The organism is Bradyrhizobium sp. WYCCWR 13022, assembly GCF_030435535.1.
Lineage (GTDB): Bacteria > Pseudomonadota > Alphaproteobacteria > Rhizobiales > Xanthobacteraceae > Bradyrhizobium.
Genome location: NZ_JAUIZJ010000023.1, coordinates 1 through 113366, shown reverse-complemented (window position 1 = coordinate 113366; position 113366 = coordinate 1). Strand labels below are relative to the sequence as shown.

Sequence of the window (113366 nt, the reverse complement as noted above, 5' to 3'; positions counted from 1 at the left end):
GAGGGCTGCGAGCGGCGCCCAGCCGGCGGTGCCGACACCCTTGATGTAGTAGGCGATCTGGTCGGGCTGGGTATGGTCGAGCGCCTCGTAGAGCCGCCAGACGCTGGATTCCTGGGTCGTGAAGGCGTTGCCGGTGCCGTCGGCGAACAGCACCAGCTTGCGCCCTTTCTGCGCGACGGTCGCGGGCGTGTCGGCATCCGGATCGTCGTGCGTATGCTCCACCCTTGCGGGCCCGTCATGCAGCGCCACGTCCTGGTGCGTCATGGATTCCTCCGAAAATTCAGCTGAGGATGTCTTCAGCCCTGCTCGGGCGGCATCCCGGAAATTCAATCAGTGGCTTCGCCATCAGGGAATGGATGTATTTCGCCCACAATCACGCTAAGGTAGCAAGAAGGATCGCGCCGTCCCGCGCCCTGCCAGTATGATCTGCGCCACAATCGGCGAAAAAAATGCCCGGGCAAGCCCGGGCATTTTTCCTGATTGCGAAGCGGCCGCGATTGAAAGGCGCGGGTCGGCCGGCCGTTACTTGCCGTTGCCGCGGCAGGCGCCGCCGGGGCCGATATGGTAGCCGCGCGGACAGACATGCGCGGCGGGATTGGCGTAGTTTCTCAGGCAGCCGCCATAGGGGCCGCGGTGCCAGCCGGCGCCGCAGCCGCCGGCGACGGCGATGACATCGTCACGGCCTTGCGCGCCGAACGGCGCCGGCGGCATGGCTTCGGCAGAGCTGGCGATCGCGCCGAGCGCGAGCGCCGCGAAAAGAGTGATCCGTATCATGCGTCCTGCTCCCTGATGTCTGGCGTCAATGGGTGGCTGCGAACGTGATGCCGGCGCGCACTTCGGCGACCGCCTGGTCGATCAGCCCCAGCGCCCGTTCGCGATGGCCACCCTTGTTGGGCTCGGCCTTGGCGAGCTCGACGCGGGCCGATTGCAGGATCGCGATGGCCTGGTCCATGTGCGGTTGCGCGCCGAGCGCGTAGCCGACGCAGAGGCTGGTCGCGATGGCGCCGCCGAGCACGAGGCTGCGGGGTAGAGAGGTTCGCATGTCGATGTCTCCTCCAGCGGGCGTCAGGCCGGGGCCGCCCGGTTGCCCGGACGCGATTCGCGTGTGGCGGGATGTCGCATCCACAGATTGAATAGGATGGGGATGTGCGGGCGGTCTTGGACTGTCCGGCGCCGGAGGTGGTCCGGCTTGGACTGACCGGCGCAGCTTGATTCATGTCGGCGTGCTGATAGCTTGCACGCGCCGGTTGTCAGCGGGCGTTCATGTCCGGCGTGCGAAGTTCGGCGGGCGTTCAAGCGTTTTTTTAGAAACTCAGAAAAGCCATTCTCGAAAAGTCGTCGATGTCCGTCATCAGGAAGTCGCTCTCGACCGAGATGTTGCCGACAGGTCTGTCCGACCGGCAGCGCTTCATCCGCTTCGCCGAGCTGTTCGAGCATTTTTCCAACACCGGAGAGCTCGATCCGGCGTCCGACGTACCGTTTCGCGCCGCGATGAACTCGATCCACATCGGCACCACCATGCTCGGCCGCTGCGACGGCAGCTTCGTCACGGTGCGGCGGGAAAAGCGCCAGGTGATCGAGACCGGGGACGATCGCTTCTGCCTCGTGCGCAACACCGGCGACCGTGCCTCGCAGGTGATCCATCGCGGTCGCGAGTTCACCATGCGGCCGGGATCGATGGTGCTGCTCAAGCTGGACGAGCCGTTCTTCGCCGCCGACGGCGCGAGCCGGAAGCGCTTCACCAATGTGCATCTGCCGGTCGATTCACTGCGCGCGATGGTCGCCGACGTCGACGACCTCGTCGGCTGTGAGCTCGAGCCCGGCGGCGCGCTGTCGCTGGTGATGGACTACAGCGATCTCTTGCTTCGCCATCCGACGGCCGCCGACGAGGCCGGCATGGCGATCGCGTCTCACCTGCTCGATCTCGCCGCGATTGGCCTCGGCGCGCGCAGCGACATCGCGGCCGCGGCACGGCGCCGGGGTCTGCGCGCGGTGCGGCTCAAGGCCGTGCTGTCGATCCTCGAAGCGCGCTTCCACGAGCCGGATTTTTCCGCGCAAAAGCTCGCCAATGCAGCGGGTCTTTCCGAGCGCTATGTCAACGAGCTCCTGTTCGAGGCCGGCGCCGGCTTCACCGCGCGCCTGACCGAATTGCGGCTGCGCAAGGCTGCCGACCTGCTCGCCCATCGCGAAGGCCGCATCAGCGACATCGCCTTTGCCTGCGGCTTCAACGATCTCTCTTATTTCAACCGCTGCTTTCGCCGCCGGTTCGGGCTGACCCCGACCGCGGCGCGGGGCAAGTGAATGCGCTTAAAGCGTCTCCACCTTCGGCGGCGGATATCGCCGCGCCAGCATCGACAGCGGCAGGCGCCGCTCGTCCGCCGGCAGCTCCAGCCAGGCCAGCACCAGCGGCCGCTTCCAGTCGCCCACGCCGAAATCCATGTCGACCCATTTCTGTGGCTCCGGCCCGTCGAGGCCGCGGACCCAGACGAAATAGCTCGGCAGGCCGTCGGCCTCCGTATCGGTCGTGGGTCTCCTGGCCATCACATGCTCGCTGCATCGACACGCGTTCGCCTCAGGATATAGGTATTCGCCCGGAGAAGTCGAAGGCGCCGCCTCGACCGGATACCGTTGGGTCCAGAGGACATGAACGAAACTGTGACCGATGCTTGGTGTGATGCGTCGCAGGTGACGGTGCGGCTGGCCGGCGCCTGGTCGTTCAGCCGGGTCATCGAAGGCCATGGGAGCATGCAAGGCATCGCGACCTTCACGCCGTTGGACGCGGAGAGCCTGGCCTATCGCGAGCAGGGACGCTTGAGGCTCCAAGACGGCACCGAGCTCGAGGCGGAGCGCGAGTATATTTTCCGCAAGGGCGACCGCGGATTCGAGGTCTTCTTCAAGGAGACCCCGCCGCGCCTCTTCCATGCGATCGAGCTCGCTGCATCCGGTGGCGGCGCCTTGAGTGGAAGCGCCGGCCATCTCTGCAATCTCGATCATTATCAGTCGGGTTACACCTTTCGCGGCGACGGTCGCTTCGTCATTCGTCACGTGGTGTCGGGTCCTCGCAAGGACTACACGATGGTGACGACCTATACGCGGGTGGCGTGAGGCGTGGCTGCGGCTTCGCGGAGGTCTATGAAAGTCCATCTTCAAGAGGCTTCGCGGGACAGGCTTCGCCCGTTCGGTCTTGCGCGCCGCGCCACGCAAAGCCCGAACGGGCGAAGCGTGGTGCCCCTGGCCGGAATCGAACCAGCACTCCTTGCGGAACTCGATTTTGAGTCGAGCGCGTCTACCAGTTCCGCCACAGGGGCCCTCGGTCGGCCCCTCCGATGGAGGGCGTCGCGAAGCCGGCGGACTATAGCCATGGCAAGGGCGGGGTCAACCCGCGCCAAAGTGATCCCTGACGTTCTCGACAGGGACCCGGGCCGGGGGTAGAGCCATAAACCACGCCCTATCCGCAAGAGGCTGCCGTGACGACCCAGAGTGCCGCAATACCTGCGTTTCGCCCCGCTGCCGGCGCACCTGCGCTGACCGCTTCGCTGGCCGTCACCCTGATCGCGGCGGCGACGATCGCGGGCGCCTGGTTCTTCCAGCTCGTCCTGGACATCCTGCCCTGTCCGCTCTGCCTCGAGCAGCGCTATGCCTATTATCTCGCGATCCCGCTCGGTGCGCTCACGGCGCTGGCGGCGCGAAGCGGCGCGCCGCGGCCGTTGCTGCTGGCGGGGCTGGCGATCCTCGCCCTTGCGGCGCTCGCCAATGCCGGGCTCGGCGCCTACCACTCCGGTGTCGAATGGGGCCTCTGGAAGGGGCCGACCGATTGCACCGGACCGGTGGTCAATCTCGGCAGCGCCGGGGATCTCTTGTCACGGCTCGACACCGTCAAGGTGGTGCGCTGCGACGAGGTGCAATGGCGCTTCCTCGGCCTCTCGCTCGCCGGCTACAATGTGCTGATCTCGCTGCTGATGGCCGCGATCGCCGGCTGGGGTCTTGTGCGGACCGCGAGCCGCTAGATCGTGCTCGCGCCTTCGTGCTGGAAGCCGAGATAGCTCGCCGCCACCCGCTCATTCGCCGCGATGTCGCTGGCCTTGCCGCTGAGCACGAACTCGCCGAGCTCCATCACATAGGCATGGTCGGCGATCTTCAGCGCAGCCTGCGCGTTCTGCTCGACCAGCAGCACGGAGACGCCGCTGGCGCGTAGCTCGGTGACGATGCGGAATATGTCGGCGACGATGATCGGCGCGAGACCGAGGCTCGGCTCGTCCAGCATCAGCAGCTTTGGCTCGCCCATCAGCGCGCGCCCCATCGCCAGCATCTGCTGCTCGCCGCCGGACAAGGTGCCGGCGAGCTGCTTGCGGCGCTCCTTGAGGCGCGGAAACAGCGTGTAGATCCGCTCGATCGAGGCCTTGGCCCGGCTCTTCTCGATGCGGAAGGCGCCCAGCTCGAGATTGTCCTCGACATTCATGGTGACGAACAATTCGCGATGCTCCGGCACGAGGCCGAGCCCCATCGCGACGCGGTCCTCGATGTCGAGCTGGGCGAGGTCCTGGCCGGCAAAGGCGACGCGGCCCTTCAGCGGCAGGATGCCCATGATGGCCGAGAGCAGCGTGGTCTTGCCGGCGCCGTTGGCGCCGACGATGGTGACGATCTCGTTCTCGCCGACATCGAGCGCCACCGAGCGCACCGCCTCGACCTTGCCATAGGCGACATGCGCGTCGGTGACGGACAACAACGCGCTCATGCCGCCACTCCGAGATAGGCCTTGATCACTTCGGGATTGGTCTTGATCGTGGCGGGCGTGCCTTCGGCGATCTTGGTGCCGAAATCGAGCACCACGATGCGGTCGGCGAGGTTCATCACGAAACCCATGTCGTGCTCGACCAAAAGGACGGACATTCCGCCGTCGCGCAGGTCGCGCAGCAGTTTCGCAAGCTGCTGCTTCTCCATGTGGCGCAGGCCGGCGGCGGGCTCGTCGAGCAGCAGCAGCATCGGATCGACGCACAGCGCGCGCGCGATCTCGACGATGCGCTGCTGGCCGAGCGACAGCGATCCTGCGAGCTGATGCATCTGGTCGGCAAGGCCGACACGCTCGATCTGGCGGGCGGCTTCCGCGAGCAGTTTTGCCTCGTCCGCGCGGTCGAGCCGCAGCATCGAGGCGAGCGGGCCGGACTGGCCGCGCAGATGGGCGCCGATCGCGACATTCTCCAGCACCGTCATGTCGGGGACGAGCTTGACGTGCTGGAAGGTCCTGCTGATGCCGAGCTTGACGATCTCCTGCGGCGGCGCGCGATCGACCTTCCTGCCGAGCACCGAGATCGAACCCGACGTCGCCGACAGCACGCCGGTGATCAGGTTGAAGGTCGTGCTCTTGCCGGCGCCGTTGGGGCCGATCAGCGCGACGATCTCGCGGGCCTGGACGTCGAAGGAGACGTTGTTGACCGCGACCACGCCGCCGAATTGCTTGCGCGCCTTCTCGACCTGGAGAAGGATGCTGGACTGGCCGGGCGAACGGGGGCGCTGCTCCAGCGGCAGCGAGGTGTCGGGCTTCTTGCCGCGGGTCGCCTCGGGCAGCAACGACATCAGCCAGGGCCAGACGCCGCCGGGAGCGAGCTGCAACAGCGCCACCAGCATGATGCCGAACACGATGGTCTCGACCTGGCCGGAGCCGGGCAGGATCAGCGGCAGATAGCTTTGCAGCACCTCTTTCAGGATCACGACGATCGCCGCGCCCAGCACGCCGCCCCAGACGTAACCGGCGCCGCCGACCACCGCGATGAAGAGATATTCGATGCCGGCATGGGCGCCGAACGGCGTCGGCGTCACGGCGCGCTGGAGGTGGGCATAGAGCCAGCCGGAGAGGCCGGCGAGCACGGCGGCATGGATGAACACCAGCAGCTTGGCGCGCGGCGTGTGCACGCCGAACGCTTCGGCTGCGACATGGCCGCGCCTGAGCGCGCGGATGGCGCGGCCGGTGCGGGAGTCCAGCAGGTTCATGGTGAGAAGGGCCGAGATCAGGACGGCGACCCAGATCGCGTAGTAGATCGAATCGGGCGAGAGCATCCTGAACGTGCCGATCGACAGCGGCGGAATTGCCGAGACGCCGTCGTTGCGCCCGAGGAATTCCAGCTTGCTGAAGAGGTAGAACAGGCCGAGTCCCCAGGCGAGCGTGCCCAGCGGCAAATAATGGCCGGAGAGGCGGACGGTGATCAGGCCGAGCAGCACCGCGAACAGGCCGCTGACCACGAGCGACAGCGGCAGTGTCAGCCAGGGCGACAGGCCGTAGGCCGTCGTCAGCACCGCCGTGGTGTAGGCGCCGAAGCCGACGAAGGCGGCCTGGCCGAACGAGGTCAGGCCGCCGACGCCGGTCAGCAGCACGAGACCCATCGCGACCAGTGCGGAGAGGCCGATATTGTCGAGCAGCACGATCCAGAACGGCGGCATGCCCGGGACGAACGGGATCGCCGCCATGAGAAGCGCGAAGACGAGGATGGGAAGCCGGCTCTGCATCTTGGCCTCAGTCCTTCTCTTCTTCGACCGCGGGCGCAGCGAGCGAGCGCAGCAGCAGCACGGGGATCAGGAGCATGAACACGATCACCTCCTTGTAGTTGGAGGCATAGAAGGACGAGAACGCCTCGACGATGCCGACGAACAGCGCCGCGACGGCGGTGAGGGGGTAGCTGACGAGGCCGCCGATGATCGCCGCGACGAAGCCCTTCAGGCCGATCAGGAAGCCACTGTCATAGTAGAGCGTCGTGATCGGCACGATCATGATGCCCGACAGCGCGCCGATGACGGACGCCAGCAGGAAGGCGATCTGGCCCGATAGCGTGGTGCGGATGCCGGCAAGCCGTGCGCCCAGCCGGTTGACGGCGGTGGCGCGCAGCGCCTTGCCGTAGAGCGTCAGGCCGAAGAACAGCCAGAGCCCGACGATGAAGGCGATGGTGATGCCATAGACGGTGAGGCTCTGGCCGGTGAAGCGCAGCGAGCCCGCCGTGAAGGCGCCGGAGAGCACCGCAGGTCCGCGCTGGCCCTCGGCGCCGAAGAACAGCAGGCCCAGCCCCTGAAGCGCCAGATGCACGCCGACCGAGGCGATCAGCAGCACCAGAACCGAAGTGTGTGCCAGTGGCTGGAACGCGATGCGGTAGAGATAGAGCCCGATCATGGCGACGATCACCAGCGACAGCGCGATGCAGATCGCGACCGGCGGCTTCTGTGCTGCGAAGTAAATCGTCAGCGCCAGCACGATGGCCGGCAGAACGACGTTGGCGAGCACGCTGCGCAGGATCAGCCGGCCATGCAGCGTCTTGCGGGCCACGAACAGGTCGAAGGCGCAGGCCGCGATGCCCATCGCCAGCGCCAGCTGGGCCGTGCCGGGCATCTGGCCGGAAGCCAGCGAGGCATAGGTCAGCGCGCCATAGGTGACGAACTCGCCCTGGGGGATGAGAATGACGCGGGTGACGGCGAACACCAGCACCAGCGCCAGGCCGAGCAGCGCATAGATGGCGCCATTGGTGATGCCGTCCTGCAGCAGGAACAGCATGATGGTGGTGTTCAAGACCGGACGCTCCCCCTTAAGATCCGGACCGGTCCTGCGCGATTGCGGTGGATGGTCCGTTCACAGCCATTGATCTACGCTGACGATATTTGATATGGTCCATAACAATTATCAAATATAACATCAAGGGTGGGCGGACGACCCGTCCCGAATTTAGCGGGATTACGAGCACGAGGCGATGACCGTTTCCAAAACCGCCGAAAAGTCCTCTGAAAAGGCTTCCGATGCGACCAAGGGGCGCAAGGATGCGCCCGAAGGCGTGCCCGAAGCCCTCCAGCTCGGCGAACTCTCCGAGCAGCTCGGCTACGTGCTGAAGCGGGCGCAGCTCAAGGTGTTCGAGAATTTTCTGCGCTGCATGGCCTCGCTCCAGCTGACGCCGGCGCAGTTCTCGGTGCTGTTGCTGGTGGAGAAGAACCCCGGGCGTAACCAGACCGAGATCGCCTCCACCCTCGGCATCCTCCGGCCGAATTTCGTCGCCATGCTCGACAATCTCGAGAGCCGCGATCTCTGCGCCCGGATCCGCTCCACCAACGACCGCCGCTCGCACATTCTTGTGCTGACCGACAAGGGCAAGGCCGTGCTGACGCGTGCCAAGAAGCTCGTCGCCACCAAGCACGAGTCGCGGCTCAACGAACTGCTCGGGCAGGCCAACCGCGAGGCGCTGCTGGAGATGCTCTCGAAGATCGCCAACGAGTTTTGACGCGCCCGGCCATGGCGCCGGGCAGGCAGGCGCCTCAATCCACCAAGATCACCCTGACGTCGTTCACATTGGTCAGCGTCGGGCCGGGCGTCAGCAGATCCCCCGTCGCCTCGAAGAACGTCGTCGCGTCGTTGTTGTCCAGATAGGCCTGCGGCTGAAGCCCCTGCGCCTTCATCTTCGCAAACGTCGCGGCGTCGATGAGCGCGCCGGCGGGATCGGTGGGATGGCCGGCGCCGCCGTCGGCGCCGTCGGTATCGCCGGCAAGCGCCGAGATGTCGGGCGTGTCCTTCAGCAGAGCGGCCAGCGCCAGCGCGTATTCCTGGTTGGGGCCGCCGCGGCCGTTGCCGCGCACGGTGACCGTGAGCTCGCCGCCGGAGAGGATGGCGACGCGCTTGCCCTGCGCGCGCGCGGCAAGCGCGAGTTTCGCGTGACCGGCGGCGACCTCGCGCGCCTCGCCCTCGAGATCGGCGCCGAGATCGATGGTCTCGTAGCCGGCGTCTTTCGCGAGCTTCACCGCGGCGTCGAGCGACTGCTTGGGCCGCGCGATCAGTTCGAAATGCGCGCGGGCGAAGGCGGCGTCGCCCGGCTTGCAGCTTTCATTGGCGGGATCGTCGAGCGCGCGGGCTACGGCATCGTCGATCGCGAGCTTGTACTTTGCGACGATCGCGCGTGCGTCCGCGAGCGTGGTCGGATCGGGCACGGTCGGGCCCGAGGCGATCGCGGAGGGATCGTCATGCGGCACGTCCGAGATCGCGAGCGTCACGATCTCGGCGGCGTTCTTGCCGGCGCGCGCGAGCCTCCCGCCCTTGATGCGCGAGAGATGCTTGCGCACGATATTCATTTCGCCGATCGGCGCGCCCGAGCGCAGCAGCGCCTTGTTGACCGCCTGCTTCTGCGCGAAGCTGATGCCGTCCACCGGCGCGATCCAGTTCGCCGAACCGCCGCCGGTGAGCAGCACCAGCAGCAGATCGTCAGGCCCAGCCTCCCCCGCCAGCGCGAGCGTGTCGGCCGCGCCCTTGAGGCCGGCCTCGTCAGGGACGGGATGACCGGCTTCGACGACGCGGATGCGGCGCGTCGGCACGCCATAGCCGTGGCGCGTGGTGGCGATGCCGACGAGCCGCTCCGGCGCGAGCTCGAGCGTGTCGAGGTAGTGCCGCTCCGCAGCCGCGGCCATCGCTGCGGCGCCTTTGCCGGCGGCAAGGCAGATCACGCGCCCCTTGGGCGCCGGACGCAGGTGAGGTGCGAGGATCGTGCTCGGATGAGCGGCGGCAACGGCGGCGTCGTAGAGCGCGCGGAGCAGGGGGCGTCGGTCGGTCATGACGATGGCCTTCGGCAGACTCGTGAGCAGACTAGAGCTGTGGCGAGAACGTCGCCATGCCCCTGCCTAGCGCATCGGGCGCAAAAGGGTAAGCAGGCTTTACCATCATTCGATTGTGCAATCGCGTGATGATAATCGGCGCCTGGCAAAACCCCCTGCGAGATGATCGCAGGGGGCCACTAGCGTCGCAATTCAGATAGGGCTTAGCCGCCGGCGTCGGCGCTGATCACGTCGCCGAACAGTTCCCATTTCTCGCCCTTGAACTTCTCGAGCCGGAGCTGGCTGATCGGTGCAAAGTCGTTCGGGCCGGTGTTGATCTGGATGCCCGGCAGCAGCAACTCGGTGCGGAAGTTCTTGAGGCTCGCGGCCTGCTTCATGATGTTCTCGTGCGTGAGATTGTCGCCGCACTGCTTCAGCACCTGGACCAGCGTCTGCGCCACCGCGTAGCCGACGATGGTGCCCTTGTCGAGCTTGTCGCCCTCAGGGAAGTATTTGCCCATGAAGGCGAGAAAATCCTTCATGCCGGGATCGTTGTTCCATTCCGGATCCGACGCGTCCTTGAGGTAGTCGGCCGAGATGATGTCCTGGCCGTTCTCGAAGCCGGCGGGTTTCATCACGCTGCCGACGTTAGCCGAGACGTTGTTGAGGAAGTGCAGCGGCTTCCAGCCGATCTCGGCGTTCTTCTTGATCGCCTGCGCGGCGAATTTCGGCGTCGTGATGTTCATGAACACGTCGGCGCCGGTCGACTTGAGCTTCACGATGTGGTTATCGATGGTCGGCTCGGAGGTCTCGTAGCTTTCCTCCGCAACGATCATCGAGGACGCCTTGGCGCCGAGGCCGTCCTTGAGGCCCTTCAGATAGTCCTTGCCGTAATCGTCGTTCTGGTAGAGCACCGCGATCTTGGCGTCCGGCTTGTGCTTGAGCAGCCACTTTGCGTAGATCTGCGTCTCGCTCTGGTAGTTGGGCTGCCAGCCCATCGTCCACGGGAAGTTCTGCGGGTCGTTCCACTTGGTGGCGCCGGTGGCCACGAACAGCTGCGGCACCTTCTTGGTGTTCATGTATTTGTGGATCGCCGAGTTCGGCGGCGTACCGAGCGAGTTGAAGATGAACAGCACCTCGTCGCTCTCGACCAGCTTGCGGGCCTGCTCCACCGTCTTCGGCGGCGAGTACGCGTCGTCATAGGAGATGAAGTTGATCTTGCGGCCGTTGATGCCGCCTTCGTCGTTGATCTTCTTGAAATAGGCGGCTTCGGTCCGCCCGATGATGCCGTAGGCGGAGGCCGGTCCGCTGTAGGGCATGATGTTGCCGATCTTGATCTCGGTATCGGTCGCGCCGGTATCGTATTTCTTCTGGGCCGACGCAGTGGACGTCGTGGCCGCGATGAGCGCGAGCGCGAGTGACGCGGCCGCAAGCTTGCCGGTGACAGCGGGCATTCCAATCTCCCTATTTTCTTTGTGTGTGTGCGCTCCTTTTCTTGCCGTGATTGTTTTTGAGCCGCGCAGCCGCAATTCAATACGATTTGCCTGAGGGCTTCAACAGAAAGCCCCCGCGACGTGGTCGCAGGGGCTGCGTCTTTAGTAGTCAGGGACGCCTGTGCAACTGCGAAAGGACGAGACGGTCTTGAGTTGCCAGAGGGATGTCGAACTATTCTGAGTTGCCGTCAGTGGCTGGTGTCGCTCGAAATGATGTCGCCGAACAATTCCCAGGCCTTGCCCTTGAACTGCATCATCTGGAGCTGCTTGATCGGTGCGAAATCGTCGGGTGTGGTGTTGATCGTGATGCCCGGCAGCAGCGTATCGGGCGCGAAATCCTTCAACGCCGCCGCCTGCTTCATGACATTGTCGCGGGTGAGGTTGTCGCCACACATCTGCAGCACCTTCACCATGGTCTGAGCGGCGGCATAGCCGAACACCACGCCGGCATCGAGCTTGTTGCCCTTCGGATCGTATTGCGCGATGAAATCGTAGAATTTCTTCATGCCGTCATCGGCATTCCATTGCGGGTCGGAGCCGTCCTTGACGTAGCTCGCCGACAAGATGCCTTGCGAGATCTCGTAGCCTGCGGGCTCGATCACGCCGCCGACCGAAGTCGAGACGTTGGAGACGATGTGGATCGGGTGCCAATTGATCTCGGCCGCCTTCTTGATGGCCTGGGCTGCGAATTTCGGCGTGGTGATGCTGATGAAGACGTCGGCGCCGGCGGTCTTCAGCCTGACGACGTGCTCGTCGACGGCAGGCTCCGAGGTGTCGTAGGGCTCCGCCATCACGATCATCGAGGCCTTGTCGCCGAGCCCGTCCTTCAGCCCCTTGAGGTAGTCCTTGCCGAAATCGTCGTTCTGGAAGAGCACGCCGATCTTTGCGTCCGGCTTCTCCTTCATGATGTACTTGGCATAGATCTTGGCTTCGCTCGCGTAGCTCGGCTGCCAGCCCATGGTCCACGGATACTGCTTCGGATCGTTCCACTTCGAGGCGCCGCTCGCCACGAACAATTGCGGTACCTTCTTCTCGTTCATGTACTTGCGGATGGCGCCGTTGGTGGAGGTGCCGAGCGAGCCGAAGATCAGGAGCACGTTGTCGCTCTCGACCAGCTTGCGCGCCTGCTCCACCGTCTTCGGCGGCGAATAGGCATCGTCATACGAGATGAACTTGATCTTGCGGCCGTTGATGCCGCCCTCGGCATTGATCTTGTTGAAATAGGCTTCCTCGGCCTTGCCGATCGCGGCATAGGCGGAGGCCGGGCCGCTATAGGGCATGATGTTGCCGATCTTGATCTCGGTATCGGAAGCGCCGCTGTCGTAGGTCTTTTGCGCCAGTGCGGGGTTGCTCATCGCAGTGCACAACGCGAATGCGACCGAAAGCGTCGCAACCTGAAATCGAACGGCAGCCATTGCTCTCCTACCCCAACTGGATCGGCGTCGCATTGAACAAGTTTGATGCTCGGCGTCAACAAAAAGCCCCCGCGATGGCTCGCGGGGGCTTCGTTGGCCTGGACTATGGCGACGACGATTATTCCGGGGCTACGTCACCGCTCATGATGTCGCCGAACTGTTCCCACTTCTCGCCCTTGAAGCGCTGCATCTGCAACTGGCTGATCGGGGCGAAGTCGGTCGGTCCGGTGTTGATCTTGATGCCGGGCAGCAGGGTGTCCGGCTCGAAATCCTTCAGGCTTGCCGCCTGCTTCATCAAATTGGCGCGGGTGAGATCGTCGCCGCACTGTTCCAGCGCCTTGACCAGCGTCTGGGCGGCTCCGTAGCCGTAGACGACGCTGGAGTCGGTCTTGTCGACACCGGGCATGTACTTGTCGAGGAACCCGACCCATTTCTTCATTCCGGCATCGTCGTTCCAGCGCGGATCGCTGCCGTCCTTGGCGTAGGTCGCAGACAGCACGCCCTGCGCGGCCTCGAAGCCCGCCGGCTTCATCACGCTGCCGACCGAGGACGACACGTTGGTGATGATCTGGAGCGGCTTCCAGCCGAGTTCGGCCGTCTTCTTGATGGTCTGGGCGCCGAATTTCGGCGTCGTATAGATCAAGAGCACGTCCGGATTGGCGGCCTTGATCTTGACGATGTGACCGTCGATCGACGGCTCGGAGACCTCGTAGCTCTCCTCCATGATGATCGCGGACGCAGCCTTGGCGCCGAAACCGTCCTTGGTGCCCTTGAGGTAGTCTTTGCCGAAATCGTCGTTCTGGTAGAGGATCGCGACCTTGGCGTCGGGCTTCTCCTTCATCAGCCACTTCGCGTAGATCTGCGCTTCGCTCTGGTAGGAGGGCTGCCAGCCCATGGTCCAGGGGAAGTTCTTCGGGTCGTTCCACTTGGTCGCGCCGGTGGCGACGAACAGCTGCGGGATCTTCTTGGCGTTGAGGTACTTCTGGATCGCGGTGTTCGAGGGCGTGCCGAGCGGGTTGAACACGGCGAGCACCTCGTCGCTCTCCACCAGCTTGCGGACCTGCTCCACGGCCTTTGGCGGTGAATAGCCGTCGTCATAGGTGACGTAGACGATCTTGCGGCCGTTGATGCCGCCCTTGTCGTTGATCATCTTGAAATAGGCTTCTTCGGTCTTGCCGATGATGCCGTAAGCCGACGCCGGACCGCTGTACGGCATGATGTTGCCGATCTTGATCTCGGTATCGGACGCGCCGGTGTCGTATTTCTTCTGGGCGAGGGCAGCGCTGGAGGCGAGTGTCGCGACCGCCGTTGCAAGTGCGGCGGTTCGCAGTGTTCTTCCGAAAGGCAATTGGGTCTCCTTGGTTAAAGCGACAGTCTTGACGATGAGGTCAGTTTTTCCTGAGCCTGCCTGCGAGTTGCTGGCCCAGGATCGCGAGTTGCCTCGCGCCATGCGGCACGAGGTAGATGACGAGGAACAGGAGCACGCCGAACACGGCGCCGGAGAGGCCCTTGGAGATGCCTTCCGCGATGTTCGGCACGAAGATGATGAAGGCCGCGCCCACGATCGAGCCTGGCAGCCAGCCGACGCCGCCGACGACCATGCCGAGGAACAGCTGGATCGCGAGCGTGATGGTGAAGCTGTCGGGCGCGACGAACTGCACCGCGATGGCGCTCAAGCCGCCTGCGACGCCGGTAATGGCGGCGGAGACGCCGAAGGCGAGCGTCTTGTAGAGCGCGACGTTGACGCCCATGGCGGAGGCCGCGATCTCGTTGTCGCGGATCGCCATGAAGGCGCGGCCCGAGCGGGAGCGCAGCAGGTTCACCGAGGCGACGTAGATCGCGAGCACGACGACGAGCGTGAAGTAGTACAGCCACATGTCCTGCGACATCTTCAGGCCGAACGGCGCGTCGGGCTTGGTGACGACGAGGCCCTGCACGCCGCCGGTCCAGGGCTCGAGGAAGTTCAGCTTGAGAAGCTGCGGCATCGCGGTGGCCAGTGCGAAGGTCGCCAGCGCAAGGTACACGCCGGAGAGCCGCAGCGCCGGCTGGCCGAACAGGAAGCCCACACCGAAGCAAAGCACGCCCGCGACCGGCAGGCAGAGGAAGTAGGGGATGTTGAACTGCTCCATCATCACCGCGGTGATGTAGGCGCCGATGCCGTAGAACGCGCTCTGGCCGAGCGAGAACTGGCCGGAGCCGCCGGTCAGGATGTTCAGGGCCAGCACGGCGAGACCCAGATAGAGGAGCTGGGTCAGCTGGAAGATCACGAAGTTCTTCGCGAACAAGGGAACGGCGATGAGAAGCAACAGCACCACCACCGAGGTGCCTGTGCCCAGCGTCATGGCCCGCTTCGGAACGGCTTCGACCGCCTCGTGGCCTTCGGCGACGACTTCTTCTGCTGCGCTCATGATCAAACTCGCTTGACGATGTGCCGGCCGAACAGACCAGCGGGTTTGACGACCAGGACGGAGATGATCAGCGCGAGCGCGATCGGAAGTTTCAGCTCGTTGCCGACGCCGGGGATGTAGGTGCCGGCGAGGTTCTCGAAGATGCCGACCAGGAAACCGCCGACCACGGCGCCGAACGGGCTGGTCAATCCGCCGAGCACGGCCGCGGCGAAGCCGTAGAGCAATACGCCGCCCATCATGTTGGGCTCGAGGAACACGACCGGAGCGATCAGCATGCCGGCAATGGCGCCGATCGCGGAGGCCATGCCCCAGCCGAGCGCGATCATCCAGCTCGTATTGATGCCGACGAGACGGGCCGATTCAGGCAGCGAGGCGGCGGCCCGCATCGCAAGTCCGATCCGCGTGTACTGGAAGAAGAAGAACAGGCCGATCAAGAGCAGCACGGTCACGCCGATCATGCCCGCCTGGTGGGTCGAGATGAGCTGGCTGCCTAGGAACGGCGAGGATCCGAACGGGGTCGGATATTGCTTGATGGTGAAGTCCCAGATCAGCCCGGCCGAAGAGTTGATGATCGAAAACAGGGCGATGAAGCCTGCGACATTGGTCAGGATCGGCGCCTTGGCGAGCGGCTTGAACAGGACGCGCTCGATCACGATGCCGCCGACGAAGGCGAACGCCAGCGTGATCACGAATGCGCCCCAATAGGGCACGCCCCACTGCATCAATTGCCAGGACACGAAGGTCGAGAACATCGCCATCTCGCCCTGCGCGAAGTTGAGATGGTCGATTGCCTGGTAGATCATGACGACGGCGAGCGCCATGCAGGCGTAGATGGCACCGGTGGCAATGCCGGCCAGCACCTGGTTGGTAAAAAGGTCCATCGTGCCGGCTCCTCAGTAACCCAGATAGGATTTGCGGATGTCTTCGTTGTTCGCGATGTCCTTGGCGTTGCCGGACATCACGATACGGCCGGTCTCGATCACATAGGCCTGGTCGGCGAGCTCGAGCGCGAGCTGGGCGTTCTGCTCGACCACCAGGATCGACACCTTGTCCTCGCGGTTGATCTTGCCGAGGATGCCGAACAGGTCGCGCACCACCAGCGGTGCGAGGCCGAAGGACGGCTCGTCGAGCAGCATCAGGCGCGGCCGCAGCATCAGCGCGCGCGCGACCGCGAGCATCTGCTGCTCGCCGCCGGAGAGCGTGCCGGCCTGCTGGGTGTGCCGCTGCTTCAGAACCGGGAAATGCGCATACATGCGCTCGATGTCGGAGACGATGCCGGCATTGTCCTTGCGGGTGATGGCCCCGAGCTGCAGGTTTTCCTCCACCGTCATGGTGGTGAAGGTGCCGCGGCCCTGCGGCACGTGGGCGATGCCGAAGCGCACGATGCTCTCGGTCGACCGGTTGTTCAGCGGCTTGCCGTCGAACTCGATGCCGCCGGTGGAGCGCACCATGTTGCAGATCGCCCGCAGCGTCGTGGTCTTGCCGGCGCCGTTGGCCCCGAGCAGCGTCGTCAACGAACCCTCGCTGAGCGAGAAGGAGAGGCCGTGGAGCGCCTGGACCTGGCCGTAATAGGCGCGCAGGTCCTTGACGTTGAGCAGCGTCGTCATTGGTCCTTGCTCCCGAGATAGGCCTTGATGACGTCGGGGTCGGCCTGCACCTGGGCGGGCGTACCTTCCGCGAGCTTCTTGCCGAAATTCAGCGCGACGACGTGGTCCGCGATCGACATCACGAGGCCCATGTGGTGCTCGACCAGCAGCACGGTCATGTGGCGCTCGTCACGGATTTTGCGGATGAGGTCGCCGAGGACGTAGACCTCTTCGTGGTTGAGGCCGCCGGCGGGCTCGTCGAGCAGCAGGATCTTCGGGTCCGCCGCCAGCGCGCGCGCCAGCTCGACGCGCTTCTGCGTACCGAAGGGCAGGCCGGAGACGGTGGTGTGGGCGACGTCCTCGAGACCGAGATAAGCGAGGATCTCGTGCACCTTCTTGTTCACGCTGCTCTCGCCGCGGCGAATCCAGGCGAGCCGCAGCGAGTCGCTGATGATGTCGCTGGAGGTGCGGGCGTGGGTGCCGACGCGGACATTGTCCATCACCGACAGGTTCGGAAACAGCGCCACGTTCTGGAAGGTGCGGCCGATGCCGATCTCGGCGATCCGGTGCGGCGGCCGCGACAGGATGCTCGCGCCTTCCATCAGGATGTCGCCCGACGACGGCTGGTAGAGGCGCGAGAGGCAGTTGAAGAGCGTGGTCTTGCCGGCGCCGTTGGGGCCGATCAATCCGAGGATCTGGCCCTTGTGCATGTCGAAGGACACGCCGTTGAGCGCGACGATGCCGCCGAACACGACGCTGACGTCGCGAACCGCGAGCAGGGGCGATGTCCCCTGCGCGAGCTGTGCCTGCGTCATCTCGTCTCGCCCACACGGTTCAGTGGGCGAAGGGGCGATGCAAACCGCTCCCCGTTATGACAATGGCTATCTGATCCCCTCGGCCAGGCGCGCAACTTTTCCTCCTGATTTCAGCTTTTTGCTGTCGTCTTTTTTGGATGGCGGCATCAGACCCCCAAGTGCCGCTTCGATGTTCCTTACCATCGACAGCAGACGCGGTCCAATGTCGTTGATCAAACGCTCTTCCGTGAAGCGGAATGCGGGTGCGCCACAATTGAACGCATAAGGTCCGGTTCCGTCGTTGAGCTTGAGTGCGACGCCGGCGGCGCCGATGTCGTCGTGCCAGTCGCCGACCGAGATCGCAAAGCCGTGCTTGGCGACGGTCTCGCCGGAGCGCTCCAGGCCGTCGCGCATCTTCGGCCAGCGGCTGCCGTAATGTTCGCGCAGGACGCGCGACAGTTCAGCGCGGTCCTCCTCGCCGAGCGCCCAGAAATAGGCGCGACCCATCGCGCTGGTTGCAATCGGCACGCGGGAGCCGACGTCAAGTTGAACGCCGACGGTCTCGCTGCCGCGGCTCTGTCCGAAATAGATCATGCTGTGACGATCGCGGCCGCCGATCGCGACGGCACCTCCCGTCGCGCGCATCATTTCCTCGCGGAACGGTTCGGACAAATGCCGAACACCGAGATTGGCGAGCGCCGCGTAACCCAGCGCCATCGCGGCGGGCGCGAGCTGATATTTCTCGAAACGGGGAACCGGTGTCAGGTAGCCGAGCTTCGTCAGCGTATAGGTCAGCCGCGAAACGGTCGGCTTCGGCAGATTGGTGCGGGAGGCAATCTCCTGATTGCCGAGAAGTCCGTCGCTCGGTTGGAAAGCTCGCAATACATCAAGCCCGCGGGAAAGCGCGACGACGAAATTCCGATCGGTCGCAGTCTTCTTTCCTGTACGCTTCATCCCTGATCTGCTTCTTGCGCGGAGTCGTTGACAAGCCACGTGCTTCAAAATAACCCTGCCGTCAAGATGCGGAATTAAATTCCGCACCGCGAAATCGAACAAAAGTAAGCCCCACCAAGGAGGGAAACCGTGAGCGAAGTGGTCAAGCTTGAGCGTCATGACGAAGTCGGGATCGTCACGGTCAATAGCCCTCCGGTCAATGCGCTGAGTGCCGCAGTCCGCGGTGGCATTCTGGAATGCATCAAGGCCGCCGTCGCCGATCCCGCGATCAAGGGCATCGTGCTGACCTGCGCCGGCCGCACCTTCATCGCCGGCGCCGACATCACCGAATTCGGCAAGCCGCCGAAGCCGCCGGGCCTCAACGAAGTGCTGGCCGAGATGGAGAATTCGCCGAAGCCGATCGTGGCCGCGATCCACGGCACCGCGCTCGGCGGCGGCCTCGAGGTCGCGCTCGCATGTCATTTCCGCGTGGCCGTGAAAGAGGCCAAGCTCGGCCTGCCCGAGGTGAAGCTCGGCCTGTTGCCGGGCGCCGGCGGCACCCAGCGCCTGCCGCGCGCGGTCGGTCCCGAACTCGCCGTCAAGATGATCGTCGGCGGCGATCCCATCGGTGCCGCCGAAGCGCTCAAGGCCGGCCTGATCGAGGAGATCGTCGAGGGTCCGGCGTCCGGCGGCGAAGCTTTCGTGCGCAAGCTGCTGGCCGAGAAGCGCCCGCTGCGCCGTCTGCGCGACGACGATTCCAAGATCGCTGCTGCGAAGGCCGATCGCTCGATCTTCACCAACGCGGTCGCGGCCATGACCAAGAAGGCGCGCGGCCTGGAAGCGCCGTTCGCGGCGGCCGACGCCGTCGGTGCGGCGATCGACCTGCCATTCGACGAAGGTCTAAAGAAGGAGCGCGAGGGTTTCCTCAAGCTCGTCGCCAGCGACCAGTCCAAGGCGCAGCGCTATGCGTTCTTCGCAGAGCGCGAGGCCAACAAGATCGCAGGCGTGCCCGAAGGCACCAAGTCGCGTCCCGTTAACCGAGTTGCCATTTTGGGCGCCGGCACCATGGGCGGCGGCATCGCGATGTCCTTCGCCAATGCCGGCATCCCCGTCACCTTGATCGAAACGGGCGAAGAGCAGCTCAAGCGCGGCATGGGCATCATGCAGAAGAACTGGGAAGCGACCGCGGCGCGCGGCGGCATCCCGGCTGACGCGCCCGCCAAGCGCATGGCGCTGATCAACGGTGTCGTCGGCATCGAGAACGTCGGCGATGCCGACCTGGTCATCGAAGCCGTGTTCGAGACCATGGCGGTGAAGAAGGAGGTGTTCGGCAAGCTCGACCAGTACGTCAAGCCGGGCGCCGTGCTTGCCTCCAACACCTCCTACCTCAACATCGACGAGATCGCGAAGGCGACCAAGCGCCCGCAGGACGTGCTCGGCATGCACTTCTTCTCGCCGGCCAACGTCATGAAGCTGTGCGAGATCGTCCGCGCGGACAAGACCGCGCCGGATGCGCTGGTCACTGCCGTCAGCATCGCCCGCAAGATCGCCAAGGTGCCGGCCGTGGTCGGCGTCTGCGACGGCTTCGTCGGCAACCGCATGCTGGCCCAGCGCGGCAAGCAGTCGGAGAAGCTGTTGTTCGAGGGCGCTCTGCCGCAGCAGGTCGATGCCGTCGTCACCAAGTTCGGCATGCCGATGGGCCCGTTCGCGATGGGTGACCTCGCCGGCCTCGACATCGGCTGGCGCTCGCGCAAGGACCGCGGCATCAAGTCCGAGATCGCGGACGCGCTGTGCGAAGCCGGCCGCTTCGGCCAGAAGACCGGCAAGGGCTACTACAAATATGAGGCCGGCTCCCGTGCGCCGATGCCCGATCCCGAGGTCGAGAAGCTGATCGACGAGACGCTGCTGCGCCTCGGCCGCAAGAAGCGCATCGTCAGCGACGACGAGATCCTCGAGCGCATGATGTACCCGATGATCAACGAGGGCGCGAAGATCCTCGAAGAGGGCATCGCGGCGCGCCCCTCCGACATCGACGTGGTCTGGCTCTACGGCTATGGCTGGCCGATCTACCGCGGCGGTCCGATGTTCTGGGCCGACACCGTCGGCCTCAAGCACATCGCCGATCGCCTGGCCTTCTACGCCAAGGAGACCAACGACCCGAGCCTCGAGCCCGCCCCGCTGCTGAAGAAGCTTGCGGCGGAAGGCAAGACCTTCGCCTCGCTGGCCGCGGCGTCGAAGGCGGCTTGATCGGATCGGTGGCTGCTGCGATGTCGCGCTCCGGGCAACGCTCTCTCCGTTCCCTCCCCCCTTGTGGGGGAGGGGCAGGGCGGGGGGTAGCCCCGCGCGAGAGCAGAGCTTGTGGCTACCCCTCTCCCCAACCCTCCCCCACAAGGGGGGAGGGAGCCCATCCGTCCGTGCCTGCCTTACGTGCAAAGTAACGAAGCAATGACCCATCCCGGCGAACAGTTTTACCCCGAGGGCGTGCATTGGGACGACACCATCGTCCAGGGCACGCTGCCTGACCTGCTCGCGACCGCTGCCGCAAATTACGGCCCGCGCACCGCGCTCGAGTTTCGCGATCGTCCGATCACCTATACCGAGCTTGCCGCCATGGCCGAACGCGCGGCCGCTGCGTTCCTGCGCGCCGGCTGCGGCAAGAACACCTCCGTCGCGCTGTTCCTCGGCAACACGCCGGACCATCCCGTCAATTTCTTCGGCGCGCTGAAGGCAGGCGCGCGCGTCGCGCATCTGTCGCCACTCGACGGCGAGATCGCGCTGACGCACAAGGTCTCCGACTCCGGCTCGCGCGTGCTGGTCACCTCGAACCTGCAGGCGTTGCTGCCGACCGCGCTGAAATTCCTGGAGAAGGGGCTGATCGACCGCCTCGTCGTCTGCGAGGACGACGACTGGGGTAAGGTCGGCACGCCGCAGGCGGCGATTCCAAGTGATCCCCGCATCGTCACCTTCAAGGCCTTCGTCGAGGGCGCGCCGTTGCCGGCGCAATGGCCCGCGGTTGCAGTCGATGACGTCGCGCTGCTGCAATATACCGGCGGCACCACCGGCCTGCCCAAGGGCGCCATGCTCACGCACGGCAATCTCTCCTCTGCCGTGTCGATCTACGACGTCTGGGGCAAGCCGGCACGTGCGGCGCGCGGCGACGTCGTCGAGCGCGTGATCTGCGTGCTGCCGCTGTTCCACATCTATGCGCTGACCGTCGTGCTGCTGTCATCGCTCCGCCGCGGCAATCTGATCTCGATCCATCAGCGTTTCGACGTCGAGGCCGTGATGCGGGACATCGAGGTCAAGCGCGCGACCTATTTCCCCGGCGTGCCGACGATGTGGATCGCGATCGCAGCCCTCCCCAATCTCGACAAGCGCGACTTCTCCTCGCTCAACGCGATCGGCTCCGGCGGCGCGCCGCTGCCGGTCGAGGTCGCGAGCTTCTTCGAGCGCAAGGTCGGCAAGAAGCTGAAGAGCGGCTGGGGCATGACCGAGACCTGCTCGCCCGGCACCGGCCATCCGCCTACCGGTCCCGAAAAGCCGGGCTCGATCGGCTTGATGCTGCCCGGCATCGAGCTCGACGTCGTCTCGCTGGACGATCCCACGAAGGTGCTGCCGCCGGGCGAAGTCGGTGAAATCCGCATCAAGGGCCCGAACGTCACCAAGGGCTACTGGAACAAGCCGGCGGGATCCGCAGAGGCCTTCATCGACGGCCGCTTCCTCACCGGCGACATCGGCTATGTCGACAGCGACGGCTATTTCTTCCTGGTCGACCGCAAGAAGGACATGATCATTTCCGGCGGCTTCAACGTCTATCCGCAGATGATCGAGCAGGCGATCTACACCGTTCCGGGCGTGCACGAGGTGATCGTGCTCGGCATTCCCGACCAGTATCGGGGCGAGGCCGCAAAGGCCTTCATCAAGCTGAAGCCGGACGCAAAGCCGTTCTCGCTCGACGAGCTGCGCGCGCAGCTCACGGGCAAGGTCGGCAAGCACGAATTGCCGGCGTCGGTCGAGTTCGTCGACGATCTGCCGCGCACGCCGGTCGGAAAGCTGTCGCGCCACGAATTGCGCCAGCAGCAGAAGCCATCACATCTAACGCAACCAGGAGGTCGCTCTTGACCGACGCCGTCATCGTTTCCACCGCCCGCACGCCGATCGGCAAGGCCTACCGCGGCATGCTCAACGCCACCGAGGGTGCCACGCTGCTCGGCCACGCCATCGGCGAAGCCGTCGCGCGCGCCAAGGTCGATCCGAAGGAGATCGAGGACGTCGTGATGGGCGCGGCCCTCCAGCAGGGCGCAACCGGCGGCAACATCGCGCGCAAGGCGCTGCTCCGCGCGGGTCTGCCTGTCACCGTCGCCGGCACCACGATCGACCGTCAGTGCGCCTCGGGCCTCCAGGCCATCGCGCTGGCGGCACGCTCGGTGATCTTCGACGGTGTCGAGGTCGCGGTGGGTGGCGGCGGCGAGTCGATCAGCCTCGTGCAGAACGACAAGATGAACGGCTTCCACGCCCAGGATCCGGCGCTGCTCAAGATCAAGGGCGAGGTCTACATGCCCATGATCGACACCGCGGAAATCGTCGCCAAGCGCTACGGAATCTCGCGCGAGAAGCAGGACGAGTATTCTCTCGAGAGCCAGCGCCGCACCGCAGCCGCGCAACAGGGCGGCAAGTTCAAGGACGAGCTCGCGCCGATCACGACGCAGATGGCCGTGACCGACAAGGCGACCGGCACGGTCTCGATGAAGGAAGTCACGCTGTCGCAGGACGAGGGCCCGCGCCCCGAAACCACGGCTGAAGGCCTTGCCGGCCTCAAGCCCGTGCGCGGCGAAGGGTTCTCCATCACCGCCGGCAATGCGAGCCAGCTTTCGGACGGCGCCAGCGCCTCGGTGATCATGAGCGACAAGGAAGCCGCCAGGCGCGGCCTGAGCCCGCTCGGCATCTTCCGCGGCTTCGTCTCCGCCGGCTGCGAGCCGGACGAGATGGGCATCGGCCCGGTGTTCGCCGTGCCGCGCCTGCTCAAGCGTCATGGCCTCAAGGTCGACGACATCGGCCTCTGGGAATTGAACGAAGCCTTCGCCGTGCAGGTGCTGTATTGCCGCGACAAGCTCGGCATCGACCCCGAGAAGATCAACGTCGACGGCGGGGCGATCTCGGTCGGCCATCCCTACGGCATGTCGGGCGCGCGCCTGACCGGCCATGCCCTGATCGAAGGCCGCCGCCGCAAGGCCAAGTACGCGGTCGTCACCATGTGCGTCGGCGGCGGCATGGGCGCCGCCGGTCTGTTCGAAGTTTTGCAGTAATTCACAGGAGGATCCGATGGATCTCGCATTCACGAAAGAAGAGCAGGCGTTTCGCGAGGAAGTGCGGTCATTCTTCCGCGACAACGTGCCGCCGGATACACGGCGCAAGCTGGTGGAAGGCCGCCATCTCTCGAAGGACGAGATGGTGACGTGGTGGCGCATCCTCAACAAGAAGGGCTGGGGCACCAGCCACTGGCCGACGCAGTATGGTGGCACGGGCTGGACCTCGGTGCAGCACTACATCTTCAACGAGGAGCTGCAGTCCTACCCGGCGCCGCAGCCGCTCGCCTTCGGCGTCAGCATGGTCGGCCCCGTGATCTACACCTTCGGCAGCGAAGAGCAGAAGAAGAAGTACCTGCCGCGCATCGCCAACGTCGACGATTGGTGGTGCCAGGGCTTCTCCGAGCCGGGTTCGGGTTCTGACCTCGCTTCGCTCAAGACCAAGGCCGAGCGCAAGGGCGACAAGTGGATCATCAACGGCCAGAAGACCTGGACGACGCTCGCCCAGCACGCCGACATGATCTTCTGCCTCTGCCGCACCGACGCCAGCGCCAAGAAGCAGATGGGCATCTCCTTCATCGTGTTCTCGATGAAATCCAAGGGCGTCACCGTACGCCCGATCCAGACCATCGACGGCGGTCACGAGGTCAACGAGGTGTTCTTCGACGACGTCGAGGTGCCCTACGAGAACCTGATCGGCGAGGAGAACAAGGGTTGGGACTACGCCAAGTTCCTGCTCGGCAACGAGCGCACCGGCATCGCGCGCGTCGGCGTCTCCAAGGAGCGGTTGCGGCGCATCCGCGATCTCGCCGGCAAGGTCGAGTCCGGCGGCAAGCCGATCATCCAGGACGCGGCGTTCCGCGAGAAGCTCGCCGCGTGCGAGATCGAGCTGAAGGCGCTCGAACTGACTCAGCTCCGCGTCGTCGCCGACGAGGGCAAGCACGGCAAGGGCAAGCCCAATCCGGCCTCCTCGGTGCTGAAGATCAAGGGCTCCGAGATCCAGCAGACCACCACCGAGCTCTTGATGGAAGTGATCGGCCCGTTCGCCGCGCCCTACGACGTGCACGGCGACGACGGCTCCAACGAGGCGATGGACTGGACCGCCCAGATCGCGCCGAGCTACTTCAACAACCGCAAGGTCTCGATCTACGGCGGCTCCAACGAGATCCAGCGCAACATCATCGCCAAGGCGGTGCTGGGGCTGTGATTCAACAATGACGGTGTCGTCCCCCGCGAAAAAGGGGACCCGGTACGCCGCGGCAGTCGTGAGTACGTCAGGCGGCTGCGTTTACTGGATCCCCGCCTTCGCGGGGATGACGTCTGAGGGTGAGGCGACGGCAGGGCAATTCCCGCCGATTTGGAGAGAAACATGGATTTTGATTTGACCGAGGAGCAGCGGCTCCTGAAGGACAGCATCGACGGCCTGCTGACCGATTCCTACGATTTCGAGAGCCGCAAGAAGTACATGAAGGAGAAGGGCGGCTGGAGCCAAGCCGTCTGGGGCAAGCTCGCCGAGCAGGGCCTGTTGGGTCTGCCCTTCAGCGAGGCCGATGGCGGCTTCGGCGGCGGCGGTGTCGAGACCATGATCGTGATGGAAGCGCTCGGCAAGGCGCTCGTGCTCGAGCCGTATCTGGCAACCGTGGTGATCGGCGGCGGCTTCCTGCGCCATGCCGGCACCGATGCGCAGAAGGCCGCGCATGTGCCGGGGATCGTCGACGGCAGCAAGACGCTGGCGTTCGCCCAGCTCGAGAAGAACTCGCGCTACGACCTGTTCGACGTCGCCACGACGGCGAAGAAGAAGGGCGACGGCTGGGTGATCGACGGCGAGAAGTTCGTCGTGCTCAACGGCGAGAACGCCGACACGCTTCTGGTCACCGCGCGCACCAGGGGTGGCCGCCGCGACACGACCGGCATCGGCGTGTTCCTGGTGCCGGCGAATGCCAAGGGCGTCACCAGGAAGTCCTATCCGACCCAGGACGGCCTGCACGCCGCCGACATCACCTTCACCGGTGTCGAGGTTGGCAGCGACGCCGCGATCGGCAATCCCGACGACTCGCTCGCTCTGATCGAGCGCGTGGTGGACGAAGCGCGCGTCGCGCTCTGCGCCGAAGCCGTCGGCCTGATGGATGAATCGCTGAAGACGACCGTCGAGTACATCAAGACGCGCAAGCAGTTTGGCGTCGCGATCGGTTCGTTCCAGTCGTTGCAGCACCGCGCCTCCGACATGTTCGTCGCGGCCGAGCAGGCGCGCTCGATGTCGATGTTCGCGACCATGGCGAACGATTTCGAGAACGCCAAGGAGCGCGCCAACGCCATCGCAGCGGCCAAGGTGCAGATCGGCAAGTCGCTGAAGTTCGTCGGCCAGCAGGCGATCCAGCTCCACGGCGGCATCGGCATGACCATGGAGGCGAAGATCGGCCACTACTTCAAGCGCCTGACCATGATCGAGAACACCTTTGGCGACACCGACTACCACCAGCGTCGCGTCGCGGATGCGGGTGGGTTGATCTAACTCGAACGAGACCACACGAAGACTGTCGTCCCCCGCGAAAGCGGGGGATCCAGTACGCCGCGGCCTCTCGATTCCAGCCGCGCCGTCTCTGGAATACTGGATCGCCCGGTCAAGCCGGGCGATGACACCGAACTAGCGGCATCAGCGGAGCAACAACAATGAAGAACACCCCGTTCGATCTCACCGGCAAGGTCGCCGTCGTCACCGGCTCCAGCCGCGGCATCGGCCGCTCATCGGCAGAGCTGCTGGCAAAACTCGGCGCCAAGGTCGTGGTGTCCTCGCGCAAGGCCGATGCCTGCAAGGAGGTCGCCGACGGCATCATTGCCGGCGGCGGCGATGCGATCGTCATTCCCTGCAACATCGCGCGCAGGAACGAGGTCGAGGCGCTGATCGCAGGCGCCACCAGGCACTACGGCAAGATCGACATCCTCGTCTGCAACGCCGCGGTGAACCCGTATTACGGCCCGCTGCTCGACATCACCGACGAGGCCTTCGACAAGATCATGGGCTCGAACGTCAAGAGCAACATCTGGCTCTCCGCGCTCGCGATCCCCCAGATGGCGGAGCGCGGCAACGGCTCCGTTGTCATCATCTCCTCGATCGGGGGCTTGCGCGGCTCCACCGTCATCGGCGCCTACGGCATCTCCAAGGCGGCCGACTTCGCGCTGTGCCGCTCGCTTGCCGGCGAATGGGGGCCGAAGGGGGTCCGCGTCAATTGCATCGCACCCGGCCTCGTCAAGACCGACTTCGCCCGCGCTCTGTGGGAAGACGAAGCCAACCTCAAGCGCCGCACCGCCACCACGCCGCTTCGCCGCATCGGCGAGCCCGACGAGATCGCCGGCGCCGTCGCCTATCTCGCCTCGGACGCTTCGAGCTTCATGACCGGCCAGACCATCGTCATCGACGGCGGCGTGACGACGGCTGCGGTGTAGCTTTTACTGCTTGAAATTGCGAAGAAGCTGAGAGCGGACGCCACGCCGCATGAACGAATGCTGTGGCGCGCCCTCAAAGAGCTTCCAATGGAAGGTTCGCATTTTCGGCGGCAGGCGCCGATTGGTTCTTACATTGTCGACTTCCTCTGTCCAGCCAAACACCTCATCATCGAGCTTGACGGCGGACACCACAACGAGGACGCGACAGCAGCTCGTGACCTCGAACGCCAACGCTGGCTCGAGAACGAAGGCTGCCGCGTCATTCGGTTCTGGAACTCGGAGATCACGAGCGATCTGACCGCCGTCCTCGAACGCATCTATGTCGAGCTCTACGGATCGCGCGAGGCGGAAACGATCAAGTTGAAACATCGACGCAAATAAAGCTTCGCTGTTTACCCTCCCCTGGAGGGGGAGGGTCGATCGCGCGCAGCGCGAGCGGGGTGGGGTGATCTCTCCACACGGGTACTGTCGGATGCGGAGCGACCGTCACCCCACCCGTCTCACATTTCGCTGCGCTCAATGCGAGCCGACCCTCCCCTCCAGGGGAGGGAAAGAAAGGGGCCCCCCATCGCACCTTGACCTTCCGCCGCCAATCCGCTCCCTATGGCGCGACACAATGATCCCCCAGGGGAAAACGCCAAAATAACGCCAAGGGTGCTTCCATGTCTTTCGTCCTCGCCATCGACCAGGGCACCACCTCCTCGCGCGCGATCGTGTTTCGCGGCGACATTTCCATTGCCGCGACGGCGCAGCAGGAGTTTCCGCAGCATTTTCCGGCCTCGGGCTGGGTGGAGCATGAGCCGGAGGACATCTGGACCTCGACCGTGATGGTCTGCCGCGATGCGATCGAGAAGGCGGGGATCAGCGCGAAGGACATCGCCGCGATCGGCATCACCAACCAGCGCGAGACCACCGTGGTGTGGGATCGCGCCACCGGCCAGGCCGTGCACCGCGCCATCGTCTGGCAGGATCGTCGCACCGCCGACGTCTGCGCGAAGCTGAAGCACGACGGCCGCGAGCCCGTCATCACGCAGAAGACCGGCCTGATCGTCGATCCCTATTTCTCCGGGACCAAGGTCGCCTGGATCCTCGACCACGTCCCTGGTGCGCGCGCCCGCGCCGCGCGCGGCGAGCTGATGTTCGGCACCGTCGATTGCTACCTGCTGTGGCGCCTCACCGGTGGCAAGGTGCACGCCACCGACGCCACCAATGCCTCGCGCACGCTGCTGTTCAACATCCACACCGGCCAGTGGGACGACGAGCTGCTGGAGATCATCGGCGTGCCGCGCTCGATGCTGCCGGAGGTGAAGGATTCCTCGGCCGCTTACGGCGAAAGCACGCCGGACCTGTTCGGCGGCGCCATCGCCATCTCGGGCATCGCCGGCGATCAGCAGGCCGCCACCATCGGCCAGGCCTGCTTCCGCCCGGGCATGATCAAATCGACCTACGGCACCGGCTGCTTCGCGCTGCTCAACACCGGCACCACGCCCGTGGTGTCCAGGAACAAGCTGCTCACCACCATCGCCTATCAGCTCGGCGGAAAACGCACCTACGCGCTCGAGGGTTCGATCTTCGTCGCCGGCAGCGCGGTGCAATGGCTGCGCGACGGCATCAAGCTGATCAAGCATGCCGCCGAGACCGGACCTCTTGCCGATCAGTCGGACCCCATGCAGAGCGTCTATCTCGTGCCGTCCTTCGTCGGCATGGGGGCGCCCTACTGGAATCCGCGGGTGCGCGGCGCGCTGTTCGGGCTGACCCGCAACACCGGCCCGGCCGAGATCGCGCACGCGACGCTGGAGAGCGTCTGCTACCAGACCTACGATCTTCGCGCGGCGATGCGCGCCGACTGGCCCGGCGAAAAGGCCGAGAACGTGCTGCGCGTCGACGGCGGCATGACCGCGTCGGACTGGACCATGCAGCGTCTCGCCGACCTGCTCGACGCGCCGGTCGATCGTCCCGTGATTCAGGAAACCACGGCACTGGGTGCTGCCTATCTCGCCGGCCTCGCCGCCGGCGTCTATCCCGAGCCGACGCAGTTCGCCGACAATTGGCGGCTGGAGCACCGCTTCAGACCGAACATGAGCCAGGCCACGCGCGAGCGGAAGCTCGCCGGCTGGGCCCGCGCGGTGAAGGGTGTGCTGGCGAGCGACGAGGGGGAGGAGTGATCCTCCCCGACGGCTATTCCGATGTGCCCCACGGGAAGATCGCGGCCGTCGTCACCCATCTGGAGATGACCGCACCTCCCGCGCGCCGCGACGATCCGCCGGGCACGTGGTCCTTGCGCAAGGTCGATACGCCGCCGCTTCCCTGGTATCGCGATCTCTTCCGTCGTGTCGGCGAGAACTGGCTGTGGTTCTCGCGCGCACGGATGAACGACGCCGAGCTCGCCGCGATCGTCCACGCTACTGGTATCGAGGTCTACGCGCTCGTCGTCGACGATCGCCAGGAAGGCCTGCTGGAGCTGGATTTCCGTCAGCCCGGCCAGTGCGAGCTCGTCTATTTCGGCGTCACCGCTGGGCTGATCGGCACCGGCGCCGCCCGCTTCCTGATGAACCGCGCGCTGGAGCGCGCCTGGTCCGGCGAGGTGCGCCGCGTCTGGGTGCATACCTGCACCCTCGACCATCCCTCGGCCGTCGCGTTCTATCAGCGCTCCGGCTTCCGTCCGTTCCGTCGCCAGATCGAGATTGCGGATGATCCGCGGCTCGACGGCACGGCGCCGCGCGATGCGGCGAAGCATGTGCCTGTTATCGCTTAGGGAGCGGCGACGGCGCGTTCAATAATTGTATCGCACGCCGAAGCTGAATCCCTGCGCGAGCAGGTTCGTCGTGTTCATCACCGGCAGCGGCCGGGTCGGGCCCGCGGGCGGGCCTGGCGGCACCAGGCTCGGATTGACGGTGGTGTCGATCAGCCCGCCGGCGCGCTGCACGCCGGTCCAGTACAGCACGTCGTAGCCGACGGTCAGGCGCCAGGCCGGCGCAATCTGGTAGCCCGCCTTCAGCGACAGTTCCGGCACCACGGCGAATTTGGTCTGCGAGAAATGGCCGCTGTTGCTGGCGAGCGCGAGGAAGCCGCCCGGCACCGTCGTGGTGACGGCGGCGACGGTCGAAATCGTCGAGCCCGAAACGTCGGCGGTGTTGAAGACGGCGCCGAGCGCGACCTTGCCGCGCCATTCCAGCGACCAGGGGCCATTGCGCCAGTCGCCGGCGAGGCCGAGATCGAGACCGTGGAAGTTGCTCGCCGCCTTGAAATTGTCTGTCGGCGTGAACGTCCCGAAGGCGAGGCTGGTCGAGGTGTCGGTGATCCACAGCGTGTCGGAGGCGCGCAAGTACCGATAGCCGATCAGCGCGCTGATGCGCTGTCCGCTCCACATTCCCAAACCTTGGATATTCAGATCCTGGCGATAGAGCGCGCCGGCGCCGAGCAGGCGCGATGTCTCGCTGGCGTCGACGCTGCCGGTGGAGACACCAGGAAACCCTGCGATCAGCGCGTCGGGAAGTCCCGTCAGCACGTTGGTGAAAGGCCGCGTCAGGATCGGATAGGCGCCGGAATCGGCCGCAAAGCCGGTCCCGATAGTCTCCAGTCCGAAGAATGACGCCTCGATGCCGCGGCTGCGCTGCGGATCGAACCAGTAGCCGGCCGTGATGCGGCCACCCGAGCGCCAATCATTGTTGACGCTGGAATTGCCGAACAGCACGGTCGTGGTCGGCTGCCCGAGCACGCCGGCCACGCCCAGTGGCGTGCCGACGGGCGCTGTCGTCACCAGCGCGGGCAGCTTGTCCCCGGTCACGCTCCAGGCGAGATACTCTGTCTCTGCCCAGAACGGATTGAATTCGACGGCTTTTGGCGGCGCCTTGAGCGGCAGGTCGGCGGCAACCGCGCCACCATTCAGCGAGACCGCCGCAAGCGCCACCCCAGCCGCTGCCGCCAACTGCCGGTTCATCGGACCTTCCCCAAGGTTCCCCGGACTGAACCATGCGATGTCTTGTTCGGCAAGGTGAAGTGGACCGTGACGACAAAGGAACCTGCGGCTGTTGCCGCAAAGCCTCGTTGTTGAGACCACTAACCGTCGAACTTCACCGCCGTCGTATTCGCACCGCAAACCAGCACCGCGATGCGCTCATCGGGCGAAGGTCGATAGCCGCCCGAGAGCAGCGCCGCGAACGCCGCCGCGCCGCCGGGCTCAGTGACCAGGCGCAGGCGCGACCACAGCGCAGCCTGGGCCTGCCGGATCGAATCGTCGCTGACCAGGACGACGCGCTCGACATGGGCGCGCGCGATCGGAAACATCAATTCGCCGACACGCCGCGGCGCGAGGCTGTCGGCAGCGAGGCCGCTGGCCGGCGCGTCGACCGGGGCGCCTGCTTCGAACGCGTCGTGCAAAGTCGGTGAGAGCTCGGGCTCCACGGCAATGATGCGGGTCCGGCCGGCGCTCCACGCGGCGATGCCGCCGATCAGCCCGCCGCCGCCGACGGCGACCAGCAGCGTGTCGATTTCAGGCGCGTCCTGCTCCAGTTCGAGGCCGACGCTGCCCTGGCCGAGCAGGGTCTCTGCCTGGTCGTAGGCGTGAACGGCCATGGCGCCGGTCCGCGCGACATGCGCTTCACTGGCCGCAAGCGCATCGGCATAGCGGTTGCCCGCGATCACGAGCTCGGCGCCGTAGCCCTTGATCCGCTCGGCCTTGGCGGGCGAGGTGATGTCAGGCACGAAAATCGTCGCGGGCACTTTGAGCCGCTGCGCCGCGTAGGCGACCGCCGCGCCGTGATTGCCGCCGGACGCGGCGACGACACCGGCTTGCGGCACTTGCCGCAGCAGCAGATTGGCAAACGCGCCCCGCGCCTTGAACGAACCGGAATGCTGCAACAGCTCGAGCTTGAAGATGACGGGCGCGGGTGCAAGCCCGAAATCGGCGAGGTCGGCTGCAAGCAGCGGCGTGCGGCGGATATGCGGACGGATGACGGCTTCGGTCGCCGCGATCCGCTCGCGCGTGATGTCTGATGTCGCTGTCATGGTGGTGAATGCTAGCGATGCGCGCCAAGTGCATCAAGCCGCGGACCATGTCCAAGCGCGGTGGCTCGCAATGACGGTTTCGCAGGCTACCGCTGTCAAAACACCTTCTGCTCGGCCCGCGCCAGCGAGAACCCATGCTGCATGGCGTTGAAGCACGTCAGCCCCGTCTGCTCTGACCGACAGGTGAATCCCGCGCGCTGCCATACCTCGCCATAGGCGAGCACCGGCAGTGACGGGTCCATGACGGTGTCGCCGGCGCAGATGCGCCCCGCAGCGCCCTTCGCGCTCATCTCGAAGGCGTGGCCATAGTCGAGCTCGCAATCGGCGGGGCGGCGCGGGCGCGCGTCCATATTGGTGATGTTGCAGCGGAGCATGCCCTGTCCGTTGTCGGTGTAGAACTGGCAGCCGATGTTCTTCGACGGCGTCTGGAAGCCGATCGGGCGGTCCTGCGCGTGGGCGAAGTTCACTGCTGCGAGCAGGGCGAGCACGGTGAATGAACGTAACAACATGACGGGACTCCCGGCGGTCGGCGGCCCATTGATTCCGCGTTGTTGCGTTGCGCGCAATGCTCTCCTTCCAAGATGTTTGTTGCGGACGCCGCCCAATGACGATGAACTGTTCGGCCCTGCCTTGTCTAACGACAGAGAGAAGCGAGAACCATGTTCCTGATCGGCCAATATGATTCCCCCTTCGTCCGCCGCGTCGCGATTGCGCTGCGGCTCTACGGGCTCAGCTTCGAGCACAGGCCATGGTCGACCTTCGGCGATGCCGACAAGATCGCACCGTACAATCCGCTGCGTCGGGTGCCGACACTAGTGCTGGACGACGGCGAGGCGCTGATCGAGAGCACGATCATTCTGGACTATCTCGACGAGTTCGTCGGGCCTGATAAGGCGATGCTGCCGCGAAGCGGTGCCGAGCGCCGCCGGCATTTGCGGATCTGCGCGCTCGCGACCGGCCTCGGCGATAAGGCGGTCAGCCTGCTCTACGAGCGCGTGCTGCGGAAGGAGCAGCTCGCGCTATGGGTCGAGCGCTGCCAGGCGCAGATCGGCGATGTGCTCGGCGTGCTCGAGGCCGAGCGGGCCAAGGTGACGACGCCGTATTGGCTGGGGATGCGCACCGGCCATGCCGACATTGCGGTTGCCTGCGTCGTCAGGTTCACCCGCGAGGCGCATCCGCAACTGTTCGATGCGGCACGCTATCCGGCGCTGTCGGCGCATGCCGATCGCTGCGAAGCGCTGGTCCCGTTCCAGGAGATCGTGCAGCCGCTGGCGCCGCCGAAGGGGTGAGAGGGCCGTGCCCGAGGGACAATGTCGCGATCACGCGCGCGGTTCCGATCCTGCACTCTTACAGGTGTTTTGCCCGACGGAGCAATCGATTTTTCGGTAAGACCGAAAAATCTGTCGACCCCGGCCCTACTGTGCATGGGGTTGTTTTCGCCTTTTGCCTTCCGAGTGGGCGCTAACCCGCCCCCGCGCGCTTCTTCTGCCAGACCAGATGCACCGCACAGGTGCAGCCGGGCGGATGCGAGGCGAGGTCCGTCGACGTCTCGTCGTTCGCGGGCGTTGCCTTGAACGCCTTGTCGGTGCCTTGCTGCGACGGGATGTAGTTCAGCACCGGCGCGAGCCAGCGCTCGGTCTCCGCCACCGTCATGCCCTTGCGCGCGGCATAGTCCTCGACCTGGTCGCGCTCGATCTTGCCGACGCCGAAATAATAGCTCTCGGGGTTCGCGAAATAGAGCCCGGACACGCTACTGCCCGGCCACATCGCAAAGCTCTCGGTCAGCTTCACGCCGGCGGTGGCTTCGGCATCGAGCAGCTCGAACAGCGTCGCCTTCTCGGTGTGATCGGGCTGCGCGGGATAGCCGGGCGCCGGGCGGATGCCCTGGTACTTCTCGAGGATCAGCTCGTCGTTGGAGAGCGCCTCGTCCGGCGCATAGGCCCAGAACTCGCGGCGCACGCGGGCATGCATGCGTTCGGCGAAAGCTTCGGCGAGGCGGTCGGCCAGCGCCTTGCACAGGATCGAGGAGTAGTCGTCGTTGGCCATCTTGAAACGGTCGGCGACGGCGTCCTCGCCGATGCCCGCCGTGACGACGAAGCCGCCGACATAGTCCGGCACGCCCGTAGGTGCGACGAAGTCTGATAGCGCCGCGTTGAAGCGCCCCTCGCGCTTTTCGAGCTGCTGGCGCAGCGTGTGCAGCGTCGCGATGCTCTTGGTCCTGTTATCGTCGGCATAGAGCACGATGTCGTCGCCTTGCGCATTCGCCGGCCAGAAGCCGACGGTGGCGCGGGCCTGGAACCATTTCTCCCTGACGATGGTGTCGAGCATCTTGCGCGCATCGTCATAGAGCGAGCGCGCGACCTCGCCGACCTTGTCGTCCTTGAGGATCGCGGGGAAGCGGCCGGCGAGCTCCCAGGTCTGGAAGAACGGCGTCCAGTCGATATAGGGCACCAGCTCGGCGAGATCGTAGTCGTCGAAGCTCCTGATACCGAGGAAGGTCGGCTTTACCGGCTTGCTCTTGGCAAAATCGACCGGGACGCGATTGGCGCGCGCGTCGGCCAGCTTCAGCCGCTTCTTGTCGGCCTGCGCGCGCAGATGCGCCTCCGAGATCTTGGCGTATTCGGCGCGCACCTCGGCGGCGTAGGCTTCGCGCTTCTCCGGCGAGAGCAGCGAGGACGCGACACCGACGGCGCGGCTGGCGTCGTTGACGTGCACGACGGGACCGGCGCGATAGCTCGGGTCGATCTTCACGGCGGTATGCACGCGGCTCGTGGTGGCGCCGCCGATCAGCAGCGGCAGCTTCAGGCCTTCGCGCTGCAATTCGCCGGCGAAGAACGCCATCTCGTCGAGCGAGGGCGTGATCAGGCCCGAGAGGCCGACGATGTCGGCCTTCTCGGCCTTCACGGTCTCGACGATCCTGGCCGCCGGCACCATCACGCCGAGATCGATCACCTCGTAATTGTTGCACTGGAGCACGATGCCGACGATGTTCTTGCCGATGTCGTGGACGTCGCCCTTCACGGTCGCGAGCACGATCTTGCCAGCCGACGAGGAGGCGCCGCCGTCAACGCCGTTGGCGAGGTTGCGCGCCTTTTCCTCTTCCATGAACGGCATCAGCCAAGCGACCGCCTGCTTCATCACGCGCGCCGACTTCACCACCTGCGGCAGGAACATCTTGCCGTCGCCGAAGAGATCGCCGACCACGTTCATGCCGGCCATCAGCGGTCCCTCGATCACGTCGAGCGGGCGCGAGGAATTCTTGCGGGCTTCCTCGGTGTCCTGCTCGATGAACTCGGTGATTCCATGCACCAGCGAATGCGACAGCCGCTTCTCCACCGGCCATTCGCGCCAGGCGAGATCGGCTTCCTTGCTTTCCGTCTTCTTGCCGCGGAATTTCTCGGCGAGCGCCAGCAGGCGCTCGGATGCGCCGGGATCGCGGTTGAGGACGACGTCCTCGCACACTTGCCGCAATTCAGGGTCGATGTCGTCATAGACGATCATCTGGCCGGCATTGACGATGCCCATGTCCATGCCGGCCTTGATGGCGTGATACAGGAACACCGAATGCATGGCTTCGCGCACCGGCTCGTTGCCGCGGAACGAGAACGACAGGTTCGACACGCCGCCCGAGATGTGCGCGCCCGGCAGGTTCTGCCGGATCCAGCGCGTCGCCTCGATGAAGTCGACGCCGTAATTGTTGTGCTCCTCGATGCCGGTCGCGATCGCGAAGATATTCGGATCGAAGATGATGTCCTCGGGCGGGAAGCCGACCTTGTTCACCAGGATGTCGTAGGCGCGCTTGCAGATCTCGGTCTTGCGGGCGAACGTGTCGGCCTGGCCGACCTCGTCGAACGCCATCACGACGACAGCGGCGCCATGGCGGCGGGCGATCTTGGCCTCGTGGATGAATTTCTCTTCGCCTTCCTTCATCGAGATCGAATTGACGACCGGCTTGCCCTGCACGCATTTCAGGCCGGCCTCGATCACCGAGAACTTCGACGAGTCCACCATCACGGGGACGCGCGCGATGTCGGGCTCGGCGGCGACGAGGTTGAGGAACGTCACCATCGCGGCTTCCGAATCCAGGAGGCCTTCGTCCATGTTGACGTCGATGATCTGCGCACCGTTCTCGACCTGGTCGCGCGCGACCTGCAGCGCGGCGGTGTAGTCGCCGGCGGTGATCAGCTTGCGGAAGCGCGCCGAGCCGGTGACGTTGGTGCGCTCGCCGACGTTCACGAACGGAATGGCATCCGTCAGCACGAAGGGCTCGAGGCCCGAGAGCCGCAGCTTCGGCGCGATTTCGGGGACGCTGCGCGGCTTGTGCGGAGCGACTGCGGCGGCAATCGCGGCGATATGGTCCGGCGTGGTGCCGCAGCAGCCGCCGACGATGTTGACGAGGCCGTCGCGCGCGAATTCGCCGACGAGGCGCGCCATGTACTCGGGCGTCTCGTCATACTGGCCGAACTCGTTGGGCAGGCCGGCGTTGGGATAGGCGCAGACCAGTGTGTCGGCGACGCGGCCGATATCGGCGATATGCGCGCGCAGGTCTTCGGCGCCGAGCGCGCAGTTGAAGCCGATGGTGACGGGCTTGGCGTGCCGCACGGAATTCCAGAAGGCTTCAGGCATCTGGCCCGACAGCAGGCGGCCGGATTTGTCGGTGATGGTGCCCGACACCATCACCGGCATGTCGATGCCGAGTTCCTCGGTGATCTCGGCAATCGCGTAGAGCGCCGCCTTGGCGTTCAGCGTATCGAAGATGGTCTCGACCAGCAGCAGGTCGACGCCGCCGTCGATCAGGCCGCGGATCTGCTCGCCATAGGACTTGCGCAAATCGTCGAAGGTGACCGCGCGGTAGCCGGGATTGGCGACATCCGGCGAAATCGACGCGGTACGGTTGGTCGGACCGATGGCGCCCGCAACGAAGCGCGGCTTGCCGTCCTCGGCGGCGACACGCCTGGCGGCATTGCCGGCGAGGCGGGCGCCTTCGCGCGCCATTTCGTAGACGATCTCGGTGAGGTCGTAATCGGCCTGCGCGATCGAGGTCGTCGAGAATGTATTGGTCGCGACGATGTCGGCGCCGGCGCGCAAATACGCGGCGTGGATGTCCTCGATCGCCTGCGGCTGGGTCAGGATCAACAAGTCGTTGTTGCCGCGCAGGTCGCGATGGAAATTCTCGAAGCGCTCGCCGCGGAAGGCGGCTTCGTCGAACTGAAGGTTCTGGATCATCGTGCCCATGGCGCCGTCGAGCACGAGAATGCGCTCGCGCGCGGCGTTGATGAGGGCGGTTCGCTTCGGCGAGGTGGGTACGGTCATGATGTCCTAGGCCGCCTTCTGCGCGCTCTTGGCGCGAATGCCGAGCAAATGGCTGATCGCGAACACGAGATCGGCGCGGTTCATGGTGTAGAAATGGAAGGTGTCGACGCCGTGTTTTGCCAGTTTCTGCACCTGGCCGGCTGCGACCGTGGCGGCCACTAGCTTGCGGGTCTCGGCGTCGTCATCGAGGCCTTCGAACTTCGCGGCGAACCAGTCCGGCACCGTGGTGCCGGCGCGGGTGACGAAATTGCGAGCCTGCTTGAAATTGTGCATGGGCATGATGCCCGGCACGATCGGGATGTCGATGCCGCGCGCACGGACGCGGTCGAGATAGCGGAAGTAGAGGTCGTTATCGAAGAAGACCTGGGTGATCGCGCGCGTTGCGCCGGCGTCGACTTTTGCCTTCAGCGTGTCGATATCGGCGTCGAAGTCGCGCGCCTCGGGGTGCTTCTCAGGATAGGCGGATACGGACACTTCGATATCGGCGTGCCGCTTCTTGATTCCGGCGACGAGGTCGGCCGAGCTCTGGTAGCCGTCGGGGTGGCTGGAGTAGGGCGTACCGATGCCGCCGGCGGGATCGCCGCGCAAGGCCACGATGTGGCGGACGCCGACCTCGTGATAGCGGTCGACGATCTCGTCGATCTCGCCGCGCGAGGCCCCGACGCAGGTCAGGTGCGCAGCCGGCAGCAGCGCGGTCTCCTTGAGAATGCGGGCGATGGTCGAGTGGGTACGCTCGCGGGTAGAGCCGCCGGCGCCGTAGGTTACCGAGACGAATTTGGGGTCGAGCGGGGCGAGCCGGTTGATGGTCTCCCAGAGATTCCGCTCCATGTCTTCCGTCTTGGGCGGAAAGAACTCGAACGAGATCGCAGGCCGCTTCAGGTGCCCGTCTTGCCCGTCGGTATGGCCAGGCGTCGTCGTCTCGGTCATGGCACCACTCACTCCAGGGGCGCGCCAAGGTCTGGCGGCCGGCGTCTATCTTTGGAGGGGCTAAGATAGGACAAAGGCAGGTTACTCGACAGCCCATCGGAGATGGGAAGTAGCCCACTTATGGTGAAATTGGCGCTAATAGTGCAGTATGAAGGCTTTGGGTGGGAGGTGTCCGTAAATCAAATTTAATATAATAAATTCAGATATATAGTTGTACTTTGACGGCCAACAAAGTTCCTTTTTCTGGTGTGGGCAGGGTGAATCTAATGTTGCAAAGGGCTCGATCGTCCCAATCCTAGCCCGGCCTTTTACCTGAAGTCTCGGTCCGAACACGCCAGATCTGCGCTGATGACCCATTGCCGCTGCGCGGCCCTCCATTACGTTACCGCGCCATGATCCCGCTCTCAGTCCTCGACCTCTCGGTCGTCACCACAGGCACAAAGCCCGCCGCGGCGCTGCGCAACAGCATCGATCTGGCGCGCCACGTCGACGGGCTCGGCTATGTCCGTTACTGGCTTGCCGAGCATCATAACCTCGCCTCCGTGGCGAGCCCGGCGCCCGACGTGATGATCGGGCAGATCGCAGCGGTGACGAAGCACATCCGCGTCGGCTCCGGCGGCGTCATGCTGCCCAACCACGCCCCGCTGGTGGTGGCCGAGCGCTTCAAGATGCTGGAGGCGCTGTTTCCGGGCCGCATCGACCTGGGTCTTGGCCGTGCGCCCGGCACCGACGGTGCCACGGCTTACGCGCTGCGCAGCCGGCTCGACCGCCGCGAGGGCGACGATTTTCTGGAGCGGCTGCACGAATTGATCCTGTGGGAGACGCGCGAATTTCCCTCGGGGCATCCTTACCACAACGTGGTCGCGATGCCTGATGACACGCCATTACCGCCGATCTGGCTGCTCGGCTCCAGCGACTATTCTTCGGAGCTCGCCGCGCAGGTCGGCATGGGCTTCGCCTTCGCCCATCACTTTGCGTCCCACGATGCGATCGACGCGATGGTACACTATCGCAACCGCTTCCAGCCGTCGGCCTGGCGCGCGACGGCGCACGCGATCCTCGCGGTTGCGGTCATCACGGCGGATACGGACGAGGAGGCTGAAAGGCTCGCGACCTCGTTCGACCTCAACCGCCTGCGCCGCGATCGCGGCCAATATCTGCCGTTGCCGAGCGTCGAGGAAGCGCTGGCTTATCCCTACTCGGATTCCGAGCGGGTCTCGATTGCGCGCAACCGCTCGCGCCTGTTCGTCGGCAATCCGTCCACGGTGCAAAAGAAGCTCCAGCCGCTGCTGGAGGCGAGCAAGCCGGACGAACTGATGGTGATCACGGCCGTGTACGACCACGAGGCGCGCAAGAGGTCGTATTCGCTATTGGCCGAGGCGTTTGAGCTTAAAGCAGCCGCGTAAAAATCCTCGTGCCCCTGCTCGCGCTTCGCGGCTCCGGGAGACGAGATCAATCCTGCTGCGTCTCGTTGAACGTCGCGCGGAACGGGTGGCCCGGATATACGCCGACGATGCGGAATTCACGCGAGAAGAATTTCAGCTCTTCGATCGCAAACGCCAGGCCCTTGTCGTCGGGGTGGCCGTCGACGTCGGCATAGAACTGCGTGGCGAAGAAATTGCCGTCGACCATGTAGCTTTCGAGCTTGGTCATGTTGACGCCGTTGGTGGCAAAGCCGCCGAGCGCCTTGTAGAGCGCGGCGGGCAGGTTGCGCACCCGAAATACAAAAGTGGTGACCAGCGGGCCGGAGCCCTGCGCCGCCCATTTCGGCTCGCGCGCCAGCACCACGAAGCGCGTGGTGTTGTGGGCCTCGTCCTCGATGTCCTCGGCGAGGATGTCGAGGCCGTAAATCTGCGCGGCGAGGCGCGAGGCGATCGCGGCGACGGTCTTGTCCTTGCGCTCCGAGATGTCGCGGGCGCTGCCGGCGGTGTCGGCGTGCACGATCGGCTTGATGCCGAGCTTGCGGATGACGCGGCGGCACTGGCCGAGCGCGTGCACATGGCTCTCGACGGACCTGATGTCGGACAGTTTGGTGCCCTTGATCGCCATCAGCTGATGGCGGACCGGCAGGAACCATTCGCCGATGATGAAGAGGCCGGAGGCCGGCAGCAGATGATGGATGTCGGCGACGCGGCCGGCGACCGAATTCTCGATCGGGATCATGCCGAGATCGGCTTCGCCCGAGGAGATCGCCGACAGCGCGTCCTCGAAGGTGGCGCAGGGCATCGGCTCGGCGTCGGGATAGGCCTCGACGATGGCGATATGGGAATTGGCGCCAGGTTCGCCCTGGAATGCGATCTTCATCTTGCTCATGACGGTGCCTTGTAGCAGCGGCTCAGGATTTGGAAAGGATGCCGCGGGCGGTCTCGAGATCAGCCGGCGTGTCGACCCCGCGGGGGACGGTATCGACGATGGTGAAGTCGATGCGCATCCCGGCCTCCAGGGCCCGGAGCTGCTCGAGCTTCTCCTGCAATTCCAGCGGCGAGGGCGGCAAGGAGACATAGCGCTCCAGTGCGGCGCGACGATAGGCGTAGAGGCCGATATGGTGGTAGCGCGGTCCGTCACCGGTCGGCGCGGTCGCGCGGGTGAAATAAAGTGCGCGCATGCGCCTGCCGCCGAGTGAGGTTCCAATCGCCTTCACGACGCTCGGGGCGAGGTCCTCCTCCTCGGTATGGATCTGCGAGGCCAGCGTGGCGATGTCCACCGCGGGGTCTTCCAGCGGCGGCAGCACTTCGCGGATGTTGTCGACCGTGATGGTCGGGAAATCGCCCTGGAGATTGACCACGATCTCGGTCTTGGCGTCAGGATCAAGCTTCCGCATGGCCTCGTGGATGCGGTCGGAGCCGGACGGATGCTCGGGCCGGGTCATCACGGCCTCGCCGCCATGGGCGGTCACGACGGACGCGATTTCGTCCGTGTCGGTTGCCACCGCAACCCGGCCGATACCGGCAGCGACCGCTCGCCGCATCACGTGCACGATCATCGGCAGGCCCGCGATATCGGCGAGCGGCTTGCCGGGCAGGCGGGTGGCGGCCATGCGGGCCGGGATCAGCACCAGGATGCGGGGATCGATCATTGGTTCAAGCGACTGGGTTCAAGCGACTGGGTTCAAGAGCCTGGAAACGGGGCGTTTTCCGCACCGGGAAATGGGGTGGGGATGGGCTGAAAGCCGCACCGCTTATACGGGTTGCCAGACCCCGGGCAAACCGATATCTGAATGGCAAAACTCGGGGAAACAATAAGGAACGTCTGATTCTCCCGAGGCTCGTCCTGGCGGCCGCCCGGCCGCCTAATCCTTCTTGCGGTGTGGGGCCTGGCCGGAAATGGACTCTTTCGAACTCAATAAGATTCTCGGTGCTGTTCTCGGCACCTGTCTCATTCTGCTGGTGACGAGCTTCACCGCCCAGGCGCTGTTCTCGCCGAAGATGCCGGAAAAACCGGGCTTCGAGATCGCCGTGAAGGAAGAAGCCGGTGACAAGGGCGGCGCCGCCGCGGCCGCAGCCCCGTCCGAGCCGATCGAAAAGCTGCTCCAGACCGCCTCCGTCGAGAAGGGCGCTGCTGCCGCCAAGAAGTGCGGCGCCTGCCACACCTTCGAAAAGGGCGGCCCGAACCGGGTCGGTCCGAACCTCTATGGCATCGTCGACGATCACCGCGGCGAGGGACGTAACGGCTTCAACTTCTCGGCTGCGATGAAGGCCAAGGGCGGCACCTGGACGATCGATGAGCTGAACAAGTTCATCGCCAATCCGAAGGGCGACATCCCCGGCACCGCGATGGGCTTCGCCGGTATCCCGAAGGACAGCGAGCGCGCGGACGTCATCGCCTATCTGAACAGTCTCTCCGACAGCCCGAAGCCGCTGCCGACCGCGGCGAAGTAAGGCTCTCGAAATAAGGCTCTCTAAGGGTCTTGGGTCTCGATCTCTGACATGCGGCCAGGCCTCAAAGCCTGGCCGTTTCCGTATCCGGGCCTCGCGGCGTCGTTATCGGGGCGTTTGGCCGCATCCGAGAGGCCGCTCCGCCTTCCAAGATGAGGAAAAAGCAACATATTCCGTCGAAACCTCGCCTATATTGGGAACTTAAAGGAGTAGCCTCCTTCAAGACAGGGATGTTGATTTGGCCATTACCCGACGCGATCTCCTGCTCACCGGCGCAGCCGTTGCTGCGCTTCCCGCTCTCGGTTCTGCGGCGGGCCTTCCCGTCGTCGGCACGGCCGAGGCGCAATCGGCCGGTGAGCTCCCCTGGCGCCATGCCCTGTCGCTGTTCGGCGACATCAAATACCCCGCCGACTTCAAGCGCTTCGACTACGTCAATCCGGATGCCCCCAAGGGCGGCACAGCGCGCCTGATCTCGCTCGGCACGTTCGACAATTTCAACATCGCGGTCGCCGGCATCAAGGGCTCGCTCGCGCCGGCCGCGGCGTTGATCTACGAAACGTTGATGACGCGCGCCCAGGACGAGGTCGCCACCGAATATGGCGAGCTCGCCGAATCCGCGCAGCATCCCGACGACTTTTCCTTTGTGATCTATCGCCTGCGCAAGGAAGCCCGTTGGCACGACGGCAAGCCGGTGACGCCCGAGGACGTCGTCTTCTCGCTGGAGAGCCTGAAGAAGCTGAGCCCGATGTACGCCTCCTACTATCGCCATGTCGCGAAGGTGGAGAAGAGCGGTGAGCGCGACGTGAAATTCACCTTCGATGCGCCCGGCAATCGCGAATTGCCCACCATCGTTGGCGAACTCACCGTGCTGCCGAAGCATTGGTGGGAGGGCACCGACGCCCAGGGCCGCAAGCGCGACATCGGCGCGACCACGCTCGAGCCGCCGCTCGGCTCCGGCCCGTACAAGATCAAGGAATTCGTGGCCGGACGTTCGATCAAGCTCGAGCGGGTGAAGGACTATTGGGGCGCCAATGTCCCGAGCCAGATCGGCACCAACAATTTCGACGAACTGCGGTTCGAGTTCTTCCGCGACAACCTCGTTGCGCTGGAAGCCTTCAAGGCCGACCAGGCCGACTGGATCGCGGAAAATTCCGCCAAGCAGTGGGCCACGGCCTATGATTTCCCGGCGGTGGCCGAGAAGCGCGTGCTCAAGGAAGAATTCCCGATCAACGATTCCGGCCGGATGCAGGCCTTCGCCTTCAACATCCGCCGCGATCAGTTCAAGGATGCGCGGCTGCGCCGTGCCTTCAACTACGCCTTCGACTTCGAGGAGATGAACAAGCAGCTCTTCTACGGTCAGTACAAGCGCATCGGCAGCTATTTCGAGGGAACGGAGCTCGCGTCGTCAGGCCTGCCGCAGGGGCAGGAGCTGGAGATCCTTCAGGCGGTGAAGGACAAGGTGCCGCCGGAAGTCTTCACCACGGCCTACCAGAATCCGGTCGGCGGCAGTCCGGAAACCGTGCGCGCCAATCTGCGCGAGGCGGCGAAGCTGCTGAAAGAGGCCGGCTTCGAAGTCAAAGACCACAAGCTGGTGGATGGCACCGGCAAGCCGCTCACGGTCGAGATCCTGGTGCAGGATCCGTCGTCGGAGCGCATCGCCCTGTTCTACAAGCCGTCGCTCGAGCGCATCGGCATCAGCGCCTCGATCCGCGTCGTCGACGATGCGCAATACCAGAACCGGCTGCGCAGCTTCGACTTCGACATGATCATCGATCAGTGGGGCGAATCGCTTTCGCCCGGCAACGAGCAGCGCGAGTTCTGGGGCTCGCAGGCCGCCGACATGCCGGGTGCGCGCAACACCATCGGCATCAAGAATCCCGCGGTCGATGCCCTGATCGAGAGGGTGATCTACGCCAAGAACCGCGGCGAACTGGTCGCGGCGACCCATGCGCTCGATCGCGTGCTGCTGTGGAATTTCTACCTCGTCCCGCAATTCACCTACGGCTTCTCGCGCTACGCCCGCTGGGACCGCTTCAGCCATGCCGATCCGCTGCCGAAATACGGCCGGTCCGGCCTGCCGACGCTGTGGTGGTACGACGCTGAGAAGGCGGCGCGGATCGGAAAACGCTCTTGAGGAAGCAATTGCGCATGGCGCAGCTTTCACGCCGGCATGTGCTGGCTTTGGGTGTCGGCGGTGCATTCGGCGCGGCCGTGCTCCGCGGCGCGTCGGCGTCCGAGGGGTCGCCCGAGGTCCACGGCATCTCGGCGTTCGGCGATCTCAAATATCCCGCCGACTTCCGTCGTTTCGACTACGTCAATCCCGATGCGCCGAAGGGCGGCACCTTCTCGCTGATCCCCTCGGTGCGCGGCTACAATCAGTCCTATTTCACCTTCAATTCGCTCAATGCCTTCGTCCTGAAGGGCGAGGGCGCGCAAGGCATGGATCTGACCTTCGTCACGCTGATGGCGCATGCCGGCGACGAGCCCGACGCGATGTACGGCTTCGCCGCGAAGTCGGTGCAGATCTCGCCCGACAAGCTCGCTTATCGCTTCACGATGCGACCCGAGGCGAAGTTTCATGACGGCACGAAGCTGACCGCGCACGACGCCGCGTTCTCGATCAACGTGCTGAAGGACAAGGGGCATCCGCTCATCCAGATCCAGATGCGCGACGTCAAGGGCGCCGAGGCGCTCGACGATGCCACGGTGGTCGTGAATTTCGCCGAGAAGCGCGCGCGCGACGTGCCGCTCTACGTGGCGGGCCTGCCGATCTTCTCCAAGGCCTATTACGCGAGCCGTGTCTTCGACGAGACCACCACGGACGCGCCGCTGGGTTCGGGCCCGTACAAGGTCGGAAAGTTCGAGATCAACCGCTTCATCGAGTTCGAGCGCGTCAGGGATTGGTGGGGCGCGGACCTGCCGGTCTGCCGCGGCAGCAACAATTTCGACGTGATCCGCTACGAATTCTACCGCGACCGCGACGTCGCCTTCGAAGGCTTCACCGGCAAGAACTATCTCTATCGCGAGGAGTTCACCTCACGCATCTGGGCGACGCGTTACGACTTCCCGGCCATCAAGGACGGCCGCGTCAAGCGCGAGGAGGTGCCGGATCAGACACCGTCGGGCGGCCAGGGCTGGTTCCTCAACACGCGGCGGGACAAGTTCAAGAATTTGAAGGTGCGCGAAGCGCTGAACTACGCGTTCGATTTCGAATGGACCAACAAGACCATCATGTACGGCGCCTATGCGCGCACGCGCTCGCCGTTCCAGAATTCCGATCTCGTCGCCGAGGGGATGCCATCGCCTGAGGAGCTGAAGCTGCTGGAGCCGTTCCGCGGCCAGGTGCCTGACGAAGTCTTCGGCGAGCCGTTCGTGCCGCCGGTGTCCGACGGCTCGGGTCAGGATCGCGCGCTGCTTCGCAAGGCGCAGCAATTGCTCCAGGAGGCGCAGCTTCCGGTGAAGGACGGCAAGCGCCTGTTGCCGAACGGCGAGGTCTTCGGCATCGAGTTCCTGACCGACGAGGCCTCGTTCCAGCCGCACCATGCCTCGTTCCTCAAGAACCTGAACATGCTGGGCGTCGACGCGAATTTGCGCCTCGTCGATGCGGTTCAGTATCGCGCCCGGGTCGAATCCTTCGATTTCGACGTGGCCATCAACCGCCTGTCGATGTCGGCAACGCCCGGCGACAGCCTGCGCACCTACTTCACCTCGCAGGCCGCGGCGACGAAGGGGTCCTACAATCTTGCCGGCGCCTCCAGCCCCGCGCTCGATGCGCTGGTCGAGAAGGCGATGGCGGCCGCGACGCGCAATGACCTCACCGTCGCCTGCCGTGCGATCGACCGTGTCTTCCGTGCCGGCCGCTACTGGGTGCCGCAATGGTACAATACCAGCCACCGGCTGGCGTATTGGGACGAGTTCAGCCATCCCGCGAACCTGCCGCGATATGCGCTCTCCGACTATGCGAGCGGCGTCGGCGAGCGGACCTTGTGGTGGTACGACCGCGCCAAGGCCGTCAAGATCGAGCAGGCGAAATAATCATGAGCGCCTATATCGCCCGCCGCATCCTCCTGATGATCCCGACGCTGCTCGGGATTCTCTTCGTCTCCTTCGTCGTCGTGCAGTTCGCGCCGGGCGGTCCGGTCGAGCGCGTGATCGCGCAGCTGTCCGGCGCCGATACCGGCGGCAATTCCCGCATCTCGGGCGGGGGCGATTTTGCGCAACGTGCGCCCGGGCAGCTGGGCGCCGGCGGCGATGCCATCAACTCGAAATATCGCGGCGCCCAGGGGCTCGACCCCGATTTCATCAAGAAGCTCGAGGTGCAGTTCGGCTTCGACAAGCCGGCGCCGGAGCGCTTCGCGCTGATGGTGTGGAATTTCGCGCGCTTCGATTTCGGCAAGAGCTATTTTCGCGACGTCAGCGTGATCCAGCTGATCAAGGAAAAGCTGCCGGTCTCGATCTCGCTCGGCATCTGGCTGACGCTGATCACCTATCTGATCTCGATCCCGCTCGGCATCCGCAAGGCGGTCAAGGACGGCACGCGCTTCGACACCTGGACCTCTGCGGTGATCATCGTCGGCTTCGCGATCCCGGGCTTCCTGTTCGCGATCCTGCTGATCATCCTGTTCGCCGGGGGCTCCTTCTTCAACCTGTTCCCGTTGCGCGGCCTGACCTCGGACGGCTGGTCGCAGTTTCCCTGGTACTGGAAGATCATCGACTATTTCTGGCATCTGACCTTGCCGCTGGTCTCGATGGGGCTGAGCGCTTTCGCCACCATGACGCTGCTGACCAAGAACTCGTTCCTGGACGAGATCCGCAAGCAGTATGTCATGACCGCGCGCGCCAAGGGCTGCAGCGAGGGGCAGGTGCTCTACGGCCACATCTTCCGCAACGCGATGCTGATCGTGATCGCGGGATTCCCGGGCGCCTTCATCCACGCCTTCTTCTCCGGCTCGCTCCTGATCGAAACCATCTTCTCGCTGGACGGGCTCGGGCTGCTCAGTTTCGAGAGCGTCCTCAATCGCGACTATCCCGTGGTGTTCGGCACGCTCTACATCTTTTCGCTCGTCGGTCTCGTGGTCAATCTGATCTCCGATCTGACCTATATGTGGATCGATCCGCGGATCGACTTCGAAGCGCGGGAGGTCTGATGACGCTGACCGCCCCAACTCCGATCGAGACCACGACAACGTCGCCGCTCGGCGAAGCCGTGCCGGCCACGCGCAAGCCGTTCGCGCCGTCGCCGCTCAACAGGCGCCGCTGGGAAAACTTCAGGGCGAACCGGCGCGGCTACTGGTCGTTCTGGATCTTCATGGTCCTGTTCGTGGTGTCGCTGTTCGCCGAGCTGATCGCGAACGATCGGCCGTTCCTGATCAAATATGACGGCCACCTCTACTGGCCGGCCTTCGTCACCTATTCCGAGACGACCTTCGGCGGCGACTTCGAGACCGCGGCCGACTATCGCGATCCCTATCTGCAGAAGCTGATCAAGGACAAGGGCGGCAGCATCGTCTGGCCGCTGATCCGCTACTCCTACGACACCCACAATCTCGACCTGCCGACGCCGGCGCCGTCGCCGCCGACCTGGATGCTGACGGAAGCGCAGTGCAAGCCGGTCGTCGAGAAGAAGGGCCTGAAGAGCTGCCGGGATCTCGAATACAACTGGCTCGGCACCGACGACCAGGGCCGCGACGTCGTGGCGCGGCTGATCTACGGCTTCCGCATCTCGGTGCTGTTCGGCCTTTGCCTGACCATCGTCTCCTCGATCGTCGGCGTCGCCGCCGGCGGCATCCAGGGCTACTTCGGCGGCTGGATCGACCTGACCTTCCAGCGCTTCATCGAGATATGGACCGCGATCCCCTCGCTCTATCTGCTGCTGATCCTGTCGTCGGTGCTGGTGCCCGGCTTCTTCGTGCTGCTCGGGATCTTGCTGCTGTTCTCATGGGTGTCGCTGGTCGGTCTGGTGCGCGCGGAGTTCCTGCGCGGGCGCAATTTCGAATACATCCAGGCGGCGCGAGCGCTCGGCGTGTCGAACGCGGTCATCATGTTCCGGCACCTGCTGCCGAACGCGATGGTCGCGACCATGACGTTCCTGCCGTTCATCGTGTCGTCCTCCGTGATGACGCTGACGGCGCTGGACTTCCTCGGCTTCGGCCTGCCACCGGGATCGCCGTCGCTCGGCGAGCTCCTGTCTCAGGGCAAATCCAACGTGCAGGCGCCGTGGCTAGGCTTTACCGGCTTCTTCTCGGTCGCGATCATGCTGTCGCTGCTGATCTTCATCGGCGAGGCCGTGCGCGACGCCTTCGACCCGCGCAAGACGTTCAAGTGAGGGCGTGATGGACGCGATCAACCAGCCATTGCTGGCCGTGCGCAACCTCTCGGTGGCCTTCCATCAGGGCGGCAACACCACGCTGGCGGTCGACAAGGTCTCGTTCCAGATCAGGCGCGGCGAATGCGTGGCGCTGGTCGGCGAATCCGGCTCGGGCAAGTCGGTCAGCGCGCTCTCGATCCTGAAGCTGCTGCCTTATCCGAGCGCGTCGCATCCCTCGGGCAGCATCCGCTTCAAGGGTCAGGAACTGATCGACCGGTCCGAGCGCGAGATGCGGGAGATCCGCGGCAGCGACATCTCGATCATCTTCCAGGAGCCGATGACCTCGCTCAATCCGCTGCACACGATCGAGGCGCAGATCGGCGAGATCATCCAGCTGCACAATCCGACCAGCAATGCGAAGGCACGCGAGCGGACGCTGGAATTGCTGACGCAGGTCGGCATTCCCGAGCCGGAGACGCGGCTGAAGAGCTATCCGCACCAGCTCTCCGGCGGCCAGCGTCAGCGGGTGATGATCGCGATGGCGCTCGCCAACGAGCCGGATCTGCTGATCGCGGACGAGCCGACCACGGCACTCGACGTCACCGTGCAGGCGCAGATTCTGGCGCTGCTCGCCGAGATCCGCGCCCGGCTCGGCATGAGCCTGCTCTTCATCACCCACGATCTCGGCATCGTGCGCCGCATCGCCGACACCGTTTGTGTGATGAAGGGTGGCGAGATCGTCGAGCAGGGGCCGGTCGAGCAGGTCTTCAACACCCCGAAACATCCCTATACGCGCGATCTGCTCGCGGCCGAGCCGAAGCCGGATCCGGCGCCGCCGCAGCCGAACGCGCCGGTGGTGATGGCGGCCGATGACCTGAAGGTGTGGTTTCCGATCAAGCGCGGCCTGATGCGCAAGACGGTCGGTCACATCAAGGCGGTCGACGGCGTCAGCGTTGCCGTGCGCAAGGGCGAGACGCTCGGTGTGGTCGGCGAATCCGGCTCGGGCAAGACCACGCTCGGGCTGGCGCTGCTGCGACTGATCTCGTCGAACGGCCGCATCGTGTTTCTCGGCAAGGACATCCAGGGCCTGCGCTTCAAGGAAATGCGACCCTTCCGGCGCGACATGCAGATCGTGTTCCAGGATCCGTTCGGCTCGCTCAGCCCGCGCATGTCGGTAGCCGACATCATCGCCGAGGGCCTCTCGGTGCATCAGCCGAAGCTGTCGCGCGAGGAGCGCGAGGCGCGTGTCGTCAAGGCGCTCGAGGATGTCGGGCTGAAGCCGGATACCCGCTACCGCTATCCGCACGAATTCTCGGGCGGCCAGCGCCAGCGCATCTCGATCGCGCGCGCCGTCGTGCTGGAGCCCGATTTCGTCGTGCTGGACGAGCCGACCAGCGCGCTCGACATGCTGTTCCAGGCGCAGATGGTGGAGCTGTTGCGCGAGCTCCAGCGCAAGCGTGATCTCACCTACATGTTCATCTCGCACGATCTGCGCGTCGTCGCCTCGCTCGCCAGCCATCTCATCGTGATGCGCGGCGGCAAGGTCGTCGAGGAAGGCCAGGCCGCCGAGCTCTTCAAGAACCCGAAGACGGATTACACCCGCGCGCTGTTCGCTGCGGCGTTCCGGCTGGAGACGGCGGGCAACGGCGCGGTGGCGACGTAGCTTTTCCGGTCATTCGGGGTCGGCGACTTGTCCGACGAAGCGCGAGGACTTTCGGCCGTCCCGAAACGATCTCTACCCGATCACCCTGTCCGCCAACAAGAGCACTCGTTCCGGAACGGCCAAATGCAGCGCTTTGGCCGTTTGGAGATTGATCACGAGCTCGAATTTCGTCGGCTGTTCAACCGGCAAGTCCGCTGGATTTGCGCCTTTCAAGATCCGATCCACGTAGTCAGCCGCCAGCACGAATAAAGCCTTGATCTCCGGCCCATAGGCCATCAACCCTCCGCGGTCCGGGTAGCTGGTGATCTGATAGACCGTGGGCATCCCGTATTTGAGCGCGATCGACGGCAATGCCGGGCGGATCGGGTCTGCAAGCACGTAGACGACTTCGCAATCCGCCGCTTGCATGCTGGCGAATGTCTTGTCGAGATCCTCCGGGTTGGGCGCAACGAATCGTTGGGCCGAAACGCCGATGGAATCCGCCGCCCTGGCCGCCGTTTCAAACGCCGCCACGTGTGTCGGATTGTTTGAAGCGAGCACACCGATTTTCCGCACTTTGGGGAAGAGAAGGCGAATGACGTCCAGCATCTTCGCCGTGAGATCAGCGAACATGTTCGCTATTCCCGTGATATTGCCGCCCGGCTTGGCGAAGCTCTTGACGAAGCCGGAGCCGACGGGATCGGTGGACGGCGACATGATGATCGGAATCGTCGAGGTCGCTCGCTGCGCCGCCGCAATTGCAGGCGTCGCTTCAGCAATGATGACGTCTGGCTCGAGCGCAACGACTTCCGCCACGAGATTCGGCAGCAGTGAGTAGCTGCCATTCGCCTCGCGGAATTCTATGATCAGGTCCTTTCCCTCCTGATATCCCTTGGCTTTGAAAGCTTCTCTGAACCATCCGAGAACCCGATCGCCTTTCCCCGAGGTGACCAGTCCGACGCGCCATGGCCGCGATGGATCGGCATTTGTCGCGGCGGCAATAGCAGCCGAAAAGGACATCGTAAGAAAGGTGCGACGTGTTGAAGATCGGGGCACGGCTCCCTCCTGCCAGCGACACTTCCATATCAGCATGGCTCACTTCCGCTCTGGACGATGAGGCCTTCTGCTGCGGTGCATGAGCCGGGTTGTGGTTCTCTTGCGACGTGGCGGACCGGTCTGAAGATGACCGTCCGGAGGACCGGAAGCGAGGGGCACGCTTTCATACTTTAGTTGTCGCTTGCGGCTCCACGAGACGCCGCTGCTCTTCCACGAACCGATGTTATCGGAGGAAAGCCTGGAGCTGCTCAAGGGGCTGCGACCGTAACAGTCTCTTCCAGTATTCTGGGCTGACCATCCTGCTGCACGATGATTGCGCTGTAGTATCCGTGGAAAGGCTGGTCGCCGAGCTTCGCCTGCCAGGTCCCGGCGTTGAAGAGGAAGGCTCCTTCCGAACGCGAAACGAGAATCTTGGCTGAATGGTCATGCAGACCAAGCTTCAACGCTTCCTGGAAGCTACCTCGAATGGCGTCGCGTCCCTCGAAAATTCCAGAGGGTGTTACCCGCACGGCATTATCGGTGAAAGCGGCTGCCATGGCATCGACATCGCCGTGGTTATAGGCTTCAGAGAAGCGCTTCTGCATCTCGGCGGTGGGGGGAGCCTCGGGCTTGTCTTGAGCAGAGGCGGTCGCGGGAGCCGCTATCAGTAGGCAAGCGACAGGAAGGATGATCCTGAATGTCATGACGCTCCTCCTGAGCAGTTGCTCTTGCCGGGTGGAGATCAAACTATCGGCAAGTTTCGATCGGCCGCAACCACTTGAGATCGACCGGGGGAAGCTCGCTCGGGCTGAGAGCGGCGGTGCCGGGCTCGGGGCCTGTGGTCCGGGACCAAATTCCTTGATCCAGATCAAATTCAGCGTTTTCCGAGCCTCCCTACTATTGCCGATCATTGGGCAACGAGAGTTCAGCGGGACAATTTGAAGCCACGGTCCGCCGACCGGCCGGGCGACCGTTGTGCACTGTCATCTTCCAAACTGCTGCCGAGCGTGGATTCGGGGTGTCCGGTGCACCGATTTATCGCGAAAGCCAACGTGGATCATTTTATCGGCCTTCTGAACGACAGCGATCTGACGGCTGATAAACGAACGAATATCACGAAGTTGCTGATCGCTGAGCTGGATAAGCTCACGCATGATCTGGAGCACCTGGAGTTTGCCGAGACAAGGGCAGCAGAATGCCGTGACCGGTTGCATCGCATCAGGGACCAACGCAACGGTCACGCCTTCGGCACCACGGAGCGCGAACAGGCGGAGCGGTTGCTCGTGAGCTGTGAGAATTTGCAGACGGTGCTTGAGGATTTTTGTCATCGATTGCGCGAAAAGGTTCTCTCGCGGAGCATCTAGCAATCGTTTGGCCCAGCGCGTGCGCTCTGCCAAGGCGCGCGCAGCGGATATTTGTCGCGTCGCAGCGGAGCGGCAAGATCCGGCCCAGTTAACCCGCCCATGTCCGGGGGCGCATCTCAGGTGGTTGACGATCGACGAAGCTCTCGGGCTATGCTGGGCCGCAGTTCGGCTAGGTCAATGAAGACATCGGCCTGCCGGCGAAGCTCATCGGCAATCATCGGCGGCTGGCTGGCGATCGTGGACACCACAGTGACGTGGATCCCGCATCGCTGCACTGCCTCGACCAGCGGACGGAAAGTCCCGTTACCGGAAAATAGCACCATTTGGTCGAGACGCTCGGCAAGCTCCATCGCATGCACGGCAAGTTCGATGTCCATGCTGCCTTTGATTTTACGACGTTCGTTGGCGTCGATGAATTGCCTGGCCGGCTTGGTGACGACCGTGTAGCCATTGTAGTCCAACCAGTCGATCAGCGGGCGCATTGACGAGAACTGATCCTGATCATCGATGATGGTGGTGTAATAATACGCACGTAGGAGCGCCCCGCGGCTCCGAAATTCCTCCAGAAGTCGCTTGTAATCGACATCGAAGCCGAGCGCTTTTGCAGTCGCGAAGAGATTTTCGCCGTCGATAAACAGAGCCATGCTGCTTGCTGTTGTTGATGACATGAGGCGATGCTCTGACCTTGCGGATCGATTGCCGATGCGCATTGCGAAAATCTTAGTGTGAGGCGGGAGCCGCAATTCGCGGCCAATCTGAAAGTTCGGCACCATCCACGACGCATCAGGTCGCGCGCAGTTCGCCACCGCAAGCAATAGCAACACGCTAATGTGTTTTCCGCTTGCGAGTCCAGCCCGCACGGAATTGAGTGCGGCGGGCATTTGGTAATAGGAAAAACTTAGATTTTAGTCCTTCAAGTTTCAAACATCAAAGTGCGTGACGTTACGTCGCACCAAGAGGCCCGGGGAGAAGTCGCTGGCCGTTCGACGATCTGATCACGCAGCGCGCATGCGAGCTTCTGCCTATGGCGGCCCGAAGTGCCTGTCGCTGTCGCGCGGGACAACCAGAACCCCCAATACGCATACAGCGTATAAGAGGCCCTACCCCGGCTGAATGCGTCAAACTCAGTTACCGATTATTCCCGATAACAAAGTCTGGTACTATAAAAACAATCAGGTGCCGGACTGCCGCCAGCTAAATCACGAGCACGTTTGCGCCTTGTCTTTGGTGGCTCCGAGGAAGTGGATCGTATTCTGATATTTTTTTCAGGAGGGATACATGCCTGCAGTCGTCGTCCAGTATGTTTCAAAGCCAAGGCCCGGCAGCAGTCTCGAGACCATCATGCAAATATCCAAGGAAGCAGCAGCTCTTTGGAGAAAGCATGGAGCTGAAGTGAGCTACTGGTCCGTGGTGGGCGGTGAGATTGGAAATCTCGTTTTTGTCGTTCGGTTCGAGAGCTTCGAGACCTATGGGCGTTGCATGTCCGCAATCGCAGCCGATCCGGCAACCATGGAATGGCAAGCCAAACGGCTGAAGGCAGGTCAAGCGGAATGGGTGCGCGCCAATACGGCGTTCGAAATCGAGATCTAGCGTAACCTGGTCAGCGGCTTGGCGCGCTCTTTTCGAGTGCGCCTTTGACTGTTTCGAGATCGCAGACGTTTTGCGCGACAGGCTGTCCCTTCCATTCAAGTTCGAGGGGGGAATGATGCGCGATATCGCGTTTCGGGTGATGAGTGGGCTTGCCCTATTGGTTGCAACGCCGGTTCTTGCTGGCCCAAAAGAAGACGCCTACGCGATCGTCGAGAAATGGTCGTCTGACTTCAACGCTCTCGATGCGGAGCAGACGGCTTCGAATTACGCACCGGATGCAATCGTCATCGGAACGTTCGGGAAACAACTGACGACAGGTGCCTCGGCGATCACCGGCTATTTCAAGGCTGTTGCTGCGAGCAAGGCGCAAGTGAAGCTTCAGGACTGGTCGGCAATCGAACTGTCACCCGATGCGGTCGCGATTGCCGGCTTTTACGAGTTTTCGGTGCCCAAGGATGGGCAGACGACGTCGATCCCCGCCCGATACACCTTCGCGCTGTTCAAACGTGAGGGGGTTTGGAAAATCGGGCATCACCACTCGTCACCTCGGCCGCACTGACGTGCGATGCCTTGTCGGCGAGGCGAGCTAGAGCCGCTTGATCGCGACGATCTCGCTGCCGGTGACCTTGATCCGCGCGATCGCCGGCGCGATCGGCTCGATCACCGTTGCCATGTGATGCGCGTTGGCGTGAACCATGGTGTTGCCGTCGCGGACGATGGCGACATGGCCCTTCCAGAAGATCAGGTCGCCGCGCAGCAAGCTGCTGCGCTCGTGCGGCTCCAGCGCGCGGCCGAGGCCGGCCTGCTGCATGTCGCTGTCGCGCGGGCAGCCAATGCCCGCCGCGGTCAGCGAGACCTGGACGAGGCCGGAGCAATCGATGCCGAGGCTGCTCTTGCCGCCCCAGAGATAGGGCGTGCCGACGAAGCGCTCGGCGACCGCGACGAAATCAGGCTCGCGATGGTCGAGCGGCGAAAGATGGACGTTCGGCACGAACGTGCCCTCGCGCGTGATGGCGAAAGGGCCGTCCTCGCGCGCGATCGTCAGCTTCGATCCCAGCACCAGTGTGTTATCGGGCGGCAGCTTGATCGAAGGCCCGGGGAAGACGAGCGTGCGAAGCGCGCTGACCTTGTGCGTCGGTGCCGCCGCCGGCTTCATCAGTGCGGCCTCGGGCAGCCAGCCGACATAGCCGTCGCCGCCGAGTTGGCCCCAGGCCCAGCCTTCGCCGTTGCGGTCGTAGATCGTCACGCGCTCGCCGCGCAGCGCTTCCGTCATCAGCATCGTGTTCGAGGACGGCTGCTCGCGAACCGGCGCAATCGGCGCGATCACCTCGAATTCCTCGCCGGTGACGAAGCGATCGGCCTGCACCTTGCCTTCGAGATATTTGGCGGCGAGGTCGCCGCGTGCCGGTGTCAGCCTGATATCATGCATAGCGCTCGCTCAGCACCTTGTAGATGGCGCGGGCGGCCTGGCATTCGCCGCCCTCGGGCCGCGCCGGCTTCGCCGCTGGCGTCCAGCCATAGATGTCGACATGCAGCCAGCTCCTGGCCTGCTCGACGAAGCGTTGCAGGAACAGCGCGCAAGTGATCGAGCCGGCAAAGCCGCCGGACGGTGCGTTGGTGATGGTGGCCGTCTTGGAGTCCAGCCAGGCATCGTAAGGCGGCCACAGCGGCATGCGCCACAACGGATCGTTCTCCTTCACGGCGCAACGCGCGACGTCGGCGGCCAGCGTCTCATCATTGGTGTAAAAGGGCGGTAAATCCGGCCCCAGCGCGACGCGCGCAGCGCCGGTCAGCGTGCCCAGATCGATCAGCAGCTCGGGTTTCTCCTCGTCGGCCAGCGCCAGCGCGTCGGCGAGCACCAGCCGCCCCTCCGCATCGGTATTTCCGATCTCGACCGTGATGCCCTTGCGCGAGGTGAAGATGTCGAGCGGGCGGAAGGCATTGCCGGCAACCGCGTTCTCAACGGCCGGAATCAGCACGCGCAGCCGCACCTTCAGCTTCGCATCCATCACCATGCGCGCCAGCGCCAGCACGTTGGCGGCGCCGCCCATGTCCTTCTTCATGATCAGCATGCCGCTCGACGGCTTCAGGTCGAGCCCGCCGGTGTCGAAGCAGACGCCCTTGCCGACCAGCGTCACCTTGGGATGATCAGGGTCGCCCCAGCCGATGTCGATCAGCCGCGGCGCGCGGCTGGAGGCCATGCCCACCGCATGGATCAGCGGGAAGTTCGTCTCCAGCTCCTCGCCGATGGTGCAGACGTAGCTCGCGCCGAACTCGGTTGCGAGCGCTTGCGCGGCGGCGGCCAGTTCCTCCGGTCCCATGTCGTTGGACGGAGTGTTGATGAGATCGCGTGCCAGCATCGCGGCATCGGCCATCCGGTCGATCTCGGCGGCGTCGACGCCTTCAGGCGGCACCAGGCGGACGTCGGGCTTGTCAGCCTTGCGGTAGCGGGCGAAGCGGTAGCATCCCAATGCAAAGGCGAGCGCCGCCAGCCGTGTGTCGTGCGGTGCATTGGCAAAGCGATAGGTCCCCGGCGGCAGCAAGCCGGGCAGGGCGCCCGGCCGGAATGGATCACGCGATCTGGCGCCCTCATCCTCGAGGCCGAACAGCACCTGCGCGATCGTACCGTCGGCGGCGGGCAGCGCGAGATAGCCGCCCGGCTTGGCGGTGAAGGCGCTCGCTGTGGCGAACTGGCGTTGTGCCGGCGGAAGTGTCTCGCGTACGCCCTCCCAGCTCGATTTGGTGACGAAGGTGATCGGGGTGGCTGTCGAGGACGTCTCGAAGACGGAAGGCATTGGCGGGTCCGCAAGGTCATTCGGTTGGAGGAGACTTTGCAGAGTTTGGCCGTTGCTGCAATCGGCTTTGCGGTCACCGCCGGCTGAGCAGCTACTCGCAGGCCAGGAGCCATGCTAGGTTCCGGCAGCGGTTGCCGGGCGGGTTGTCACGTGCGCAGAGAACGCCGGCGACCGGAGACGAAGCGTGCTGGGAGGAAACGCAAATGGAATTTGTGTGGAGCATATTCACATTCCTCGGCCAGGCCGTCGAGGCGGTCCTTGGCTATGTCGAGCATCATCACTGGGTTTTTGCGTTTCTCGCCGGCGGCTACGTCTTCTATCTCCATGACCGTTCGATCCATGCGCGGTTCGACGCGCTCGACAAGCGTATCGACGAAATCCGCAAACGTCTCGCCGTCGAATATTGATTGATCTCCGCGAAAACCGTCCGCGGGACGGCGCTCGTGCGTCATTTGAGAACTCCCGTTCGCGGCTGCGCAGCCGCGGGACTTTACTAGCGCTTCGGTTGTGGCATTATTGACCAATATTTCTAGGTTGTTCCGCGCGTCCCTGCACCAGTCGAGCGCAAGGGCGCCGCTGAATCCCTGACGATGGCGATCCGGGTTGTCACCTGCCTGAACTCTTCGTCGAAGGCATTTCTCTCAATCGTTTGGGCGACGCAGCATTCGCAATGAGCGGCGCAAAATGGATAGATCGTTTGTCATTGCGCAGATCTCCGACCTGCATCTGGACGGGTCCGGCCGGCTGCTTGCGACGATCGAGACCCTCACCGCGGCCTTGCGCGAGCGGATGGCGGCCTTCGCTGACGTGGCCGACCGCATCCTGCTGATCACGGGAGATCTCGTGAACGAGCCGACGCCGCGTGCGCTCGACGAGGCGCTCGCGGTCATCGCCTCCCTCCGGCAGACCGGCCTGTTCACCGACATCCAGGCGGTCGCCGGCAATCACGACGTCAAGCGTCCGGGCCAGCGCAACGGCCGGTACGATGTCTATGACTATCTGCATCTGCCGCGGACTTCGAAGAGCGTCTATTACCGCCAGGCCGGTCTCGATCTGGTGCTGCTCGATTCCAACGGCGCAAGCCTGACGACGCTCGCCGACGGTACCTTCGATGAGCGGGCCTACCATGCGATGGTCGCGCGGTCCGCCCGGCTGAGCGTCGAGCTCGCGGGGACCACCGGTTCGACCGGACGCGCCGATTATTTCGAGCCCATGGACAATCTGGTGCGCGTGCTGGCGCTGCATCATCATCCGCTGCCGCAGGCGACCGGCGAGGGCAAACGCTTTCTCGGCGTCCCGGACGAGCCACTGATGTATCTCGCCGCACCCGCGACCTTTCTCGAAGCGGCCACTTCGCTCAACGTCACCATGGTCCTGCACGGACATCGCCATGTCGAGGGGCTCACCCGCTACTCGATTCCCGATCCACGTGCGTCCCGCAGCAGCGGCGAGGAGTTCTGGCGCACGATCTATGTGCTGTCCTGCCCATCCTCCACCGGGCAGGGCGGCGACGATGCCGGATTCAACATCATCCATTTCGGCCCGGCATCCGAGGCCCGCCGGCTAGAGCATCGATTCACGATCGCCCGCTATTCGCGGCCGCGCAACGATGGTGGCTTCAGGCCGCTCGATTCGAATCTGCCTGGCGGGAGCATCAGCCTTCCAGTCGGGCGGGATCTGTCCCGCGATCCCGCCATCCAGTCGGCGATCGAGATCGCCTCATGCACGTCGCTGAAGCGGGACCAGGTCTTGCAGCTCGTCCGCCGGTTGCTGTCGCGGCCGGCGTTCTACGATGACAGCGAACAGAGCTGGACGGACGGTCTCTATACCTATCTCGTCACGTCCCACACCTTCGCCGATCTCGAGGGCAGGTTCGCAAGGTCGGCGTCGATGGCCGATGTCGCGGTGCTGGCGGAGGTGAGGGCGCTGCTGCGCCAGCTGATCGGGCAATCGGCCGACATGCTCGGCATCGACAGCGCCACGCTCGACGAGCTCCGCGCCGACCGCCTGGTCAATCGTGACGACCTGTCGCGCCGGTGGCCGATGCTGCCGCGCGCGGCCGTGGACGTCACGGGGAGGGGGCACCAGCGGTTACAGCGGCTGCGGGACCTGGACGATCAGGTGAAGCGGCTCGGCCTCGACCTTGGGCTGGGTGGGCCGATGTCGTCGCAAGGCCGCGGTGAGCTGCGTTAACCGGCCATTAGGGTTAACAGTCTATTGCTGACGCGTTCGGCTCGATCAATTGGCCCGAGAGTCAAAGCGTCATGCGTCAACGGTTCCGTCCTGCCCGGCTTCTTGCCTCCGCCTCGCTGATCGCATTGGTGGCCGCCAGCCTCGGCGGCTGCACGGCAATGTCAAAGCTCTCCGACGTCACCGGCTCGATCGGGACGAAGGCGGAAGCCGCGCCGGTCGACCCGGTACGCGCGGTCGAGGCCTATGGCGCGCGCTATCGCGCCAATCCCAAGGATCCCGACGCGGCACTGGCCTATGGCCAGGCCCTGCGCGCCAACGGCCAGAACGCCCAGGCGGCGGCCGTGCTCGAACAGGCGACCATCGCCAACGTCGGCAACAAGCCGCTGCTTGCCCAATACGGGCGCGCGCTCGCCGACAACGGCAATTTCCAGCAGGCTTTCGACGTGCTGTCGAAGGCGCACTCGCCCGACAATCCGGACTGGCGCCTGCTCTCGGTGCAGGGCACCTGCCTCGACCAGATGGGCCGTCACGACGAGGCGCGCGCCTATTACGCGAGCGCGCTGAAGATCGCGCCGGGCGATCCCGGCGTGCTGTCCAATCTCGGCCTGTCCTACATGCTGTCGCGCGATCTGCCCAAGGCGGAAGAGACGCTGCGGCAGGCCTACGCTTCGCCGCGTGCGAGCTCGCGCGTGCGGCAGAATCTCGGCCTGGTGGTCGGCCTCCAGGGCCGCTTCGCGGAAGCCGAGTCCATCGTGAAGGCGGACCTGCCGCCGGACGAGGCCGCGGCCAATGTCGCCTATCTCAAGGACATGCTGAACCGCAACGATGGCGCGCGCGGCGCGCCGAAGCGGACGCCTGTCGCCTCGCTCAGCCGATCCGGCTGATTCCGCTGCCTTTGGCGGGACGAGGCGAATTTCGCCTGACAGTTCGAAGGTTTGCCGCGATCCAGGTGGCACCGAGCCGGCGCCGGCCGGCTACTGTGCATGGGGTTGTTTTCGCGTTTTTGTTCCGCGTCAGTGCAACTCGGAGATCTTGATGCCGGTCGGTCCGAGAATGACGACGAACAGCACCGGCAGGAAGAACAGGATCATCGGCACCGTCAGCTTCGGCGGCAGTGCGGCGGCCTTCTTCTCGGCTTCGTTCATGCGCATGTCGCGGTTTTCCTGCGCCATCACGCGCAGGGACTGGCCGAGCGGGGTGCCGTAGCGTTCGGCCTGCTGGAGCGCCAGACAGACCGATTTGACGCCCTCGAGCCCGGTGCGCTTCGCCAGGTTTTCATACGCCACCTTGCGGTCCTGCAAGTAGGACAGCTCGGCGGTGGTCAGCGTGAACTCCTCCGACAGCGCGATCGACTGGCCGACGATCTCGGTCGCGACCTTGCGGAACGCCATTTCCACCGACATGCCGGATTCGATACAGATCAGCAGCAGGTCGAGCGCGTCGGGGAAGGCGCGCTTGATCGAGAGCTGGCGCTTGGAGATCGCATTCTTCAGGAACAGCATCGGCGCCTGCAGGCCGAGATAGGCCGCACCGACGCAGATGCCGATCTTGATCGGCATCGGGCGGTCCATATGGGCGATCAGGAACACGTAGACGACCGAGCCGACGAACAGCACGAGCGGCGCCACCATGCGGGCGAACAGGAAGGTGACGTAGGGTGCCTGGCCGCGGTAGCCGGCCATGATCAGCTTGTCGCGCGCAGCCTCCTGCGCCAGCCATTTGGTGAGGTTGAAGTCCTCGACGACCTTGGAGACGAGTTGCTTGGGCGTCTGGCGCAGCGACACCTTCTCGCTCTTGTTGAGGCGGTCGCGCTCGCGCTGCCGGATCCGCTCGCGCTCGCTCGCCACCGCCTTCATCCGCTTGGCGAGGCCCTCGCCGGCGAACAGCGGCATGACCAGCGTGTAGACGGTGGCACTGGCGGCGATGGCCGCCAGCAGCATGGTCATGAAGTGGGCGTCATGCAGTTTCGTAACGAGGAACTCGACCATATGGCACCGTCAGAAATCGAAGTTGATCATCTTCTTCATCACCATGATGCCGATCGACATCCAGGCGACGCAGCCGACCAGCATGAGCTGTCCGGTGGGATGGGTCCACAGCAGGGAGATGTAGCCGGGCGTCGTGAGATAGACGAGGAACATCACGATCGGCGGCAGCGAGCCGATGATGCCGGCCGAGGCCTTGGCTTCCATCGACATCGCCTGGATCTTTTCCTTCATCTTCTTGCGGTCGCGCAGCACCTTGGAGAGGTTGCCCAGCGCTTCGGAGAGGTTGCCGCCCGATTTCTGCTGGATCGACACCACGATGCCGAAGAAATTGGCTTCCGGCAGCGGCATCCGCTCGTAAAGACGCGAGCAGGCCTCGCCGAGCGGCATGCCGATCGCCTGCGTCTCGATGATGGCCAGGAACTCGCTGCGCAGCGGCTCCGGTGCGTCGGCCGCGACGACCTTGATGGATTCGAACAGCGGCAGGCCGGCCTTGATGCCGCGGACGATGACGTCGACGGCGTCGGGCAGTGCCTTCAGGAATTGGTTCTCGCGGCGCTTCTTCAGGAAGCCCAGCGCCCAGCGCGGCAGGCCGAAGCCGCCGGCGAAGGCGAGACCGGCCGCGCCGAGCAGGCCGCCGCCGCCGAACAACGCGCCAAAGAAGAACACGCCCGCCACGACGCCGGACACGATCCAGAATTTCTGCGTGGTCCAGTCGAGCCCGGCCTGCGACAGGCGGATGTTGAGCGGGACGCTCTTCTCCTGCGTGCGTCTGGCCTCGAGGTCCTTGAGCGAGCTCTCGACCTGCTCGCGGCGCGACCGCTGGGTTTTCTCGGCCTGGCGGGCGGTCGGCGCTTCGGCGCGCGCGATCGAGGCGCGGCGGCTCTCGGCCTTCCGTTCGCCGGACAGCATCGGATAGAGGAAGACCCAGGCCAAGCCGCCGACGGCAGCGGTGGCGAGGAAGGCGAGGGCAAGGACCTGAATGTTCATGATTGCGCCGACCTGCTCACGTCTTCGGTCCCGTTTCCGCGGCGTCGAGGGCCGCGGCAAGTCGTTTCTCTTCGCCGTAATAGCGGGCGCGTTCCCAGAATTTCGGGCGGCCGATGCCGGTCGAGCGGTGCTTGCCGATGATCTTGCCGTTGGCGTCCTCGCCGACGAGGTCGTAGAGGAAGATGTCCTGGGTGATGATGGTGTCGCCTTCCATGCCCATCACCTCGGTGATGTGGGTGATGCGGCGCGAACCGTCGCGCAGGCGCGCGGCCTGCACGATGACGTCGATCGAGGCGCAGATCATTTCGCGAATGGTGCGCGAGGGCAGGGAGAAGCCGCCCATCGTGATCATGGATTCGCAGCGCGACAGCGCTTCGCGGGGATTGTTGGCGTGCAGCGTTCCCATCGAGCCGTCGTGGCCGGTGTTCATGGCCTGGAGGAGGTCGAAGGCCTCCGGGCCGCGGACTTCGCCGACGATGATGCGTTCCGGGCGCATACGCAGGCAGTTGCGCACCAGTTCGCGCATGGTGACCTGGCCTTCACCCTCGATGTTCGGCGGGCGGGTTTCGAGTCGCACCACGTGGGGCTGCTGGAGCTGAAGCTCGGCGGCGTCCTCGCAGGTGATGACGCGCTCGTCGTGCTCGATATAGTTGGTCAGACAGTTGAGCAGGGTGGTCTTGCCCGAACCGGTACCGCCGGAGATCAGTACGTTGCAGCGAACGCGACCGATGATCTGGAGGATCTCGGCGCCCTCAGGCGAGATCGCGCCGAACTTGACCAGCTGATCCAGCGTCAGCTTGTCCTTCTTGAACTTACGAATGGTGAGCGCCGGGCCGTCGATCGCCAGCGGCGGCACGATGGCGTTGACGCGGGAGCCGTCGGCGAGGCGCGCGTCGCAGATCGGCGAGGATTCGTCGACGCGCCGGCCGACCTGGCTGACGATGCGCTGGCAGATGTTGAGCAGCTGCTGATTGTCGCGGAAGCGGATACCGGTACGCTGGATCTTGCCGCTGACTTCGATGAAGACCGTGCCGGCGCCGTTCACCATGATGTCGGCGATGTCGTCGCGGGCCAGAAGCGGCTCGAGCGGGCCATAGCCGAGCACGTCGTTGCAGATGTCGTCGAGCAGCTCTTCCTGCTCGGCGATCGACATCACGATGTTCTTGATCGCGATGATCTCGTTGACGATGTCGCGGATTTCCTCGCGCGCGGACTCGGAATCGAGCTTGGCGAGCTGGGCGAGGTCGATGGCCTCGATCAGCGCGCCGAAGATGGTTGCCTTGACCTCGTAATAATTGTCCGAGCGGCGGGTTTCCATGGCCGGGGGCGGCCGGGAGGGGGCAAGCGGCGGGGAGGCGACGGTCGGCGGGGGCGGCGCGCGCGACACCGTCGGCGCCGGAGCCGGGGCAGGCTCTGGCGACACGGCGCCGGGCTTGGGAGCCCGAAGGTCGGTGTCTGTTCCGCTACGCTTACCGAACACTTAACAACTCCATGCGGCGGCCTATTTTCCCCGCAACTTCTCAATCAGCGGTGAAAGCAAGGACGACTTTTGTTTCTTCGTCTCGCTGCGCCCGGTCAGGCGCTGGGCGATCTGGAGGAACATCTCGATCGACTTGTGGTTGGCGGAGATCTCCGCGATCATCTGGCCGTTGTTGGCGGCCGCGCCGAAGATCTGCGGCTCGAACGGGATCGAGACGACCGGCTGGCTCTCGATCGCCTTGGCGAATTCGGTGGCGGCGATCTCCGGCCGCTTGGGAACGCCGACCTGGTTCAGGCAGTACAGCGGGGGACGGTCGTTGGGGCGCGAGGCCTTCAGGAGATCAAACAGGTTCTTGGTATTGCGCAGATTGGCCAGATCCGGGGCTGCAACGATCAGGATGTCGTCCGCGCCGATCAAGGCGCGCTTGGTCCAGCCCGACCATTGATGCGGAATGTCGAGCACGATGCACGGCATGGTCGAGCGCAGCGTGTCGAACACGGCGTCGAAGGCGTCGGTGCCGAAATCATAGACCCGGTCGAGCGTCGCCGGCGCCGCCAGCAGGCTGAGATGGTCCGTGCATTTTGACAGCAGGCGATCGATGAAGGCGGTGTCGACCCGGTCGGGCGAGAATACCGCGTCCGCGATACCTTGCGGCGGGTCCTGGTTGTAGTCGAGCCCGGCGGTGCCGAAGGCGAGGTCGAGATCGGCGACCACGGCGTCCATCGCGAGGTCCCGCGCGATCGCCCAGGCGACGTTGTGGGAGATGGTGGAAGCGCCGACGCCGCCCTTGGCGCCGACCACCGCGATGATGCGGCCGACTGCCTTGGCTTCCGGCGCCGAGAACAGATTGCAGATCGAGCGCACGACGTCGATCGGGCCGACCGGCGCGAGCACGTAGTCGCTGACGCCACGGCGCACCAGCTCGCGATAGAGCATGACGTCGTTGATGCGGCCGATCACGACCACGCGAGTGCCGGCGTCGCAAACGGTGGCAAGCTGGTCGAGCCCGGTCAGCAGATCGCTGCGAGCGTCGCTCTCGAGCACGATCACGTTCGGCGTGGGCGCCGAACGATAGGCTTCGATCGCAGCCGCCATGCCGCCCATCTGGATCTTGAGATGAGCCTTGCCGAGGCGGCGGTCCTCGCCGGCCGATTGCACAGCTGCGGCTGTCTCCACGGTTTCGCAGAAGGCCTGGACCGAGACACGCGGCGCGGGCGCAATATGCTCCTCGGCCGGCGGCGGGGCCTCCGGCTGCTCTTCCTGGGTCTGACGCGCGTAGCTGATCATTTGCCGGTGTCGCTGAGTTTGGCCTTTTCGGCCTCGGGATAGGTGGTCGTCGTCGGCGTCCCCTTGCGATATTTCTCGAAGGCGGTGATGCGCCGCGCCGTGTAGGCGGGAGTTTCAGGCCTGGGCTGCTCGAGGTCCGACGGATTGTCGACCATGGCCGCCATGTTGCGCTGATAAGAGCAGCCGAAGTTGTAATATTCCTTGTTCTCGAACCAGCTCTTGTTCTTGATCGATGGGCCGAGGTCCTCGGGCCACAGGCCGCAGGGGCCCGCAACCGCGGCGATCTTCGAATATGTCAGCCGGATCGGCGGCAGGAAGCGCTTGTCTTCCGGCTGGTAGGGGCGCGAGATGATGCCGCGCGGGGGCACGCCCGCCGCCGCCAGCATCGCCTGAATCTCGCGCAAGGATTCCGCAACCGGACGCGCATTGGGCGTTCCCGCGGGCACGTCGATATGGATGGCGCCGGTGCCTTCATGCATCCAGGTCGAGGCAAGGCCCATCACGTCGGCGCGCTGGGCTGCGGTCAGGCCGCCGCGGGCGTGGCCGACGAACACGACGATCGAGCGGTTCTGTTCCTCGATCGCGATCGGATGACGCTGCTTGTAGTCGTCGGGAATGGAAGCCGTGGCCACCTCGTCGTGCTGGCAGCCGCCGAGCGCGAGCGCGATACCGACGAGCGCGCCACCGAGGGCGGCGGCGCGGTAGCGGGTCTGGGGTCGTGTTGTAATCATGACTATGTCCCCGTTCCGCGTCAGTCGGTGATGAAGCCGTAGGTGCCGCGGTAGTTCCTTGCCGGTTCGGCCCGGCCCGGCACGCCATAGATGCGGTTGACGTTGCCGATCAGCTGGGCCTGCGGGTCCGCAGGCGCCGCAAAGCCGTCATCCGGCCGCGACAGGTCCTTCGGCGCCGCTGCGCGCACGATGTAAGGCGTCACGATCACGACCAGCTCGGTCGTGTTGTTGACGAAGTCGCGGCTGCGGAACAGCGTGCCGAGAATCGGGAGCTGCATCAGGCCCGGCAATCCACTGATCGCCTGTTTGGTCTGCTCCTGGATCAGGCCGGCCATCGCCATCGCGCCGCCGGAGGGAATTTCCAGCGAGGTCTCGGCGCGGCGGGTCTTGATCGAGGGCACGGTCAGCGAGTTGACCGAGCTCGAGGTCACCGCCTGCGACAGCGTGATCGCGTTGTCGTTGGAGAGCTCCGACACCTCGGTCATCACCCGCAGGCTGATCTTGCCTTCGGTCAGCACGACCGGCGTGAAATTCAGCGAGATACCGAACTTCTTGAAGCTGATCTGCGTGGTACAGACGTGAGTTGTGGGATCGCAGGCATAGCCCGCCGGCACCGGGAATTCGCCGCCGGCGATGAATGTCGCGGATTCGCCGGAGATCGCGGTCAGGTTCGGCTCGGCCAGCGTGCGCACCACGCCCGCGGTCTCCATCGCGCGCAGGGTCGCCTGCACCGACGGCGTCGCGCCGAACTTGGTGGTCAGATTGTTGCCGTCGACGAGGTTGCGGCCGTAGGCGGTGAAGGGGTTCGAGTTGGTGAAGCTCACCACCGAGGTGCCGTAATTGAGGTTCGCAGAAAGGTCGATACCGAGCTGCTTGACGATGTTGCGCGCGACTTCCGCAACCGTCACCTTCAGCATGACCTGATCGCGGCCGCGGACCACGATCGAGTTCACGACCTTGTCGGCGCCGCCGGCAAGGCGCACCGCGAGATCGTTGGCCTGCTGCGCTTCGACCGGGCTGGCCGCGGTGCCGCTCAGCACGACGCCGTCGCCGATACCGTCGATCTGGATGTCGGAATTGGGCAGGATCTGCTTGAGCGCCGCGCGCACGCCGTTGAGGTCGCGCTTGACCGCGATGTCATAGGCGGCGATCTGCTGGCCGGCGGAATCGAAGAACACGATGTTGGTCTGGCCGACCGAGGCGCCGATGATGTAGGCGCGCTGGGACGAGCGGACCACGGCATTGGCGATCTTGGGATCGGCGACGAGCACGTCCTTGATGTCGCGCGGCAGGTCGATCACGATCGACTTGCCGATGCCGAGCGAGAGGAAGCGGGCGTTCATCTGGCCGTCGGTCGCAACCGGTGCGGTGGGACGGTAATCCGCGGCGATCACGGGCGTCAGCGCGGGATTGAGCGTCAGCGCGAGAGCGGCCGAGAACGACAGGGCTCGGACCATCGAGGTCCGCAGCGTCGTAAGATCTGCCCTGCACTTCATGTCGACTGTCCTCATGGTGCCTTCGACGCCTGGCTTTGAACGCCGTAACGAATGATCGAAACGCCTTCGCGCTTCTGCGCGGAGTCGTCGAGCGTGATCTCGCTCATCTTGACGTCGGCAATGCTGCGCAGCGCCAGCGACAGCGTTCCGGCCTGGCGGCCCGAAGAAAGCGCCTGGGTCTGTGCGGGATTGAGCTCAAGAGTCACGGTCTTGCCGATCACCGAGTTCTGGCCGTCCTTCTCCTTCGGAGCCTGGTCGATGGCCAGCACGCGGACATTCGCCAGGAGGATCTCGGACTTGATGATGTCGGGGGCGCCGGAGCTTTGATCCGGGTTCTTGAGGCGCCGCGTGAGAATCACGTCGACGCGGTCGTTCGGCAGGATGAAGCCGCCGGCGCCGGTCTCCGGCGAGATTTCGGTGGAGATGGCCCGCATGCCGGTCGGCAGGATCGCAGCCATGAAGCCGGAACCATCGGCCTTGACCAGCTTCTGGTCGCGGATCGGTTCACCCTGGATGAAGGGAGCGCGCGCAATCGAGCCGGTGACCTGGGTGGCGCCATCGGGGCGCTCGCTGCGGCGGATGAAAGTGGAGCTGGCGGTCGCGGTCGGCCAGGTCTGCCACTGCACGTCTTCCGGCTTCACGGTCTGGCCGAGGCCGATGTCGTTCTTGGCGACCAGAACGTCGGTGGTGGGGAGCTGCGCGACCGGAGCCGTTGGCGGCGGCGCAGAGTCCGAACTGCTCGCCAGGTACGCGGCGATACCGCCGGCGCAGATGGCGACCGTCAGGACGACTATGCGTGCCCTATTCATACGCTTCACTTTCCACAGAACGCCGCGACGCTGCCGCCGCCGTAATCGGCAGTTGACCAGCTATTCGTCAAAGCATGGTTAATGAGGCGTATCTAAATCGCCTTAACGCCGGGTTTATCCGAGGCGTTTCAGCCCAGTGCGAGGTGAGCGAGGTCGATCGCCTTCACCCATTCGGTCTCGGGGTAGACCAGCAATGCGCCTAGCGCGAGCGCGATGCCGTAGGGAATGCCGGTTTGCTTGTCGTGCAGCCGTGCGAGCCAGGCCTGGCCGGCAAGCCCGTAAGGCAACGGCCATTGCCGGAACTGGAGCAACAGCAGCGTCAATGCTCCGCCGAACAGCGAGGCGTAGAGCAGGAAGTCCATCAATTGGGAGAAGCCGAACCAGAGCGCAACGGATGCCGCGACCTTGGCGTCGCCGCCGCCCATCCAGCCCATCGCAAAGCAGGTGAAGGCCACGACGAGCAGCAGCGCGCCGGCGCCGACATGGCTCAGCACGTCGTAAGGTGCCATGCCACCGGCAAAGGCGAGCACGAAGAAGCCTGCGACCAGCGCCAGCGAGACGCGGTTCGAGATCGTCATGGTGAAGAGATCGCTGGCGGCTGCGAACGCCATCAGGGCCGGGAAGAGCAGAAGGCGCGCGAGGTCGAGGATCATGGCTGCGTCTTGAGGCCTTCAGTCTGTTGCCGGATCGGGCGTCGGCGCATGCTATTGGGCAGTGTTAAACAAACCGACAACGGCCGCAGCGGCCTCATGGCCGGTAGCCGGACGCCGGCGATCTCACCACATAGTGGCGATGCGCATCGCGAGCGTGACCATGGCGAGCAGCAGCGCAAGGCAGACCCAATAGGCCGACGCGTCGGTGCGCGCCGTGTCCGCCTCGTTCGCCGCAACCGCGGCATCGGTCCTGTGCTTACGCAACACCACTGGAACTCGCCTACGCCAGAAAAACAAAGGCCCCGGAGGTCCGGGGCTTTTGCCGTCGTTCGTTGGTCGGCTTACTTCAGCGAGGAGCTGATCGAGCCGAACTTGGTGTTCAGCGTGGTGCCGAGGTTGTTGACGACGGTGATGATGGCCAGCGCGATGCCGGCGGCGATCAGACCGTATTCGATGGCGGTGGCGCCGGATTCATCCTTGGCGAAACGCGCAATCAGGTTCTTCATGAACTAACTCCATCTGGTTGAGGTCGCCGTTCGGCGCTGTCTTGACGCACCGACCATGTGAGCCGAGCTCTTTCGGCGGGGTTAATTCGATCGGTCAAACACGCCTCTTGCGCGATGCTTTTGGCCACAGTGAATTTCGCCTTAAGGGGGCTGTCGCAATTCGGTCCAGTTCCGAACTTCGCGTCAACTTCACCCTCCCTTAAATTTCACGGAGTAGGCGTAAGACGGATCAGCAGCCTGGAAGAGAAGCGATTGATGTCGAGCCTGCCCATGCAAGTCGCCCTGATGCTGGGTGAGACGATCGAGAAGGTGATCCCCGTCACTTTCATGCTCGCGGCCGTGTTCACGGTGCTCGAGCACTTCTGGGCCTGCAATCCCGGTCCATCGTGGTGGCGCAAGCGGGAGATCGTGACCGATGTCTGCTACTGGTTCTTCGTTCCGGTGTTCGCTCGCACCATGCGGATTGGACTGTTGATCGTCACCGCCGGCTTCGTCTTCAACATCCACGATGCCGACGAACTGATCGCCTTCTACGACAACGGCCACGGCCCGCTGTCGCAACTGCCGCTCTGGTTGCAGGGCGTGCTGTTCCTGGTCCTGGCCGACTTCATGCTGTACTGGCTGCACAGGCTGTTTCACGGCGGCGAGTTCTGGAAATACCATGCGATCCATCACTCCTCGGAGGAGATCAGCTGGATCTCGGCGGCCCGCTTCCATCCGGTGAACCTGATGCTCGGCACGATCGGTGTCGACGTGGTGCTGCTGATGGCCGGCATTTCGCCGAACGTGATGATCTGGGTCGGTCCGTTCACGACCTTCCATTCGGCCTTCGTGCACGCCAACTTGAACTGGACCTTCGGGCCGTTCCGTTATGTGCTGGCGACGCCGGTGTTCCACCGCTGGCACCACACCCCGCTTGAAGAGGGCGGTGACACCAATTTCGCCGGCACCTTCCCGATCTGGGACGTGCTGTTCGGGACCTTCCGTATGCCGAAGGGCGAACTGCCGCAGGACTATGGCAAGGACGAAGCGACCATGCCGAAGGAATTCCCCGGTCAGCTTGCCTATCCGTTCCGGCACTAGGCGCTCTCGGCGCTGACAAAGCGGCAGTCCGTTAGAACAATAGTCGGCGAATTTGCGGAACGTTCACGAATTACAGGCAGGTTAACCGGGTCGGGCGCCGGCTCCGCTTTCTGATCGATCATGCCGGTTTGTGACGTCCCGGGGTAAGAGTATGTGTAAAGAGTTCCTGCGCCGTCGTGCGCGCATCTGTCTTCTGGCCACGGCTGCCGTGCTGGCTTCGCCGGCCATCGGCCTTGCCGAGCCCACCGTCGATACCATCGCCGTGAATGTCGACCAGGCCAAGCTGGTTCGGCTGCCCGGCAAGGTGGCGACGATCGTGGTCGGCAATCCCTTGATCGCCGACGTCACGCTTCAGCCAGGCGGAATGATCGTCGTAACAGGCAAAGGCTACGGCGCCACCAACTTCATCGCGCTCGATCGCGGCGGCGAGATCCTGGTCGACCGGCAGATCCAGGTCGAAGGCCCGAGCGACCAGCTTGTCACCGTCTATCGCGGGATCGAGCGGGAGTCCTACAGTTGCATGCCGCTCTGCCAGCGTCGCGTCACGCTCGGCGACAGCGATCAATACTTCAACAACACGATGAGCCAGGCCGGTTCGCTGAACAGCAACGCCAGCGGCACCGCGGCCGCGCCGGCTGCGAAGACGAACTAGCAAAACAAAGGCGTCTGGACCGGCGACCGGCGGGACCTCCGGTCTCGCGCCGTCACTGCTGCCTGGGTCCCACCTTGCGATGGCGGCGGCGTGGTTAACCCGCTCTTAACGACGCGGCCCGGCCGGTGCGGATTGCCTGAAACACTTAAACAATCAGTTTCCGGTACTGGTCAGGGCAATGATCGCCGCCGCTGGGGAATTTGACGCGATGCCATCGCCTGCACCTTCGAGGTTCACGCTCCGGACTGCAATGCGCAGATTTCGCAGCAATCGCCGCGGATCAGCGGCGGTCGAATTCGCGCTGATCGCACCGATCTTCTTCGCACTGCTGTTTGCCATCATCGAGACGGCGCTGGTGTTCTTCTCGGGCCAGGTGCTCGAGACCATCACGCAGAATTCCGCGCGCGTGGTGCTGACCGGCCAGGCGCAGTCGGGTTCAGTGAGCGCCTGCGCGGTGGGCGGCGTCGCCACGGCCTGCACGCAAGCGACGTTCAAGAGCTACGTCTGCAGCCAGATCCCTGCGCTGTTCGATTGCAACAGCCTGTACGTCGACGTCACCAGCTTCTCGTCCTTCTCGGCCGTGACGCTGCCTACCCATCTCGATGCGGCCTGCAACTTCGACACCAACATGAACTACAGCGCGGGCAATGCCGGCGACATCGTGGTGGTCCGGCTGTTCTATCAGTGGCCACTGTTCGTCACCGGGCTCGGCTACAACATCGGCTGCGGCAGCACCAGCAAGCGGCTGCTGGTGGCCACGGCCGCATTCAAGAACGAGCCTTATTGAGACCAACGGACCGGGTAGAGCGATGCGGATGATTGCGAAATTCTGGCGGGCGGCCCGTTTCTCCGCGTATGAGTTCCTGGCCGATGGCAGGGGTCTTGCGGCCACCGAATTCGCGGTGATCGTGCCGCTGATGCTGGTGATGTTCTTCGGCACGGTCGAATTCTCGTCGGCCGTGGCAATCGATCGCAAGGTGACGCTGATGGCCCGCACGCTGTCGGACCTGACCTCGCAGTCGACGTCGGTCGCCGATGCCGACATGACCAATTTCTTCGCGGCCTCGACCGCGATCATGACGCCGTATTCCGCGACGCCGGTGCTGGCGACGATCACCGAGCTCTACGTGGATTCGACACAGACGGCGCATGTTCAGTGGAGCAAGGGGTCGGCGCCGCGGACCCAGAAGTCGACGGTCTCGATTCCCACGACGCTCGCGATCGCCGGCACCTATCTGATCTTCAGCGAAGTCAGCTACAACTACACGCCCTCGGTCGGCTACGTGCTCAAGAACTCGATCACGCTCAGCGACGTCGCCTATACCCGCCCGCGCCAATCGTCCTGCGTGTATTACAGCCCGGCCACGGCCTGCACGACCTATTGAGCGCATCCGCTCGCCCGACATGAAAAAGGCCGTGCATTCGCACGGCCTTTTCCTTTGTTCAGTGCGCTCGCGCTGACCCGTCCGTGCGCCCTAAGGCGCGCGGGGGGAATCAGCCTGCGTCGCGGAGATTGTCGGCAGCCGACTTGCCGGAGCGGCGATCAGCGACGATCTCGTAGGAGATCTTCTGGCCTTCGCGCAGCGAGCCGAGACCGGCGCGCTCGACGGCGCTGATGTGAACGAACACGTCCTTGCCGCCATCGTCGGGCTGGATGAAGCCAAAGCCCTTGGTTGCGTTAAACCACTTCACGGTTCCCATGCTCACGGGGGTAGTTCCTTCTCAGATACACAATGTCAGAGCCCGCTTGCGCAGGCCGGTTAGATCGAATTTCTGGAAGGGTCGTCAGCGTGTCTGAACCGGCTGTACCGGTGGATGCTAATGTCGTCCGGCCGAAAATCGATGGCTGGATTTTATTGGAAACAAGGCGGCAAAACAATCCGGACGTGCACGATTTTTTGATCCGCCGTGATGTCCCCCGGCGGATCAGCATATTGGTCGGCATTTTAATGCCGCGCTCACGCGCGGGAGCCCATTAACGGCGACGGAACTGGCCGCCGCGCTGTCCAGGACGGGGAGGTCCACCCACTCCGCTCGGACGTTCGTCCTTGTGGCGGAAAATCAGCCGGCCCTTTTCGAGGTCGTAGGGCGACATCTCCACCGTCACGCGGTCTCCCGCCAGCGTTTTGATGCGGTTCTTCTTCATCTTGCCGGCGGTGTAGGCGACGATCTCGTGCCCGGCGTCGAGCTGCACACGGTAGCGCGCGTCGGGGAGGATTTCGGTGACCAGTCCTTCGAACTGGATCAGCTCTTCCTTAGCCATGAATTTCTCCAGGTCGTGGACGGCTAGTGCGAATGGGGTTTGCGGTTCGGGTGGCCGTTCGGCCGACTCTCACGGCGCAAAAAGGCCACGCCTTGTATCCCATCAGGCGCCCCCGCGCTATGCGCGGAACGCTGTTCCGGGCGGTCGTTTGACGATGAGTGCATCTTACCACCGGAGCGGCGGCGGCGAGAGCCCTTCGAGCCATTGCCGGACCGTGCGTCCACATGCCTGCCGTCGGCGTGCCGTGCCTCGCCGTGGCGGCCCTCACCGGGCCGTCCGTCGCCCGGCTTGCCGGAGCTGTGGTGGCGACCGTCGCCATGCCGTTCCTCGCTGCGCCGTGCGTCGCCGTGGCGTGCGCCTTGCGGACGCTGGCCCGGGCGGCCGCCCGGCCGCCCCTGTCGCTGCTGCGGCGCCGGCGCGCCCGGGTCGCGGCGGCCCGCATCGGTACGCAGATCCTCGCGCGGCAGCGCCACGCGGATCAGCCGCTCGATGTCGCGCAGATAGCTGAGCTCCTCGCCGCCGGCGACCAGCGAGATCGCGGTGCCGTCGGCACCTGCACGCGCGGTGCGGCCGATGCGGTGCACATAGGTCTCGGGGACGTTGGGAAGGTCGAAATTGATGACGTGGGTAATGCCGTCGACGTCGATGCCGCGGGCGGCGATGTCGGTGGCGACGAGGGTGCGGATCTCACCGGAGCGGAACTGCGCCAGCGTCCGCTCGCGATGGTTCTGCGACTTGTTGCCGTGGATGGCGCTCGCGGGGATACCGGCTCGCTCGAGCGTCTTCACCACCTTGTCGGCGCCGTGCTTGGTGCGGGTAAACACCAGGGCTCGGTTGATCGGTTCGTCCTTCAGGAGCTTGGTCAGGAAGGCAGGCTTGGACGCGAAGTCGACCTGGATGATGCGCTGGTTGATGCGCTCGGCGGTCGAGGAGACCGGGGTCACCGCGACGCGGGCAGGATCGCGCAGCATGGCGTCGGCGAGCTCGGCAATGTCCTTCGGCATGGTGGCCGAGAAGAACAGCGTCTGCCGCTTGATCGGCAGCTTGGCGACGATTTTGCGGATGTCGTTGATGAAGCCCATGTCGAGCATGCGGTCTGCCTCGTCGAGCACGAGGAACTCGACGCTGCCGAGCTTCAGCCCGTTGCTCTGCACGAGGTCGAGCAGGCGGCCGGGGGTCGCGACCAGCACGTCAACGCCCTGCATGAGGGCACGGACCTGGCGGCCCATCGGCACGCCGCCGATAGCCAGCGTCGAGGACAGGCGGATATGGCGGCCATAGGCGTTGAAGCTGTCGAGGATCTGGCCGGACAGTTCGCGGGTCGGCGACAGCACCAGGACGCGGGCGGTCTTCGGCTGCGGCTTGATGCGGTTTTCGAGCAGGCGGTGCAGGATCGGCAGCGCGAAGGACGCCGTCTTGCCGGTGCCGGTCTGGGCGATGCCGACGACGTCGCGGCCGGTCAGGGCCGTGGGAATCGTCTGGGCCTGGATGGGGGTCGGGGTGACGTAATTCTCTTCGGCGAGAGCACGTGCGATCGGTTCGGCGAGGCCGAAGTCCTGAAACGAAGTCAAAAGATGGGTTCTTTCCATGTCAAATGCGATCGGCCCGACGCAATCAGCGGGGCGCGCGCAAAAGGGTGTCGAGAAGACACCTGCGTGTTTGGGGTGTCGGATGGCTTGGAGGATATGGGGCAAGCCAGAGGCCCGTAAGGGCTTAAGAACACGCGGCTCGCTACGATCGCTCGATTCGCAAGCGATCTCCCCCCTCATATGGAACATTGACGGGGCGCATTCAAGGCGGATCGTCGGCTGACGTCGATTGCAGTGCAAAAATAGTTATGCCGGAATTTTAGCCAGCGACACTGATTTGCTCAAAAAATGAACTGACTGCCGCGTAAGCATACATTTTATTCGCTCAAGTTTTGAGCAGTCGGATCGCGGCTAAAGTTTGATTGCGGCGAAATTATTGAGACTGACCAATCACTTGGCAGGTGCCCAGGCCATGGCATGGTTCTTGCGATTCCGTTAATCGCAGGCGGCCGTGGGGCCGTTTCGCAGCGTTTTTCACGTCTGCGTCAGGGAGATGATACATCCATGCCTACCAAATCCATTCACGATATAGCGGCGTCATTTAGCCGCCGCGGCGTGCTCGCCGCGACCGCTGGACTGATGCTCGGTCTGGCGTCCATTTCCGGCGCGAAGGCCGCGGACGACACCATCAAGGTTGGCGTCCTGCACTCCCTCTCCGGCACCATGGCCATCAGCGAAACCACGCTGAAGGACACCATCCTTTTCCTGATCGACGAGCAGAACAAGAAGGGCGGCTTGCTCGGCAAGAAGCTCGAGGCCGTCGTTGTCGACCCCGCTTCGAACTGGCCGCTGTTTGCCGAAAAGGCGCGCGAGCTGATTACCAAGGACAAGGTCTCGGTCGTGTTCGGCTGCTGGACCTCGGTGTCGCGCAAGTCGGTGCTCCCGGTGTTCAAGGAGCTCAACAACATCCTGTTCTACCCCGTGCAGTACGAGGGTGAAGAGTCCGAGCGCAACGTGTTCTACACCGGTGCTGCTCCGAACCAGCAGGCGATCCCCGCCGTCGACTACCTGATGAAGGAAGAAAAGGTGAAGCGCTGGGTGCTCGCGGGCACCGACTACGTCTATCCGCGCACCACCAACAAGATCCTGGAAGCCTATCTGAAGTCGAAGGGTGTCGCCCAGGAAGACATCATGATCAACTATACGCCGTTCGGTCACTCCGACTGGCAGACGATCGTGGCCGACATCAAGAAGTTCGGCTCGGCCGGCAAGAAGACGGCGGTGGTCTCGACCATCAACGGCGACGCCAACGTCCCCTTCTACAAGGAGCTCGGCAACCAGGGCATCAAGGCGAAGGACATCCCGGTGGTCGCGTTCTCGGTGGGTGAAGAGGAACTCGCCGGCATCGACACCAAGCCGCTGGTCGGCCATCTCGCCGCCTGGAACTACTTCGAGTCGATCAAGACCCCGGCGAACGAGAAGTTCATCAAGGACTGGCAGGCCTACACCAAGAACCCGAAGCGTACGACCAACGACCCGATGGAAGCCCACGTGATCGGCTTCAACATGTGGGTGAAGGCGGTCGAGAAGGTGAAGTCGACCGATCCGGACAAGGTGATCGACGCGCTTCCCGGCATCGAGACGCCGAACCTGACCGGCGGCATCGCCAAGATGCTTCCGAACCACCACATCACCAAGCCGGTGTTCATCGGCGAGATCAAGGGCAACGGCCAGTTCGACGTGGTCTGGAAGACCCCGAGCCTCGTCCCCGGCGACGCATGGTCGAAGGAGCTCGACGGCTCCAAGGACCTGATCGGCGACTGGGTCGGCAAGAAGTGCGGCAACTTCAACACCAAGACCAACAAGTGCCTCGGCTCCGGCTCCTGATCCGGATCTGACATTCGACTGCACGACGGGAGAAGGCGGCTATTCCGCCGCCTTCTCCCCACTTCTGCCGGGGTGATCCAGTGCCAACCAAACTATCTGCTCGTCTCTCGACCCTTGTCCTTTCGCTGTTCCTGATCGCGTTCGCGCTGCCGGCCTTTGCCGGTCCGTTCGAGGATGCGGTCGCCAAATTCGCCAACGACGATTTTTCCGACACCGATGACGCGATCGGCGTAGTCGCAAGCAGCGGCAACAAGCTCGCCTTTCCGATCATCAGCGCGCTCCAGGACGGTCGTCTCATGGCCGATCCCGACAGCAAGAAGGTTTACGTCACGGGTACCGACGGCAAGTCGATCGACGCCGCGACCGGTGAGGCCGTTGCCAGCGTACCCGACAGCGCCAGCGCTGTTCGCCTCAATAATCGCCTGCGCCGCAGCGTCGATGCCGCGCTCGGCAGCCTGACGCTGCAGTCGCCCGATCTCGATACGCGGCTCCAGGCCGCTCAATCCGTCTTCAAGTCGCACGAAGAGACGGCGCTCGATCCCGTCGAGAGCGCACTTGCCAAGGAAACCAACAAAGCGGTCAAGACTGCGCTCGGCGAAGCGCGCGCGGCGATCCTGCTGTTCAAGTCCGACGCCACCGAAGTGCAGAAGCTCGAAGCGGTCGCCACCATCAGGGCGCGCGGCGATCAGGAAGCGCTGGCGCTGCTGGCCGACATCGGCTCCGACCAGCCGGCCTCCGTATCGAAGGCCGCGACGAGCGCGATCGGCTCGATCCAGAACTCGCTCGCGATCTGGTCGACGGTGCAGAATGCCTGGTACGGCCTGTCGCTCGGCTCGGTACTGCTGCTGGCGGCGATCGGGCTCGCCATCACCTTCGGCGTGATGGGCGTCATCAACATGGCCCATGGCGAGATGGTGATGATCGGGGCCTACACCACTTTCGTGGTGCAAGAGGTGATCCGCACCCGCTATCCCGCACTGTTCGACTATTCGCTGCTGATTGCCGTGCCGCTCGCCTTCCTCGTCGCCGGCGCCATTGGCGTGCTGATCGAGCGCAGTATCATCCGCTTCCTCTATGGCCGGCCGCTGGAGACGCTGCTCGCGACCTGGGGCCTGTCGCTGGTGTTGCAGCAGGCGGTGCGCACCATGTTCGGCCCGACCAACCGCGAGGTCGGCAACCCCTCCTGGATGAGCGGCGCGTTCGATCTCGGCCAGATCACCATCACCTACAACCGGCTCTGGATTCTCGTCTTCACGCTTGCGGTATTCGCGATCCTGCTCGCCATGCTGCGCTACACCGCGCTCGGCCTGGAGATGCGCGCGGTGACGCAGAACCGCCGCATGGCGGCCTCGATGGGCATCGCCACCTCGCGTGTCGACGCGCTGACCTTCGGGCTCGGCTCGGGCATTGCCGGCATTGCCGGCGTGGCGCTGTCGCAGATCGATAATGTCAGCCCCAATCTCGGCCAGAGCTACATCATCGACAGCTTCATGGTCGTGGTGTTCGGCGGAGTCGGCAATCTCTGGGGTACGCTGGTCGGCGCCTTCACGCTCGGCATCGCCAACAAGTTCCTGGAGCCGGTCGCAGGCGCCGTGCTCGGCAAGATCGCGATTCTGGTCCTGATCATCCTGTTCATTCAAAAGCGGCCGCGCGGCCTGTTCGCGCTCAAGGGCCGTGCGGTGGAAGCATGACCCCTCACATGCTGACGCGATCGCTGGACCGCGGCGCGGCGATCTTCCTCGCCGTCGTCGCGGCCTGCGGCATCCTCATCCCGCTCTCCAACCTGCTGCTGCCGTCGGATTCGTTCCTGCAGGTGCCGACCTATCTTGTCGCGCTCTGGGGCAAGTATGTCTGCTACGCGATCCTCGCACTCTCGATCGACCTGATCTGGGGCTATTGCGGCATCCTCTCGCTAGGCCACGGCGCCTTCTTCGCGCTCGGCGGCTACGCCATGGGCATGTATCTGATGCGGCAGATCGGCGCCCGTGGCGTCTACGGCAATCCTGTCTTGCCCGACTTCATGGTGTTCCTGAATTACTCGAAGCTGCCCTGGACCTGGTACGGCTTCGACATGTTCTGGTTCGCCGCGCTGATGGTCTTGCTCGTACCTGGCCTGCTCGCTTTCTGCTTCGGCTGGCTCGCCTTCCGCTCCCGCGTCACTGGCGTGTATCTGTCGATCATCACGCAGGCGATGACCTATGCGCTGCTGCTCGCCTTCTTCCGTAACGATTTCGGCTTCGGCGGCAATAACGGACTGACCGACTTCAAGGACATCCTGGGCTTCAACGTTCAGGCCGAGGGCACGCGCGCGGCGCTGTTCGCGCTGAGCTGTCTGGCGCTGATCTTCAGCTTCCTGATCTGCCGCTCGGTCGTGTCCTCCAAGCTCGGCAAGGTGCTGATCGCGATCCGCGACGCGGAATCCCGCAGCCGCTTCCTCGGCTACCGCGTCGAGTCCTACAAGCTGTTCGTATTCACGCTGTCGGCCTGCATGGCGGGCGTCGCGGGCGCGCTCTATGTGCCGCAGGTCGGCATCATCAATCCATCCGAATTCGCACCGGGCAATTCGATCGAGGCGGTGATCTGGGTCGCAGTCGGCGGGCGCGGCACGCTGATCGGCGCGGCGCTGGGCGCCATCGTGGTCAACTACGCCAAGACCTTCTTCACCTCGGGCGTGCTGGCGCCGTACTGGCTGTTCATGCTGGGTGCGCTGTTCATCCTGGTGACGCTGCTGCTGCCGAAGGGCATTGTCGGCACTTTCAATGCCTGGCGCGATCAGTCGAAAGAGAAGCGCTCTGCGTCGGCCACTGCAAGTGCGGCGGCCGAAGACGCCATCACCGAACCCAAGATGGCGGAGTAGCTGTCATGAACGTCATGGATACCCGCGCGACATCCGCGATGCTCTATCTCGACGGCGTACACGTCTCGTTCGACGGCTTCCATGCCATCAACAATCTGTCGCTGACGCTCGAGCCGGGCGAGATGCGGGCCATCATCGGCCCGAACGGCGCCGGCAAGACCACGATGATGGACATCATCACCGGCAAGACCAAGCCTGACGAGGGGACGGTGCTGTTCGACGGCGTCACCGATTTGACGCGGCTGGACGAGACCCGCATCGCCGAGCTCGGCATCGGCCGCAAATTCCAGAAGCCGACCGTGTTCGAGAGCCAGACCGTGCAGGACAACCTGCTGCTGGCGCTCAATGTCGACCACAGCGTCAAGGGCACGCTGTTCTGGCGCGGCAGCAAGGCCGAGTCCGAGCGCATCGACAAGGTGCTGGAGACGATCCGTCTCACCGACGCCCGCAACCGCCTCGCCGGCAGCCTCAGCCACGGCCAGAAGCAGTGGCTCGAGATCGGCATGCTGTTGGCGCAGGATCCGAAACTGCTCCTCGTCGACGAGCCCGTTGCCGGCATGACCGACGTCGAGACGCATCTCACCGCCGAGCTGCTCAAGGAAATCAACAAGACCCACACCGTCATGGTGGTCGAGCACGACATGACGTTCGTGCGCGAGCTCGGGGTCAAGGTCACCTGCCTGCATGAAGGCACCGTGCTCGCCGAAGGAACCATCGACCAGGTCTCGTCGAACGAGCGGGTCATCGAAGTCTATCTGGGACGCTGAGCGATGCTTGAGGTCAAGGACATCAACCTGTTCTACGGCGCGGCGCAGGCGCTCCGCGGCGTCTCGATCGCGGCCGAGCCGGGCAAAGTGACCTGCGTGCTCGGGCGCAACGGCGTCGGCAAGACGTCGTTGCTGCGCGCCATGGTCGGGCAATATCCGATCTCCTCGGGCGCAATCGTGTTCGATGGCAGCGACATTACCGGCCTCAAGCCCTATGAGCGGGCGCGCAAAGGCATCGGCTTCGTGCCGCAGGGCCGTGAGATCTTTCCGCTGCTGACGGTCGAGGAAAATCTCAAGACCGGCTTCGGTCCGCTCAAGCGCCAGGACAAGAACATTCCGGACGACGTGTTCTCGCTGTTTCCGGTGCTGCAATCCATGCTCGGCCGGCGCGGCGGCGATCTCTCCGGCGGCCAGCAGCAGCAGCTCGCGATCGGGCGCGCGCTGGTGATGCGGCCGAAGCTGCTGCTGCTGGACGAGCCGACCGAAGGCATCCAGCCCTCGATCATCAAGGACATCGGCCGCGCCATCTCCTACTTGCGCAACCTCGGCAACATCGCCATCGTACTGGTCGAACAATATCTCGACTTTGCCTGCGAACTCGGCGACAGTTTTGCGGTGATGGATCGCGGTGCGGTGAAGTTCACCTGCGACCGCTCCAATCTCGACCCGGCCGAAATCAGCCGCCAGATGGCGCTGTAATTCCAGATTTCTGCCGCGGCCGGCTGGGGAGACGGATGCGCAGCGACGCTTTAGCGATATCTTCGGTGTTTGAAGCCAATCGTGCTCGAGGCGCGGTGCGCTTCGACGTGCACGCCCGTGACGGCGTGACGCGGCGGGGCGCCCTGCATGAATCCGGCTCGCTCCGTGTGCGCTTTCCCTCGCCGGAGGACGACGGCCTGTCGGGGGTGTTCGTGAACACGGCCGGAGGCGTTGCCGGCGGCGATCGGTTCGACATCGAGATCTCGGCCGCAGATAGCTCGCGTTTGACGCTGACGACGGCGGCCGCTGAAAAGATCTATCGCGCGCCGGGGGCGGTGGCGCAGCTCAACATTTCCTTGAAGGTTGGTGCCGACGCGCACCTCGGCTGGCTGCCCCAGGAGACGATCCTCTTCGACCGCGCACGGGTGCATCGCCGCTTCGACATCGAACTCGATAACGCCGCTTCGCTACTGCTTTGCGAGATTGTCGTATTCGGCCGCACCGCCATGGGCGAGCGCCTGGAACAGGGCGAATTCGTCGACCGCTGGCGGCTGCGCCGTGGCGGCAAACTGATTTTTGCCGAGACCATCAGGCTCGACGGCCAGATCGGTGAAAAGCTGGCGCGGTCGGTGGTCGCCAAGGCAGGTGCTGCGATCGGTACGGCGCTGATGGTGCCCGGCGACGAGGCGCTGGTCGAACGCATTCGCGAAGCCTCGGGCTCTTTTGCCGGCGAGGTCGGAATATCCGCCTGGAATGGCTTTGCAATGGCGCGGTTCTGTGCCCAAGATGCGGCGCGTTTGCGTGCCGACATGATGGCCGTGCTGGCGTGCACGGGTGCGGCCTTGCCGCGGCTCTGGCTGAATTGACGATTTGAACGGAAGAGATTCTTCATGAACCTGTCTCCCCGCGAAAAGGACAAGCTTCTGATCTCGATGGCGGCGATCGTGGCGCGTCGCAGACTGGATCGCGGCGTCAAGCTCAACCATCCCGAGGCGATCGCGATCATCTCCGATTTCATCCTCGAAGGCGCGCGCGACGGCCGCACGGTCGCCGAGCTGATGCAATCGGGCGCACAGGTGCTCACCCGCGACCAGGTGATGCTTGGAATCCCCGAGATGATCCACGACATCCAGGTCGAGGCGACGTTCCCTGACGGCACCAAGCTCGTCACCGTGCACGAACCGATCAGGTAGGAGCGAGAAGCATGATCCCCGGCGAACTCTTCATCCAGGACGGCGAGATCGAGCTCAATGCCGGCCGCAAGACTGTGACGCTCACGGTCGCCAACACCGGCGACCGACCGATACAGGTCGGCTCGCACTACCATTTCTTCGAGACCAATCCGGCGCTGAAGTTCGATCGCAAGAAAGCCCGCGGCATGCGCCTCGACATCGCCGCCGGCACCGCCGTCCGCTTCGAGCCCGGCCAGACCCGCAACGTCCAGCTCGTCGCGCTCGCGGGGAAGAAGACGATCTACGGCTTCCGCGGTGACGTGATGGGGAAGCTGTGATTCATGCTTCCCGCCGTTCGCCTCATTTCGGAAGCTGCTGAGCTGGCCGCGCGCCGGCACAATGGCATGGCGCGCAAGGGGCGGGGGAACGAGCCTTACATCAACCATCTCGCCGAGGTCGCGAACCTGGTGGCAACGGCGACTGACGGCGCTGATGCCGAGCTCGTTGCGGCTGGCTGGCTGCACGATGTGATCGAGGATACCGACACCACGCGCGACGAGCTGGCGCAGGTATTCTCCGACCGGGTTGCCTCCCTCGTCGTCGAATGCACCGACGACATGAGTCTGTCGAAGGCCGAGCGGCGGCGCCTGCAGGTCGTCGAGGCGCCGAAGAAATCGGCCAGCGCAAAGCTGATCAAGATCGCCGACAAGGTCAGCAATATCGGCGCGCGTATTCATTCCGATCCGACTGCGGACGAGCGCGACGATCTCGCCGATTATGCCGGCTGGGCCGAGCAGGTCGTCGCCGGCTGCCGTGGCGGTAACGCCTGGCTCGACGCGAGATTCGACGACATGGTGCGAAAAGCGAGGGCCTCGCTGTGAGCACTGAACTGGAATTCAAACGCAAACGGGGCTTGTGATGTCCGTCAAGATGAAGCGTTCCGTCTACGCCGACATGTTCGGCCCGACCACTGGTGACAAGGTGCGGCTGGCCGACACCGATCTCATCATCGAGGTCGAGAAGGATTTCACGACCTATGGCGAGGAGGTGAAGTTCGGCGGCGGCAAGGTGATCCGCGACGGCATGGGCCAGTCGCAGGTCACCAACAAGCAGGGCGCGGCCGATACGGTCATCACCAACGCGTTGATCGTCGATCACTGGGGCATCGTGAAGGCCGACGTCGCCATCAAGGACGGCATGATCTCGGCGATCGGCAAGGCCGGCAATCCCGATATCCAGCCGGGCGTCACCATCATCATCGGCCCCGGCACCGATGTGATCGCGGGCGAGGGAAAAATCCTCACCGCCGGCGGCTTCGACAGCCACATCCATTTCATCTGTCCGCAGCAGATCGAGCATGCGCTGATGTCAGGCGTCACCTCGATGCTCGGCGGCGGCACCGGGCCCTCGCACGGTACCTTCGCCACGACATGCACGCCGGGACCCTGGCACATGGGGCGGATGATCCAGTCGTTCGATGCCTTCCCGGTCAATCTCGGCATTTCCGGCAAGGGCAACGCCTCGCGGCCCGCAGCCCTGGTCGAGATGATCAAGGCCGGCGCATGTGCGCTGAAGCTGCACGAGGATTGGGGCACCACGCCGGCCGCGATCGACAACTGCCTGTCGGTCGCCGACGATTACGACATCCAGGTCATGCTGCACTCCGACACGTTGAACGAGTCCGGCTTCGTCGAGGACACCATCAAGGCCTTCAAGGGCCGTACCATTCACGCCTTCCACACCGAAGGCGCCGGCGGCGGCCATGCGCCTGACATCATCAAGGTCGCAGGGCTCAAGAACGTGCTGCCGTCCTCGACCAACCCGACGCGGCCCTTCACGCGCAACACCATCGACGAGCATCTCGACATGCTGATGGTGTGTCACCACCTCGATCCGTCGATTGCGGAAGATCTGGCGTTCGCGGAAAGCCGCATTCGCAAGGAGACCATCGCGGCCGAGGATATCCTGCACGATCTCGGGGCGCTCTCGATGATGTCGTCGGACTCGCAGGCGATGGGCCGCCTCGGCGAAGTCATCATCCGGACCTGGCAGACCGCGGACAAGATGAAGAAGCAGCGCGGCTCGCTGCCGCAGGACAAGGGCAAGGACAACGACAATTTCCGCGTCAAGCGCTACATTGCCAAGTACACGATCAATCCGGCGATCGCGCATGGCGTGTCGAAGCTGATCGGCTCGGTGGAGAAGGGCAAGCTGGCCGATCTGGTGCTGTGGTCCCCGGCCTTCTTCGGTGTCAAGCCCGACTGCATCGTCAAGGGCGGCTCAATCGTCGCGGCGCCCATGGGCGATCCCAACGCCTCGATCCCGACGCCGCAGCCGGTGCACTACCAGCCGATGTTCGGCGCCTTCGGCAGGGCGCGCACGGCATCCTCCGTCGTCTTCACCTCGAAGGCTGCCATCACGGGCGGCCTTGCGCGAAAGCTTGGCATCGAGAAGAAGCTCTATGCGGTCCAGAATACCCGCAGCAAGATCTCGAAGAAGAGCATGATCCATAACGACGCCACGCCAAATATCGAGGTCGATCCGGAGACCTATGAGGTGCGCGCCGACGGCGAACTGCTGACCTGTCCGCCTGCCGAGGTGCTACCGATGGCGCAGCGATATTTCATGTACTGAAATAGCGCCTCGACGCATGTCCCCGGCGCATGCCGATTGCATGTCCTGGGGCGGCTTTTCCGGTTTTGCGTTCGATCCCGGCTGGTCTAATGTCCCGGCCGGTATCTAACCCTTCAGAAGAAAAGCCGGGAGGATTTCTCGTGATCTACGTCGTTGCCACCTTGACCATCAAGCCCGAAACCCGCGCCGAATTCATTGCAGCCGCCACCGCCTGCATCAGGGAGACGCGGAAGGAGCCCGGCAATATCGCCTACGATCTGCACGAAAGCGTCACCGACCCCACCAAGATGGTGTTCGTCGAGCAGTGGGAAAATGCCGAGGCGCTCGTGCCGCATCGCGGCCAGGAGCACATGAAGACGTTCGGCCGTGTCGCGGTGAAGTGCTTCACCGCGCCCCCGAAGATCGAAGTCATCACGCCCGAGAAGGTCGAGACGAGGTAACAGCGCATGATCCGGGCGACGCAGGTTAAGGGACAGCACCGCTTCACGGAAATGCCGGCGGATACGGTCGTGCTCGATTTCGACGATCGGCACCGTCGCCGCATGGCGATGACGGGGACGCGGGGCCTGGAATTCCTGCTCGACCTGGAGAATGCGGTGGCACTGCGCGGCGGCGATGCGCTCGTGCTGGAGGACGGCCGTCTGGTCGAAGTGGTCGCGGCACCCGAGCCGCTGCTCGAGATCCGCGGCCGCGACCCGCACCATCTGATCCGCGTCGCCTGGCATCTTGGCAATCGCCATCTGCCGACGCAACTCATGGCCAAGAGCCTGCGCATCCGCCGCGACCACGTCATCGAGGCGATGGTGCAGGGACTTGGCGCGAAGGTGATCGAGATCGAGGCGCCGTTCGATCCCGAAGGCGGTGCCTATGCCGATACCGGCCATGCGCACGGACACGATGACCATGCACATCACGAGCATGGTCATCATGGTCACGGCCACCATGATCATGGCCATCATCAACATGATCATCGCGGCCATGACCATCAGCACGATCATGCCGCGCATGATCATGATCATCACCACCACCACGACGAACACTGCGACCATCCCGACCATCACCACGGCCACAAACATGCTCATGACCACAAATGAGCCTGTCAGCGCGGGCGACCTCGCCGACCGCGAGGCTGCGGCGCTGTACCGGCTGATGACGTGGCTGTCGCCGGCGTTTCCGGTCGGCGGATTCTCCTATTCCAGCGGCATCGAATGGGCGGTCGAAGCCGGCGATATCGCCGACATCGCAACGCTCGCCGATTGGCTCGACGCGATGCTCAGTGATGGCTCCGGCTTTTGCGATGCGACCTTCCTGGTTCATGCCTATCGCGCTGCCGAAGCCGGCGACGACAACACTCTGTGCGATATTGCGGAACTCGCGGCCGCGTTCGTGCCCTCGCGCGAGCGGCAGCTCGAGACCACTTCGCAGGGCCGAGCCTTCATCGAAATCTCCCGCGCGGCGTGGGATGCCGTGGGCCTGGATGCCATGGTCGCGGCGTGCCGGACGCCGCTGGTCTATCCCGTCGCTGTCGGCGTCGTTGCCGCGATGCATGGCGTGCCGCTGGCCCCGACACTGCACGCCTTGCTGCATGCGCTGGTCTCGAACTGGATTTCTGCGGCGAGCCGGCTCGTTCCGCTCGGCCAGACCGACAGCCAGCGTGTGCTGGTCACGCTGGAAACCGCCGTCGCGGTGACCGCAAATCGGGCGCTGAACGCGACATTGGACGATCTCGGCAGCGCCACCTTCCGCGCCGATCTCGCCAGCCTGCGGCACGAGACGCAATATACGCGGCTGTTTCGGTCATGACGGTCGGGCTGTGCACTCCGTCGTCGTCCTGGCGAAAGCCAGGACCCATAGCCGCTACTGCGCGTGCACCCGTGCGGCCTCGGCTTGCCACGACGACAAAGTTCGGTGGTAATGGGTCCTGGCTTTTGCCAGGACGACGATAGGAAACAATCTCGATGGCAACTTCTCACGGCCCTTTGCGTGTCGGCGTCGGCGGCCCCGTCGGATCGGGCAAGACCGCGTTGATGGACCTGCTCTGCAAGACCATGCGCGAGCGTTACGACATCGCCGCGATCACCAACGACATCTACACCAAATGGGATGCGGAATTCCTTGTGCGCTCCGGCTCGCTGACGCCGGACCGCATCGCCGGCGTCGAGACCGGCGGCTGCCCGCACACCGCGATCCGCGAGGACGCCTCGATGAATCTCGCTGCGGTGGCGGACATGCGCGCCAAATTCCCCGGGCTCGATCTCGTGCTGATCGAGTCCGGCGGCGACAATCTCGCCGCCACTTTTTCCCCGGAGCTGGCCGATTTGACCATCTATGTCATCGACGTTGCCGCCGGCGACAAGATCCCGTCCAAGGGCGGCCCCGGCATCACCCGCTCGGACCTTCTGGTCATCAACAAGATCGATCTCGCGCCCCATGTCGGTGCGTCCCTCGAGAAGATGGATACCGACGCCAAGCGCATGCGCGGCGAGCGTCCCTTCGTCATGACCAATTTGAAGAAGAGCGAAGGCCTCGACCGCATCGTCGGCTTCATCGAGACCAAAGGTGGGCTGAAACGAGCGGGCTGATCGGCCGCGGCGAGATGGCGCAGGCATTTCCGCCGTTAACGTCTGGGGCAGATCCGCGTTTGCGGAACAAATTTCGGACACGGCGATTATCTACCTCCTGTGCCCCGGCAAAGCCGTTCCTGGCCAGACGTTCGGCCGGGCGGATTAAGCTTTTTGGGCGACCCAAGTTGCGTACAGATGCCTCCTCCGTCATTATCCCTGCCACTGGGCTCCACCCTGTTTCGGCACATGGCCGTTCGAGCGGCGTTCATATGCTCCGTGTTTATTGCCGACCTCCCGACTTCGCCTGAGTAGTCGCGTGGTCCGGCTGGGTTTCATCATCGGTTTCATCGCTCTGCTCGGAGCTTTGCTCTCGGGGCTTGCGGCCTATCGTGTCCACGACCAGGAGCTGGCGCTGGATCGCATTGCGCTGGCGCGCGCGATCGACGTTCATGCGAGCCTAGTCCAGGACAGGTCGACCGAGCGTGAGCTACTGGCGCGTGTCGCCTCAGGCCTGTTCCGCGCGCCGTCGGTGCTGAAACCCAATATGCTGGAGCCGCTGCGATCGGCGATCTACGCCTTCAAGACCGACTTCGTGGTGGCCGGCTGGATCGCCCGGCTCCAGCCGAGCGAACTCGCTGCGGCACAGACCGCGATCGCGACCGCCGGCTTCCCGAAGCCCCAGATTCGCGACTACAGCGACAAGCCGATCGACCCCGCCAGCCTCACCCATCCGATCGACGTGCTGATGGACCTCGAGCCGCGCAGCGACGAGACGAAGGCACTCCCGGGCCGCAGTTACGATGACGATCCGGTTCGCAGCGCGATGTTGACGCGGGCCAGGGTCGAGAAGCGGTCGGTCGCCTCCGACCCGGTACCCCTCTTGCGCGGGAACGGTCCGATCGGCGTCATCGTCGCCGCTCCCGTCATCCCCGAGGGCGCCACCGAGCCGGTTGGGTTCATCACGTTCTCCTACGAGCTCGCCTCGCTGATGCTGACCAATGACGATCTTTCGTTGTTCTCGGTCGCGCTGAAGGACCCGCGCAAGGAGGGCAGTGAACTGATTGCCAACGACCAGGGCGTCGTCTCCACCCGGATGACGTCGCCGGACGGCCCGGCCCCGTCGGCAACGCGCACCATCAGCTTTGGAGGCCGCGACTGGCAGCTCGGCTATTACGCCAAGACCAATTCGGCGCGGCGTGCCGAGCAGACCGCGATCATCGTGGCGGCGATCGGCTTCGCCATCACCGCGATGGTGTGCGGCCTGTTCGGCTACGTCGCCTACAACAACCTGAGGCTCAGCCGCGAGATCCAGGTGCGGATCGGATTCGAGCGGCGGCTGACGGCTGTCATCGACGAGCTGAATCATCGCGTGAAGAACATCCTTGCCGTGATCCAGTCGATCGTAACGCGAACCCTGCGCCATGGTTCGGACATCGACGTCGCGCGCGAGCTGTTGATCGGCCGCATCCACGCGATGTCCAACGTGGTCTCGCTGCTCAGCGAGAGCCAGTGGCAGGGCGTCAAGCTGAAGGGCCTGTTCGAAGCGCGCGCCATTCCGCATGCCGATCGGATCGCGGTCAGCGGTCCGGACATCGCGGTCAGCGCGCGCGCCGCGCAAAGCCTCTCGCTCCTGTTCTTCGAGCTGGCCTCGCATTCGGACGAAGGCCTGTCGCTGGTCGGCAAGCATCCGCACATCACCGCGAACTGGACGGTGACGGGCGAGGAGCCCGAGACGGTGTTTCACTTCCGCTGGGAGGAGTTCAACACCAGCGAGGCGACGCGCAGGCCGGATTCGGATTTCGGCCTGATCCTGCTCGACCGTGTCGCGCCCGAAGCGCTCGGCGGCACCGCCAAGCGCTACTTCACCGACGTCTCCTACGTCTATGAGCTGACTGCGCCGATGGAGACGGTCGTCGATATGACCGAGCGTGATCGAACGGAAAAGCTGTCGCAGCCGGTGAAGGCGGTGCGGTAGCTTCAGGTCGAATTCATGCGAGCCGCGATGGCGGTCATCTCGAGTTTCACGCCCGGGCCGAGATCGGCCACGCCGACGGCGGCACGCGCGGGCAAATGAGCTTCCGCAAAGTGCGCCTTCCAGGCCGCATTGAACGCGGCCTTCTCGCTCAGATCGGTCATGAAGATGGTCACCTGCAAGACGTTGGCTACGTCGGACCCGAGCGTCTCCAACAGCCGCGACAGCTGACCGAGCACGTCGGTTGCCTGACCGGACATGTCGAGGCTCGTGTCCTCGGGGACGATCCCGCCGATGTAAAGCACGCCCGCATGCTCGACCACTTCGTGGAGCAGCCCTTCGTATGGCAAGATGCGCCTGATCATGATGAGAACAATGCTCCTGTCGAATAGGGTGAGATTTTGTCGGATCCGGCGCCAAGTCTAGCCTTTCGGCCGCAACACCAGATCGACCAGAGATCGCGCATAGGCCGGCGTGATCGGCGCTATCCCGAAGATGTAGCGGTAGAACAGGCTGCCATAGATCGCGTCGTAGAGATCCTGGGCCGGCGCTTCGGCCAAAATGCTGCCGTCGCGTTGGCCTGTTGCGATCATCTCAACCAGCGCGTCGCGGCGGAACTGGAGATAGCGGGCATAGAACAGCTCCGCCGAGCCTGTCTTGGAGATGCATTCGGAGATGACGGCCAGTTGCACCTTGCCGAACTCGCCTTGCAGGGCCTCGGCATAGGCCGCGGCATGGCGGCGCGCGCGCACCGCGGGCGTACCCGCGCTCACCGGCGGCAGCGGCAGCATTTGGGCGGCGTGATGGAGAAAGGCGTCGATCAGCAGTGCCTCCCGCGACGGCCACCATTTGTAGATCGTCATCTTGGAGACGTTGGAATGGCGCGCCACCGCGTCGATCGTGGTCGCGGCAAGGCCGGTCGCGGCCATCAGGGAGTAGGCGCTTTCGAGGATGGCATTGGTGGTCTCGATCGAGCGCGGCCGGCCGCGCCGGGGCGCACTCGTGACCGTATCGGAGGTGCCTTTCGCTATGACCAAGCCGGTCTCCCTGCACAGAGGCGCCGCCGCAGGCCGCCTCGTCCCGCATAGCGCAGGCGCGGCGCCGGTCCTAGCGGAATCGCGCTGATGTCCCGGCTAGGCGCGCTGCCGAAAGGCCGCGGGCGCGTCCTGCCGCTTCGACCAGGAGATATAGTAGGCCACAGCCGTCATCGCGGCGAAACCGACGAGGCTCACCCCGATCTGCATGACGACCAGATTGGCGCCGGTGATCAGGATCAGGTGCCCGGCGAAGGACAGGAACACGCCGACGCAGAACACGGCGAGCCATTCCTCGCCGCATTTGATCACCATCTGCAGCGGCTTCCATTGCAGCCCCGGATGGTCGGCCGGAATGAGATGGGTTGCGATGAAGGCCAGCGCGAGGAAATGGATCACGCGATAGGGCGCGAGGCTTTCCTTGTCGGTCGACGAAATGCCGTCGAGCGCGATGTCAGGCAAATAGGCGGACAGCGTCGGCGAGTGCCGCATCAGGGTGATCGCCATCGCCGCGACGAGATAGGCACCCGCGAGCTCCCGGAGCCAGGGCAGGCGGCGCAGGCCGTGACCTGACGCGCCGGTCACCGCGAACCAGCCGCCCAGTACCATCAACATCTGCCAGCAGAACGGATTGAAGGTCCATTCCAGGTCGGGATAGGCATGAAAGGTCCAGCCGAACCGGCGCGCAGCGAGATACAGGGCGACAGATGCGGCCAGAGTCAGGTTCGGACGTCGCAGCAGGCCCCACAATGCGAATGGGAAGAAGGCCATCAGCGGAATCATCAGCTGCAGCAGGTCGAGGTTGAGCGGTTCTTCCTGGAGCACCAATCCCTGGACCAGGATGCGCAGCGGGTGCTCGAGAATACCCGAGATGTTGTAGTCGCTGATGATCTCCGGCGCCATCGACTGCGACGCGACATAGGCGATGGCGTCGATGTAGATCACGAACAGCACGACGTAGGCGGCATAGAGCCGCCAGACGCGGCGGAAGATGCGCGTCGCGGCGACGACATAGCCGCGCTCGACCGCCATCTTGCCATGGATGATGGCAACGCCGAAGCCCACGACGAACACGAACAGGTCTGCCGCGCCGCTGAAGCCGAAATTGCGCAGCGTCAGGAGGTTGACGACGTTGTTCGGGATGTGGTCGACGAACACCGACCAATTGGCGATCCCGAGCGTCAAATAGAGCCTGGCGTCGTGATGGAATGCGGCGAGGTTCGCCCTGACAGACGGCTTCATGCTAAAGATTTCATTTGGAATCAGGGCGATGCTTTTAGCGGCAACCGCCTGCCTATCCGAGTAGCGATTGCGTGAAGCCAGCAGGGGATGACCGCGCGTGATGAAAGATTGCGCGGAAATGGGCTGTTGAATTTCGATCGGCTTGTTCGTCCGGCCGTCGGCGCAACTTTCTTAGTGCGGTCTCGCCTTACTCGGCCGGCTCGGCCGAAGCCTCGTCCGCAGCGCCGGCACGGCTCGCCATGATTCCGAGTGCAACGCCGCCGATGGCCAGGATCGGCAAGAGCCGCTTCACGCCGATGGCGCGGGCGACCTGCAAGCCCGTCGCAATCAACATGGGATCGGCGAGCATGCTCGGGGCCGCCTTCGCAGCGCGTTCGGCGGCAATGCGCGCGCGCGTCCGCATCTGCCGTTTGTAACCCCAATAGGTCCCGGCGGCTGCCAGCGTCAGCAGGAAGAAGATACCGGCGCCAGCGAGGCAGGCCTGCACCGGGCCGTACTTTTCCAGCACCGCGATGAAGGCTGCCGCGCAGAGGAAGCATGTGGTGACGAACAGCGCGAACGCCGCACCGGCCGCCAGCGAGGTCAGCCGCACGGTCGTACCCGTCGATGCGCTGATGCCGTCGATGATGCGTTGAAACACGGTCTTGCTCCTCGGATCCCCACAAGCCAATTCGTCACCAGCCGGTCACGTCGGCATAGGCCGTCGTGACCGCAAGATCTATCGGGCGTCTAGCGGCGCCACGCAAAACCGACCAGGAAGCCGATGCCGAGTGCGACGCCCACGGTCGCGAGCGGCCGTTGCGTGATCGCATCTTCCAGCGTCTCCTCGATCGAGCCGTAGGCGTCCTGCGCCGCGCCCATCATCGCGCTGCCGCGCTCGGAGAAATCGTCGAACGTCGAATCCATGTTGTCGCGCGCCTGCTTGTAACCGCGCCGGGCCTGCTTGCCCGTGGCGTTGGCGAACGTGTTGAGGGCGTCGGTGATCTGATCGGTGAGGGCGGCGATATCGCTTTTCACGGCTGCTACATCCTTCTCGAGGCGTTCTGCGGTGGCTTTGTCGGTCCAGTCTCTCATCCCGGTTTCGCCATTGCTCATTGACATCAAGGGGCTCCAAAACTGTCGGCGGCGCTGATAGCCGGAAAACGCCTTGTCTTCGGGGAAGTTCCGTTTCGCGGCGGGCCTCACGCCTGCGGAAGCTGCGGCGAATTCTCCGGCATCAGGTGCTCCTTCAGGATCAACCCGACGATCAGCAGGGGTGACGACAGGAACGCGCCCATCGGGCCCCACAGCCAGGTCCAGAAAGCGAGCGCGATGAACACGGCGAGCGCATTCAGCGCGAGCCTGCGGCCGATGATGGTCGGCGTGACGAAGTGCCCTTCCATGAAGGTGACACCGCCGAACGCGAGCGCGGCCATCAACCCGCCGCCGAGGGTCGGAAAGGCGACGAGCCCGACCACGACCAGAACGACGAACATCGCGACCGGTCCGATGATGGGGATGAAGTTGAGGGCCGCGGCAAGGGCGCCGAGGCCGGCCGGATTCGGCATGCCGGTGAGCGCGCAAACGATGCCGGTCGCGATGCCCACACCGATATTGATGATGGTCACCGTCAGCAGATAGTTGCCGAGATGGACCTCGATCTCGTTCAGGATCCGCAGCGTGCGCAGCCGTGCGTCGCGCTCGCCGAACGTCATGATCAATGCGCGCCGCAAATCGCGCCAGCTTGCGACGAACAAAATCAGGGTCGCGAAGAACAGCAGGAATTCGGCGAAGGTCGGCGACAGGAATTCCAGCGTCGGCTGCACCCATTCGAACTTGGGAAGCTGGAAGCTCGGCAGCCCCTCGGAGCCGCCGACCATGCCTTGAAGCTCCCGCCACAACGCCAGCGGCCGGTCGAAGACATGCATCTTCTCCTTGAGCTGCGCGCCGAGCTCCGGCAGGCGCGAGCTCCACTCCATGGCGGGTGCTGCAATCAGCGCGAACACGAAGGCGACCATCGCGGTTACGGCGATGACGATGAGGACGGCGCCGACGGCTCGCGGCACCCGCCGCTTTTCCAGAAAGGTCGCGGCCGGCGACAGCATGGTGCCGGCAACGATGGCCATCACCACTGGCAGGAAAAACGCCTTGGCGACGTAGAGCACGGCGACAACGCCGATCAGGAGCAGGCCGGCCAAGGCAAAGGCGACGAACTCGGTGCGCCGGATCACCGGCGGCAGCTCGCTATGGCTGTCGGGAAGCGGGGTGCCTTCGTTGTCGCCGGAAATCAGTCGTTCACTGGGAAGGACGCGCACAATATCTCTCCCCGCACGGAAAGCCTCCGAGCGCGCATTGATGGAGCGACAACGCGCTGCGGCCGGCGGGGTTCCATCGCGGCTTCGTGAAGTCGCACTCGCTTGACTGTGACTCGGCGACCGCACGAAGCGCCGGAACTTGAGTCGGCGCTGCGGCGTTTACGGGACAGCAGCATCACCCAGATGCACATCCAACGGGGCAGCACATGACAAAGTTCTCGTTAGTCCGTCGCAGCTTTTCGCCGCGCGTCGTCACCGCCTGTGCATTTGCGACAGCTTTGCTGACGATGCCGATCGCGGCCCAGGCGCAAACGCTCGGCTACGCGGCGATGCAGCCGCAGTTCTATCCGCAGGATCAGGCCTATTCGCAGGGTTATGCGAGCGAAGCGCCGCAAGCCGCCGACGAGGATGCGGTGTTGCCGGATCGCCTGCGCCGGCAGATCGTCAGCTTCGACCGCAACGAGCCGGCGGGCACCATCGTGATCGATACTGCCAACACCTATCTCTACTACGTGCTCGGTAACGGACGCGCCTTGCGCTACGGCGTCGGCGTCGGCCGCGAGGGATTCACCTGGTCGGGCGTGCAGAGCGTCAGCCGCAAGGCAGAATGGCCGGATTGGCATCCGCCTGCAGAGATGATCGCGCGCCAGCCCTATCTGCCGCGATTCGTCGCCGGTGGCCCCGGCAATCCCCTGGGGGCGCGCGCGATGTATCTCGGCTCCAGCGAGTACCGCATTCACGGTACCAACGATCCCACCACGATCGGCAAGTTCGTCTCCTCCGGCTGCATCCGTCTCACCAACGAGGACGTGACCGACCTGTTCAGCCGCGTCAGCGTCGGCGCCAAGGTCGTGGTGCTGCCGAAGAACGCACCGCTGATGGCGCGCGGCGGCGATCCCGTGCGCAAGCGGCCGGTGGTGACGACGCTGCATTCGGGGCGCCAGGCGCTGAACATTTCTGCGTCGTCGGTGGATTAGGAGTTTAACGAGGTTACATGATGAGACGTTCGATCAGAAAGCTCGTCGGCGGAACGGCTGCGTTCGTCGCGGTCGCTTCCGTCGGCCTTGCGCTGACGCCGTCGGCGCATGCGGAGGATTTTTTCTCGGCGCTGTTCGGCGGCTTCCGCATGCGGCCGCCGCCGGAAATCCGCGTGCCGTTCCCGAACGACGACATGCCGCGCTATGACGCACCGCGCCAGCGTGCGTCCTATGGCGGCGGCACAGCCTTTTGCGTGCGCGGCTGCGATGGCCGCTACTTCCCGGCGCAAGGGGCGGATGCAGAGAGCAAGGCGCAGTCCTGCAAGAGCTTTTGTCCGGCGTCAGAGACCTCACTGGTCTATGGCAACGATATCGACGATGCCACGACGGACAAGGGCAAATCCTATTCGGACCTGCCCAACGCCTTCCGCTACCGTAACGAGATCGTCGCGGGCTGTACCTGTAACGGCAAGGATCCGGTCGGGCTGGCGCAGGTCAAGATCGAGGACGACCCGACCCTGCGCAAGGGCGATATCGTGGCAGGGAGCGACGGCCTCGTCGTCGCCAGCCGCAACGCCAATGATCGCCGCGGTGTCGCGATGAACTTCTCGCCATTACCGGACAAGATTCGCGCGAAATTCCGCCAGGTGCCGGTGGTGGCAAAAGAGTAGGACGTGCTTCGCCTGGTGTCATCCTGGCTTTCGCCAGGATGACATCGAGATGTGGCGATCGCCTTCCCGCGGCCTTACGCCGCTCGGATCTTGCCCAGGAAATCGCTGCCCTGATCGCCGAGCTGGCGGCTTTGCGTCAAAAGCATCTGCGAGTAGGAGGTCAGCTGGCGGCTCTGCCGGTAGAATTGCTCATTTCTCATAATTTGTAAGGGGTTGCGTCGATGGAACCGGCGCGCGAGACAGACGTTAGGACCTCGTTAGCAATTGCCTGAAGGGGGCCCTGCAATGCTGGTCGGCGTACTCGTCACCTTTCTCGTCATCATTCTCGTGCTCTACCTCATCAACATGCTGCCGATGGACGGCCGCGCCAAGCAGATCGCGCGCGTCATCGTCATCATCATCGGCATTGTCTCGCTTCTGAAATATCTCGCGGTTTTCTAGACTGGCGCACGACGCAACTGCCCAACAAAAAAGCCCCGACACGAGTCGGGGCTTTTGATGTCCAAACAAGCGATCCTATCAGCTCGCTGCCTTCGCCTCGCGGCGGCGCGCGGTGAGGATGTATTCGGTGTAGCCGTTCGGCTGCTCGCGGCCTTTGAAGATGAGGTCGCAGGCGGCCTTGAAGGCGACGCCGTCGAAGCCGGGCGCCATCGGCTTGTAGATCGCGTCGCCTTCGTTCTGCTTGTCGACGACGACGGCCATGCGCTTGAGCGATTCCATCACCTGCGCTTCGCTGATCACGCCCTGGTGCAGCCAGTTGGCGAGATGCTGGCTGGAGATGCGCAGTGTCGCGCGGTCTTCCATCAGGCCGACATCGTGGATGTCAGGCACCTTGGAGCAGCCGACGCCCTGGTCGATCCAGCGCACGACGTAACCCAGAATGCCCTGGCAGTTGTTGTCGATCTCCTGCTTGACGTCGTCGGGCGCCCAGTTCGACTTCGACACCGGAATGGTGAGGATGTCGGAGAGCTTCGCGCGGGGCCCGCCCTTGGCCAGCTCCTGCTGACGCGCGATGACGTTGACCTGGTGATAGTGCAGGGCGTGCAGCGTCGCGGCGGTCGGCGAGGGCACCCAGGCCGTGGTGGCGCCGGCCTGCGGATGCGCGAGCTTCTGTTGCAGCATGTCCGCCATCTTGTCGGGCGCGGCCCACATGCCCTTGCCAATTTGGGCATGGCCGGGCAGGCCGTCGATCAGGCCCATGTCGACGTTCCAGTCCTCATAGGCCTTGATCCAGGCCTGCGCCTTCATCTCGTTCTTGCGGATCATCGGACCCGCTTCCATCGAGGTGTGGATCTCGTCGCCGGTGCGGTCGAGGAAGCCGGTGTTGATGAACATGATGCGCTTGGAGGCGCGCTGGATGCAGGCTTTGAGGTTGACGGTGGTGCGCCGTTCCTCGTCCATGATGCCGACCTTGAGCGTGTTCTCAGTCAGGCCCAGCATCTTCTCGACGCGGTCGAAGATCTCGCAGGTGAACGAGACCTCGTCGGGGCCGTGCATCTTCGGCTTGACGATATAGGCCGAGCCCGTGCGGCTGTTCTTGGTCTTGGAGTTGCCCTTGAGGTCGTGAATGGCAAGCAGGCCCGAGACCGCTGCGTCGAGCAGGCCTTCCGGCACTTCCTCGCCGGCCTCGTCCAGCACCGCGTCGGTGAACATGTGGTGACCGCAATTGCGCATCAGCAGCAGGCTGCGGCCGTGCAGCTTCCCCTCGCCCTTGCCGTCAGGCGTCTTGTAGGAACGGTCGGCGTTGAGCGAACGGGTCAGCGTCTTGCCGCCCTTTTCGAAGTCCGCCGACAGCGTACCGTTCATCAGCCCGAGCGTGTTGCGATAGACCAGCACCTTGTCTTCGGCATCGACGGCGGCGACCGAGTCTTCCATGTCGAGAATGGTCGAGACCGCGGCTTCCATCACCATGTCGGCGACGCCGGCCGGATCGTCCTTGCCGATCGCGCTGTTGCGGTTGATCGTCACTTCGACATGCAGGCCGTTGTTGACCAGCAGCACCGCTGACGGTGCGGCTGCATCGCCCTGGAAGCCGGCGAACTGAGCCGAGTTCTTCAGCGCTGTGGCGTTGCCGCTCTTCAGCTTCACGGCGAGTTGGCCCGCGACGACGCTATAGGCGGTGACGTCGGTGTGGCTGCCGGTCGCCAGCGGCACGGCGGCGTCGAGGAACGCCTTGGCCTTGGCGATCACCTTGTCGCCGCGCGCCTTGTTGTAACCCTTGCCGCTCTCCGTGGGATCGTGCGGGATCGCGTCGGTGCCGTAGAAGGCGTCATACAGCGAACCCCAGCGCGCATTTGCCGCGTTCAGCGCATAGCGCGCATTGGTGAGCGGCACGACCAGCTGCGGGCCGCAGATCTTGCCGATTTCCTCGTCGACATTGGCGGTCTCGACTTTCTGCGTCGCCGGCTCCGGCACGAGATAGCCGATCTCCTTCAGGAAAGCCGTGTAGGCGTCGAGGTCGAACGCCTTGCCCTTGTGGGCACGGTGCCAGTCGTCGATCCTGGCCTGGAGCTGATCACGGAAGGCGAGCAGCGAGCGGTTCTTCGGCCCCAGCTCCTTGATGATGGCCGCCACCCCGGCCCAGAACGCATCCGGCGCGATCCCGGTTTTCGGGGCGGCTTCCTTGGCGATGAAATCGAAAAGGACGGGGGCGATCTTCAATCCGTGGGCGTCGACGCGTTTCATGATGGTCTTTCTTGTTGGAAATGGCTGTTTTTGGCTGCCTTTGACCCGCGAGCAGCAAAATGCGCCCACAAGGGGCGGCTTTCAGGACCTATTAGCCCCAAAATCGGTGCGGTGAGAAGACCCCAAGGGGCTTGTCAAAATGTCAAGACGAGGTGTCTAGGGCTGCTCGTTTTACAGGCTTGAGTCCGGCTCGACGCCGCATGCGCAAATGCGCTCCCTCCCCCCCTTGCGGGGAGGGCGGGGGAGAGGGGTAGCCCAGGAAAAGGCGTATCAGTTCTCGCTTGAGAGAGTCCCCGTGTGGACCCCTCTCCTTAACCCTCCCCCACAAGGGGGGAGGGAACGCACTGCCTGCGTGGCGGCAGTGTGCGCACCACGCGGACGTCCGCCTCAAATATTCGCGGCGAGGTCCACGAGTTCGTCGAACAGCACGCCTGATGTCTTCAGCATCTGCTCGATCTCATCCGCCGCCTCGGCAACCGTCCGCGTCGAGGTGTCGATCACAAGCTCAGCCGCCTCCGGCCGCTCGTAGTCGTTGCCGATGCCGGTGAACGAGGCCAGCGCGCCGGCGCGGGCCTTCTTGTAGTGACCCTTGGGGTCGCGCTCCTCGCAGACATCGGCCGGCGTCGCGACATGGATTTCGCGGAACGCGGTGTCGGCGATGCGGCGGGCGCTGGCGCGGTCCTCGCGGGCAGGCGAGACGGCGGCGACGATGGCGATATGGCCGTTGCGCGCCAGATGCGTCGCAACCTCGGCCAGCCTGCGGATGTTCTCGCTGCGGTCGGTGGCGGAGAAGCCGAGATCGCCGTTGAGTCCGGCGCGCAGCGTGTCGCCGTCGAGCAGGATTGGCGAGCCGCCGTTGGTGAAGAGACGCCGCTCCAGTGCCTTCGCCAGCGTCGACTTGCCGGAGGCGGGCAGGCCGGTGAGCCAGACCACGGCACCGTTGTGGCGATAGCGCGCCGAGCGCTCGTCGGCGCGCAGCGCCGATTCCACCGGCACGATGTCGACGGGCACGGCGCGCTGGCCGGCATCGACCGACAGCACGAGACCGCCGCCGGCGATACGTCCGGAGACCTCGATCACGAGGCGGCCGGTGCGGGGATTCTCCGTGTAGGGATCGGTTGCGATCGGATTGGACAGGGAGATGTCGATCTCGCCGACATGGTTGCGGCCGATCGCCTTGTTCTCGCTGCTCGATAGCTCGCCGGGGTCGACCGCCTTCTCGATGGCGACGACGGTGGCGCGGCTTTCCTTCGGTCCGCAGCGGACCAGCAGTTGGTCGCCCTTGGCGAGCGGCTTGTCGTGTAGCCAGAAGATGCGCGCGCGCAGTCGGCGCGTCTCGCGCGGAGCGGTGCTCGCATGCGCGATGATGTCGCCGCGCTCGATGAACAATTCGCGGTCGAGCGTGATGCCGACCGAGCGGCCGGCACCCTGACGGCCAGCGACCGGCGTCACCGGCCTGCTCTCGACCGTCTTGATCCTGGCGATCTTGCCCGCGGGCATGATCACGATCTCGTCGCCGGCAATCAGGCTCCCGGATTCGATGCGGCCGGCCACGATGCGACGGTCGTCGAACTTGTAGATTGCCTGCACCGGCAGCCGCAGCGCCAGCGCTTCCAGCGGCCGGGCCGGTTCGAGCCGATCGAGTGCCTCGACCACGGTCGGGCCCTTGTACCAGCCAATGCGGCCGGTGCGCTCGGCGACGCCGTCGCCGTCGCGGGCGGAAATCGGGATCACCGCGGTCGGCTTCACGCCGAGGCCGTTGAGATGCGCCGAGATCTCGTCGCTGATGTCCTTGAAACGGCCGGCGGAGAAGTCGACGCGGTCCATCTTGTTGACGACCACGGCGACCTGCTTCACGCCGAGCAGATGCAGCAGATAGCCGTGGCGGCGGGTCTGGTCGCGCACGCCTTCGAGCGCGTCGATGATCAACACCGCGCCGTCAGCCTGCGAGGCGCCGGTGATCATGTTGCGCAAAAATTCGGCGTGGCCGGGCGCGTCGATCAGCACGATGTCGCGCGAATTGGTGCGGAAGCGGATCTGCGTGGTGTCGATGGTGATGCCTTGGTCGCGCTCAGTCTGGAGCGCGTCGAGCAGGAACGACCATTCGAACGGCATGCCGCGCCGCGCGCTGACGGCTTTGAGCATTTCGAGCTTGCCATCGGGCAGGCTGCCGGTCTCGTGCAGGAGGCGACCGACCAGCGTCGACTTGCCGTGGTCGACATGGCCGACGATGACGATGCGCACTTGGGGACGCGTGGTGCCGTTCGGCGTGGCGGGCGACGTAGGAGTGACGAGCATGTTCATGACCGCGATGCGTCCTTGAATCAGAGATAGCCGGCGACGCGCAGACGCTCGAAAGCGTCCTCGGTCTCGTGGTCGAGTGCGCGGCCGGCACGCTCCGGCACCTTGGTCTGCTCGAGCTCGGCCAGGATCTCGTCGATGTTCGACGCGGTCGAGGCGACGGGATTGGTGATGTCCTGATCGCCCAGCGAGCGATAGCGCTTGCCGTCCCTGGCGAGATAGAGCGGGATGATCGGGATGTTCTCGCGCTTGGTGTAGGCCCAGATGTCGGCCTCGGTCCAATGCAGGATCGGGTGGATACGCAAATGCGCGCCCTGCGGCGGCGATGCGTTGAAATGGTCCCAGAACTCGGGCGGCTGGTCGCGCACGTCCCAATTGCCCTCCAGGCCGCGCGGCGAAAACACGCGCTCCTTGGCGCGGGTGGCTTCCTCGTCGCGACGAATACCGGCGATCAGGCCGTCAAAGCCGTATTTCGCCAGCGCCATCTTGAGACCTTCGGTCTTGCGCGCGGCGGAACGGGCGGCCGGCGGCAGCGTTGGGTCGACGGCATCGATGGGCGGGCAGGGCTCGACGCGCAGGTCGAGCTCCCATTCCTTCCCGTAGTGATCGCGAAAACGGTACATCTCCGGAAACTTCTTGCCGGTGTCGACATGGAGGGCTGGGAACGGCACGCGGCCGAAGAACGCTTTCCGCGCCAGCCAGATCATGACGTTGGAGTCCTTGCCGAGCGACCACAGCAGGGCGATCTTCTTCAGGCGGGCAAAGGCCTCGCGGAAAATGTAGATGCTCTGGGCCTCGAGCTGGTCGAGATGGTCCATGCTGGGCGCGGTCTGCTCGATCGCGTTTTGCTCTGAAACGGAAGCTGCGAAACCCAGCCCATCTGCGCCGGAATCGGTCCTGAGAAGATGCATCTCTGCCACTTTGCGTTTGGAGGCGAATTTTCTATAGTTGCGGTGCAAGAGAGAAGAAAAAATTTTCTCTTTGCGCGCTAGAAACGACACATATATAGAAAATAATTCCAGTCAACCCCGGATGTGGGGGAAGCGAGTATCGCATGCGGTTCTTGCCGGTGTTCCTCGATCTCAAGGCCGGTCCGGTGGTCCTCATCGGCGCGGGTGAGCTTTTGCGCGCAAAATTGCGCGTGCTTGCCGCCGCCGGTGCGCGCATCCGCGTGCATGCGATCGATGGTAATCACGAACTGGGTCTGAACTCCGACGACGCGGCGCGTATCGAGACCGCCACCGCCGATCCGCTCACCGCCGATCTCTCGGGCGTCATTGCGATCGTCTGCGCGGGCGCGGGCGATGTTGGTGTGGCGATGTCGGCGCGCGCGAAATCGCTCGGCCTGCCCGTCAACGTCATGGACGATCTCGAACATTCCAGCTTCATCTTCCCTGCCATCGTCGATCGCGGCGACGTCGTGGTCGCGGTCGGCACCGGCGGCACCTCGCCGGTGGTGGCGCGGCGCGTGCGCGAGAAGATCGAGGCGCTGCTGCCGGCGCGCATCGGCGAACTCGCCGAGTTCATCGGCGGCTTCCGCAAGTCCATCAACGTGCGCATTGCCGAGTTTCCGCTGCGCCGCCGCTTCTGGGAGCGCGTCATCGACGGTCCGATCGGAGCGTCCGTGCTCGCGGGCCGCAAGGCCGACGCGGATGCCGCGCTCAAGGCGATTGCCGATCCGTCCGGTTTCGCACGAGCCGACAAGCCGGACGGCTCCGTTGCGCTGGTCGGCGCCGGTCCCGGCGATCCCGACCTCCTCACCATCAAGGCCCTGCGCGCGCTCCAGGATGCCGACATCGTTTTCCACGACGAGCTGGTTTCACCAGAGATCCTTGATCGCATCCGCCGCGATACGACGCGCGTGGCAGTGGGGCGCCGCGTCGGCAAGCCGGGCATCGGCCAGGACGCCATCAACAAGCGTATGATCGAGGCCGCGCAAGCCGGCCAGCGCGTGGTGCGGCTGAAGGGCGGCGATCCCTTCGTGTTCGGCCGCGGCGGCGAAGAGGTGGAAGCGCTTCGCGCTGCCGGCGTCGCCTATTCGATCATTCCCGGCATCACCGCCGGACTCGGCGGTGCCGCCGAGTTCGAAGTGCCGCTCACCTATCGCCATGAAGCGACCCGCATCACCTTCCTCACCGCGCACAAGGCACGCGATGCTGAGGCCGTGGATTGGTCGACGCTGACCGACACCAAGATGACTGTCGTGGTCTACATGGGCATGACCGCTGCGCCCGCGATCCGTGCCGGGCTGTTCGCCGCCGGCCGCTCGCCGGAGACACCCGTCGGCGTGTTTGCCCGCGTGACGCGTCCCGACGCGCAAGGCGCGATCGGCACGCTGCGCGACCTGCCGGAGTTCGTACGGCAGACCGATGGCGGTCCCGCCATCCTCGTCATCGGCGACGTGGTCCGGCATGCCGGTTCGCTTCTCCGCCAACCCTCCAAGAAAAACCCAGCTCAAATCATCTCTGACCTATTGGATGCAGCCGAATGACCTCCCCGCTTGAACAGAAGAAGATCAAAATCGCCGGCCCCTCGGTTGTGACCGCCAACCGTACCTGGGACGGCATCGTGGTGTACCGCACCGCTGCCAGGAGCTGGTCCGCGGACCTCTCGGAAGCCGCGATCGTGCGCAACTCGGACGACGCCAAGGCCTTGCTTGCAGAGTCGGTCGCCGATGACGTCGGCGCGATTGGTCCCTATATCGCCCCGGTGCAGGTCGGCGCGGACGGCAAGATCGAACCGGGCAATCTGCGCGAACAGATCCGCCGCACCGGCGTGACCATCGGTCAGTCGGCCCAGGCTTAAGGCATTCGCTTATGTACGCTTACGACGAAATCGACCGCACGCTCGTCAACGAGCGCGTCTCGGAGTTCCGCGACCAGGTGAAGCGCCGCCTCTCCGGCGAGCTCACCGAGGACGAGTTCAAGATCCTGCGCCTGCAGAACGGCGTCTATCTGCAATTGCACGCCTACATGTTCCGCGTCGCGATTCCTTACGGAACGCTGGCGACGAACCAACTGCGGGCGCTGGCCCATGTCGCACGCAAGTACGACCGCGGCTACGGCCACTTCACCACCCGGCAGAACATCCAGTTCAACTGGATCAAGCTCGCCGAGTTGCCGGACGCCCTGGAAGATCTCGCCAGGGTCGGCATCCATGCGATGCAGACCTCCGGCAACAACATGCGCAACGTCACCTCGGACCAGTGGGCCGGCGTCGCGCCCGGCGAGATCGAGGATCCGCGCATCTGGTCGGAGCTGATCCGCCAGCACACCACGCTGCATCCTGAGTTCTCGTTCCTGCCGCGCAAGTTCAAGATCGCGATCACCGCGTCGGACCACGACCGCGCCGCGATCAAGATCCACGACATCGGGCTGAAGCTGATCAAGAACGAGAAGGGCGAGACCGGCTTCGAGGTGCTCGTCGGCGGCGGCCTCGGCCGCACGCCGTTCATCGGCAAGACCATCAAGCACTTCGTGCACGGCCGCGATATCCTCAGCTACATCGAGGCTATCCTGCGCGTCTACAACCAGTACGGCCGCCGCGACAACATCTACAAGGCACGCATCAAGATACTGGTGCACGAGCTCGGCATCGAGAAATTCTCGCGCGAGGTCGAGGAGGAGTGGCAACACATCCGCAACTCCTCGCTCCAGATCGACGACGAGGTGATCGAGGACATCCGCTCGCGCTTCACCTATCCCGCTTACGAAAAGCTGCCGCATATGCCGGACGAGCTGCGTCAGGCCGCGGCCGATGCCGACTTCGAGGTGTGGCGCAAGAACTCGGTCGCCCCTCACAAGGTGCAGGGCTATTCCATCGTCACCATCTCGCTGAAGCCGATCGGCGCACCTCCGGGCGACGCCACGGCGGATCAGATGGACGCGCTGGCCGATCTCGCCGACAAATATTCCTTTGGCGAGATCCGCGTCGGCCACGAGCAGAACCTGGCACTGCCGCACGTCGCCAAGCGGGACCTGCCGGCGCTGTGGAAGGCGCTCGACAAGCTCGGGCTGGCGACGCCCAACGTCAATCTGATCACGGACATCATCGCTTGTCCCGGTCTCGACTACTGCTCGTTGGCGAACGCGCGCTCGATCCCGATCGCGCAGGAACTGACGCGGCGCTTCGCCAACCACGAGCTCGCGAACCTGATCGGCCGGCTCCACATCAACATCTCCGGCTGCATCAATGCCTGCGGTCACCACCATGTCGGCCACATTGGCATTCTCGGCGTCGAGAAGAACGGCGAGGAGGTCTACCAGATCACCATCGGCGGCCGTGCCGACGAGGGCGCGGCGCTGGGCAATCTGATCGGCCCCGGCGTCAAGTTCGACGAGGTCGCCGACGTCATCGAAGACGTCGTGGAAGCCTATCTTGCGCTGCGCGAGCGGCCCGAAGAGCTGTTCATCGACACGGTGAAGCGGCTCGGTGTCGAACCCTTCAAGGAGCGCGTCTATGCCACTCGTTAACGGCGGAAAAATCGCCGACGATAGTTTCGTCAAGCTGGCCGTCGACACGCCGCTGCCCGAGAGCGGCGACGTCCTGGTGCCGGCTGAGCGTTTCATCGCCGAGGCGGATGCGCTGCTCAAGCGCACCGGCAAGGTCGGCGTGATCTGGCCGAACAACCGCGACATCGACGAGCTCGTGCCCTATCTCGGCAGGATCGTCGCCGTCGCGCTGGTGTTCCCGACCTTCCGTGACGGCCGCGCCTACAGCCAGGCGCGCCTGCTGCGCGAGCGTTACAATTATCGCGGCGAATTGCGCGCGACCGGCCAGATCCTTCGCGATCAGTTCGTGTTCATGCTGCGCGCCGGCTTCGACTCCTTCGAGGTGAAGAAGCAGGCTGACGCAGAAGCCTTCATGCAGACGGCGAAACGCTATTCGGTGTTCTATCAGCCGACCGGCGACGGCCGGATCACGGCGCTGCACCGGCGTATGCAGCTGCGTCATTCCGAGGGTGTCGGCACGTGAACGCGGTTCTGCCCCAGGTCTCGTCCGTCTCTGCGCTGCCGTCGGCAGCGGAGCTCGATCGTGCGTTGCGCGATGCCTCACCTGCAGAAGTCGTCGCCGCGGCGCTGAAGGCGGTCGGGCGCGAGAAGCTCGCCCTGGTGTCGTCGTTCGGAACGGAATCGGCAACGCTGCTCAAGGTAATGGCGGATGTCGATCCGGCGATTCCGGTGATCTTCCTCGACACCGGCTGGCTGTTCGAGGAGACGCTGGCCTATCGCGACACGCTGATCGCGACGCTGGGCCTGGAGGACGTCCGCTCCATCAAGCCGGCCGAGGAGACGCTGTCGCGCGAGGATCCCGACCGTGAGCTCTGGTTCTCCGATCCCGATGCCTGCTGCCGTATTCGCAAGGTCGAGCCGCTGGCGCGTGCACTGAAGCCATTCGATGCCTGGCTCAACGGCCGCAAGCGCTTCCAGGGTAACGCCCGCGCCGACATTCCAGTCGTCGAGGACGACGGTGTGCGGCTGAAGTTCAATCCCTTCGCCAATGTCTCACGCGAGGAACTCGAGGCTATCTTCGTTGGTGCCAAACTGCCGCGTCATCCCCTTGCCGCATCCGGTTTTCGCTCGGTTGGGTGTATGCCTTGCACCAGCAGAACGGCCGAGGGCGAGGATGAGCGCGCAGGTCGCTGGCGTGGCCGCGCCAAGACGGAATGCGGCATCCACACGATGAAGACTTCCTAGCGCAGTCGCGCCAAGCCTTGAGGCCAATATCCCTCGCGACAGGGAACTGGGTACTGGGCGACATGACCGGCTTCCAGCCCCGCCGCACCGCATGTTTGCCAGTTAAGGCACCGTCATTCCGGGATGGTCCGAAGGACCAGACCCGGAATCTCGAGATTCCGGGTTCGCGCAAGTGCGCGCCCCGGAATGAGAGGCACGATTTTCCTCAAAATTCACCTTTCAGCCACGGTTGGTATGCAACAACGGCCCCTCATTTGGGGGCCCCTACATGCGCGCTGCGGCCGCGATCCTTCTCACTTTGCTTCTCGTCGGCTGCGCCGGCAATGAAGCGCCGGTCCAGCAGCCGTCGATGTATGCCGACATGTCGGTCCCGGGCGCCAAGCTCGATGCGCCTGCCGCCGCGATCATGATCTCGCAATACCGCCAGAACAACGGGCTCGGCACCGTCGAGGTCGACCCCGAGTTGATGCGGCTTGCCGAATCCCAGTCCAACGCCATGGCTGCTGCCAACAAGATGGACCACGACGTCCGCGCGCCGCTGGGCAAACGCCTGGCCGCCGGCGGCTATCCCGCGACCGTGGCGGTCGAGAACATCTCGGCCGGCTATCATACGCTGGCGGAAGCGTTTTCCGGCTGGCGCGACTCGCCTCCGCACCGCGCCAACATGCTCAAGAGCGGTGTCACAAAATTGGGCATAGCGGCGAGCTATGCTCCGGGCACCAAGTACAAGGTGTTCTGGACCATGATTCTGGCGTCGACCGACCCCCGATAAGCCAGACTTGATCCCGGGATGCATTGACGCCGCGGCAGACTGTCGCCACGGTGGCTCGCCTTTTGCGATTATTTGTTGATGTCCCCCGCATGACCGACCACAGCCCGGAAGTCGCAACAGTCCCCGCGAAGGCGCAGCGCGTCCTGGTTCTCCAGGGCGGTGGTGCGCTCGGCTCGTACCAGGCGGGCGCTTACCAGGCGCTGTGCCATTTCGACTTCGAGCCGGAATGGGTTGCCGGTATCTCGATCGGCGCGGTCAATGCCGCCATCATCGCCGGCAATGAGGGCCCGACCCGCGTCAAGCGGCTCAAGGAATTCTGGGAGATGGTGTCCGCTCCGGTGCCGTGGAAACCGATCGGCAAGAGCGATCACAGCCGCGAGCTGTTCAATTCCACCAGCGCCGCGCTGATCGCGACCTTCGGCGTGCCCGGCTTCTTCACGCCGCGCCTCCCGCCCGCGCCGCTCTGGCCGCCGGGCAGCCCGCAAGCAGAGAGCTATTACGACACGGCGCCGCTGAAGAAGACGCTGGAGCGGCTCGTCGACTTCGATCGTATCAACGACCTCAAGACCCGCCTGTCGGTCGGCGCCGTCGGCGTGACCTCCGGCAATTTCAAGTATTTCGACAATTACGAGTTCAAGAAACTCGGCAAGAAAATCGGCCCCGAGCACGTCATGGCTTCCGGCGCACTGCCGCCGGGTTTTCCGTCGGTCGTGATCGACGGCGAACATTACTGGGACGGTGGCATCGCCTCCAACACGCCGCTCGACTTCGTGCTCGATGCCGAAACCGATCGCGACATGCTGATCTTCCAGGTCGATCTGTTCAGTGCGCGCGGCGATCTGCCGAACTCGCTGCTCGAGGCCACCGAGCGCGAGAAGGACATCCGCTTCTCCAGCCGCACGCGGATGAACACCGACAAGAACAAGCAGCTGCACAACGCCCGCAGGGCCGTGCGCGACCTGATCGGCAAGCTGCCTGACTATCTGAAGAACGACCCGTCGGTCGAATTCCTCGCAAAGGTATCGCGCGAAAGCACCGTTACCGTGGTGCACTTGATCTATCGCAGCAAGAACTACGAATCCTCGTCCAAGGACTATGACTTCTCGCATGTCGCCATGGTCGAGCATTGGGAAAGCGGCGTGCGCGACGTGCATCTGTCGATGCGTCACAAGGATTGGCTCGAGAAGCCGCAGTCCGGCGAGACCATGGTGACCTACGATCTCACGGGGGACGTCACCGCGCCCCCGCCAAAAAGGAGCGAACAAGATGGGTAGTCTATCAGGCAAGAACGCCGTCGTAACCGGCTCGACCAGCGGCATCGGCCTTGCTTATGCGCGCGCCTTTGCCGCCGCGGGCGCCAATGTCGTCATCAACGGTTTCGGTGCGCCCGAGGACATCGAGAAGGAGCGCACGAAGATCGAGTCCGATTTCGGCGTGAAGGCGGTTTACTCGCCCGCCGACATGACCAAGCCGGCCGAGATCGCCGGGATGATCGCGCTCGGCGAGAAGTCGTTCGGCTCGGTCGACATCCTCGTCAACAATGCCGGCATCCAGTTCGTCTCGCCGATCGAGGAATTCCCGCCGGAAAAGTGGGACCAGATCATCGCGATCAACTTGTCCTCGGCCTTCCACGCCATTCGCGCCGCTGTCCCCGGCATGAAGAAGAAGGGCTGGGGCCGTATCATCAACACCGCCTCGGCGCACTCGTTGGTCGCCTCCCCGTTCAAGTCGGCCTACGTATCGGCCAAGCACGGCATCGCCGGCCTGACCAAGACCGTCGCGCTGGAAGTTGCGACCAGCAAGATTACCTGCAACTGCATCAGCCCCGGCTATGTCTGGACGCCGCTGGTCGAGAAGCAGATCCCCGATACGATGAAGGCACGTAACCTCACGCGCGAGCAGGTCATCAACGACGTGCTGCTCGACGCGCAGCCGACCAAGGAGTTCGTGACCTCGGAGCAGGTCGCAGCGCTCGCGCTGTTCCTGTGCAGCGACGATGCTGCGCAGATCACCGGCACCAACCTGTCGATCGACGGCGGCTGGACCGCGGAGTAACGGCGCCGACTTATTTGGCTGCTATAATGCCCCGCGAAAGCGGGGCATCCAGTGCGCCGAGGCTCTCGGCTCAACTACAGCTGTCTCCGAACACTGGATCGCCCGCTTTCGCGGGCGATGCCACCGAAACCGAGGTGGCAGCTTGCCGTTCAATGGCTCCAGGCCAGCGCCGTCACGATCGCGGATTGCAGGTTGAGCTCCGCGAACATGATCTTGCTGGCGACCACGACCAGAACGCTGGCGAGCGCCACGCGCAGCACCGTTTCCGGCACGCGCGTCGCGCTGTAGCTGCCGATGATGATGCCGGGCAGCGAGCCCAGCAGCAGCACGCCCATCAAACTCCAGTCGACCGAGCCGAGCATCCAGTGGCCGATGCCGGCCACCAGCGTCAGCGGCACGGCGTGCGCGATGTCGGAGCCGACGATGGTTGCCATCGGCAGGCGCGGGTAGAGCAGCAGCAGCACGGTCACGCCGACCGCGCCGGCGCCGACCGACGAAATCGAGACAAGCACGCCGAGGACAATTCCGGTCACGACGGTCGCAACCACCGTGGTGCGCTCGCTGACCTGCTTCATGCGGCGGCGATAGCGCTCCATGATCGACTTGCGGAAGATCAGCGAGGTCGCGGTCAGGAGCAGCGCAAAGCACAGCACCAGATTGACCAGATCGCGCTCGGTATCGCCCCGGAGATCGAGCTTCCACAACACTAGCAGCGTCAGCGCGCTTGCCGGAATGCTGCCGCAGGCCAGCCGCAGCACCGCGGGCCAGTGCACGCTCCGCGACCAGCCATGCACCACGCTGCCGCCGGTCTTGGTGGCGGCGGCATAGAGCAGGTCGGTGCCGACGGCGGTGGTCGGATGGATGCCGAACAGCAGGATCAGGAGCGGCGTCATCAACGAGCCGCCTCCCACGCCGGTCAACCCGACAAGCAGGCCGACGGCAAATCCCGAGGCGACGTAGAGTGGATCAATCATGTCAGGGGGAATCTAGGTTCATCTCGTCAGTTGGGCAATATGACGTAGAATAAACTTTCCCCGGAGTGCAACAGTTTGGCCGAAATAAGAAAATCGTACTACGGTGCGGGGAACGAGAGGTGTTTCGCCTTGTTCTCGGGCGGATCGCGAAACAGTCCTCCCCCGCGTGGGCGACCAAGGACAGATGCGTCGGACCTATTTACCAAACGCCAGCACGTGCAGACCTAGCCGCTGCCGCACGATCCAGAACAGCAGTACGGTCTCGAAGGTCAGCGAGAGCGAGGTCGCGGCCGCAGCGCCGTGCCCGCCGAAGTGCGGCACCAGCGCGATGCAAAGCACGACGTTCATGACGAATGCGAGCGCGTATGCGAGGGCGCAGATCTTCTGCTGGCCGAGCATGTTGAGGAGCCGCTCGACCGGACCGATCGCGGCGCGCACAACGAGACCGATTGCAGCAACGAACATGATGTCGTAGCCGATCACGAATTGCGGTCCGAACAGCCAGAGCAGCGGCTTGCCGAGCGCGAGCAGCACGGCGGTCGCGGCGAGCGAGGGCCAGAACGTCCAGACGATGGCATGCGCGACGTAGGCCGAAAGCCGCGCCTTGTCGCCGCTGGCGTTGTATTCGGCGAAACGATGCGCCGTCGTCGCCGACATCGCGTAGTGGATGAAGGACACCAGTGCCAGTGTCTTCACAACGGCGAAGTAGACGCCGACCTCGTCGGAGGGACGGAATTGCTGAAGCACCAGCACGTCGGTGTAGGACAGCAGCAGATAGAAACTCTCGACCAGCAGGATCGGCAGCGAGACCGCGAGCCAGCCGCCGATGTCGTAAGCCTTGGGGCCGGGCGCGATGTGATCGGCGAGCCTGCGGTTCAGCACCACCATCTGCCCGGTCATTGCGATCCACACGGCACCGGCGCTTGCGACCATCGCGGCGACCGCGCCGAGATGATAGCCGAGCAGGAAGGCGGAAGCCGTGATGCCGATGATCAGGGCCTGGCGGATGATGAATTGCGGCATCAGGCCGAGTTGCATCCAGTCATGCGAGCGCGCGATGCCGTCCTGGGTGTTGGCGACGACGAAGGCGGGCAGGGTCATGCAACCGATATAGAGCGGCAGCTCTTCGGCCGGATCGATCCACGGCGACAGCAGCTTGACGATGCCGGCAAGCGCGAGTGAGACCAGCATGGAGACAGCAAGGACCAGCCAGCGGCTGCCGGAGAGGAAGCCGCGCAGCAACGCATGGTCACCGCTGGCGCGATACTCCGGAATGATCTTCTGCGCGGAGGCCGAGATGCCGAAATCCATCATGCTGCCGAGCAGCAGCACCCAGGTCCAGACGTAGACATAGATGCCGTAGTCGGACGTGCCCATCCAGCGGGCCAGCAACACCTGTGAAAAATAGGCGAGGCCCGCGCTGATGACGCGGATGATGAAGATGGTGCCGGCCAGCCGCCGTGTCAGTGACGCCTCGCTCGAGCCGCCCGTCAGCTTCGCACGCAGCCGTGCGATCAGCCCGGCCGGTCCGGTCGTTGCGGGTTCTGCATCCATCACGGCCAAGTCGGGATCCCCACGCGTCCCGCATGTTGCGGCGGGCTTGTTGCGGCACGCTTGGGGCTTAGCAACCATTCGTTAAGATTCGGTTGGGTGGGGCTCTATTGTCTCATCCTCACCTGTCGTTCCCGCGAAGGCGGGGACCCATACCCCCAGGGAGAAGTTGTCGCGCGCAGCCGGTAACTCCGAATCTTCGCCAATCCACTCCCTGTGGTTATGGATCCCGGATCGGCGCTCCGCTTCGCTACGCTTGTCCGGGATGACTGCTGAACTTGCCGCCAGAAGGGCAACTCACTCGCGTTGTCCAAGCCAACGCTCACTTCAAGACAACGCTCACTCCAGATTCGTATTGAACTCGTACGATTTCTCCGGCCCGACCAGCGTGAATTTCAGCGCTGCGCCGTCGGGCTTGGCACCCGGCGGCAATCCGTCGAGTTCGAAGGAAAATCGCTTCACGCCGGGCGGGCTGTGCTCGACCGGATCTGGAATCGGCAGCGACCATTCGGGCGTCGGCCCCTCCACGAACAGATTGACCTTGCTGTTCTCGGGGGCGACGACGTCGACCACCACGTTCTTGGGCCCGTCGCGCTTGATGTCGCGGATGGTCAGCGGATTGGGATCGCCGACATTTGCGGGCTTCGGCACCGTGTCCAGCGCCGAGCGCAAATTGGCGTCTTCGGTGGAGGCGACGTTGTTGAAGCCGAGCTCGATATTGGCCTCGACGGGGATGCAGAGCTTTTCGCAGACCGCGTAGTTGATCTCGGCGCGCAGCGTCACCGGCTTGTCGGCGGCCTTGGCGACGATGCGCAAGGGCAGCACGATCTGGTCGTGATAGCCGATCGAATGGCCGCCAGCGCCGTCGTCGAATTTCAGCGGCGCCGGCCACATCACGGTCACCGCCTCGACATTCTCCGACCTGGAGAAGTCGAACCGCGGCGGAACGCCCGAGTCGCCCGGCATGCGCCAATAGGTCTTCCAGCCGGGCTGGAGCTGGAACGCGATACCGCCGAGTAGCACCGCGCCGCTGCGCGATCCCGCGAGCAGCCGTACCGCGGAATGGCCGTCGCGCTGCCATTGTGACGCGTCGTCGGCATGGGCGCCCATCGCCAGCGACGACGCAAGCAAGGTTGTCGCGACGCCAATCGCCGCACGCAGGGGAACTCTTGTCAGCATGGCACGTCTTTACAGGGTCGCATCTCGGCAAACCATTGAATTGCTTGTGATGGATGCACTCGAATCAAGTCTCGGCAAGCCTTGATTTGACAGCGGACCGGCCCGACATCAGGATAGGAATTGAAACCGGAGTGCTTTACCGATGGCTCCCACAGGCAAACGGACGGGCGAAAGCACCCGCGGCGCAGGCCCTGCGCTCCCCAGTTCGGCCGGTTATCTCGACGGCCGGCTCCTTATCGCGATGCCTGTCATGGGCGACTCCCGCTTCGAGCGCTCGGTGATCTATCTCTGCGCCCACTCCGCCGAGGGCGCGATGGGCATCATCGTCAATCACCCGGCCGGCAGCATCGATTTCCCGGAGCTGCTCGAGCAGCTCGGCATCATCAAGAAGGGCGAGCACATCAAGCTGCCGCAAAATGCCGAAAGCATGAAAGTGCTGGCCGGCGGCCCGGTCGATACCGGCCGCGGCTTCGTGCTGCATTCCAGCGATTTCTACATCGAGCACGCGACGCTGCGGATCGACGACGGCGTCTGCCTCACCGCGACCGTCGACATCCTGCGCGCGATCGCCAACGGCTCCGGCCCCAAGCACGCCATTCTTGCTCTCGGCTATGCCGGCTGGGCGCCCGGCCAGCTCGAAACCGAAATCCAGAGCAATGGCTGGCTGCATTGCGATGCGGACGCGGATCTGATCTTCGGCGACGACGTCGACGAGAAATACGGCCGCGCGCTGCGCAAGATCGGCATCGATCCCGGCATGCTGTCGAACGAGGCCGGGCACGCGTAAGCTTGGTGTCGCAGCCGTCGCAACATCCTCAACTGTCGTCCCGGACAAGCGCAGCTTCTGGCAACGCGTAGCGTCGTCCAGAACGGCGCGCGCCTAAAGCGTGATGGTATTAAGTTCGATAGCCTGAGTTTTTCAGGTAGTTGGCGCATTCCTCGGATG

111 protein-coding genes and 1 tRNA gene (1 of these 112 running past the window's edge) are annotated in these 113366 nt (G+C 64.3%); 58 read left to right on the top strand and 54 right to left on the bottom strand.

Going from position 1 to position 113366, the window contains the following annotated elements:
• The 3 genes from QY049_RS27510 to QY049_RS27500 form a co-directional block, all read right to left on the bottom strand.
• Positions 1-264 carry the 5' end (the start) of a DUF2235 domain-containing protein gene (locus QY049_RS27510; protein ID WP_258765038.1) on the bottom strand. The gene continues 2430 nt to the left of window position 1, outside the view, so 264 of the gene's 2694 nt are visible here — the first part of the coding sequence; it begins with the start codon at positions 262-264; the stop codon falls past the left edge of the window.
• A 258-nt stretch (positions 265-522) separates the two neighbouring features.
• Positions 523-774, bottom strand: coding sequence for a hypothetical protein (locus tag QY049_RS27505; RefSeq protein WP_194479434.1), 252 nt, complete (start codon positions 772-774; stop codon positions 523-525).
• A gap of 25 nt (positions 775-799) precedes the next feature.
• Positions 800-1042, bottom strand: a complete 243-nt coding sequence (locus tag QY049_RS27500; protein ID WP_194479435.1) for a hypothetical protein — start codon at positions 1040-1042, stop codon at positions 800-802.
• A gap of 299 nt (positions 1043-1341) precedes the next feature.
• Here QY049_RS27500 and QY049_RS27495 point away from each other — a divergent pair, with 299 nt between their 5' ends.
• Positions 1342-2301 carry an AraC family transcriptional regulator gene (locus tag QY049_RS27495; protein WP_258765039.1) on the top strand — a complete coding sequence of 320 codons (960 nt, stop codon included), beginning with the start codon at positions 1342-1344 and terminating at the stop codon, positions 2299-2301.
• A gap of 6 nt (positions 2302-2307) precedes the next feature.
• Here the strand turns inward: QY049_RS27495 and QY049_RS27490 are convergent, their stop codons facing one another.
• Positions 2308-2541 (bottom strand): hypothetical protein, encoded by a 234-nt coding sequence (locus QY049_RS27490; protein WP_258765040.1) that lies wholly within the window; start codon positions 2539-2541, stop codon positions 2308-2310.
• A gap of 102 nt (positions 2542-2643) precedes the next feature.
• Here QY049_RS27490 and QY049_RS27485 point away from each other — a divergent pair, with 102 nt between their 5' ends.
• A complete protein-coding gene (locus tag QY049_RS27485) occupies positions 2644-3105 on the top strand; it encodes a DUF6314 family protein (protein ID WP_258765041.1) in 462 nt (153 codons plus the stop codon).
• A gap of 118 nt (positions 3106-3223) precedes the next feature.
• Here QY049_RS27485 and QY049_RS27480 read toward each other — a convergent pair.
• Positions 3224-3308 (bottom strand) — tRNA-Leu (locus tag QY049_RS27480).
• A 159-nt stretch (positions 3309-3467) separates the two neighbouring features.
• Between QY049_RS27480 and QY049_RS27475 the strand changes: the two genes are divergently transcribed.
• On the top strand, positions 3468-4007 hold the full coding sequence (locus QY049_RS27475) for a disulfide bond formation protein B (RefSeq protein WP_194479439.1): 540 nt from the start codon (positions 3468-3470) through the stop codon (positions 4005-4007).
• Here the strand turns inward: QY049_RS27475 and QY049_RS27470 are convergent.
• Genes QY049_RS27470 through QY049_RS27460 form a run of 3 tightly spaced genes read right to left on the bottom strand, consistent with a single transcriptional unit; the run spans position 4004 to position 7549 of the window.
• Positions 4004-4735, bottom strand: coding sequence for an ABC transporter ATP-binding protein (locus QY049_RS27470; RefSeq protein ID WP_258765042.1), 732 nt, complete (start codon positions 4733-4735; stop codon positions 4004-4006). The genes QY049_RS27475 and QY049_RS27470 overlap by 4 nt on opposite strands.
• Complete coding sequence (locus QY049_RS27465) at positions 4732-6501, bottom strand: ATP-binding cassette domain-containing protein (protein WP_194479441.1); 1770 nt, start codon at positions 6499-6501, stop codon at positions 4732-4734. Before QY049_RS27465 ends, QY049_RS27470 begins: the two co-directional genes overlap by 4 nt.
• A gap of 7 nt (positions 6502-6508) precedes the next feature.
• Positions 6509-7549 carry a branched-chain amino acid ABC transporter permease gene (locus QY049_RS27460; RefSeq protein ID WP_194479442.1) on the bottom strand — a complete coding sequence of 347 codons (1041 nt, stop codon included), beginning with the start codon at positions 7547-7549 and terminating at the stop codon, positions 6509-6511.
• Between the two features lie 178 nt (positions 7550-7727).
• Between QY049_RS27460 and QY049_RS27455 the strand changes: the two genes are divergently transcribed.
• Entirely contained in the window at positions 7728-8249 is a 522-nt protein-coding gene (locus tag QY049_RS27455) for a MarR family winged helix-turn-helix transcriptional regulator (protein WP_194479443.1), read from the top strand.
• 34 nt (positions 8250-8283) lie between these two features.
• Here the strand turns inward: QY049_RS27455 and QY049_RS27450 are convergent, their stop codons facing one another.
• The 9 genes from QY049_RS27450 to QY049_RS27410 form a co-directional block, all read right to left on the bottom strand.
• A complete protein-coding gene (locus tag QY049_RS27450; protein WP_194479444.1) occupies positions 8284-9567 on the bottom strand; it encodes a glycerate kinase in 1284 nt (427 codons plus the stop codon).
• A 203-nt stretch (positions 9568-9770) separates the two neighbouring features.
• Positions 9771-11000 carry an ABC transporter substrate-binding protein gene (locus QY049_RS27445; protein WP_258765043.1) on the bottom strand — a complete coding sequence of 410 codons (1230 nt, stop codon included), beginning with the start codon at positions 10998-11000 and terminating at the stop codon, positions 9771-9773.
• A 227-nt stretch (positions 11001-11227) separates the two neighbouring features.
• Complete coding sequence (locus tag QY049_RS27440; RefSeq protein ID WP_194479446.1) at positions 11228-12454, bottom strand: ABC transporter substrate-binding protein; 1227 nt, start codon at positions 12452-12454, stop codon at positions 11228-11230.
• Between the two features lie 118 nt (positions 12455-12572).
• Positions 12573-13802 (bottom strand): ABC transporter substrate-binding protein, encoded by a 1230-nt coding sequence (locus QY049_RS27435; RefSeq protein ID WP_258765044.1) that lies wholly within the window; start codon positions 13800-13802, stop codon positions 12573-12575.
• Between the two features lie 40 nt (positions 13803-13842).
• Positions 13843-14862, bottom strand: coding sequence for a branched-chain amino acid ABC transporter permease (locus QY049_RS27430; protein ID WP_194479448.1), 1020 nt, complete (start codon positions 14860-14862; stop codon positions 13843-13845).
• Between the two features lie 2 nt (positions 14863-14864).
• Positions 14865-15743, bottom strand: a complete 879-nt coding sequence (locus tag QY049_RS27425; protein WP_194479449.1) for a branched-chain amino acid ABC transporter permease — start codon at positions 15741-15743, stop codon at positions 14865-14867.
• 12 nt (positions 15744-15755) lie between these two features.
• Positions 15756-16469: an ABC transporter ATP-binding protein gene (locus QY049_RS27420; RefSeq protein ID WP_194479450.1), complete on the bottom strand. Its 714-nt coding sequence runs from the start codon at positions 16467-16469 to the stop codon at positions 15756-15758.
• Entirely contained in the window at positions 16466-17263 is a 798-nt protein-coding gene (locus QY049_RS27415) for an ABC transporter ATP-binding protein (RefSeq protein WP_194479451.1), read from the bottom strand. The genes QY049_RS27420 and QY049_RS27415 overlap by 4 nt, the downstream gene beginning before the upstream one ends.
• Positions 17264-17329: 66 nt before the next feature.
• Positions 17330-18196 (bottom strand): IclR family transcriptional regulator, encoded by an 867-nt coding sequence (locus tag QY049_RS27410; protein WP_194482591.1) that lies wholly within the window; start codon positions 18194-18196, stop codon positions 17330-17332.
• A 129-nt stretch (positions 18197-18325) separates the two neighbouring features.
• Here QY049_RS27410 and QY049_RS27405 point away from each other — a divergent pair, with 129 nt between their 5' ends.
• The 9 genes from QY049_RS27405 to QY049_RS27365 all read left to right on the top strand — a co-directional run bounded on the left by QY049_RS27405 (position 18326) and on the right by QY049_RS27365 (position 29680).
• Positions 18326-20422, top strand: a complete 2097-nt coding sequence (locus QY049_RS27405) for a 3-hydroxyacyl-CoA dehydrogenase NAD-binding domain-containing protein (protein WP_194479452.1) — start codon at positions 18326-18328, stop codon at positions 20420-20422.
• A gap of 198 nt (positions 20423-20620) precedes the next feature.
• On the top strand, positions 20621-22297 hold the full coding sequence (pimA, locus tag QY049_RS27400; RefSeq protein ID WP_258765045.1) for a dicarboxylate--CoA ligase PimA: 1677 nt from the start codon (positions 20621-20623) through the stop codon (positions 22295-22297).
• Positions 22294-23481 (top strand): acetyl-CoA C-acyltransferase, encoded by a 1188-nt coding sequence (locus QY049_RS27395; protein ID WP_194479454.1) that lies wholly within the window; start codon positions 22294-22296, stop codon positions 23479-23481. The genes pimA and QY049_RS27395 overlap by 4 nt, the downstream gene beginning before the upstream one ends.
• Before the next feature lie 16 nt (positions 23482-23497).
• A complete protein-coding gene (pimC, locus tag QY049_RS27390; RefSeq protein ID WP_194479455.1) occupies positions 23498-24688 on the top strand; it encodes a pimeloyl-CoA dehydrogenase large subunit in 1191 nt (396 codons plus the stop codon).
• A 162-nt stretch (positions 24689-24850) separates the two neighbouring features.
• Positions 24851-25993, top strand: coding sequence for a pimeloyl-CoA dehydrogenase small subunit (gene pimD, locus QY049_RS27385; protein WP_258765046.1), 1143 nt, complete (start codon positions 24851-24853; stop codon positions 25991-25993).
• Positions 25994-26151: 158 nt separating this feature from the next.
• The gene (locus QY049_RS27380; protein ID WP_258765047.1) at positions 26152-26925 is read left to right on the top strand and encodes an SDR family NAD(P)-dependent oxidoreductase; all 774 of its coding nucleotides are present in this window, start codon (positions 26152-26154) and stop codon (positions 26923-26925) included.
• Positions 26926-26931: 6 nt separating this feature from the next.
• Complete coding sequence (locus tag QY049_RS27375; protein ID WP_367401205.1) at positions 26932-27306, top strand: endonuclease domain-containing protein; 375 nt, start codon at positions 26932-26934, stop codon at positions 27304-27306.
• 281 nt (positions 27307-27587) lie between these two features.
• Positions 27588-29090, top strand: coding sequence for a glycerol kinase GlpK (gene glpK / locus QY049_RS27370; RefSeq protein WP_258765048.1), 1503 nt, complete (start codon positions 27588-27590; stop codon positions 29088-29090).
• Positions 29087-29680, top strand: a complete 594-nt coding sequence (locus QY049_RS27365; RefSeq protein WP_258765049.1) for an N-acetyltransferase — start codon at positions 29087-29089, stop codon at positions 29678-29680. Before glpK ends, QY049_RS27365 begins: the two co-directional genes overlap by 4 nt.
• An 18-nt stretch (positions 29681-29698) precedes the next feature.
• Here the strand turns inward: QY049_RS27365 and QY049_RS27360 are convergent, their stop codons facing one another.
• The 3 genes from QY049_RS27360 to QY049_RS27350 form a co-directional block, all read right to left on the bottom strand.
• Positions 29699-30865 (bottom strand): BBP7 family outer membrane beta-barrel protein, encoded by a 1167-nt coding sequence (locus QY049_RS27360; RefSeq protein ID WP_258765050.1) that lies wholly within the window; start codon positions 30863-30865, stop codon positions 29699-29701.
• Between the two features lie 119 nt (positions 30866-30984).
• Positions 30985-31932, bottom strand: a complete 948-nt coding sequence (locus QY049_RS27355; protein WP_258765051.1) for a threonine/serine dehydratase — start codon at positions 31930-31932, stop codon at positions 30985-30987.
• A gap of 95 nt (positions 31933-32027) precedes the next feature.
• Entirely contained in the window at positions 32028-32441 is a 414-nt protein-coding gene (locus QY049_RS27350; RefSeq protein WP_258765052.1) for a DUF6636 domain-containing protein, read from the bottom strand.
• Positions 32442-32591: 150 nt separating this feature from the next.
• Between QY049_RS27350 and QY049_RS27345 the strand changes: the two genes are divergently transcribed.
• Positions 32592-33221: a glutathione S-transferase family protein gene (locus tag QY049_RS27345; protein WP_258765053.1), complete on the top strand. Its 630-nt coding sequence runs from the start codon at positions 32592-32594 to the stop codon at positions 33219-33221.
• 172 nt (positions 33222-33393) lie between these two features.
• Here QY049_RS27345 and metH read toward each other — a convergent pair whose 3' ends face one another.
• Together metH and metF are read right to left on the bottom strand one after the other, a co-directional pair.
• A complete protein-coding gene (gene metH / locus QY049_RS27340; RefSeq protein WP_258765054.1) occupies positions 33394-37245 on the bottom strand; it encodes a methionine synthase in 3852 nt (1283 codons plus the stop codon).
• A 6-nt stretch (positions 37246-37251) separates the two neighbouring features.
• On the bottom strand, positions 37252-38172 hold the full coding sequence (gene metF, locus QY049_RS27335) for a methylenetetrahydrofolate reductase [NAD(P)H] (protein WP_258765055.1): 921 nt from the start codon (positions 38170-38172) through the stop codon (positions 37252-37254).
• Between the two features lie 392 nt (positions 38173-38564).
• Here metF and QY049_RS27330 point away from each other — a divergent pair, with 392 nt between their 5' ends.
• Positions 38565-39578 (top strand): LLM class flavin-dependent oxidoreductase, encoded by a 1014-nt coding sequence (locus QY049_RS27330; RefSeq protein WP_258765056.1) that lies wholly within the window; start codon positions 38565-38567, stop codon positions 39576-39578.
• Positions 39579-39624: 46 nt separating this feature from the next.
• Here the strand turns inward: QY049_RS27330 and QY049_RS27325 are convergent, their stop codons facing one another.
• Together QY049_RS27325 and QY049_RS27320 are read right to left on the bottom strand one after the other, a co-directional pair.
• Positions 39625-40485: a prephenate dehydratase gene (locus QY049_RS27325; RefSeq protein ID WP_258765057.1), complete on the bottom strand. Its 861-nt coding sequence runs from the start codon at positions 40483-40485 to the stop codon at positions 39625-39627.
• Positions 40486-40507: 22 nt separating this feature from the next.
• Positions 40508-41248, bottom strand: a complete 741-nt coding sequence (locus QY049_RS27320) for a 3-deoxy-manno-octulosonate cytidylyltransferase (protein ID WP_258765058.1) — start codon at positions 41246-41248, stop codon at positions 40508-40510.
• A gap of 247 nt (positions 41249-41495) precedes the next feature.
• On the opposite strand from QY049_RS27320, the gene QY049_RS27315 reads away from it, so the two are divergent.
• The 6 genes from QY049_RS27315 (at position 41496) to QY049_RS27290 (ending at position 50017) form a co-directional block, all read left to right on the top strand.
• Positions 41496-42050, top strand: coding sequence for a cytochrome c family protein (locus QY049_RS27315; RefSeq protein WP_194479471.1), 555 nt, complete (start codon positions 41496-41498; stop codon positions 42048-42050).
• Positions 42051-42285: 235 nt separating this feature from the next.
• Positions 42286-44181, top strand: coding sequence for an extracellular solute-binding protein (locus QY049_RS27310; protein WP_258765059.1), 1896 nt, complete (start codon positions 42286-42288; stop codon positions 44179-44181).
• 14 nt (positions 44182-44195) lie between these two features.
• On the top strand, positions 44196-46082 hold the full coding sequence (locus tag QY049_RS27305; protein WP_258765060.1) for an extracellular solute-binding protein: 1887 nt from the start codon (positions 44196-44198) through the stop codon (positions 46080-46082).
• A gap of 2 nt (positions 46083-46084) precedes the next feature.
• Positions 46085-47194: a microcin C ABC transporter permease YejB gene (locus tag QY049_RS27300; protein ID WP_194479474.1), complete on the top strand. Its 1110-nt coding sequence runs from the start codon at positions 46085-46087 to the stop codon at positions 47192-47194.
• Positions 47194-48372: an ABC transporter permease gene (locus tag QY049_RS27295; protein WP_258765061.1), complete on the top strand. Its 1179-nt coding sequence runs from the start codon at positions 47194-47196 to the stop codon at positions 48370-48372. Before QY049_RS27300 ends, QY049_RS27295 begins: the two co-directional genes overlap by 1 nt.
• Before the next feature lie 7 nt (positions 48373-48379).
• Positions 48380-50017, top strand: a complete 1638-nt coding sequence (locus tag QY049_RS27290) for an ABC transporter ATP-binding protein (protein WP_258765062.1) — start codon at positions 48380-48382, stop codon at positions 50015-50017.
• A 72-nt stretch (positions 50018-50089) separates the two neighbouring features.
• Here QY049_RS27290 and QY049_RS27285 read toward each other — a convergent pair whose 3' ends face one another.
• Together QY049_RS27285 and QY049_RS27280 are read right to left on the bottom strand one after the other, a co-directional pair.
• A complete protein-coding gene (locus QY049_RS27285) occupies positions 50090-51088 on the bottom strand; it encodes an ABC transporter substrate-binding protein (protein WP_194479477.1) in 999 nt (332 codons plus the stop codon).
• Positions 51089-51300: 212 nt separating this feature from the next.
• A complete protein-coding gene (locus tag QY049_RS27280) occupies positions 51301-51735 on the bottom strand; it encodes a nuclear transport factor 2 family protein (protein WP_258765063.1) in 435 nt (144 codons plus the stop codon).
• A 348-nt stretch (positions 51736-52083) separates the two neighbouring features.
• Here QY049_RS27280 and QY049_RS27275 point away from each other — a divergent pair, with 348 nt between their 5' ends.
• Positions 52084-52395, top strand: coding sequence for a hypothetical protein (locus QY049_RS27275; RefSeq protein WP_258765064.1), 312 nt, complete (start codon positions 52084-52086; stop codon positions 52393-52395).
• A gap of 116 nt (positions 52396-52511) precedes the next feature.
• Here the strand turns inward: QY049_RS27275 and QY049_RS27270 are convergent, their stop codons facing one another.
• On the bottom strand, positions 52512-53063 hold the full coding sequence (locus QY049_RS27270) for an NYN domain-containing protein (RefSeq protein WP_258766874.1): 552 nt from the start codon (positions 53061-53063) through the stop codon (positions 52512-52514).
• 610 nt (positions 53064-53673) lie between these two features.
• Here QY049_RS27270 and QY049_RS27265 point away from each other — a divergent pair.
• The gene (locus QY049_RS27265) at positions 53674-53985 is read left to right on the top strand and encodes an NIPSNAP family protein (RefSeq protein WP_194479480.1); all 312 of its coding nucleotides are present in this window, start codon (positions 53674-53676) and stop codon (positions 53983-53985) included.
• A 112-nt stretch (positions 53986-54097) separates the two neighbouring features.
• Positions 54098-54544: an SgcJ/EcaC family oxidoreductase gene (locus QY049_RS27260; protein WP_258765065.1), complete on the top strand. Its 447-nt coding sequence runs from the start codon at positions 54098-54100 to the stop codon at positions 54542-54544.
• A 27-nt stretch (positions 54545-54571) separates the two neighbouring features.
• Here the strand turns inward: QY049_RS27260 and QY049_RS27255 are convergent, their stop codons facing one another.
• Both QY049_RS27255 and QY049_RS27250 read right to left on the bottom strand, forming a co-directional pair.
• Positions 54572-55414 (bottom strand): C40 family peptidase, encoded by an 843-nt coding sequence (locus QY049_RS27255; RefSeq protein ID WP_258765066.1) that lies wholly within the window; start codon positions 55412-55414, stop codon positions 54572-54574.
• Positions 55407-56780: a M17 family metallopeptidase gene (locus tag QY049_RS27250; protein WP_258765067.1), complete on the bottom strand. Its 1374-nt coding sequence runs from the start codon at positions 56778-56780 to the stop codon at positions 55407-55409. The genes QY049_RS27255 and QY049_RS27250 overlap by 8 nt, the downstream gene beginning before the upstream one ends.
• 203 nt (positions 56781-56983) lie before the next feature.
• Between QY049_RS27250 and QY049_RS27245 the strand changes: the two genes are divergently transcribed.
• The 3 genes from QY049_RS27245 (at position 56984) to QY049_RS27235 (ending at position 59857) form a co-directional block, all read left to right on the top strand.
• On the top strand, positions 56984-57187 hold the full coding sequence (locus QY049_RS27245; protein ID WP_194479484.1) for a hypothetical protein: 204 nt from the start codon (positions 56984-56986) through the stop codon (positions 57185-57187).
• A 277-nt stretch (positions 57188-57464) separates the two neighbouring features.
• The gene (locus QY049_RS27240; protein WP_258765068.1) at positions 57465-58973 is read left to right on the top strand and encodes a metallophosphoesterase; all 1509 of its coding nucleotides are present in this window, start codon (positions 57465-57467) and stop codon (positions 58971-58973) included.
• 71 nt (positions 58974-59044) lie between these two features.
• Positions 59045-59857, top strand: a complete 813-nt coding sequence (locus QY049_RS27235) for a tetratricopeptide repeat protein (protein WP_258765069.1) — start codon at positions 59045-59047, stop codon at positions 59855-59857.
• A 129-nt stretch (positions 59858-59986) separates the two neighbouring features.
• On the opposite strand, the gene QY049_RS27230 is transcribed toward QY049_RS27235, so the two are convergent.
• The 10 genes from QY049_RS27230 to QY049_RS27185 all read right to left on the bottom strand — a co-directional run bounded on the left by QY049_RS27230 (position 59987) and on the right by QY049_RS27185 (position 68910).
• On the bottom strand, positions 59987-60961 hold the full coding sequence (locus tag QY049_RS27230) for a type II secretion system F family protein (RefSeq protein ID WP_258765070.1): 975 nt from the start codon (positions 60959-60961) through the stop codon (positions 59987-59989).
• 9 nt (positions 60962-60970) lie between these two features.
• Positions 60971-61948: a type II secretion system F family protein gene (locus QY049_RS27225; RefSeq protein WP_194479488.1), complete on the bottom strand. Its 978-nt coding sequence runs from the start codon at positions 61946-61948 to the stop codon at positions 60971-60973.
• A gap of 16 nt (positions 61949-61964) precedes the next feature.
• The gene (locus tag QY049_RS27220) at positions 61965-63428 is read right to left on the bottom strand and encodes a CpaF family protein (RefSeq protein ID WP_194479489.1); all 1464 of its coding nucleotides are present in this window, start codon (positions 63426-63428) and stop codon (positions 61965-61967) included.
• Between the two features lie 21 nt (positions 63429-63449).
• Positions 63450-64715: an AAA family ATPase gene (locus tag QY049_RS27215; protein ID WP_194479490.1), complete on the bottom strand. Its 1266-nt coding sequence runs from the start codon at positions 64713-64715 to the stop codon at positions 63450-63452.
• On the bottom strand, positions 64712-65446 hold the full coding sequence (locus QY049_RS27210) for a CpaD family pilus assembly protein (protein WP_258765071.1): 735 nt from the start codon (positions 65444-65446) through the stop codon (positions 64712-64714). The genes QY049_RS27215 and QY049_RS27210 overlap by 4 nt, the downstream gene beginning before the upstream one ends.
• 20 nt (positions 65447-65466) lie before the next feature.
• On the bottom strand, positions 65467-66942 hold the full coding sequence (locus QY049_RS27205; RefSeq protein WP_258765072.1) for a type II and III secretion system protein family protein: 1476 nt from the start codon (positions 66940-66942) through the stop codon (positions 65467-65469).
• 11 nt (positions 66943-66953) lie between these two features.
• A complete protein-coding gene (gene cpaB / locus QY049_RS27200) occupies positions 66954-67751 on the bottom strand; it encodes a Flp pilus assembly protein CpaB (RefSeq protein ID WP_194479493.1) in 798 nt (265 codons plus the stop codon).
• Positions 67752-67879: 128 nt separating this feature from the next.
• On the bottom strand, positions 67880-68404 hold the full coding sequence (locus QY049_RS27195; protein WP_258765073.1) for a prepilin peptidase: 525 nt from the start codon (positions 68402-68404) through the stop codon (positions 67880-67882).
• A gap of 123 nt (positions 68405-68527) precedes the next feature.
• Positions 68528-68671, bottom strand: a complete 144-nt coding sequence (locus QY049_RS27190; protein ID WP_194482914.1) for a hypothetical protein — start codon at positions 68669-68671, stop codon at positions 68528-68530.
• Positions 68672-68745: 74 nt separating this feature from the next.
• Positions 68746-68910, bottom strand: a complete 165-nt coding sequence (locus QY049_RS27185; RefSeq protein WP_079851750.1) for a Flp family type IVb pilin — start codon at positions 68908-68910, stop codon at positions 68746-68748.
• Positions 68911-69165: 255 nt separating this feature from the next.
• On the opposite strand from QY049_RS27185, the gene QY049_RS27180 reads away from it, so the two are divergent.
• The 4 genes from QY049_RS27180 to QY049_RS27165 all read left to right on the top strand — a co-directional run bounded on the left by QY049_RS27180 (position 69166) and on the right by QY049_RS27165 (position 72030).
• On the top strand, positions 69166-69993 hold the full coding sequence (locus tag QY049_RS27180) for a sterol desaturase family protein (protein ID WP_258765074.1): 828 nt from the start codon (positions 69166-69168) through the stop codon (positions 69991-69993).
• 151 nt (positions 69994-70144) lie between these two features.
• The gene (locus tag QY049_RS27175; protein WP_194479496.1) at positions 70145-70645 is read left to right on the top strand and encodes a pilus assembly protein N-terminal domain-containing protein; all 501 of its coding nucleotides are present in this window, start codon (positions 70145-70147) and stop codon (positions 70643-70645) included.
• 208 nt (positions 70646-70853) lie between these two features.
• Positions 70854-71432, top strand: coding sequence for a TadE/TadG family type IV pilus assembly protein (locus tag QY049_RS27170; RefSeq protein ID WP_194479497.1), 579 nt, complete (start codon positions 70854-70856; stop codon positions 71430-71432).
• Between the two features lie 22 nt (positions 71433-71454).
• Entirely contained in the window at positions 71455-72030 is a 576-nt protein-coding gene (locus QY049_RS27165) for a TadE/TadG family type IV pilus assembly protein (RefSeq protein ID WP_258765075.1), read from the top strand.
• 109 nt (positions 72031-72139) lie between these two features.
• Here QY049_RS27165 and QY049_RS27160 read toward each other — a convergent pair whose 3' ends face one another.
• The 3 genes from QY049_RS27160 to QY049_RS27150 all read right to left on the bottom strand — a co-directional run bounded on the left by QY049_RS27160 (position 72140) and on the right by QY049_RS27150 (position 74497).
• Complete coding sequence (locus tag QY049_RS27160; RefSeq protein WP_148776819.1) at positions 72140-72352, bottom strand: cold-shock protein; 213 nt, start codon at positions 72350-72352, stop codon at positions 72140-72142.
• Positions 72353-72620: 268 nt separating this feature from the next.
• A complete protein-coding gene (gene infA, locus QY049_RS27155; protein WP_008131890.1) occupies positions 72621-72908 on the bottom strand; it encodes a translation initiation factor IF-1 in 288 nt (95 codons plus the stop codon).
• Positions 72909-72931: 23 nt separating this feature from the next.
• Positions 72932-74497, bottom strand: a complete 1566-nt coding sequence (locus tag QY049_RS27150) for a DEAD/DEAH box helicase (protein WP_258765076.1) — start codon at positions 74495-74497, stop codon at positions 72932-72934.
• Between the two features lie 504 nt (positions 74498-75001).
• Between QY049_RS27150 and urtA the strand changes: the two genes are divergently transcribed.
• The 15 genes from urtA to QY049_RS27075 all read left to right on the top strand — a co-directional run bounded on the left by urtA (position 75002) and on the right by QY049_RS27075 (position 88992).
• The gene (gene urtA, locus QY049_RS27145) at positions 75002-76324 is read left to right on the top strand and encodes an urea ABC transporter substrate-binding protein (protein ID WP_258765077.1); all 1323 of its coding nucleotides are present in this window, start codon (positions 75002-75004) and stop codon (positions 76322-76324) included.
• An 80-nt stretch (positions 76325-76404) separates the two neighbouring features.
• Entirely contained in the window at positions 76405-78015 is a 1611-nt protein-coding gene (urtB, locus tag QY049_RS27140) for an urea ABC transporter permease subunit UrtB (protein WP_194479501.1), read from the top strand.
• Positions 78012-79181, top strand: a complete 1170-nt coding sequence (gene urtC / locus QY049_RS27135; RefSeq protein WP_258765078.1) for an urea ABC transporter permease subunit UrtC — start codon at positions 78012-78014, stop codon at positions 79179-79181. The genes urtB and urtC overlap by 4 nt, the downstream gene beginning before the upstream one ends.
• Before the next feature lie 5 nt (positions 79182-79186).
• Positions 79187-79948, top strand: coding sequence for an urea ABC transporter ATP-binding protein UrtD (urtD, locus tag QY049_RS27130; protein ID WP_194479503.1), 762 nt, complete (start codon positions 79187-79189; stop codon positions 79946-79948).
• A 3-nt stretch (positions 79949-79951) separates the two neighbouring features.
• The gene (gene urtE / locus QY049_RS27125; RefSeq protein WP_194479504.1) at positions 79952-80647 is read left to right on the top strand and encodes an urea ABC transporter ATP-binding subunit UrtE; all 696 of its coding nucleotides are present in this window, start codon (positions 79952-79954) and stop codon (positions 80645-80647) included.
• Between the two features lie 35 nt (positions 80648-80682).
• A complete protein-coding gene (locus QY049_RS27120; protein WP_301270219.1) occupies positions 80683-81513 on the top strand; it encodes an urease accessory protein UreD in 831 nt (276 codons plus the stop codon).
• A 24-nt stretch (positions 81514-81537) separates the two neighbouring features.
• On the top strand, positions 81538-81840 hold the full coding sequence (locus QY049_RS27115) for an urease subunit gamma (RefSeq protein ID WP_258765079.1): 303 nt from the start codon (positions 81538-81540) through the stop codon (positions 81838-81840).
• A gap of 11 nt (positions 81841-81851) precedes the next feature.
• Entirely contained in the window at positions 81852-82157 is a 306-nt protein-coding gene (locus QY049_RS27110; RefSeq protein ID WP_194479506.1) for an urease subunit beta, read from the top strand.
• Positions 82158-82160: 3 nt separating this feature from the next.
• A complete protein-coding gene (locus QY049_RS27105) occupies positions 82161-82700 on the top strand; it encodes an HD domain-containing protein (RefSeq protein ID WP_194479507.1) in 540 nt (179 codons plus the stop codon).
• 37 nt (positions 82701-82737) lie between these two features.
• Positions 82738-84453, top strand: coding sequence for an urease subunit alpha (gene ureC, locus QY049_RS27100; protein WP_194479508.1), 1716 nt, complete (start codon positions 82738-82740; stop codon positions 84451-84453).
• 140 nt (positions 84454-84593) lie between these two features.
• Positions 84594-84893, top strand: coding sequence for a putative quinol monooxygenase (locus QY049_RS27095; protein WP_194479509.1), 300 nt, complete (start codon positions 84594-84596; stop codon positions 84891-84893).
• Positions 84894-84899: 6 nt separating this feature from the next.
• Complete coding sequence (locus QY049_RS27090; protein ID WP_301270218.1) at positions 84900-85547, top strand: urease accessory protein UreE; 648 nt, start codon at positions 84900-84902, stop codon at positions 85545-85547.
• On the top strand, positions 85528-86256 hold the full coding sequence (locus QY049_RS27085; RefSeq protein ID WP_258766875.1) for an urease accessory protein UreF: 729 nt from the start codon (positions 85528-85530) through the stop codon (positions 86254-86256). Before QY049_RS27090 ends, QY049_RS27085 begins: the two co-directional genes overlap by 20 nt.
• Before the next feature lie 155 nt (positions 86257-86411).
• Positions 86412-87035, top strand: a complete 624-nt coding sequence (ureG, locus tag QY049_RS27080; RefSeq protein ID WP_194479511.1) for an urease accessory protein UreG — start codon at positions 86412-86414, stop codon at positions 87033-87035.
• Positions 87036-87333: 298 nt separating this feature from the next.
• Entirely contained in the window at positions 87334-88992 is a 1659-nt protein-coding gene (locus QY049_RS27075) for an HWE histidine kinase domain-containing protein (protein WP_194479512.1), read from the top strand.
• A gap of 2 nt (positions 88993-88994) precedes the next feature.
• Here the strand turns inward: QY049_RS27075 and QY049_RS27070 are convergent, their stop codons facing one another.
• The 6 genes from QY049_RS27070 to QY049_RS27045 form a co-directional block, all read right to left on the bottom strand.
• Positions 88995-89354, bottom strand: a complete 360-nt coding sequence (locus tag QY049_RS27070; protein ID WP_258765081.1) for a RidA family protein — start codon at positions 89352-89354, stop codon at positions 88995-88997.
• Positions 89355-89411: 57 nt separating this feature from the next.
• Positions 89412-90026 carry a TetR/AcrR family transcriptional regulator gene (locus QY049_RS27065; RefSeq protein ID WP_194479514.1) on the bottom strand — a complete coding sequence of 205 codons (615 nt, stop codon included), beginning with the start codon at positions 90024-90026 and terminating at the stop codon, positions 89412-89414.
• A 96-nt stretch (positions 90027-90122) separates the two neighbouring features.
• On the bottom strand, positions 90123-91265 hold the full coding sequence (locus tag QY049_RS27060; protein WP_258765082.1) for an OpgC domain-containing protein: 1143 nt from the start codon (positions 91263-91265) through the stop codon (positions 90123-90125).
• A 187-nt stretch (positions 91266-91452) separates the two neighbouring features.
• A complete protein-coding gene (locus QY049_RS27055) occupies positions 91453-91905 on the bottom strand; it encodes a hypothetical protein (protein WP_194479516.1) in 453 nt (150 codons plus the stop codon).
• Between the two features lie 89 nt (positions 91906-91994).
• Positions 91995-92366 (bottom strand): YqjD family protein, encoded by a 372-nt coding sequence (locus QY049_RS27050; protein ID WP_194482594.1) that lies wholly within the window; start codon positions 92364-92366, stop codon positions 91995-91997.
• Positions 92367-92446: 80 nt separating this feature from the next.
• Positions 92447-93559 (bottom strand): AI-2E family transporter, encoded by a 1113-nt coding sequence (locus tag QY049_RS27045; RefSeq protein WP_258765083.1) that lies wholly within the window; start codon positions 93557-93559, stop codon positions 92447-92449.
• 206 nt (positions 93560-93765) lie between these two features.
• Here QY049_RS27045 and QY049_RS27040 point away from each other — a divergent pair, with 206 nt between their 5' ends.
• The 3 genes from QY049_RS27040 (at position 93766) to QY049_RS27030 (ending at position 95648) form a co-directional block, all read left to right on the top strand.
• Positions 93766-94536 carry a L,D-transpeptidase gene (locus tag QY049_RS27040; protein WP_258765084.1) on the top strand — a complete coding sequence of 257 codons (771 nt, stop codon included), beginning with the start codon at positions 93766-93768 and terminating at the stop codon, positions 94534-94536.
• 17 nt (positions 94537-94553) lie between these two features.
• Positions 94554-95207 (top strand): DUF2865 domain-containing protein, encoded by a 654-nt coding sequence (locus tag QY049_RS27035; RefSeq protein ID WP_258765085.1) that lies wholly within the window; start codon positions 94554-94556, stop codon positions 95205-95207.
• 285 nt (positions 95208-95492) lie between these two features.
• Positions 95493-95648 carry a Thivi_2564 family membrane protein gene (locus QY049_RS27030; RefSeq protein ID WP_063694217.1) on the top strand — a complete coding sequence of 52 codons (156 nt, stop codon included), beginning with the start codon at positions 95493-95495 and terminating at the stop codon, positions 95646-95648.
• A 78-nt stretch (positions 95649-95726) separates the two neighbouring features.
• Here QY049_RS27030 and QY049_RS27025 read toward each other — a convergent pair whose 3' ends face one another.
• From QY049_RS27025 to cysD, 3 genes are all read right to left on the bottom strand, one after another.
• On the bottom strand, positions 95727-97892 hold the full coding sequence (locus QY049_RS27025; protein WP_258765086.1) for a malate synthase G: 2166 nt from the start codon (positions 97890-97892) through the stop codon (positions 95727-95729).
• A gap of 387 nt (positions 97893-98279) precedes the next feature.
• On the bottom strand, positions 98280-100196 hold the full coding sequence (gene cysC, locus QY049_RS27020) for an adenylyl-sulfate kinase (RefSeq protein WP_301270217.1): 1917 nt from the start codon (positions 100194-100196) through the stop codon (positions 98280-98282).
• A gap of 20 nt (positions 100197-100216) precedes the next feature.
• Complete coding sequence (gene cysD, locus QY049_RS27015; RefSeq protein WP_258766876.1) at positions 100217-101011, bottom strand: sulfate adenylyltransferase subunit CysD; 795 nt, start codon at positions 101009-101011, stop codon at positions 100217-100219.
• 236 nt (positions 101012-101247) lie between these two features.
• Here cysD and cysG point away from each other — a divergent pair, with 236 nt between their 5' ends.
• From cysG to QY049_RS26975, 8 genes are all read left to right on the top strand, one after another.
• Positions 101248-102684 carry a siroheme synthase CysG gene (cysG, locus tag QY049_RS27010; RefSeq protein ID WP_301270216.1) on the top strand — a complete coding sequence of 479 codons (1437 nt, stop codon included), beginning with the start codon at positions 101248-101250 and terminating at the stop codon, positions 102682-102684.
• Positions 102681-102998, top strand: coding sequence for a DUF2849 domain-containing protein (locus QY049_RS27005; RefSeq protein ID WP_194479523.1), 318 nt, complete (start codon positions 102681-102683; stop codon positions 102996-102998). Before cysG ends, QY049_RS27005 begins: the two co-directional genes overlap by 4 nt.
• Positions 102999-103009: 11 nt before the next feature.
• Positions 103010-104665, top strand: a complete 1656-nt coding sequence (locus tag QY049_RS27000) for a nitrite/sulfite reductase (protein ID WP_258765089.1) — start codon at positions 103010-103012, stop codon at positions 104663-104665.
• Positions 104652-105167, top strand: a complete 516-nt coding sequence (locus QY049_RS26995; protein WP_258765090.1) for a DUF934 domain-containing protein — start codon at positions 104652-104654, stop codon at positions 105165-105167. The genes QY049_RS27000 and QY049_RS26995 overlap by 14 nt, the downstream gene beginning before the upstream one ends.
• Complete coding sequence (locus QY049_RS26990) at positions 105164-105889, top strand: phosphoadenylyl-sulfate reductase (protein WP_194479526.1); 726 nt, start codon at positions 105164-105166, stop codon at positions 105887-105889. Before QY049_RS26995 ends, QY049_RS26990 begins: the two co-directional genes overlap by 4 nt.
• A 268-nt stretch (positions 105890-106157) precedes the next feature.
• On the top strand, positions 106158-106661 hold the full coding sequence (locus QY049_RS26985) for a CAP domain-containing protein (RefSeq protein ID WP_194479527.1): 504 nt from the start codon (positions 106158-106160) through the stop codon (positions 106659-106661).
• Positions 106662-106750: 89 nt separating this feature from the next.
• On the top strand, positions 106751-107935 hold the full coding sequence (locus QY049_RS26980; protein ID WP_194479528.1) for a patatin-like phospholipase family protein: 1185 nt from the start codon (positions 106751-106753) through the stop codon (positions 107933-107935).
• A complete protein-coding gene (locus QY049_RS26975; RefSeq protein WP_258765091.1) occupies positions 107928-108716 on the top strand; it encodes a 3-hydroxybutyrate dehydrogenase in 789 nt (262 codons plus the stop codon). Before QY049_RS26980 ends, QY049_RS26975 begins: the two co-directional genes overlap by 8 nt.
• 149 nt (positions 108717-108865) lie before the next feature.
• Here the strand turns inward: QY049_RS26975 and QY049_RS26970 are convergent, their stop codons facing one another.
• The 3 genes from QY049_RS26970 to QY049_RS26960 all read right to left on the bottom strand — a co-directional run bounded on the left by QY049_RS26970 (position 108866) and on the right by QY049_RS26960 (position 112420).
• The gene (locus tag QY049_RS26970; protein ID WP_258765092.1) at positions 108866-109690 is read right to left on the bottom strand and encodes a sulfite exporter TauE/SafE family protein; all 825 of its coding nucleotides are present in this window, start codon (positions 109688-109690) and stop codon (positions 108866-108868) included.
• A gap of 195 nt (positions 109691-109885) precedes the next feature.
• Positions 109886-111244 (bottom strand): oligosaccharide flippase family protein, encoded by a 1359-nt coding sequence (locus QY049_RS26965; protein WP_258766877.1) that lies wholly within the window; start codon positions 111242-111244, stop codon positions 109886-109888.
• A gap of 336 nt (positions 111245-111580) precedes the next feature.
• Positions 111581-112420, bottom strand: coding sequence for a protein-disulfide reductase DsbD domain-containing protein (locus tag QY049_RS26960; protein WP_258765093.1), 840 nt, complete (start codon positions 112418-112420; stop codon positions 111581-111583).
• Positions 112421-112562: 142 nt separating this feature from the next.
• On the opposite strand from QY049_RS26960, the gene QY049_RS26955 reads away from it, so the two are divergent.
• Entirely contained in the window at positions 112563-113207 is a 645-nt protein-coding gene (locus tag QY049_RS26955; protein ID WP_194479532.1) for a YqgE/AlgH family protein, read from the top strand.
• Positions 113208-113366 lie beyond the last annotated feature (159 nt).

Excerpts from the sequence above, each read along its gene's own strand:
- QY049_RS27225 (WP_194479488.1), bottom strand. The coding sequence starts at position 61,948 with ATGAACATTCAGGTCCTTGCCCTCGCCTTCCTCGCCACCGCTGCCGTC.
- QY049_RS27240 (WP_258765068.1), top strand. The coding sequence starts at position 57,465 with ATGGATAGATCGTTTGTCATTGCGCAGATCTCCGACCTGCATCTGGAC.
- QY049_RS27165 (WP_258765075.1), top strand. The coding sequence starts at position 71,455 with ATGCGGATGATTGCGAAATTCTGGCGGGCGGCCCGTTTCTCCGCGTAT.
- QY049_RS27350 (WP_258765052.1), bottom strand. The coding sequence starts at position 32,441 with ATGTTGTTACGTTCATTCACCGTGCTCGCCCTGCTCGCAGCAGTGAAC.
- cysG (WP_301270216.1), top strand. The coding sequence starts at position 101,248 with ATGCGGTTCTTGCCGGTGTTCCTCGATCTCAAGGCCGGTCCGGTGGTC.
- QY049_RS27455 (WP_194479443.1), top strand. The coding sequence starts at position 7,728 with ATGACCGTTTCCAAAACCGCCGAAAAGTCCTCTGAAAAGGCTTCCGAT.
- QY049_RS27205 (WP_258765072.1), bottom strand. The coding sequence starts at position 66,942 with ATGAAGTGCAGGGCAGATCTTACGACGCTGCGGACCTCGATGGTCCGA.
- QY049_RS27450 (WP_194479444.1), bottom strand. The coding sequence starts at position 9,567 with ATGACCGACCGACGCCCCCTGCTCCGCGCGCTCTACGACGCCGCCGTT.
- urtC (WP_258765078.1), top strand. The coding sequence starts at position 78,012 with ATGACCCCTCACATGCTGACGCGATCGCTGGACCGCGGCGCGGCGATC.
- QY049_RS27485 (WP_258765041.1), top strand. The coding sequence starts at position 2,644 with ATGAACGAAACTGTGACCGATGCTTGGTGTGATGCGTCGCAGGTGACG.
- QY049_RS27505 (WP_194479434.1), bottom strand. The coding sequence starts at position 774 with ATGATACGGATCACTCTTTTCGCGGCGCTCGCGCTCGGCGCGATCGCC.
- QY049_RS26960 (WP_258765093.1), bottom strand. The coding sequence starts at position 112,420 with ATGCTGACAAGAGTTCCCCTGCGTGCGGCGATTGGCGTCGCGACAACC.
- QY049_RS27440 (WP_194479446.1), bottom strand. The coding sequence starts at position 12,454 with ATGGCTGCCGTTCGATTTCAGGTTGCGACGCTTTCGGTCGCATTCGCG.
- QY049_RS27090 (WP_301270218.1), top strand. The coding sequence starts at position 84,900 with ATGATCCGGGCGACGCAGGTTAAGGGACAGCACCGCTTCACGGAAATG.
- QY049_RS27265 (WP_194479480.1), top strand. The coding sequence starts at position 53,674 with ATGCCTGCAGTCGTCGTCCAGTATGTTTCAAAGCCAAGGCCCGGCAGC.
- QY049_RS27345 (WP_258765053.1), top strand. The coding sequence starts at position 32,592 with ATGTTCCTGATCGGCCAATATGATTCCCCCTTCGTCCGCCGCGTCGCG.
- QY049_RS26985 (WP_194479527.1), top strand. The coding sequence starts at position 106,158 with ATGCGCGCTGCGGCCGCGATCCTTCTCACTTTGCTTCTCGTCGGCTGC.
- QY049_RS27115 (WP_258765079.1), top strand. The coding sequence starts at position 81,538 with ATGAACCTGTCTCCCCGCGAAAAGGACAAGCTTCTGATCTCGATGGCG.
- QY049_RS27465 (WP_194479441.1), bottom strand. The coding sequence starts at position 6,501 with ATGCAGAGCCGGCTTCCCATCCTCGTCTTCGCGCTTCTCATGGCGGCG.
- QY049_RS27060 (WP_258765082.1), bottom strand. The coding sequence starts at position 91,265 with ATGAAGCCGTCTGTCAGGGCGAACCTCGCCGCATTCCATCACGACGCC.
- QY049_RS27445 (WP_258765043.1), bottom strand. The coding sequence starts at position 11,000 with ATGCCCGCTGTCACCGGCAAGCTTGCGGCCGCGTCACTCGCGCTCGCG.
- pimD (WP_258765046.1), top strand. The coding sequence starts at position 24,851 with ATGGATTTTGATTTGACCGAGGAGCAGCGGCTCCTGAAGGACAGCATC.
- QY049_RS27270 (WP_258766874.1), bottom strand. The coding sequence starts at position 53,063 with ATGTCATCAACAACAGCAAGCAGCATGGCTCTGTTTATCGACGGCGAA.
- QY049_RS27030 (WP_063694217.1), top strand. The coding sequence starts at position 95,493 with ATGCTGGTCGGCGTACTCGTCACCTTTCTCGTCATCATTCTCGTGCTC.
- QY049_RS27285 (WP_194479477.1), bottom strand. The coding sequence starts at position 51,088 with ATGCTGATATGGAAGTGTCGCTGGCAGGAGGGAGCCGTGCCCCGATCT.
- QY049_RS27330 (WP_258765056.1), top strand. The coding sequence starts at position 38,565 with ATGATCCCGCTCTCAGTCCTCGACCTCTCGGTCGTCACCACAGGCACA.
- QY049_RS26995 (WP_258765090.1), top strand. The coding sequence starts at position 104,652 with ATGCCACTCGTTAACGGCGGAAAAATCGCCGACGATAGTTTCGTCAAG.
- cysC (WP_301270217.1), bottom strand. The coding sequence starts at position 100,196 with ATGAACATGCTCGTCACTCCTACGTCGCCCGCCACGCCGAACGGCACC.
- cysD (WP_258766876.1), bottom strand. The coding sequence starts at position 101,011 with ATGGACCATCTCGACCAGCTCGAGGCCCAGAGCATCTACATTTTCCGC.
- QY049_RS27415 (WP_194479451.1), bottom strand. The coding sequence starts at position 17,263 with ATGACGCAGGCACAGCTCGCGCAGGGGACATCGCCCCTGCTCGCGGTT.
- QY049_RS27260 (WP_258765065.1), top strand. The coding sequence starts at position 54,098 with ATGATGCGCGATATCGCGTTTCGGGTGATGAGTGGGCTTGCCCTATTG.
- QY049_RS27110 (WP_194479506.1), top strand. The coding sequence starts at position 81,852 with ATGATCCCCGGCGAACTCTTCATCCAGGACGGCGAGATCGAGCTCAAT.
- QY049_RS26980 (WP_194479528.1), top strand. The coding sequence starts at position 106,751 with ATGACCGACCACAGCCCGGAAGTCGCAACAGTCCCCGCGAAGGCGCAG.
- cpaB (WP_194479493.1), bottom strand. The coding sequence starts at position 67,751 with ATGAATAGGGCACGCATAGTCGTCCTGACGGTCGCCATCTGCGCCGGC.
- ureG (WP_194479511.1), top strand. The coding sequence starts at position 86,412 with ATGGCAACTTCTCACGGCCCTTTGCGTGTCGGCGTCGGCGGCCCCGTC.
- QY049_RS27245 (WP_194479484.1), top strand. The coding sequence starts at position 56,984 with ATGGAATTTGTGTGGAGCATATTCACATTCCTCGGCCAGGCCGTCGAG.
- QY049_RS26970 (WP_258765092.1), bottom strand. The coding sequence starts at position 109,690 with ATGATTGATCCACTCTACGTCGCCTCGGGATTTGCCGTCGGCCTGCTT.
- QY049_RS27315 (WP_194479471.1), top strand. The coding sequence starts at position 41,496 with ATGGACTCTTTCGAACTCAATAAGATTCTCGGTGCTGTTCTCGGCACC.
- QY049_RS27500 (WP_194479435.1), bottom strand. The coding sequence starts at position 1,042 with ATGCGAACCTCTCTACCCCGCAGCCTCGTGCTCGGCGGCGCCATCGCG.
- QY049_RS27185 (WP_079851750.1), bottom strand. The coding sequence starts at position 68,910 with ATGAAGAACCTGATTGCGCGTTTCGCCAAGGATGAATCCGGCGCCACC.
- QY049_RS27040 (WP_258765084.1), top strand. The coding sequence starts at position 93,766 with ATGACAAAGTTCTCGTTAGTCCGTCGCAGCTTTTCGCCGCGCGTCGTC.
- QY049_RS27195 (WP_258765073.1), bottom strand. The coding sequence starts at position 68,404 with ATGATCCTCGACCTCGCGCGCCTTCTGCTCTTCCCGGCCCTGATGGCG.
- QY049_RS27490 (WP_258765040.1), bottom strand. The coding sequence starts at position 2,541 with ATGGCCAGGAGACCCACGACCGATACGGAGGCCGACGGCCTGCCGAGC.
- QY049_RS27290 (WP_258765062.1), top strand. The coding sequence starts at position 48,380 with ATGGACGCGATCAACCAGCCATTGCTGGCCGTGCGCAACCTCTCGGTG.
- QY049_RS26975 (WP_258765091.1), top strand. The coding sequence starts at position 107,928 with ATGGGTAGTCTATCAGGCAAGAACGCCGTCGTAACCGGCTCGACCAGC.
- QY049_RS27230 (WP_258765070.1), bottom strand. The coding sequence starts at position 60,961 with ATGGTCGAGTTCCTCGTTACGAAACTGCATGACGCCCACTTCATGACC.
- urtD (WP_194479503.1), top strand. The coding sequence starts at position 79,187 with ATGAACGTCATGGATACCCGCGCGACATCCGCGATGCTCTATCTCGAC.
- QY049_RS26955 (WP_194479532.1), top strand. The coding sequence starts at position 112,563 with ATGGCTCCCACAGGCAAACGGACGGGCGAAAGCACCCGCGGCGCAGGC.
- QY049_RS27105 (WP_194479507.1), top strand. The coding sequence starts at position 82,161 with ATGCTTCCCGCCGTTCGCCTCATTTCGGAAGCTGCTGAGCTGGCCGCG.
- QY049_RS27425 (WP_194479449.1), bottom strand. The coding sequence starts at position 15,743 with ATGGACCTTTTTACCAACCAGGTGCTGGCCGGCATTGCCACCGGTGCC.
- QY049_RS27000 (WP_258765089.1), top strand. The coding sequence starts at position 103,010 with ATGTACGCTTACGACGAAATCGACCGCACGCTCGTCAACGAGCGCGTC.
- QY049_RS27170 (WP_194479497.1), top strand. The coding sequence starts at position 70,854 with ATGCCATCGCCTGCACCTTCGAGGTTCACGCTCCGGACTGCAATGCGC.
- QY049_RS27355 (WP_258765051.1), bottom strand. The coding sequence starts at position 31,932 with ATGACAGCGACATCAGACATCACGCGCGAGCGGATCGCGGCGACCGAA.
- metH (WP_258765054.1), bottom strand. The coding sequence starts at position 37,245 with ATGACCGTACCCACCTCGCCGAAGCGAACCGCCCTCATCAACGCCGCG.
- QY049_RS27250 (WP_258765067.1), bottom strand. The coding sequence starts at position 56,780 with ATGCCTTCCGTCTTCGAGACGTCCTCGACAGCCACCCCGATCACCTTC.
- QY049_RS27295 (WP_258765061.1), top strand. The coding sequence starts at position 47,194 with ATGACGCTGACCGCCCCAACTCCGATCGAGACCACGACAACGTCGCCG.
- QY049_RS27235 (WP_258765069.1), top strand. The coding sequence starts at position 59,045 with ATGCGTCAACGGTTCCGTCCTGCCCGGCTTCTTGCCTCCGCCTCGCTG.
- metF (WP_258765055.1), bottom strand. The coding sequence starts at position 38,172 with ATGACCGAGACGACGACGCCTGGCCATACCGACGGGCAAGACGGGCAC.
- QY049_RS27050 (WP_194482594.1), bottom strand. The coding sequence starts at position 92,366 with ATGTCAATGAGCAATGGCGAAACCGGGATGAGAGACTGGACCGACAAA.
- QY049_RS27380 (WP_258765047.1), top strand. The coding sequence starts at position 26,152 with ATGAAGAACACCCCGTTCGATCTCACCGGCAAGGTCGCCGTCGTCACC.
- QY049_RS27420 (WP_194479450.1), bottom strand. The coding sequence starts at position 16,469 with ATGACGACGCTGCTCAACGTCAAGGACCTGCGCGCCTATTACGGCCAG.
- ureC (WP_194479508.1), top strand. The coding sequence starts at position 82,738 with ATGTCCGTCAAGATGAAGCGTTCCGTCTACGCCGACATGTTCGGCCCG.
- QY049_RS27255 (WP_258765066.1), bottom strand. The coding sequence starts at position 55,414 with ATGCATGATATCAGGCTGACACCGGCACGCGGCGACCTCGCCGCCAAA.
- QY049_RS26965 (WP_258766877.1), bottom strand. The coding sequence starts at position 111,244 with ATGGATGCAGAACCCGCAACGACCGGACCGGCCGGGCTGATCGCACGG.
- QY049_RS27470 (WP_258765042.1), bottom strand. The coding sequence starts at position 4,735 with ATGAGCGCGTTGTTGTCCGTCACCGACGCGCATGTCGCCTATGGCAAG.
- QY049_RS27325 (WP_258765057.1), bottom strand. The coding sequence starts at position 40,485 with ATGAGCAAGATGAAGATCGCATTCCAGGGCGAACCTGGCGCCAATTCC.
- QY049_RS27410 (WP_194482591.1), bottom strand. The coding sequence starts at position 18,196 with ATGAAGCGTACAGGAAAGAAGACTGCGACCGATCGGAATTTCGTCGTC.
- QY049_RS27305 (WP_258765060.1), top strand. The coding sequence starts at position 44,196 with ATGGCGCAGCTTTCACGCCGGCATGTGCTGGCTTTGGGTGTCGGCGGT.
- QY049_RS27320 (WP_258765058.1), bottom strand. The coding sequence starts at position 41,248 with ATGATCGATCCCCGCATCCTGGTGCTGATCCCGGCCCGCATGGCCGCC.
- QY049_RS27070 (WP_258765081.1), bottom strand. The coding sequence starts at position 89,354 with ATGATCAGGCGCATCTTGCCATACGAAGGGCTGCTCCACGAAGTGGTC.
- glpK (WP_258765048.1), top strand. The coding sequence starts at position 27,588 with ATGTCTTTCGTCCTCGCCATCGACCAGGGCACCACCTCCTCGCGCGCG.
- QY049_RS27215 (WP_194479490.1), bottom strand. The coding sequence starts at position 64,715 with ATGATCAGCTACGCGCGTCAGACCCAGGAAGAGCAGCCGGAGGCCCCG.
- QY049_RS27360 (WP_258765050.1), bottom strand. The coding sequence starts at position 30,865 with ATGAACCGGCAGTTGGCGGCAGCGGCTGGGGTGGCGCTTGCGGCGGTC.
- QY049_RS27175 (WP_194479496.1), top strand. The coding sequence starts at position 70,145 with ATGTGTAAAGAGTTCCTGCGCCGTCGTGCGCGCATCTGTCTTCTGGCC.
- QY049_RS27300 (WP_194479474.1), top strand. The coding sequence starts at position 46,085 with ATGAGCGCCTATATCGCCCGCCGCATCCTCCTGATGATCCCGACGCTG.
- QY049_RS27150 (WP_258765076.1), bottom strand. The coding sequence starts at position 74,497 with ATGGAAAGAACCCATCTTTTGACTTCGTTTCAGGACTTCGGCCTCGCC.
- pimA (WP_258765045.1), top strand. The coding sequence starts at position 20,621 with ATGACCCATCCCGGCGAACAGTTTTACCCCGAGGGCGTGCATTGGGAC.
- QY049_RS27210 (WP_258765071.1), bottom strand. The coding sequence starts at position 65,446 with ATGATTACAACACGACCCCAGACCCGCTACCGCGCCGCCGCCCTCGGT.
- QY049_RS27035 (WP_258765085.1), top strand. The coding sequence starts at position 94,554 with ATGATGAGACGTTCGATCAGAAAGCTCGTCGGCGGAACGGCTGCGTTC.
- pimC (WP_194479455.1), top strand. The coding sequence starts at position 23,498 with ATGGATCTCGCATTCACGAAAGAAGAGCAGGCGTTTCGCGAGGAAGTG.
- QY049_RS27025 (WP_258765086.1), bottom strand. The coding sequence starts at position 97,892 with ATGAAACGCGTCGACGCCCACGGATTGAAGATCGCCCCCGTCCTTTTC.
- QY049_RS27180 (WP_258765074.1), top strand. The coding sequence starts at position 69,166 with ATGTCGAGCCTGCCCATGCAAGTCGCCCTGATGCTGGGTGAGACGATC.
- urtA (WP_258765077.1), top strand. The coding sequence starts at position 75,002 with ATGCCTACCAAATCCATTCACGATATAGCGGCGTCATTTAGCCGCCGC.
- urtE (WP_194479504.1), top strand. The coding sequence starts at position 79,952 with ATGCTTGAGGTCAAGGACATCAACCTGTTCTACGGCGCGGCGCAGGCG.
- QY049_RS27120 (WP_301270219.1), top strand. The coding sequence starts at position 80,683 with ATGCGCAGCGACGCTTTAGCGATATCTTCGGTGTTTGAAGCCAATCGT.
- QY049_RS27085 (WP_258766875.1), top strand. The coding sequence starts at position 85,528 with ATGCTCATGACCACAAATGAGCCTGTCAGCGCGGGCGACCTCGCCGAC.
- QY049_RS27495 (WP_258765039.1), top strand. The coding sequence starts at position 1,342 with ATGTCCGTCATCAGGAAGTCGCTCTCGACCGAGATGTTGCCGACAGGT.
- QY049_RS27430 (WP_194479448.1), bottom strand. The coding sequence starts at position 14,862 with ATGAGCGCAGCAGAAGAAGTCGTCGCCGAAGGCCACGAGGCGGTCGAA.
- QY049_RS27005 (WP_194479523.1), top strand. The coding sequence starts at position 102,681 with ATGACCTCCCCGCTTGAACAGAAGAAGATCAAAATCGCCGGCCCCTCG.
- QY049_RS27280 (WP_258765063.1), bottom strand. The coding sequence starts at position 51,735 with ATGACATTCAGGATCATCCTTCCTGTCGCTTGCCTACTGATAGCGGCT.
- infA (WP_008131890.1), bottom strand. The coding sequence starts at position 72,908 with ATGGCTAAGGAAGAGCTGATCCAGTTCGAAGGACTGGTCACCGAAATC.